At 57.3% G+C, this 115,343-nt stretch carries 108 protein-coding genes (1 of these 108 running past the window's edge); 57 read left to right on the top strand and 51 right to left on the bottom strand.

Going from position 1 to position 115,343, the window contains the following annotated elements:
• From GS636_RS00535 to GS636_RS00515, 5 genes are all read left to right on the top strand, one after another.
• Positions 1–1,275, top strand: the 3' portion of a protein-coding gene (locus tag GS636_RS00535; protein WP_171668089.1) for an FAD-dependent oxidoreductase. 1,143 nt of this gene lie to the left of the window's left edge; the window shows 1,275 of its 2,418 coding nt (coding positions 1,144–2,418); its start codon lies off the left edge, out of view; it ends in the stop codon at positions 1,273–1,275.
• Positions 1,276–1,306: 31 nt separating this feature from the next.
• Positions 1,307–1,909: an NTP transferase domain-containing protein gene (locus tag GS636_RS00530; protein WP_171646852.1), complete on the top strand. Its 603-nt coding sequence runs from the start codon at positions 1,307–1,309 to the stop codon at positions 1,907–1,909.
• 745 nt (positions 1,910–2,654) lie between these two features.
• Positions 2,655–4,091, top strand: a complete 1,437-nt coding sequence (locus GS636_RS00525; RefSeq protein WP_171668088.1) for a DegQ family serine endoprotease — start codon at positions 2,655–2,657, stop codon at positions 4,089–4,091.
• A gap of 180 nt (positions 4,092–4,271) precedes the next feature.
• Positions 4,272–4,952 carry a response regulator transcription factor gene (locus GS636_RS00520; protein WP_171089605.1) on the top strand — a complete coding sequence of 227 codons (681 nt, stop codon included), beginning with the start codon at positions 4,272–4,274 and terminating at the stop codon, positions 4,950–4,952.
• A complete protein-coding gene (locus tag GS636_RS00515) occupies positions 4,945–6,315 on the top strand; it encodes an ATP-binding protein (protein ID WP_171089603.1) in 1,371 nt (456 codons plus the stop codon). Before GS636_RS00520 ends, GS636_RS00515 begins: the two co-directional genes overlap by 8 nt.
• Here GS636_RS00515 and GS636_RS00510 read toward each other — a convergent pair.
• From GS636_RS00510 to GS636_RS00500, 3 genes are read right to left on the bottom strand one after another with little or no spacing between them, the layout of a single operon-like run.
• The gene (locus GS636_RS00510; RefSeq protein WP_171668087.1) at positions 6,312–6,779 is read right to left on the bottom strand and encodes a CYTH domain-containing protein; all 468 of its coding nucleotides are present in this window, start codon (positions 6,777–6,779) and stop codon (positions 6,312–6,314) included. The two genes, GS636_RS00515 and GS636_RS00510, sit on opposite strands and share 4 nt — an antisense overlap.
• On the bottom strand, positions 6,776–7,531 hold the full coding sequence (locus tag GS636_RS00505) for a ParA family protein (protein WP_171668086.1): 756 nt from the start codon (positions 7,529–7,531) through the stop codon (positions 6,776–6,778). Before GS636_RS00505 ends, GS636_RS00510 begins: the two co-directional genes overlap by 4 nt.
• Positions 7,532–7,534: 3 nt before the next feature.
• Positions 7,535–9,100, bottom strand: coding sequence for a CHAD domain-containing protein (locus GS636_RS00500; protein ID WP_171668085.1), 1,566 nt, complete (start codon positions 9,098–9,100; stop codon positions 7,535–7,537).
• A gap of 122 nt (positions 9,101–9,222) precedes the next feature.
• Here GS636_RS00500 and GS636_RS00495 point away from each other — a divergent pair, with 122 nt between their 5' ends.
• The gene (locus tag GS636_RS00495; RefSeq protein ID WP_171089595.1) at positions 9,223–9,570 is read left to right on the top strand and encodes a TfoX/Sxy family protein; all 348 of its coding nucleotides are present in this window, start codon (positions 9,223–9,225) and stop codon (positions 9,568–9,570) included.
• 54 nt (positions 9,571–9,624) lie between these two features.
• Here the strand turns inward: GS636_RS00495 and ndk are convergent, their stop codons facing one another.
• Positions 9,625–10,047, bottom strand: a complete 423-nt coding sequence (gene ndk, locus GS636_RS00490) for a nucleoside-diphosphate kinase (protein WP_155143779.1) — start codon at positions 10,045–10,047, stop codon at positions 9,625–9,627.
• A gap of 115 nt (positions 10,048–10,162) precedes the next feature.
• Positions 10,163–11,365 carry a multidrug effflux MFS transporter gene (locus tag GS636_RS00485; RefSeq protein WP_171668084.1) on the bottom strand — a complete coding sequence of 401 codons (1,203 nt, stop codon included), beginning with the start codon at positions 11,363–11,365 and terminating at the stop codon, positions 10,163–10,165.
• 107 nt (positions 11,366–11,472) lie between these two features.
• Between GS636_RS00485 and GS636_RS00480 the strand changes: the two genes are divergently transcribed.
• The 7 genes from GS636_RS00480 to GS636_RS00450 all read left to right on the top strand — a co-directional run bounded on the left by GS636_RS00480 (position 11,473) and on the right by GS636_RS00450 (position 17,595).
• Positions 11,473–13,326 (top strand): ABC-F family ATP-binding cassette domain-containing protein, encoded by a 1,854-nt coding sequence (locus GS636_RS00480; RefSeq protein ID WP_171668083.1) that lies wholly within the window; start codon positions 11,473–11,475, stop codon positions 13,324–13,326.
• Positions 13,323–13,715: an ACT domain-containing protein gene (locus GS636_RS00475; RefSeq protein WP_171668082.1), complete on the top strand. Its 393-nt coding sequence runs from the start codon at positions 13,323–13,325 to the stop codon at positions 13,713–13,715. The genes GS636_RS00480 and GS636_RS00475 overlap by 4 nt, the downstream gene beginning before the upstream one ends.
• Positions 13,712–14,332, top strand: coding sequence for a MarC family protein (locus GS636_RS00470; RefSeq protein WP_171089588.1), 621 nt, complete (start codon positions 13,712–13,714; stop codon positions 14,330–14,332). Before GS636_RS00475 ends, GS636_RS00470 begins: the two co-directional genes overlap by 4 nt.
• A 42-nt stretch (positions 14,333–14,374) precedes the next feature.
• A complete protein-coding gene (locus GS636_RS00465) occupies positions 14,375–14,956 on the top strand; it encodes a TIGR02281 family clan AA aspartic protease (RefSeq protein WP_171182865.1) in 582 nt (193 codons plus the stop codon).
• 59 nt (positions 14,957–15,015) lie between these two features.
• A complete protein-coding gene (locus GS636_RS00460) occupies positions 15,016–15,636 on the top strand; it encodes an ImuA family protein (RefSeq protein ID WP_171668081.1) in 621 nt (206 codons plus the stop codon).
• Positions 15,637–15,706: 70 nt separating this feature from the next.
• Positions 15,707–16,294, top strand: coding sequence for a YceI family protein (locus GS636_RS00455; protein ID WP_253762609.1), 588 nt, complete (start codon positions 15,707–15,709; stop codon positions 16,292–16,294).
• Between the two features lie 80 nt (positions 16,295–16,374).
• Positions 16,375–17,595, top strand: coding sequence for an MFS transporter (locus GS636_RS00450; protein WP_171089579.1), 1,221 nt, complete (start codon positions 16,375–16,377; stop codon positions 17,593–17,595).
• A 45-nt stretch (positions 17,596–17,640) separates the two neighbouring features.
• Here GS636_RS00450 and GS636_RS00445 read toward each other — a convergent pair whose 3' ends face one another.
• Together GS636_RS00445 and GS636_RS00440 are read right to left on the bottom strand one after the other, a co-directional pair.
• Positions 17,641–19,314 (bottom strand): flotillin family protein, encoded by a 1,674-nt coding sequence (locus GS636_RS00445; RefSeq protein ID WP_171668079.1) that lies wholly within the window; start codon positions 19,312–19,314, stop codon positions 17,641–17,643.
• A 34-nt stretch (positions 19,315–19,348) separates the two neighbouring features.
• Positions 19,349–20,065, bottom strand: coding sequence for an OB-fold-containig protein (locus tag GS636_RS00440; protein ID WP_171668078.1), 717 nt, complete (start codon positions 20,063–20,065; stop codon positions 19,349–19,351).
• A 255-nt stretch (positions 20,066–20,320) separates the two neighbouring features.
• On the opposite strand from GS636_RS00440, the gene metG reads away from it, so the two are divergent.
• The 3 genes from metG to GS636_RS00425 all read left to right on the top strand — a co-directional run bounded on the left by metG (position 20,321) and on the right by GS636_RS00425 (position 26,612).
• Entirely contained in the window at positions 20,321–22,066 is a 1,746-nt protein-coding gene (gene metG, locus GS636_RS00435; protein ID WP_171668077.1) for a methionine--tRNA ligase, read from the top strand.
• Positions 22,067–22,313: 247 nt separating this feature from the next.
• Entirely contained in the window at positions 22,314–23,471 is a 1,158-nt protein-coding gene (locus GS636_RS00430; protein ID WP_171668076.1) for an efflux RND transporter periplasmic adaptor subunit, read from the top strand.
• A 3-nt stretch (positions 23,472–23,474) separates the two neighbouring features.
• Entirely contained in the window at positions 23,475–26,612 is a 3,138-nt protein-coding gene (locus tag GS636_RS00425) for an efflux RND transporter permease subunit (RefSeq protein ID WP_171668075.1), read from the top strand.
• A 36-nt stretch (positions 26,613–26,648) separates the two neighbouring features.
• On the opposite strand, the gene GS636_RS00420 is transcribed toward GS636_RS00425, so the two are convergent.
• Together GS636_RS00420 and glpD are read right to left on the bottom strand one after the other, a co-directional pair.
• The gene (locus GS636_RS00420; RefSeq protein WP_171668074.1) at positions 26,649–27,194 is read right to left on the bottom strand and encodes a DUF2087 domain-containing protein; all 546 of its coding nucleotides are present in this window, start codon (positions 27,192–27,194) and stop codon (positions 26,649–26,651) included.
• Positions 27,195–27,391: 197 nt separating this feature from the next.
• Positions 27,392–28,969 carry a glycerol-3-phosphate dehydrogenase gene (gene glpD / locus GS636_RS00415; protein ID WP_171668073.1) on the bottom strand — a complete coding sequence of 526 codons (1,578 nt, stop codon included), beginning with the start codon at positions 28,967–28,969 and terminating at the stop codon, positions 27,392–27,394.
• Positions 28,970–29,148: 179 nt separating this feature from the next.
• Between glpD and GS636_RS00410 the strand changes: the two genes are divergently transcribed.
• From GS636_RS00410 to GS636_RS00395, 4 genes are all read left to right on the top strand, one after another.
• A complete protein-coding gene (locus GS636_RS00410) occupies positions 29,149–29,910 on the top strand; it encodes a DeoR/GlpR family DNA-binding transcription regulator (RefSeq protein WP_171089564.1) in 762 nt (253 codons plus the stop codon).
• A gap of 205 nt (positions 29,911–30,115) precedes the next feature.
• A complete protein-coding gene (locus GS636_RS00405) occupies positions 30,116–30,478 on the top strand; it encodes a DUF3302 domain-containing protein (protein WP_171182848.1) in 363 nt (120 codons plus the stop codon).
• Between the two features lie 21 nt (positions 30,479–30,499).
• Entirely contained in the window at positions 30,500–31,645 is a 1,146-nt protein-coding gene (locus GS636_RS00400; RefSeq protein WP_171668072.1) for an HlyD family secretion protein, read from the top strand.
• Between the two features lie 11 nt (positions 31,646–31,656).
• Positions 31,657–33,207 (top strand): efflux transporter outer membrane subunit, encoded by a 1,551-nt coding sequence (locus GS636_RS00395; protein ID WP_253746386.1) that lies wholly within the window; start codon positions 31,657–31,659, stop codon positions 33,205–33,207.
• Between the two features lie 2 nt (positions 33,208–33,209).
• On the opposite strand, the gene mprF is transcribed toward GS636_RS00395, so the two are convergent.
• Together mprF and GS636_RS00385 are read right to left on the bottom strand one after the other, a co-directional pair.
• On the bottom strand, positions 33,210–35,819 hold the full coding sequence (mprF, locus tag GS636_RS00390; RefSeq protein WP_171668071.1) for a bifunctional lysylphosphatidylglycerol flippase/synthetase MprF: 2,610 nt from the start codon (positions 35,817–35,819) through the stop codon (positions 33,210–33,212).
• Positions 35,820–35,919: 100 nt separating this feature from the next.
• A complete protein-coding gene (locus tag GS636_RS00385) occupies positions 35,920–36,348 on the bottom strand; it encodes an Lrp/AsnC family transcriptional regulator (RefSeq protein ID WP_171089554.1) in 429 nt (142 codons plus the stop codon).
• 86 nt (positions 36,349–36,434) lie between these two features.
• Between GS636_RS00385 and rocF the strand changes: the two genes are divergently transcribed.
• From rocF to GS636_RS00370, 3 genes are read left to right on the top strand one after another with little or no spacing between them, the layout of a single operon-like run.
• A complete protein-coding gene (gene rocF, locus GS636_RS00380) occupies positions 36,435–37,355 on the top strand; it encodes an arginase (protein WP_171668070.1) in 921 nt (306 codons plus the stop codon).
• The gene (gene ctlX / locus GS636_RS00375) at positions 37,355–38,275 is read left to right on the top strand and encodes a citrulline utilization hydrolase CtlX (protein WP_171182838.1); all 921 of its coding nucleotides are present in this window, start codon (positions 37,355–37,357) and stop codon (positions 38,273–38,275) included. Before rocF ends, ctlX begins: the two co-directional genes overlap by 1 nt.
• Positions 38,276–38,286: 11 nt before the next feature.
• A complete protein-coding gene (locus tag GS636_RS00370; RefSeq protein ID WP_171668069.1) occupies positions 38,287–39,327 on the top strand; it encodes an ornithine cyclodeaminase in 1,041 nt (346 codons plus the stop codon).
• A gap of 137 nt (positions 39,328–39,464) precedes the next feature.
• On the opposite strand, the gene GS636_RS00365 is transcribed toward GS636_RS00370, so the two are convergent.
• The 3 genes from GS636_RS00365 to dctP all read right to left on the bottom strand — a co-directional run bounded on the left by GS636_RS00365 (position 39,465) and on the right by dctP (position 42,581).
• Positions 39,465–40,868, bottom strand: coding sequence for a TRAP transporter large permease (locus GS636_RS00365; protein WP_171668068.1), 1,404 nt, complete (start codon positions 40,866–40,868; stop codon positions 39,465–39,467).
• A 3-nt stretch (positions 40,869–40,871) separates the two neighbouring features.
• Positions 40,872–41,501 carry a TRAP transporter small permease gene (locus GS636_RS00360; RefSeq protein WP_171089546.1) on the bottom strand — a complete coding sequence of 210 codons (630 nt, stop codon included), beginning with the start codon at positions 41,499–41,501 and terminating at the stop codon, positions 40,872–40,874.
• A gap of 63 nt (positions 41,502–41,564) precedes the next feature.
• Complete coding sequence (gene dctP / locus GS636_RS00355) at positions 41,565–42,581, bottom strand: TRAP transporter substrate-binding protein DctP (protein ID WP_171668067.1); 1,017 nt, start codon at positions 42,579–42,581, stop codon at positions 41,565–41,567.
• Positions 42,582–42,987: 406 nt separating this feature from the next.
• Between dctP and acs the strand changes: the two genes are divergently transcribed.
• The 8 genes from acs (at position 42,988) to GS636_RS00315 (ending at position 52,386) form a co-directional block, all read left to right on the top strand.
• Positions 42,988–44,952, top strand: coding sequence for an acetate--CoA ligase (gene acs, locus GS636_RS00350; RefSeq protein ID WP_171668066.1), 1,965 nt, complete (start codon positions 42,988–42,990; stop codon positions 44,950–44,952).
• Between the two features lie 7 nt (positions 44,953–44,959).
• Positions 44,960–45,643 carry an adenylate kinase gene (locus GS636_RS00345; protein ID WP_171091139.1) on the top strand — a complete coding sequence of 228 codons (684 nt, stop codon included), beginning with the start codon at positions 44,960–44,962 and terminating at the stop codon, positions 45,641–45,643.
• A 179-nt stretch (positions 45,644–45,822) separates the two neighbouring features.
• Positions 45,823–46,107 (top strand): DUF4212 domain-containing protein, encoded by a 285-nt coding sequence (locus tag GS636_RS00340; RefSeq protein WP_171668065.1) that lies wholly within the window; start codon positions 45,823–45,825, stop codon positions 46,105–46,107.
• 15 nt (positions 46,108–46,122) lie between these two features.
• Positions 46,123–47,907 carry a sodium:solute symporter family protein gene (locus GS636_RS00335; protein ID WP_171668064.1) on the top strand — a complete coding sequence of 595 codons (1,785 nt, stop codon included), beginning with the start codon at positions 46,123–46,125 and terminating at the stop codon, positions 47,905–47,907.
• 108 nt (positions 47,908–48,015) lie between these two features.
• Complete coding sequence (locus GS636_RS00330; RefSeq protein ID WP_171668063.1) at positions 48,016–49,839, top strand: putative nucleotidyltransferase substrate binding domain-containing protein; 1,824 nt, start codon at positions 48,016–48,018, stop codon at positions 49,837–49,839.
• A gap of 24 nt (positions 49,840–49,863) precedes the next feature.
• A complete protein-coding gene (locus GS636_RS00325) occupies positions 49,864–50,382 on the top strand; it encodes a hypothetical protein (protein WP_171089533.1) in 519 nt (172 codons plus the stop codon).
• 2 nt (positions 50,383–50,384) lie between these two features.
• Positions 50,385–51,797, top strand: coding sequence for an exonuclease domain-containing protein (locus tag GS636_RS00320; RefSeq protein ID WP_171668062.1), 1,413 nt, complete (start codon positions 50,385–50,387; stop codon positions 51,795–51,797).
• An 88-nt stretch (positions 51,798–51,885) separates the two neighbouring features.
• Positions 51,886–52,386, top strand: coding sequence for a flavin reductase family protein (locus GS636_RS00315; protein ID WP_171668061.1), 501 nt, complete (start codon positions 51,886–51,888; stop codon positions 52,384–52,386).
• Here GS636_RS00315 and GS636_RS00310 read toward each other — a convergent pair.
• Genes GS636_RS00310 through GS636_RS00295 form a run of 4 tightly spaced genes read right to left on the bottom strand, consistent with a single transcriptional unit; the run spans position 52,383 to position 54,749 of the window.
• Positions 52,383–52,862 carry a DUF6505 family protein gene (locus GS636_RS00310; protein WP_171668060.1) on the bottom strand — a complete coding sequence of 160 codons (480 nt, stop codon included), beginning with the start codon at positions 52,860–52,862 and terminating at the stop codon, positions 52,383–52,385. The genes GS636_RS00315 and GS636_RS00310 overlap by 4 nt on opposite strands.
• Positions 52,862–53,557, bottom strand: a complete 696-nt coding sequence (locus GS636_RS00305) for a biotin/lipoate--protein ligase family protein (RefSeq protein ID WP_171668059.1) — start codon at positions 53,555–53,557, stop codon at positions 52,862–52,864. Before GS636_RS00305 ends, GS636_RS00310 begins: the two co-directional genes overlap by 1 nt.
• Entirely contained in the window at positions 53,554–54,615 is a 1,062-nt protein-coding gene (locus tag GS636_RS00300) for an Mrp/NBP35 family ATP-binding protein (RefSeq protein ID WP_171668058.1), read from the bottom strand. Before GS636_RS00300 ends, GS636_RS00305 begins: the two co-directional genes overlap by 4 nt.
• Positions 54,612–54,749: a hypothetical protein gene (locus tag GS636_RS00295; RefSeq protein WP_171182819.1), complete on the bottom strand. Its 138-nt coding sequence runs from the start codon at positions 54,747–54,749 to the stop codon at positions 54,612–54,614. Before GS636_RS00295 ends, GS636_RS00300 begins: the two co-directional genes overlap by 4 nt.
• On the opposite strand from GS636_RS00295, the gene GS636_RS00290 reads away from it, so the two are divergent.
• Positions 54,748–55,476 (top strand): hypothetical protein, encoded by a 729-nt coding sequence (locus GS636_RS00290; protein ID WP_171089519.1) that lies wholly within the window; start codon positions 54,748–54,750, stop codon positions 55,474–55,476. The genes GS636_RS00295 and GS636_RS00290 overlap by 2 nt on opposite strands.
• On the opposite strand, the gene GS636_RS00285 is transcribed toward GS636_RS00290, so the two are convergent.
• Complete coding sequence (locus tag GS636_RS00285; protein WP_171668057.1) at positions 55,470–57,422, bottom strand: 4Fe-4S binding protein; 1,953 nt, start codon at positions 57,420–57,422, stop codon at positions 55,470–55,472. The genes GS636_RS00290 and GS636_RS00285 overlap by 7 nt on opposite strands.
• A 263-nt stretch (positions 57,423–57,685) precedes the next feature.
• On the opposite strand from GS636_RS00285, the gene GS636_RS00280 reads away from it, so the two are divergent.
• From GS636_RS00280 to GS636_RS00240, 10 genes are all read left to right on the top strand, one after another.
• Positions 57,686–58,240: a DUF3305 domain-containing protein gene (locus GS636_RS00280; protein WP_171668056.1), complete on the top strand. Its 555-nt coding sequence runs from the start codon at positions 57,686–57,688 to the stop codon at positions 58,238–58,240.
• A complete protein-coding gene (locus tag GS636_RS00275) occupies positions 58,237–58,833 on the top strand; it encodes a DUF3306 domain-containing protein (protein ID WP_171668055.1) in 597 nt (198 codons plus the stop codon). Before GS636_RS00280 ends, GS636_RS00275 begins: the two co-directional genes overlap by 4 nt.
• Before the next feature lie 3 nt (positions 58,834–58,836).
• Positions 58,837–59,448 carry a molecular chaperone gene (locus GS636_RS00270; RefSeq protein ID WP_171089511.1) on the top strand — a complete coding sequence of 204 codons (612 nt, stop codon included), beginning with the start codon at positions 58,837–58,839 and terminating at the stop codon, positions 59,446–59,448.
• 58 nt (positions 59,449–59,506) lie between these two features.
• Positions 59,507–59,695, top strand: coding sequence for a ubiquinol-cytochrome c reductase iron-sulfur subunit N-terminal domain-containing protein (locus tag GS636_RS00265; protein WP_170376587.1), 189 nt, complete (start codon positions 59,507–59,509; stop codon positions 59,693–59,695).
• 133 nt (positions 59,696–59,828) lie between these two features.
• A complete protein-coding gene (locus tag GS636_RS00260; RefSeq protein WP_171668054.1) occupies positions 59,829–62,723 on the top strand; it encodes a formate dehydrogenase subunit alpha in 2,895 nt (964 codons plus the stop codon).
• A gap of 16 nt (positions 62,724–62,739) precedes the next feature.
• A complete protein-coding gene (gene fdh3B, locus GS636_RS00255) occupies positions 62,740–63,336 on the top strand; it encodes a formate dehydrogenase FDH3 subunit beta (RefSeq protein WP_039530246.1) in 597 nt (198 codons plus the stop codon).
• Between the two features lie 75 nt (positions 63,337–63,411).
• Positions 63,412–64,620 (top strand): formate dehydrogenase subunit gamma, encoded by a 1,209-nt coding sequence (locus GS636_RS00250; RefSeq protein ID WP_171668053.1) that lies wholly within the window; start codon positions 63,412–63,414, stop codon positions 64,618–64,620.
• Positions 64,621–65,883, top strand: coding sequence for a c-type cytochrome (locus GS636_RS00245; protein ID WP_171668052.1), 1,263 nt, complete (start codon positions 64,621–64,623; stop codon positions 65,881–65,883).
• Positions 65,884–65,896: 13 nt separating this feature from the next.
• Positions 65,897–66,022 (top strand): hypothetical protein, encoded by a 126-nt coding sequence (locus GS636_RS22785; RefSeq protein ID WP_256367925.1) that lies wholly within the window; start codon positions 65,897–65,899, stop codon positions 66,020–66,022.
• Complete coding sequence (locus GS636_RS00240) at positions 66,023–66,895, top strand: helix-turn-helix transcriptional regulator (protein WP_171668051.1); 873 nt, start codon at positions 66,023–66,025, stop codon at positions 66,893–66,895.
• Positions 66,896–66,959: 64 nt separating this feature from the next.
• Here GS636_RS00240 and GS636_RS00235 read toward each other — a convergent pair whose 3' ends face one another.
• From GS636_RS00235 to GS636_RS00190, 10 genes are all read right to left on the bottom strand, one after another.
• Positions 66,960–67,775 carry a substrate-binding domain-containing protein gene (locus GS636_RS00235; RefSeq protein WP_171668050.1) on the bottom strand — a complete coding sequence of 272 codons (816 nt, stop codon included), beginning with the start codon at positions 67,773–67,775 and terminating at the stop codon, positions 66,960–66,962.
• Positions 67,776–67,795: 20 nt separating this feature from the next.
• Entirely contained in the window at positions 67,796–68,530 is a 735-nt protein-coding gene (locus GS636_RS00230) for an ATP-binding cassette domain-containing protein (RefSeq protein ID WP_171089498.1), read from the bottom strand.
• Entirely contained in the window at positions 68,523–69,236 is a 714-nt protein-coding gene (locus tag GS636_RS00225; protein WP_171182801.1) for an ABC transporter permease, read from the bottom strand. Before GS636_RS00225 ends, GS636_RS00230 begins: the two co-directional genes overlap by 8 nt.
• A 157-nt stretch (positions 69,237–69,393) precedes the next feature.
• Positions 69,394–70,383 (bottom strand): ABC transporter substrate-binding protein, encoded by a 990-nt coding sequence (locus GS636_RS00220; RefSeq protein WP_171182799.1) that lies wholly within the window; start codon positions 70,381–70,383, stop codon positions 69,394–69,396.
• Between the two features lie 54 nt (positions 70,384–70,437).
• A complete protein-coding gene (locus tag GS636_RS00215) occupies positions 70,438–71,283 on the bottom strand; it encodes an ABC transporter permease (RefSeq protein ID WP_171668049.1) in 846 nt (281 codons plus the stop codon).
• Complete coding sequence (locus GS636_RS00210) at positions 71,280–72,212, bottom strand: ABC transporter permease (protein ID WP_171182795.1); 933 nt, start codon at positions 72,210–72,212, stop codon at positions 71,280–71,282. Before GS636_RS00210 ends, GS636_RS00215 begins: the two co-directional genes overlap by 4 nt.
• Positions 72,209–72,652, bottom strand: coding sequence for a GNAT family N-acetyltransferase (locus tag GS636_RS00205; RefSeq protein ID WP_253762608.1), 444 nt, complete (start codon positions 72,650–72,652; stop codon positions 72,209–72,211). The genes GS636_RS00210 and GS636_RS00205 overlap by 4 nt, the downstream gene beginning before the upstream one ends.
• Entirely contained in the window at positions 72,642–73,439 is a 798-nt protein-coding gene (locus tag GS636_RS00200; protein WP_171182793.1) for an ABC transporter ATP-binding protein, read from the bottom strand. Before GS636_RS00200 ends, GS636_RS00205 begins: the two co-directional genes overlap by 11 nt.
• Before the next feature lie 55 nt (positions 73,440–73,494).
• A complete protein-coding gene (gene hydA, locus GS636_RS00195; RefSeq protein WP_171182791.1) occupies positions 73,495–74,949 on the bottom strand; it encodes a dihydropyrimidinase in 1,455 nt (484 codons plus the stop codon).
• A 92-nt stretch (positions 74,950–75,041) separates the two neighbouring features.
• Positions 75,042–76,292 carry a Zn-dependent hydrolase gene (locus GS636_RS00190; RefSeq protein ID WP_171668048.1) on the bottom strand — a complete coding sequence of 417 codons (1,251 nt, stop codon included), beginning with the start codon at positions 76,290–76,292 and terminating at the stop codon, positions 75,042–75,044.
• 171 nt (positions 76,293–76,463) lie between these two features.
• Here GS636_RS00190 and GS636_RS00185 point away from each other — a divergent pair, with 171 nt between their 5' ends.
• Positions 76,464–77,072 (top strand): TetR family transcriptional regulator C-terminal domain-containing protein, encoded by a 609-nt coding sequence (locus GS636_RS00185; protein ID WP_171089482.1) that lies wholly within the window; start codon positions 76,464–76,466, stop codon positions 77,070–77,072.
• A gap of 47 nt (positions 77,073–77,119) precedes the next feature.
• On the opposite strand, the gene preA is transcribed toward GS636_RS00185, so the two are convergent.
• From preA to GS636_RS00165, 4 genes are all read right to left on the bottom strand, one after another.
• Positions 77,120–78,424, bottom strand: coding sequence for an NAD-dependent dihydropyrimidine dehydrogenase subunit PreA (preA, locus tag GS636_RS00180; RefSeq protein WP_171668047.1), 1,305 nt, complete (start codon positions 78,422–78,424; stop codon positions 77,120–77,122).
• 18 nt (positions 78,425–78,442) lie between these two features.
• Positions 78,443–79,279 (bottom strand): methyltransferase domain-containing protein, encoded by an 837-nt coding sequence (locus GS636_RS00175; protein ID WP_171668046.1) that lies wholly within the window; start codon positions 79,277–79,279, stop codon positions 78,443–78,445.
• 46 nt (positions 79,280–79,325) lie between these two features.
• Positions 79,326–80,660 (bottom strand): NAD(P)-dependent oxidoreductase, encoded by a 1,335-nt coding sequence (locus GS636_RS00170; RefSeq protein WP_171668045.1) that lies wholly within the window; start codon positions 80,658–80,660, stop codon positions 79,326–79,328.
• A 156-nt stretch (positions 80,661–80,816) separates the two neighbouring features.
• Positions 80,817–81,449: a cupin domain-containing protein gene (locus GS636_RS00165; protein ID WP_171668044.1), complete on the bottom strand. Its 633-nt coding sequence runs from the start codon at positions 81,447–81,449 to the stop codon at positions 80,817–80,819.
• Positions 81,450–81,592: 143 nt separating this feature from the next.
• On the opposite strand from GS636_RS00165, the gene GS636_RS00160 reads away from it, so the two are divergent.
• The 3 genes from GS636_RS00160 to GS636_RS00150 all read left to right on the top strand — a co-directional run bounded on the left by GS636_RS00160 (position 81,593) and on the right by GS636_RS00150 (position 84,666).
• Positions 81,593–82,588 carry a hypothetical protein gene (locus GS636_RS00160; RefSeq protein ID WP_171668043.1) on the top strand — a complete coding sequence of 332 codons (996 nt, stop codon included), beginning with the start codon at positions 81,593–81,595 and terminating at the stop codon, positions 82,586–82,588.
• A 72-nt stretch (positions 82,589–82,660) separates the two neighbouring features.
• Entirely contained in the window at positions 82,661–83,953 is a 1,293-nt protein-coding gene (locus tag GS636_RS00155) for an O-acetylhomoserine aminocarboxypropyltransferase/cysteine synthase family protein (RefSeq protein WP_171668042.1), read from the top strand.
• 2 nt (positions 83,954–83,955) lie between these two features.
• Positions 83,956–84,666 (top strand): GNAT family N-acetyltransferase, encoded by a 711-nt coding sequence (locus GS636_RS00150; RefSeq protein WP_171668041.1) that lies wholly within the window; start codon positions 83,956–83,958, stop codon positions 84,664–84,666.
• A gap of 2 nt (positions 84,667–84,668) precedes the next feature.
• Here GS636_RS00150 and GS636_RS00145 read toward each other — a convergent pair whose 3' ends face one another.
• Positions 84,669–85,373: an SIMPL domain-containing protein gene (locus GS636_RS00145; protein WP_371808679.1), complete on the bottom strand. Its 705-nt coding sequence runs from the start codon at positions 85,371–85,373 to the stop codon at positions 84,669–84,671.
• Between the two features lie 155 nt (positions 85,374–85,528).
• On the opposite strand from GS636_RS00145, the gene GS636_RS00140 reads away from it, so the two are divergent.
• A complete protein-coding gene (locus tag GS636_RS00140) occupies positions 85,529–87,580 on the top strand; it encodes a hypothetical protein (RefSeq protein ID WP_171668039.1) in 2,052 nt (683 codons plus the stop codon).
• Positions 87,581–87,632: 52 nt separating this feature from the next.
• Here GS636_RS00140 and hppD read toward each other — a convergent pair whose 3' ends face one another.
• Positions 87,633–88,730 (bottom strand): 4-hydroxyphenylpyruvate dioxygenase, encoded by a 1,098-nt coding sequence (gene hppD, locus GS636_RS00135; protein ID WP_171668038.1) that lies wholly within the window; start codon positions 88,728–88,730, stop codon positions 87,633–87,635.
• A 147-nt stretch (positions 88,731–88,877) separates the two neighbouring features.
• Here hppD and GS636_RS00130 point away from each other — a divergent pair, with 147 nt between their 5' ends.
• Together GS636_RS00130 and GS636_RS00125 are read left to right on the top strand one after the other, a co-directional pair.
• The gene (locus GS636_RS00130) at positions 88,878–89,333 is read left to right on the top strand and encodes an Lrp/AsnC family transcriptional regulator (protein ID WP_171091132.1); all 456 of its coding nucleotides are present in this window, start codon (positions 88,878–88,880) and stop codon (positions 89,331–89,333) included.
• Positions 89,334–89,353: 20 nt separating this feature from the next.
• Positions 89,354–91,234, top strand: coding sequence for a monovalent cation:proton antiporter-2 (CPA2) family protein (locus tag GS636_RS00125; RefSeq protein WP_171089464.1), 1,881 nt, complete (start codon positions 89,354–89,356; stop codon positions 91,232–91,234).
• A 30-nt stretch (positions 91,235–91,264) separates the two neighbouring features.
• Here the strand turns inward: GS636_RS00125 and cobT are convergent, their stop codons facing one another.
• The gene (gene cobT / locus GS636_RS00120) at positions 91,265–92,275 is read right to left on the bottom strand and encodes a nicotinate-nucleotide--dimethylbenzimidazole phosphoribosyltransferase (RefSeq protein WP_171668037.1); all 1,011 of its coding nucleotides are present in this window, start codon (positions 92,273–92,275) and stop codon (positions 91,265–91,267) included.
• A gap of 78 nt (positions 92,276–92,353) precedes the next feature.
• Here cobT and cobS point away from each other — a divergent pair, with 78 nt between their 5' ends.
• Complete coding sequence (cobS, locus tag GS636_RS00115) at positions 92,354–93,118, top strand: adenosylcobinamide-GDP ribazoletransferase (RefSeq protein ID WP_371808678.1); 765 nt, start codon at positions 92,354–92,356, stop codon at positions 93,116–93,118.
• Here the strand turns inward: cobS and GS636_RS00110 are convergent.
• From GS636_RS00110 to GS636_RS00085, 6 genes are all read right to left on the bottom strand, one after another.
• The gene (locus GS636_RS00110; protein WP_171089459.1) at positions 93,115–93,876 is read right to left on the bottom strand and encodes an ion channel; all 762 of its coding nucleotides are present in this window, start codon (positions 93,874–93,876) and stop codon (positions 93,115–93,117) included. The two genes, cobS and GS636_RS00110, sit on opposite strands and share 4 nt — an antisense overlap.
• Before the next feature lie 114 nt (positions 93,877–93,990).
• A complete protein-coding gene (locus GS636_RS00105; protein ID WP_171089457.1) occupies positions 93,991–94,500 on the bottom strand; it encodes a CarD family transcriptional regulator in 510 nt (169 codons plus the stop codon).
• A gap of 283 nt (positions 94,501–94,783) precedes the next feature.
• Complete coding sequence (gene fdxA, locus GS636_RS00100) at positions 94,784–95,122, bottom strand: ferredoxin FdxA (RefSeq protein WP_074735041.1); 339 nt, start codon at positions 95,120–95,122, stop codon at positions 94,784–94,786.
• A 66-nt stretch (positions 95,123–95,188) separates the two neighbouring features.
• Entirely contained in the window at positions 95,189–95,554 is a 366-nt protein-coding gene (locus GS636_RS00095; protein WP_171668036.1) for an RNA-binding S4 domain-containing protein, read from the bottom strand.
• A gap of 6 nt (positions 95,555–95,560) precedes the next feature.
• Positions 95,561–98,377 (bottom strand): DEAD/DEAH box helicase, encoded by a 2,817-nt coding sequence (locus GS636_RS00090; protein WP_216602800.1) that lies wholly within the window; start codon positions 98,375–98,377, stop codon positions 95,561–95,563.
• A gap of 18 nt (positions 98,378–98,395) precedes the next feature.
• On the bottom strand, positions 98,396–99,004 hold the full coding sequence (locus GS636_RS00085; protein WP_171089451.1) for a tetratricopeptide repeat protein: 609 nt from the start codon (positions 99,002–99,004) through the stop codon (positions 98,396–98,398).
• A 30-nt stretch (positions 99,005–99,034) separates the two neighbouring features.
• Between GS636_RS00085 and GS636_RS00080 the strand changes: the two genes are divergently transcribed.
• The 4 genes from GS636_RS00080 to GS636_RS00065 all read left to right on the top strand — a co-directional run bounded on the left by GS636_RS00080 (position 99,035) and on the right by GS636_RS00065 (position 102,685).
• Positions 99,035–99,325: an SCP2 sterol-binding domain-containing protein gene (locus GS636_RS00080; protein WP_171668034.1), complete on the top strand. Its 291-nt coding sequence runs from the start codon at positions 99,035–99,037 to the stop codon at positions 99,323–99,325.
• Positions 99,325–100,275 carry an alpha/beta fold hydrolase gene (locus GS636_RS00075; protein WP_171668033.1) on the top strand — a complete coding sequence of 317 codons (951 nt, stop codon included), beginning with the start codon at positions 99,325–99,327 and terminating at the stop codon, positions 100,273–100,275. The genes GS636_RS00080 and GS636_RS00075 overlap by 1 nt, the downstream gene beginning before the upstream one ends.
• Positions 100,276–100,385: 110 nt before the next feature.
• Positions 100,386–102,206 carry a M3 family oligoendopeptidase gene (locus GS636_RS00070; RefSeq protein WP_171668032.1) on the top strand — a complete coding sequence of 607 codons (1,821 nt, stop codon included), beginning with the start codon at positions 100,386–100,388 and terminating at the stop codon, positions 102,204–102,206.
• Positions 102,203–102,685, top strand: coding sequence for a GNAT family N-acetyltransferase (locus tag GS636_RS00065; protein ID WP_171668031.1), 483 nt, complete (start codon positions 102,203–102,205; stop codon positions 102,683–102,685). Before GS636_RS00070 ends, GS636_RS00065 begins: the two co-directional genes overlap by 4 nt.
• Before the next feature lie 10 nt (positions 102,686–102,695).
• Here the strand turns inward: GS636_RS00065 and GS636_RS00060 are convergent, their stop codons facing one another.
• From GS636_RS00060 to GS636_RS00050, 3 genes are read right to left on the bottom strand one after another with little or no spacing between them, the layout of a single operon-like run.
• Entirely contained in the window at positions 102,696–103,574 is an 879-nt protein-coding gene (locus GS636_RS00060) for a DMT family transporter (RefSeq protein WP_171668030.1), read from the bottom strand.
• A gap of 13 nt (positions 103,575–103,587) precedes the next feature.
• The gene (locus GS636_RS00055) at positions 103,588–103,857 is read right to left on the bottom strand and encodes a DksA/TraR family C4-type zinc finger protein (protein WP_171089440.1); all 270 of its coding nucleotides are present in this window, start codon (positions 103,855–103,857) and stop codon (positions 103,588–103,590) included.
• A 58-nt stretch (positions 103,858–103,915) separates the two neighbouring features.
• Entirely contained in the window at positions 103,916–104,890 is a 975-nt protein-coding gene (locus GS636_RS00050; protein ID WP_171668029.1) for a Gfo/Idh/MocA family protein, read from the bottom strand.
• 254 nt (positions 104,891–105,144) lie between these two features.
• Between GS636_RS00050 and GS636_RS00045 the strand changes: the two genes are divergently transcribed.
• Positions 105,145–106,230, top strand: coding sequence for a fasciclin domain-containing protein (locus GS636_RS00045; protein WP_171668028.1), 1,086 nt, complete (start codon positions 105,145–105,147; stop codon positions 106,228–106,230).
• A gap of 44 nt (positions 106,231–106,274) precedes the next feature.
• Here GS636_RS00045 and rpoH read toward each other — a convergent pair whose 3' ends face one another.
• Both rpoH and GS636_RS00035 read right to left on the bottom strand, forming a co-directional pair.
• Entirely contained in the window at positions 106,275–107,171 is an 897-nt protein-coding gene (gene rpoH / locus GS636_RS00040; protein WP_171089435.1) for an RNA polymerase sigma factor RpoH, read from the bottom strand.
• 142 nt (positions 107,172–107,313) lie between these two features.
• Positions 107,314–108,351 carry an RluA family pseudouridine synthase gene (locus GS636_RS00035; protein ID WP_171668027.1) on the bottom strand — a complete coding sequence of 346 codons (1,038 nt, stop codon included), beginning with the start codon at positions 108,349–108,351 and terminating at the stop codon, positions 107,314–107,316.
• Here GS636_RS00035 and GS636_RS00030 point away from each other — a divergent pair.
• A complete protein-coding gene (locus GS636_RS00030) occupies positions 108,350–108,652 on the top strand; it encodes a DUF6476 family protein (RefSeq protein ID WP_171668026.1) in 303 nt (100 codons plus the stop codon). The two genes, GS636_RS00035 and GS636_RS00030, sit on opposite strands and share 2 nt — an antisense overlap.
• Before the next feature lie 44 nt (positions 108,653–108,696).
• Here GS636_RS00030 and GS636_RS00025 read toward each other — a convergent pair whose 3' ends face one another.
• The 4 genes from GS636_RS00025 to GS636_RS00010 all read right to left on the bottom strand — a co-directional run bounded on the left by GS636_RS00025 (position 108,697) and on the right by GS636_RS00010 (position 114,353).
• Positions 108,697–110,598, bottom strand: a complete 1,902-nt coding sequence (locus GS636_RS00025; RefSeq protein ID WP_171668025.1) for an ATP-grasp fold amidoligase family protein — start codon at positions 110,596–110,598, stop codon at positions 108,697–108,699.
• A 25-nt stretch (positions 110,599–110,623) separates the two neighbouring features.
• Entirely contained in the window at positions 110,624–111,676 is a 1,053-nt protein-coding gene (locus GS636_RS00020) for a glycosyltransferase family 2 protein (protein WP_253762607.1), read from the bottom strand.
• A 22-nt stretch (positions 111,677–111,698) separates the two neighbouring features.
• A complete protein-coding gene (locus GS636_RS00015) occupies positions 111,699–112,370 on the bottom strand; it encodes a class I SAM-dependent methyltransferase (RefSeq protein ID WP_171089425.1) in 672 nt (223 codons plus the stop codon).
• A 108-nt stretch (positions 112,371–112,478) separates the two neighbouring features.
• Complete coding sequence (locus tag GS636_RS00010) at positions 112,479–114,353, bottom strand: glycosyltransferase family 2 protein (protein ID WP_171668024.1); 1,875 nt, start codon at positions 114,351–114,353, stop codon at positions 112,479–112,481.
• Positions 114,354–114,741: 388 nt separating this feature from the next.
• Between GS636_RS00010 and GS636_RS00005 the strand changes: the two genes are divergently transcribed.
• Positions 114,742–115,023, top strand: a complete 282-nt coding sequence (locus GS636_RS00005) for an Arm DNA-binding domain-containing protein (RefSeq protein WP_171182755.1) — start codon at positions 114,742–114,744, stop codon at positions 115,021–115,023.
• Positions 115,024–115,343: the final 320 nt, after the last annotated feature.

The raw sequence follows: 115,343 nt of genomic DNA, 5'->3' as shown, positions 1-115,343 counted from the left end.
GTGGCCCGGTTCGGCGACTGGATCAGCCCCGGTTATACGCGCCCCAAAGTGATCGAGAATTACCAGAAACGCTTCAGCGTCGCCTACCCGAACGAGGAACTGCCAGCTGCGCGCCCGAACCGCACGACGCCGATGTACGACATCTTCAGCGATCTGGGCGCAGTCTGGGGCCAGCAATTTGGGCTCGAAGTCGCCAACTACTTTGCCCAAGGGGATGAGCCGGGCTACGAAACGCCTTCGTTCCGTCGTTCAGACGCCTTCGAGGCGACGGGACGCGAAGTGCGTGCCGTGCGCGAGAACGTTGGCATAAACGAGGTCCATAACTTCGGCAAATACCGGATCACCGGACCAGCGGCGCGGGATTGGTTGGACCGGATAATGGCAGGACGTATGCCAAAACCCGGACGCCTGTCCCTGACACCGATGCTGTCGCCTAAAGGCAAACTGATTGGCGATTTCACCGCGTCGTGCCTGAGCGAAACCGAGTTTCAGTTGACAGCCTCCTATGGCAGTCAAGCGTTCCACATGCGCTGGTTCCTGCAAAATGCGCAGGATGGCGTTTCCATCGAGAACATCAGCGACCGCTTGAACGGGTTTCAGATCGCTGGTCCCAAGGCAACGCAGGTTCTGGCCGCCTGCACCCGAGATGACCTCAGTGAATTCCAGTTTCTTGATGTTCGCCGCATGACCGTTGGCATGACCGAATGCATCGTTCAGCGGGTCAGCTATACCGGCGATTTGGGGTACGAGATCTACTGCGATCCTATGGCCCAGCGGCAACTCTGGTGGGCTTTGTGGGAAGTCGGCCAAGCGCATGGCATGGTTCCTTTTGGGATGCGCGCAATGATGAGCCTGAGGCTGGACAAGTTTTTCGGCTCGTGGATGCGAGAATTCTCGCCCGACTACACCGCTGCGGAAACCGGGCTGGACCGCTTTATCTCATTCCGTAAGAACAGCGACTTTATCGGCCGCGCCGTTGCCGAGGCAGAACGTGCTGACGGAACCAACCGCAACTTGGTCGCCTTCGAAGTCGATGCAGACGACGCAGATGTGAACGCCTATGAACCAATCTGGCTGGACGGTACTGTGGTCGGTTTCTGTACATCGGGCGGGTACTCTCACTTCGCGCAAAAATCCATTGCAATGGGTTTCTTACCTTCTGACCGCGTCTCCGATGGATTAGAGGTCGAAATCGAAATCCTTGGGCAGATGTGCAAGGCAAAAGTACTCTCAAAGCCTTTGTTTGACCCGGACGGTGCACGCATGAGGGGATGACACTGCGTTCTACCGGCGGCATTGTGACGGCATGACTGATATTCCCATCATCCTGCTGGCCGCCGGACAATCCAGCCGCATGGGCGGCGTGGACAAGTTGTTGCAAATGATTGACGGGGTCCCCTTGTTGACGCGATCGGCGCGCAGCGCGCAGGCTGTCGGCCCCGTGCTTGCTGCCCTGCCCCCTAAACCACACCCCAGATATGACGCGCTGAATGGTTTGGATGTTCAGGCAGTACCTGTTCCCGACGCCGAAGAAGGCATGAACGCAAGCCTGCGCGCTGCGATGCGACGGGTTTCGTCCGACGCTCCAGCAGTGATGGTCTTGTTGGCGGATCTGCCGGATCTTTCCAGTGCCAATCTGGCTGCGGTCTTGAACGCACGCAAAACCCACCCCGACAAGCTTGTCTGGCGCGGTGCCACTGCGCAGGGCAAACCCGGTCATCCGGTGATCTTTGACCGAAGCCTTTTTGGCCAACTCTCAGATTTGCAGGGCGATGACGGTGCTCAACAAGTGGTGCGGGCTCATCAAGGCAAAGTACATCTGCACCGCTTGCCAGACCGAAATGCTCTGCTTGACCTGGATACGCCCGATGACTGGAACGCTTGGCTCAAAAAGCGGCGCCTAAAATAAACACGGCCCGGTCTTGAAGACCGGGCCGGTGCCCAAAACAGGACTACCACTTTTCTCAATCCCAAAAGCCTGGTCAGCTTGCCTTCACGACAACCCGACTACATAGCAGCCAAACCTAAACAAGACCCCCTCGTTAACACGCCGCTAAAACTCTCGGTGACTGAGTGAACCAGCAGCGCCCCCTAGCGCTTTTGGCTCCCCCTCACTTGGGCATGTTCATCCTCACTGATCTGAACACGCGAAACAACGTAAAATTGGAAGGTATGGTTAACTTAGCTCAACTTTGAATGGTTTTTGAGCAACAACGCTCCACACGTCAATCAACCTATAGGGGATTGAACGATTGTACACACGATAACGATTCGAGGTTATGCACAAACTTATTCGTGCTTACGCCTCGCTCACGTCAAAGTTTTCACATCAAGTCCAGCTAAACGCCAACCTGAGCACAACCATTGAGGGAGCTGTATTTTTCCCCATCCTGTCGAAGGATCATTGTCAACAAAACAAAAATAATTCAATGCTTTTGAAAGTTTGACGTCGATTTCAGCAACAATCCTCCGATTCGCACGCCGACAACCCGGTAATTTTAGCGAATCCCGTACTGACGTCGGCCGCCACAGAACACTGGGTTTGTGGCAAAATTAAGATTTCTTCACATATCCCTAAGGAAAGACCAATCCTGCCGGTCCATCTCTTGTTTCAACGCGCAGTCGCACCTGCGCGACACATACAGGAGACAGAAATGAGCATCCGCAAATCATCGCTATTACTTCCCCGGACCTCCAACTGGATGGGCATCAGTGCCTTGGGCGCAGCCATGCTGGCAACAACTGCCATTCCATCCATGGCGGACGAGGCATTGGCAGATCTGGTCGAAACCGTTTCACCTTCGGTCGTGACCATCATCGCGGAACAAGAAATCGTACCCGGTGCGACACCCGGGCAAAACTTTGACTTCGACGGGCATCCGTTTGGCGAATTCTTCAAACGCTTCGGCGCGCCCGAAGGCTTCAACGCCCCCCAGCAAGGCCCAGCACAGGGTTTGGGCTCGGGCTTTGTTCTGGATGAAGCGGGATACATTGTCACCAATCACCATGTCGTGGAAAACGCTTCAACCGTGACCGTGCGGCTGAACGATGACCGCACCTTTGAGGCCGAAGTGATCGGAACAGACCCACTGACCGATATCGCCGTTTTGAAAATCGATGCGGACACCGCACTTCAGGCCGTTGAGATGGGCGACAGCGATGTAATCCGCGTCGGCGAAGATGTTGTGGCCATCGGTAACCCGTTTGGTCTGAGTTCAACCGTAACCACCGGTATCGTCTCAGCAAAGGGTCGCAACATTTCCGAAGGCCCCTACGCAGAGTTCATCCAGACGGACGCGGCCATCAACAAGGGCAATTCAGGTGGACCCCTGTTCAACATGGATGGTGAGGTTATTGGAGTGAATTCAGCCATTTATTCACCCAGCGGTGGGTCGGTGGGCCTAGGCTTCGCCGTGACGTCGAACATCGTAGAACACATCACCGCCGATTTGCGTGACGATGGCCAGGTTAGCCGCGGCTGGCTGGGTGTTTCGATCCAAAACGTCAGCCCGCAACTCGCTGCAGCCCTCGGGATCGATGCGTCATCCGGTGCACTAGTGTCTGATGTGGTTGCCGACAGCCCAGCGGATGGCGTTCTGAAACAGGGCGATGTGATCCTGTCCTTCAATGACGAAGCCGTCGATTCCAGCAGTGATTTGCCCATTCTGGTCGGCACAACCAAAGTTGGTACTGACAGTACCTTGAAAGTCTTGCGTGACGGTAAAGAGGAAACGCTGACTTTGACCGTGGGTCAACACCAGGCAGCGTCTGCGCAGGCCGACACGCCGGTCGAAGCTGAGGTTGCAGGCACCACGCTGGGCGTCACAGTCGCCCCGCTGACCGAGACGGTACGCGCCGAGACCGGTGTGTCCGAGACGGTCGAAGGCGTTGTGGTCACAGACCTGAAACCGGACAGCCCAGCCGCAAAGGCCGGTCTGCAGCGTGGTGACGTCATCGTCAAACTTGGCAACCAGGACACGTTCACACCTGACGCCTTGAAGGCTGCACTGGACAGCGAAAAAACCGATCCGGCGCTGGTGCTGATCAATCGCGGTGGCAGCCAGATCTTCGTCGCGGTCGAACTGGCCTAACCTTGAACACGCGCGCGCCGCTTGATGGGGATTTTCGGCGCGCGCCTCACCCGGCGGAACAGAGTTGTCCACTATCCGCCGGGCTTGCCGGGTGCATGCCCAGCACCCGGCAAGATCCCCCGAATTCAATGTGCATCACCTGAAAATTGTGTTTAAATCCCGATAGAAAGGAGCCCGACCATGAGCCGCCGTCTGTTGATCGTGGAAGATGACGCTGACACCAGGGACTTCATCGCCAAAGGCTTCGGCGAAGAAGGCTATGTGGTTGAAACCGCAGAAGATGGTCGCGAAGGGTTGTATCACGCCACAGATGGAGGGTTCGACGCCATTGTACTGGACCGGATGCTGCCAGGCTTGGATGGGCTGTCATTGATCAAATCTCTTCGCGCAGCCGGTTTGAAAACACCCGTCCTAATGCTGACAGCCATGAGCGCGGTGGACGAACGGGTCAAGGGTCTGCGCTCGGGCGCGGACGACTATCTGGTCAAGCCGTTTTCCTTTCAGGAGTTACATGCCCGAATCGAAGCTCTGCTGAGACGTCCGCAGGAATCCGAAGAAACGCCAACGCTCACCTGCAAAGACCTTGAGATGGATCTGTTGACCCGAAAAGTCACCCGCGATGGGCACGAGATTACGCTCACCCCGCGCGAGTTCCAGATCCTAGAGTTTTTTCTGCGTCGCAAGAACCGCGTGGTGTCGCGCACTATGCTGCTGGAAGGCGTTTGGGACTATCATTTCGACCCAAACACCAATGTTGTCGACGTCCATATTTCAAAGCTGCGTCGACAATTGGATGAAGGCGGCGATACCCCGTTGATTGAAACCGTTCGCGGTGCGGGTTACATGATGTCTGATGGATAACCTGCGGCTTTCCCTGAACAATTCCAGAACAAGGCTGGTCGCGACCAGCATGTTTCTCAGCACCTTTTTGACTGCTTCGGTGCTGGCTGTGGTGTACGTCACCGCAAACCGAAGCATTGAATCCGAGACACGCTCGGTCGTCTCTGCCGAGTTGACGGGATTGGCGGATGAATATGAACGGCGAGGTCTGCTTGGGCTGATCACCGCAATTGAGCGTCGCCTGCCAAGCGCCTCTGAACGTGACGCGCTTTACCTTTTGACGGACCGGATGGGCGTCAAGCTGGTCGGCAATCTGAAATCCTGGCCCGTAAATGTTGCGGCAGGCAGCGGTTGGGTCGATCTGGAGCTTCGCCGCGCCGACAATGACCAGCTTGTCCCGGTTTCTGCCGCCTCAATCCGCCTGCCGGGCGGGGAGCGTCTTCTGGTTGGGCGCGATGCCGCCACACGTCAGCAGTTTGATCGCGTCCTGTTCAGGTCGGTCGCATTGGCACTGGGGATCGCCTTTGTGCTGAGCGTGATCACCGGCTGGCTGTTCACGCGTCTGGTCTTTGCACGCCTTTCGGACATAGCCAGCACGGCCGAAAACATCGTGTCTGGCGATCTATCCAAAAGAATGCCTTTGCGCGGAACCGGCGACGAATTTGACCAGGTCTCGGGCACGTTGAACAACATGCTGGACCGGATCGAAGAATTGATCAGCAACCTGCGCACCACGTCGAATTCCATAGCGCATGACCTGCGCTCTCCGCTCTCGCGCCTGCGCCAGCGTGTCGAGGCCCTGTCAGAGCCGGGAAAAACCGATCTGGACCGTGAGGTAGATGTCGCCCGTGCAACGGCTGAAATAGACCACGTCCTGCGCGTGCTGGCACAACTGACCGAAATTTCACGCGCCGAAGCCGGGCTTGGGCGCGAACAGTTTGAAACCATCGACTTGCAGCAATTGGTCGGTGATGTGGTTGAACTATACGACCCTGTTGCCGCCGATCAGGGTATTTCACTAGACGTCATTGGCTCTGCCCCCCCGATCGAAGGGCACCGCCCGCTTCTGTCACAGGCCCTGTCCAACCTGCTTGAAAACGCGATGCGATATGCGCCTGCGGATTCGACCATCACGATTTCGCTGGATGCCGAAAACGGTTTTGCATGCCTGCACGTGCGCGACCAAGGCCCAGGCGTCCCACCCGAAGAACTGGATCGCCTGCAACTTCCATTCGTTACACTTGACCCTGCGCGGACAGAGCGCAACGCCGGGTTGGGACTGGCATTGGTCGCAGCGATTTCGCATATGCATGGCGGCAGGTTTGCAGCCCAAAACTGTGATCCTGGGCTACAGGCGACGATCTATCTGGCCCAGAACCCTTAAAAAGGGATACCTTCTGTCGCCATCGTCTTGTTTTTATAGCGTTTGTCTTCTGTCACATCCGCCCCGAACCAATCCGGTGGGACAAAAGCCGCGGCATCTTCTTCCGAGTCGAATTCCACTTCAACCAGACGCAAAGACGCCAGATCGCCCGAAAAGATATCCAGCTCAAACATGAGCCCATCCGGCAATCGTCCGGTGTACCGCTCTTTCTCGACGCGGCGACCTTCGGTTTCGGGCCAAAAGGTTTCAAACTGTTCTTCCGTAATCTGTGCCTCACGCTCAACACGGACCAAACCACCGCCACCTTTCAAAGTCAGAAAAAATGCTTCGTTCTTCTGCCTCAACCGCAATTCGGTCGAGTCATCAGGCGCCGTCAAGTATCCCTGTCGCACAACGGCTTTCTGCGCACTACTCAGGTCCGGCAAGGTAGCCACCAGAAACTTGCGTTCGATTTCCTTGCTCATTGGGTTGAAACCACTCCATTTTCCAATTCTTCGAACAACGCTCGGTAGGATGCACAGGCCACGCTGCGCCCGGCATAAGTGCTGACCGGGGCGCGGTGTTGACCCATCTTTTCGATGTCCGCCGCAAATGGCACCGTCGTTTGCAAAAACCGTTTAGGATACAGCTTGCGCATCGACAGCATCGTTTCCTGATGCAGAACCTTCCGCTGCTGGACCATCGAAAAGAACGCCCTCAGCTTTTTCTTTCGCAGATTGTGTTCATCAAAAAAGCTAACCAACTGGTCGAATGTGCGTTCAGACAGCGTTGTGGGAATAACCGGCACGACGATTTCATCCGCTGCCTTGAAGATGTTTTCCGACAGGGTCGAAAAGTTCGGCGGACAATCCAAAATGATCACGTCATAGTCACTGCCTGCCGAAACCAGTGCCTTTTTCAGGCGCGAGCGTTTGTTCCGCATCCGGGACAGGAAGACATCGAAATCACGGAAAGTCAGGTTTGCAGGCAGCACGTCCAAACCTTCGAAATCGCTGGCCCGGATTGCTTTGATGAACCGTTCAACGTCCTCAAAAAACCGCGCGTCCGTCAGCTTCTTTGAGGGTTTCACGCGAAAATAAAAACCCGACGCGCCCTGAGGGTCGAGATCACACAGCAAAACCTGCTTCCCCGCCTGCGCATAGGCATATGCCAGATTCACCGAGGTTGCGGTTTTGCCGACACCGCCCTTGTTGCTGTAGCAGGCAATGATCTTCATCCCTTACTCCTCATTCTGGTGAAACAAACTGCGGAAAAGATGCTGGGTTTCAGGGCTGTCAAAATGCTGGAAACTGGTGATGACGCGGCTGCGCTCGAATTTTTGGCGTTGATCCAGCACAGAAATCAACCCTCCCGCGGCTAAACCGATCTGTGCATCCACGCGACCCTGTGCGTTGCTTTGCTGCGAGACAAATGTCAGCAGCGCCTCTTGTTGCACGGAATAATCATTGAACAGGCCCAGGTTATCTTGCAGCTTTTTCAGAGGCTTGAGGATTTTTTTGAATGCCTTTGCGTCAAATAGCGGGGCAAAGAACTCCATCAAATAGCGCAGTTTCTTACAGTCGATACGCAGGTCGTGGACCGTCTCATCCGGAGTGTCATCAGAAATTTTGCGCGCGATTTTGCATACCTTGCGATAGCGTTTCCAGATCAGCGCACAGGCATAATCATAAGCGCCCCGGTCCGAATTTGGCCCGGGTTGCAAATGGGCGGTGCCGTCAAACTTTTCGATCAGCCGGTTCATCGAGGCGTCGTAGTCACGGCTGCGCAATCTGCGAGACAAGCGCGACAATTCCTGTTTGCGCTCTTTCTGAAACTGGTCAAACATCGCCCGCAAGCCCAAATGAAGATTGGCCGGTATGAGGCTGAAATACATGTCTTTTTCCAAAAGATATACATCCAGATCGCGCAGCCGCCCGGTTGGTGCCATAAGGTCCGAAAAAACGCGTTTCAGATCGGCGGTCTGATCTTCGGAAAACACCCCTTTGAACAGGCTGACCACAGACCGGATCTTGCGCAACGACACACGGTAATCGTGCAGAAACTCTGTATCGATATCGGCGACTAAGCCCTCTTCGTTTTGCCGGGCAACCTTCAGATAGGTGTGGATAATATCTGTCGCCACTTCGAGCGAAGGCTCCGTTTTCCCAAGCGCGATCTCGGGCTTGGCCCGGTAGATCACCAAGCCCGGAAACAGACCCGCATACAACGATTCAACGCCCTGTGCGCAGCCCGGCAGTTCAACGATTGAAGAACAGACCTTTTGATAGGCACGCTCGTAACCGCGCAATCCGTGCAATCGAACAACCGTAGCCCGCCCCGAGGTTGACGTCATAGACCAGATCACCCCTCTGACCTGGGTCTTTTGCAGCTCATCCAGCACTACAAAAGACTTCTCTTCCAGCTTACCAACCCCGATCTGCATCAGGGCCCTGAGCTTTGGAAAATCCTCCAACGCTGCCCGAACTTCACCGTCAGGCAGGTTCTGAACAAATCGCCCATTACCCATGCCGTTCTGGGACAACGGGCGTTGGCCTTTTTGTAGCAAGTGCAATGCCGCACCGCTTTCGATCAGCACTCGACCCGCTGCGCGCTGGGTCTGATCATGGCAATCCAACAGCGAAAAAGGCTTGCTTGTGCCTTTTGGCTCAATCACCAAAGTTAAACCCGTCAAAGAAGCTTCAAGAGCTTTCGTGTCCATCAGCGAGGACAGAAAGAACAGAGCTTCAGGCGGCACAGTCATTCCCCCTTCTGCCGATCCTTCCTTGGTCTTTTTGTGTTCAAACACTCGACCCTCCGCGAAAGCCTCGCCTCATGCAAACGCAAGCTTGAGAAAACATCAAGACATTCCGTTTTGACCAAACGTAATCCTCGGGTGACAGGGCTGAGGGATGAACGTAAAACGAACGAATGAGCGACCCTGTTTCATCGATCCGAAACCTTGGCCCGGCTTTCGAACAAGCCTGCGCCCGTGCAGGTATTCATTCGGCGGAAGAATTGCGAGAGCTGGGGCCAGACGAGGCTTATGCCCGCCTTTTACGCGCCGGAACCAAGGCCCATTTTATCGGCTACTACGTTCTGGTGATGGGGTTGCAGGGCCGTCCATGGAACGACTGCAAGGGCGAAGAAAAGAAAGCCCTACGGCAGCGCTTTGACGCGATAAAAGCAGGCAACAGTGCCGCGCCGGAAAATAAGATGATCGCCGATCTGGATGCCATTGGCGTGCGCGTTGCACCACAAGATCTAAAGCAAGTCTGAACAAAAAAGGCCGCCCCAAGCGGAGCGGCCCAATACGTTGGCAGAAGCGGTGGCTTAGCCGACCAGTTCGATGCCCGAGAAGAAGTACGCGATCTCTACCGCTGCGGTTTCAGGTGCGTCCGAACCGTGGACCGAGTTTTCGCCAACCGACTCGGCAAACTCGGCGCGGATGGTGCCAGCCGCCGCGTCTGCAGGGTTGGTTGCACCCATGACTTCGCGGTTCTTTGCAATGGCGCCTTCGCCTTCCAGAACCTGAACAACAACCGGAGCCGACGACATGAATTCGCACAGTTCGTCATAGAACGGACGCTCGGCGTGCACTTCGTAGAACTTGCCAGCTTGCTCTTTGGTCATGTGGATGCGCTTTTGCGCGACGATGCGCAGGCCGGCCTCTTCGAACTTGGCGTTGATTTTGCCAGTCAGGTTGCGGCGGGTTGCATCGGGTTTGATGATCGAGAATGTGCGTTCCAGTGCCATGTCGGCCTCTCCTTACAATGTGGCGCGGGGCCCGCGCCGAAATCCATCGCGCGCCGCGTATCACGGTCTTTGGCTTATGAAAAGTGTTATGATAGTCCATTCGCCGCTTTGGGGTTCAGAATGTGTCCGGCAACGGGTCGATCCGGTCGAGACGACGGACATACAGCACTGCAAGCAACCCGGCAAAACTGCATGCCCACATCATGCCCAGAACCAGAAACGGACCGTTTTCCGGGCTGACAAATGCACCTGTCATCGAGGTCAGGATTGCACCCAGCGCCACCACCATCGCACCAGACAACCCTGCTGCGCTGCCTGCCAGCCTGGGGCGCACGGACATGACGCCTGCCGAGGCATTGGCGTTGGTCAGCCCGTTGCCGAATCCCACACATATGGCCGAGCCGAAGAACACCCAGACCGACCCAAGGCCAGCAAGAAACAAAAGCAATCCACAGAACGGCCCGGTCGAAGCTACAATCCGTCCGATCAGGATCATCGTGGTCAGACGTGTCCGCGCCGCGATCCGGCCAGTGACGAAGTTACCCACCATGAACCCGCCGGTGATGATTCCAATGCCAAGGCCCAACATCGCAGGGCTCAGATCGAACCAAGCGGCGGCGACCAGTGGCGCGCCGGTTATGAAGCTGTAGAAACCGCCAATCGAAAACGACGCGCATAAGGCGTAACCCCAAAACCGTCGGGCGCGAAACAAATCCGGATATTCGCGCAGTTGGGCTGTAAAGGTGGACGAGCGGTTCATGTTGGTCTCGCCCATGTCAAACCACAGCAAAACCAACAGCCCTGCCCCCAGCACAGTGTAAAGCACAAAGCCAGAGCGCCAGCCAAAGAGCATATCCAGCCCGCCGCCCAGCATCGGTCCAAGCATCGGCGCCAAAGCCATGGCCATCGCCACATACCCCAGTTTGCTGGCCGCCTCGTTCGGTGGGTACCGGTCTCTGATCGATGCGCTGGACAGAACCGACCCGGCCACCACTGCGGCCTGCAAAAGACGGAAACCCAGGAACACCCAGATCGACTCGGCCAGTGTGCAACCGATTGAGGCGACGACGAAGATCGTCATGCACATCAACAGGATCGGCCTGCGCCCGAAGCGATCAGACAACGGCCCCATGATCAGTTGGAGCATGGCTGAAATCGCCAGATAACCGGCAACCGACAGGTTCATAAGGCCGTAATCCACGCCGAAATCTTCGCTCATATGGGCCAGCGACGGCAGGAACATGTTCAGCGACAGCACCGACAACGCAGTGGCAAAGATCAGTGTGATCAGATGAGGGGGCGTTTGGGCCGCGCGCATGGGAAAAACCGTTCAGAAAAGCAAACGACACAGCGCTAACACATTGCATGACGCTTGAACATGCCAAGCCGCTGGCGGCGGCATCACGCCTCTGCTAAGAGCGGCCCATGTTACGGATCGAAGACATCACCTATGCCGTTGAAGGCCGCCCTTTATTTGACGGCGCAACCGCAACCATCCCAGACGGGCACAAGGTTGGCCTTGTGGGCCGGAATGGCACCGGAAAGACCACCCTCTTCCGCCTGATCCGGGGGGAACTGGCGCTGGAGTCCGGCAATATCCTGGTCCCCAAACGCGCTCGGATTGGTGGTGTGGCGCAAGAGGTGCCCTCGTCTGAGGTCTCGTTGATCAACACGGTTCTTGCCGCTGATACAGAACGCAGCACCTTGATGGCCGAGGCTGAGACGGCGGATGACCCGGCCCGCATTGCCGAGATCCAGACCCGCCTTGCCGATATCGATGCCTGGTCGGCCGAGGCGCGCGCTGCCTCGATCCTCAAAGGCTTGGGTTTTGACGACGAAGACCAGTTGCGCCCGTGTTCCGATTTCTCGGGCGGCTGGCGGATGCGTGTCGCTTTGGCGGCGGTGTTGTTCTCGCAGCCTGATCTGCTGTTGCTGGACGAACCAACCAACTATCTGGACCTTGAAGGCGCGTTGTGGCTGGAAAGCTATTTGGCCAAATATCCGCACACGGTGATCATAATCAGCCACGACCGAGGGTTGTTGAACCGTGCTGTCGGCTCGATCCTGCATTTGGAAGACCGCAAGCTGACCTATTACGCGGTGCCTTATGACAAATTCGCCGAACGACGCGCCGAACGTCTGGCACAGGCGGAATCCGAAAACGCCAAGGCTAAAGCCCGCATCGCGCATTTGCAAAGCTTCGTCGATCGCTTCCGCTATAAGGCGTCCAAGGCCGTTCAGGCCCAATCCCGCCTGAAGATGATCGAGCGCATTCAACTGGTCTCAACCCCGCAAGAGGCCGCGCTGCGCGCGTTTTCCTTCCCCGAGCCAGAAGAACTGTCGCCGCCGATCATCCAGATCGAAGGTGGTGTGACCGGCTATGGCGAGACTGAGGTTCTGCGCCGCCTGAACCTGCGGATTGACCAGGATGACCGGATTGCCCTGTTGGGTAAGAACGGTCAGGGCAAATCAACCTTGTCCAAGCTTTTGTCCGACCGCCTGCCCCTGATGGCGGGCAAGATGAGCCGTTCCAACAAGCTGCGCATCGGCTATTTCGCACAGCATCAAGTGGATGAGCTTTATGTGGACGAAACGCCATTGGACCACCTGCGCCGTCTGCGTCCTGACGAAGCGCCGGGCAAGTGGCGCTCTCGGCTGGCTGGATTTGGACTGAACGCGGATCAGGTCGAAACCGAGGTTGGTCGTCTGTCCGGCGGTCAGAAAGCGCGCCTGTCGCTGCTGATCGCCACGATTGATGCGCCGCATATGCTGATCCTGGATGAACCGACCAACCACCTTGATATTGAAAGTCGTGAAGCACTGGTCGAGGCGTTGACCGCATACTCCGGTGCGGTCGTTTTGGTCAGCCACGACATGCACCTTCTGAGCCTTGTTGCGGACCGGCTTTGGTTGGTCTCGGACGGGACGGTCAAGCCCTTCGACGGCGACCTTGAAGCGTACCGATCTCTGTTATTGGCGCGGGACAAACCTGTCAAAGAAAAGCCGCAAGTCAGCAAGCCCAAACGCCCCTCGCGCGAGGCCATGCTGGCCTTGCGGGCCGATTTGCGCAAATGCGAGGATCGGATCGAGAAGCTGACGGATATGCATGACAAGCTTTCGGCCAAACTGTCGGACCCGGCTTTGTATGAAGACGACAAGATCAACGATCTGGAAACCTGGAACCGCAAATTCGCGGAAGTCACCGAGGCGATGCAAAAGGCCGAAGCACTATGGGTTGCTGCGGCAGAACGGCTGGAACAGGCAGAAAACGTTGCATGATGAAGCCCGTCGTTGAAACCAAGGCCATGATCGCAGGCATGCGCCCCGTGCTTCAGCCGGGCGAATTTGCGTTTGTTGTCTGGCCACAAGAAAAAGCCTGGCCCGAAGGCACACGGGCAAGCTGTATTGAAGCCGAAGGTCTGTCGCTGATCATCCCCGTTGGCGCCGCACCGGAAGACGCGGTGCCCATGCGCTGCATCACACTGCAGGTTCATTCGTCGCTTGAGGGGGTGGGCCTGACCGCTGCCGTTTCGACCGCCCTTGCGGAAAACAACATTCCGGCAAACATGGTTGCCGGGTATCACCATGACCACGTGTACGTTCCCAGCACCTTGGCTGAAAAGGCTTTGGCTGTTTTGAAAGACCTGCAACAGGAGGCTGCGGGATGATCGACCTTGCTTTCTTCATCACCGCGTTCACGACCTTGTTCGTGGTCATCGATCCGTTTGGCACAACTCCGATTTTTGTCGCGATGACGCAGGGTATGGATGCCCGGACCCGTCGCATGACGGCCTATCGCACCTGTGCTGTGGCCTCGGGCATCCTGATCGCCTTTGCAGCCTTTGGTGAGGCGGTTCTGGGCTTTGTCGGCATCTCGATGGAGGCGTTCAAAGTTGCAGGCGGTGCACTGCTGTTCCTGACCGCGCTGGACATGCTGTTCGAACGGCGCACCAAAAGGCGCGAGGATCGGGCCGAAGAAGAAGAACACCCGGATCCGTCCGTTTTTCCTTTGGCTATTCCTTTGGTGGCGGGGCCCGGGTCGATTGCGACGATCATCCTTCTGGCCGGTCAGCACCCGGGGTTTCTGGGCATCGCCGAGGCAATCTTGGTGATGCTGGCCGTAATGGCCGTCGTTTTGATCTTCTTCCTGTCAGGCGGTCTGATCGCACGTATTCTGGGCAAAACCGGGTTGAATGTGCTGACCCGGTTGCTGGGGATGCTGCTGGCGGCTTTGTCGGTGCAGTTCATTCTGGATGGCCTAAAGGCCTTTGGTTTTGCATCTTAAACCCCCATATAAACAGCACGTAACTTTGGTGGGGTGAACCACATGGATGGCGGCAGCTTTGGACAACTGGTGTATCTGGTCATACTTGGCACAGTGCTGGTGTTCTGGTTCATCTCGTACAATCGACAGTCCCTGAACAAGACGTTGCAACAGGTGATGGCCTGGGTGTTCATTTTTGTCGGCGTCATCGCGATTATTGGTCTTTGGGAAGATATCCGTTCTACGGTTAGCCCTGCTCCACAGATGACCGTTACTGGCGAAACGATTGAGGTACCTCGCGCCTATGATGGCCACTATTATCTGCCCGTTTTGGTCAATGGTGAACCGATCAACTTTCTTGTCGACACCGGTGCCAGCCAAATTGTCCTGAGCGCACAGGACGCGAAACGTGCAGGTATCGACCCTGATCAACTGAATTACTTTGGGCGCGCCTTGACCGCCAACGGTGAGGTGCGCACCGCCCCGGTCCGGCTTGAAACTCTGACCGTCGGCCCCATCACCGATCAAAACGTATCTGCCTGGGTTAATGAGGGCGAGCTGCACAAGTCCTTGCTGGGGATGGATTACCTTCATCGATTTTCCAACATCCAATTCGCAAACGGGCGCATGATCCTGTCGCGCTGACCTCTTCAGGGTTGCATTCGATCATTGAGAACAAAATGAGAACATGTTAGCCTGCCTATATGGCGGCTCATCTTCTTGATCAAAAACCCGCGCGCGCTGCTCCGGGGTTGAACCTACATAGTCAAATCACCCTGCAACTGGGCCGCGTGCACGAGGCATGTGGCCCTGCCCGGCGCAGCTTTGCCATGTGGCTGGCCAGTCAGGCGCAGGGGCCCGTGCTGTGGATCTCGCCCGCGTGGGAGCCTGGTCAGCTGAACCCGGACGGGATGATGCCCTTTGCCGATCCAGCCCGGTTCATCTTTGTCCGCCCCACCCGCGCCGAAGATCTGTTGTGGTGCATGGAAGAGGCGCTGCGCAGCGGGGCGATCCCGTTGATCATCGGCGACCTGCCGGGCGCGCCGGGTCTGACACCGGTGCGCCGGATGCATCTGGCCGCCGAACAGGGCGGCACGATGGGGCGGGCTCCGCTTGGCCTGCTGCTGACACCTGGTGACGGTGGCGCGCAAGGGGTCGAGACACGCTGGCACATGGCTGCCGCCCATCAGGGCGAGGCCCGGCGCTGGACCCTGACCCGCCGCCGCGCCCGTGCCCTGCCCCCGGTCACATGGCAGGCCAGCATGACCGCCGCCCGGTCCGGCTTGCACCTCAAGCGCATCGCGACCAACGAAGCCCCGGCCTGAAAAAGCCGCGATCACGCAATGTTTGATTGGCCGGTCACAGTGCACGCCCTAGCCTTCGGGCATGACAGTAATGAACCGACGCATTTTCCTTGCCGGGCTGGCGTCCCTGCCCATTGCCCGACCGTCGCACGCGACGCTCAGCCCTTACGTTCTGTCGACAACAGACACCAGGGTCGGCTTCAGCTTCAATCTGTCGGGCGTAATGCAGTCGGGATCCATGCCAATCCGATCCGCCGATGTTAACATCGACACGCGCCAACTGCAGAACAGTCAAGTCTCGGTTGTGCTGGACGTCAGCAAGGCCAGAACGCGGTTGCCTTTTGCCCGAATGCCCATGCTCAGCCCAAGTGTACTGGATGCCAAACAGCACCCAACGATCCGGTTTGTCTCAACGAAAATTGAGCTTGGCGCACAGGGGCGCATCTCGGACGGGGCCCGCATTACGGGGGACCTGACCGTACGAGGCGTAACGCGGCCGATCACGCTGAACGCCAATCTATATCGGCAGGCAGGCACAGCGGCAGACGATCTGAACACATTATCCATCGGCCTGACCGGAGCCCTCAACCGGCATGACTTTGGCGCGTCAGGCTATCCTGATCTGGTTCGCGACAACGTCGGTCTGGACATCCATGCCGAGATCAGCCGTGCGCGTTAACTAACAAAGCGCAAAAAACGACTCGATAAAGTCGAATAGATGCGCGCATTGTGCGGCAACGACGCCAATCTGAGATCACTATGCGCACGATCATTTCCTTTGCCGCCCTTTTTCTTTCGGCCATTCTGTTGCAGCTGTCGACGGGCGGGGTTGGTCCGCTCGATGCTATTTCCGGAATCACGCTGGAATTCACGACCGAGCAGATCGGTCTGCTGGGTTCAGCCCATTTTATTGGCTTTTTTGTAGGGTGCTGGTGGGCACCGCGCCTGATGGGCAGTGTCGGCCATTCTCGTGCTTTCGCAGTCTGCACCGCCTTGGGCGCGATGGGATTGATCGGTCACACCCTGACAGACAATCCCTACATCTGGGCGGTTCTCAGGATCGCGTCGGGCACCTGTATTGCAGGATGCTACACCGTGATCGAAGCATGGCTGAACGCCAAAGTCACCAATGAAACGCGCGGCCGGGCCATGGGGACCTATCGGCTTGTAGATCTGGGTGCCTCGCTGGGCGCACAGTTGATGATCGCGGTGCTGCCGCCTGCCTCTTACGTGTCCTACAACCTGTTGGCTATCCTGTGTTGTGCTTCGCTACTGCCCCTGACCCTGACACGTGCCAGCCAACCGCAAACACCGAACACGCAGCGGCTGCGGCCCAAGCTTGCATGGGCATGTTCCCCGCTGGCTGTGGCTGGCGTGATCGTCTCGGCGCTCAGCTCTGCGTCCTTCCGCATGGTTGGTCCAGTCTACGGGCAAGAAGTCGGTCTGGGCGTGGACCAGATCGCGTTCTTCCTTGCCTCGTTTGTTTTGGGCGGGGCGCTGGCACAGTATCCACTGGGCTGGCTGGCCGACAAATATGACCGACGCTGGGTTCTGATCTGGTTGTCTGCCGCTGCTGTACTGAGCTGCGGGTTCACGATGGCTGCAAGCGGGACCGGGACACTTGGGGTGATGCTGGCCGCCGGGTTCTTTGGCCTGACGACCTTTCCGATCTTTTCGCTGTCTTCGGCCCACGCAAATGACTTTGCCACCAGTGAAGAACGGGTCGAACTGTCTGCGGCCCTGATGTTCTGGTACGCCTTGGGCGCAATTGCATCGCCCTATATTTCCTCGACACTGATCGAGCAGTTCGGCCCCGGCGCTTTGTTTGCCTTTGTGGCCGTCGGACATCTGGGGTTGATCATCTTTGGTCTTGCACGGATGCGCACTCGCCCGACGCCGGAAGAGCGGACAAACTATGTCTACGCTCCGCGCACATCCTTTACCGTCGGGCGCCTGTTGAAACGCTCTCGGGAAGAATAAAAAAGGGCCGGGAAATTCCCGGCCCATTTGTTCTTTGTTCGTTTTTTACTGAGTCGGCGACGTCTCTTCCTCGACAATCTCGACCGCGTCTGCTAGTTCAGGCGTCGCCTCTAGCGCGCCGTTCACTACTCCGCCGACACCGTTTTCCATCGACAGACCCAGCTCCTCGCCCAGCTTCTTGAGCGCGGGCATCTGCACGGCCATGCCCATGATCGAGTCCAACGCCTGATTGACCACCGGCTTGTCGCTGTTGGCCGCTCCACCGCCTGAAGCACCGGCACCGATCCCACCGACCTGATGGATCTTGATCGAGTCGATCTTCTCGGCAGGTTTCACCATTTCCGAGATGATCGACGGCATCGTCTCGATCCGCGCCATATCGACCTTCATCCGGATCTGCGCCGCGGACAGAGCGTTGTCGGCTTCAACAATGGCGCGCTTACCTTCCGCTTCGGCCAGCATGTCGTTTTTCTTCGCCTCGGCACGGATGTTCAACGCATCCGCTTCGGCCTGTGCTTCTTCACGACGCGCTTCGGCACGGTCGGCGGCGGCCTCTTTCTCGGCCTGCGCGGCCAGACGGATCGCAGTCGCCTGACGTTCCGCTTCGCGCGTCGCTTCGATCAATACGATCTGCTTCTGGCGTTCAGCTTCGGCCACTTCGCGGGCGGTCACGACGGCCTCGGTCGCCTTTGTCGCCTCGGCCCGGGCGAGGTCAGCAGATGCACGCGCACGGCTTTCCTCTTCGGATTTCTGCGCGATGATGATCTGACGTTCCTGCTCGGCCACTTCGATCTCACGTTCTTTCGCAATCTCAGCATCGCGGATCTTGCGCTCGCGCTCGATTTCGGCCCCGCGGATGGCTTCTTCACGGGCGATCCGGGCACGTTCGGTTTCGCGCACCGAGTCTTCGGTCCGCGCCGCAATCTCGGCCTCCTGCGCCACGCGCAGGGTTTCGACCTTCTGGGTCTGCTCGATACGCGCCTGTGCCTCGTCCTGCTCGATCAGCAGTTTCTGACGCTCGGCCTCCATCGCAGCACGGCGTACTTCAACCTCGGCATCCGCATCAATCTGCGCACGCTCTTTTTTCGAGGCTGCAATCACCTCGGCCAGTTTGCGCATACCCACAGCGTTAAAGGCGTTATTCTCGTCCAGTGCTTCGAACGGTGTCTGGTCAAGCGCAGTCAGCGACACGGATTCCAGCGACAGGCCGTTCTTCAACAGGTCTTCGGACACCGCATTCTGCACCTCTTGCACGAAGTCAGCGCGGTTCTCGTGCAGCCCGTCCATAGTCATCTGCGCGGCCACGGCACGCAAACCGTCGATCAGTTTACCTTCGATCATCTCGCGCAGCTGTTCGACGTCAAAGGTGCGTGAGCCCAGCGTCTGTGCGGCGCGCGCGATGCCTTCTTCAGTCGCCATGACCGAGACGTAGAACTCGACGCCCACATCCACGCGCATGCGGTCCTGAGTGATCAGCGCGGCTTCACCGCTGCGCTGCACTTCAAGGCGCAGGGTTTTCATGTTCACAGGGCTGACCTCGTGCAGCAACGGCACAATGACCACACCGCCATCCATGATGACTTTTTTACCGCCCGCCCCGGTTTTCACCAGGCTCACTTCGCGGGTCGCGCGTTTATAAAGGCGGCCAAGGACAAGGCCGATGAATAACAGGACGGCCAGAATGGTGACGACCGTAATCGCCAGGAATGAAACTTCCATGCAAAATCCTCCGATTTAAGAGTTGGTAATTTGGTTAGTCCGACAAGCCGACCAGAACGAACCGGTCGCGCCGTCTGTCGCGCAGCACCAACACGTCGGTGCCTTGCTCAAGGATGTCTTTGTCTTGCAGCGGCTCGGCGCGCAGGTGATGGGTGTTTCCGAACCGGTCCATCACGCGCACCTCGGCAGGGCGGCCACGAGACGCCGTTCCTTGTGAGATCACTCCGCGACGGCGGGCCAGCATCCGTTCGGACATCGCCTCAGACTCGGTCTTGGGCAACAGGCGGGCGAACACGGTACCAAAGCCGCGCGCAAACCACAGACCAAACGCACCTGCCGGGATTGCGGCCATCCAGCTTGGCAGATCAAAGCCCAACAAATCACGCAGCGCCAATTGCAGGCCGATGCCCGACAGACCAAAACCCGCCAGCAACACAACAAGCCAGATCATGAAGGGCACTTTGCCAATCCCCAACCAAGCCATCGGCCCGGCAGCGGCGGCATCAGGCACGTCCGTCTCAATCTCGGCAAGTTCAAACTCGCCCAAATCAATGTCGGCATCTATGTCGAGATCGAAGTCTGCGACATCCAGATCCGGGACGTCCACAGCATCCAGATCGACCTCGCCCTCGCCTGCCAGCAGGCTTCCACCCAGCACCAGAGCGATCAGCTCTAGGGCCAGCAGGCCAAACAGCAGCGCAAGCGCCATGGTAAAGGGCACGAATGCACCCTCAAGCAGGAAGTCGAACATTAGCAATATGCCCTCGTTTTTGTATACTTTTGTATACACTCAATATGGGTAGTCGTAATAAAAATACAAGAGATCGTGATTCTGTTTTCAACCTATGGGTAGTGTGGACATCTGTTGACCTGCAATCGCTATTCAATTGATAAAGCGTTTTTTGACTGGATCGTGGCATTTCAGGGCATCCACGCAAAACCCGGCCTTTTGCTGGCGGTTTACATAAGGTAGACGAGCGCGCAGACAGTTACGTGGACACGCAAAATGGCTCGGATTCTCATCACCTCGGCGATCCCTTACATCAACGGGATCAAGCACCTCGGCAATCTGATCGGCTCGCAATTGCCAGCCGACCTGTACGCACGCTACCAGCGTGGCCGGGGGAATGAGGTCATGTTCCTGTGCGCCACAGATGAACACGGCACACCTGCGGAACTGGCGGCGGCCAAAGCCGGTAAGCCCGTCGCCGAATACTGCGCTGACATGTACGCAGTTCAGGCCGATATCGCCAACCGGTTCGGCCTCAGCTTCGATCACTTTGGTCGCTCGTCCAGTGAACAGAATAAGCGCCTGACCCAGCATTTTGCAGGCAAGCTGGACGACGCCGGCCTTATCCGTGAGGTCAGCGAGAAACAGGTCTATTCCAACGCAGATGGCCGTTTCCTGCCCGACCGCTACATCGAAGGCACCTGCCCCAACTGCGGATACGACCGTGCGCGTGGCGATCAGTGCGAAAACTGCACCAAGCAATTGGACCCGACCGATCTGATTGAGCCACGCTCGGCCATTTCCGGCTCGACCGATCTTGAGGTGCGCGAGACCAAGCATCTGTATCTGCGCCAGTCGGCGATGAAGGATCAACTGGACGCGTGGATCGACAGCAAGACCGATTGGCCGGTCCTGACCACATCAATCGCCAAGAAATGGCTACATGACGGCGACGGCCTGCAAGACCGGGGCATCACCCGCGATCTTGACTGGGGCGTTCCGGTTAAAAAAGGAGATCAGGACTGGCCCGGCATGGAAGGCAAGGTCTTTTATGTCTGGTTCGACGCGCCCATCGAATACATCGCCTGTGCCAAGGAATGGGCGGATGCCAGCGGCAGAACCGATGCCGATTGGGAGCGCTGGTGGCGCACCGACAAGGGCGCGGATGACGTGCGATATGTGCAATTCATGGGCAAAGACAACGTGCCCTTCCACACCTTGTCTTTCCCGGCCACCATCCTGGGCACAAATTCGCACAATGAAGACACCGGATCGTCCGAGCGCTGGAAGCTGGTCGATTATATCAAGTCTTTCAACTACCTGAACTATGATGGCGGCCAGTTCTCGACCAGCCAGGGGCGTGGCGTGTTCATGGATCAGGCGCTTGAGATCCTGCCCGCCGACTATTGGCGCTGGTGGCTGCTGAGCCATGCGCCTGAAAGCAGCGACAGTGAGTTCACCTGGGAAAATTTCCAGCAATCGGTGAACAAGGACCTCGCCGACGTACTCGGTAACTTTGTCAGTCGCATCACCAAGTTCTGCCGCTCGAAGTTTGGCGAAGCTGTGCCGGAAGGCGGCAGCTATGGTGAACGCGAACACGCCCTGATCGACGAGTTGACCCGCCGCGTCCGCGCCTATGAAGGCCATATGGAAGCGATGGAAGTTCGCAAATCCGCACAGGAATTGCGGGCGATTTGGGTTGCGGGAAATGAATACCTTCAAGCTGCGGCTCCATGGTCAACCTTCAAGGAAAACCCTGAACAGGCCGCCGTTCAGGTGCGACTGGGCCTGAACCTGATCCGTCTTTACGCTGTGCTCAGTGCGCCGTTCGTACCGGACACCTCAGCCCGTATGCTCAGCGCGATGAACACACTGGACACAGGCTGGCCCGAAGATGTGGCCGCGGCATTGGACGCCCTGCCCGCCGGTCACGCATTTACTGTGCCAGATGTTCTATTCGCGAAAATCACTGACGAGCAGCGCGAAGACTGGCAGGAAAGATTTGCAGGTACACGTAACTGATCCTCTTTCATTGCAAGCATTCCTCGGGGGCCATACGGCCCCCGTTTTGTTTGCGAACGAAAGCAAAGTGAACTTCTAAACCAGCCAAAGCGCTGAAATAATTTGTGCTGCCTCCAGCCGTTTCCCGTGTCATCGCGCTTGAGAAACCAAGTTAAAAAAGTCATCCTGATACCAAGTTCTTCCGACTCGGGCCTCCAACACGGTGTGCCCGGCATTATTTCTTACCGTCACGCACGAGGCTTTCGCCATGTCCCCAGCACTTTTTTCTTCCACCCGGACCAGCAGGCCATTGGCCGCAGCGATTGTGCTGTTGTCTGTGGGATTGGCGTCTCCACTCGCCGCCCAGGAAGAAAGCGCGCCTCCGAAAGTGTCAATTTCGGCAGCGTACACTGAAGAGATTACCGACGAAGCCACCTTTATCGGGCGCGCCGAAGCGATCAACAAAGTCGACATCGTAGCCCGCGTGAACGGGTTTCTTAACAGCCGCGAGGTCGAAGATGGCGCGACGGTCAAGGAAGGGGATCTGCTCTTCACCATCGAGCCTGACCTCTACGAGGCCACGCTTGAAGCTCGCAAAGCCGATCTGAACCGGGCCGAGGCAAATCTTGAATTGGCCAAGGTCGATCTGGCCCGGAAGGAAGAGCTGTATAAGCGCGACGCCACACCGGAATCGGAACGCGACATTGCCCGCGCCAACGAACTGGTAGCTGAGGCCGAAGTCAAAGCCGCAAACGCAGCGATCCAGCAGGCTGAACTGGACCTGAGCTATACGCAAATCCATGCACCGTTCGATGGGCGTATCGGCAGCATCACCACCAGCGTGGGTGACGTTGTGGGGCCGACAAACCCTCCGCTGGTCAATATCGTGAGTGAAACGCCGATCTACGTGAACTTTTCACTGAACGAAAAGCTGTTTACGTCGGTTTTGCAAACCTACGGCGAAAGTTCCGCCTCATTGGCGGAAAGCTCGCAGAGCCCCAATGTGCATGTCATTCTGCCCAATGGTACCGAGTTGGATGAGGTTGGCCGGATTGTGTTCGTCGACAACCGCATCGATCCGTTAACTGGCGCTATCACCGTCCGGGCGCAATTCGACAATACCGCCCGTCTGATCCTGGATGGTGCCTTTGTGAACGTTCAGATCGAAGCGCTGGAACCCACCTTGCAGGTACTGGTGCCTCAGGCCGCGTTGCAGCGCGATCAGCGGGGTGAGTTTGTTCTGGTGGTCAATGACCAACAGATGGTCGAGCAACGCTATATCACCACCGGTGACACGGTTGGCACTGCGATCATCGTGACCGACGGGCTGCGTGAAGGCGAAAGTGTGATTGTCGAGGGCCTGCAGCGGGTCCGCCCCGGCGTGGCCGTAGACGCGGTCGTAGCCTCTGAGCAGCCGGGAGAATAACTGATGTTCTCAGCCCTGTTCATCAGCCGGCCAAAGCTGGCGCTTGTCATTTCGTTGGTGCTGACCATCATGGGCGGCATCGGCTATATGGTTCTGCCCGTCGCGCAGTTCCCAGACATCACGCCACCGGTGGTCAGCGTTACAACCACCTATACCGGCGCCAACGCCGAAACTGTTGAAAACACCGTCGCCGCACCAATCGAAGCGCAGGTCAACGGTGTGGACGACATGATCTACATGACGTCCACGTCTTCGGACAACGGATCTTACTCGCTAAACGTCACATTCGAGGTCGGCACCGACCCTGATATCGCGTCGGTAAACGTTCAGAACCGCGTTGCGCAGGCGATGTCGTCGTTGCCGACCGAGGTGACGTCTTCGGGTGTGGTCACACAGAAATCGTCGACCAACATGCTGATGCTGGTCACGCTAACCTCGCCCAACGGCACCTATGACAGCGTGTTTTTGTCAAACTATGCCTCAATCAACCTGCGTGACGCGCTGGCGCGTGTGCAGGGCGTGGGTAAGGCGGACGTCCTGACCAACCTTGAATACGCCATGCGGATCTGGATGGACCCGGACAAGATGGCAGCCCTGTCCATCACACCCGGCGACGTCATCAACGCGATCCGCGAGCAAAACATCGAAGTGTCTGCGGGATCCATCGGTTCTCCTCCGGTGCCTGAAGGGCAAACGTTTCAATATACAATCAAATCCAAGGGTCGCCTGACGTCAGCGGATGAGTTCGCGGACATTGTCATCCGCACCGGGGCTGACGGCGCCATCGTACGCGTCAAGGACATTGCCCGGACGGAACTTGGGGCGCAATTCTATTCGGCCTCAGGCTATTTCCAGGCAGTTCCGGCCACGGTGATCGGCATCTACCAAGCGCCTGGTGCAAACGCGCTGGCGGTGTCCGAGCGTGTGCAGGCAGAGTTGGAACGCCTGTCCCGTGCGTTCCCGACAGACGTGGAATATGAAGTGCCGTTCAACACCACCGACTTTGTCGAGGCATCACTGAACGACGTCGTATCGACCCTGATCCTGACCTTCATCCTTGTGATCTCGGTTGTGTTTGTGTTTCTGGGCAGTTGGCGCGCAACGGTCATCCCCGCGGTCGCCATCCCGGTGTCACTGATCGGGACATTTGCGTTCCTACTGGCCTTTGGCATGTCACTGAACACGATTTCGCTGTTCGCGCTGGTGCTGGCCATCGGCATTGTGGTGGATGACGCCATCGTTGTGGTCGAAAACGTTGAACGTATCATCGCAGACGAAGGGCTGCCTCCTGCCGAAGCAACCCGCAAGGCGATGGGCCAAATCACCGGCCCGGTCATTGCAACCACACTGGTTCTGCTGGCTGTGTTTGTGCCGGTGACCTTTATGCCCGGCATCTCTGGACGACTGTATTCGCAGTTCGCCGTCACCATTTCGACCGCAGTTGTGATTTCGTCCATCAACGCGCTGACGCTTTCGCCTGCCCTGTGTGGTCTGGTTCTGCGGGAACGTTCAGGCCCGCCCAAGGGGCTGCTGGCTGTGTTCGAAGGCTTTATCGGCACGGTTCGAAACGGCTATGTGGCGATTGTACGTAAACTGCTGGTGTTTCCTGCCATCGCACTGGCCATCGTCGTCGGTCTTGGTCTGGGCACCGGAACGATCATGTCGAACACTTCGGCCGGGTTTATCCCGCTTGAAGATAACGGCTATCTCTTTGTTGACGTTCAACTGCCCGACGCCGCCACTCTGGAACGGACGGAAACCGTGACGGCGCGTCTGGACGATCAGATACGAGAAATCCCCGGAGTGGCCAGCACTGTTCTGGTCAACGGGTTCTCGCTTTTGAACGGCACAATCACCAACGGTGCCGCGATCTTTGTGAACCTCGACAACTGGGCGGACCGGCAGGAAGAAGACCTGAGCGCGGATGCAATCCTGGCCAAGGTCCTTGCCATCGCCAACGCCGAATCTGCCGCCTCAATCGTGGCCTTCAACCCGCCGCCCATTCAAGGTCTGGGCATGTCGGCGGGTGTCGAGATGGAGGTACAGCAGACCGGTGGTGGCTCACCGCAGGATCTGGCCTCGGCCGTAGGGTCGTTCGTATACGCTGCGAACCAGAGGCCCGAGATTGGGCAGGCCTACACCACGTTCCGCGCCAACGTTCCGCAGCTTTTTGTCGATCTTGATCGAGAAAAAGCCAAGACGCTGGACGTTTCAGTGGCCGAGGTTTTCCAGACGATGCAGGCGCAGTTGGGGTCCTACTATGTCAACGACTTCAACCTGTTTGGTCGCGTTTACCGTGTGATGATTCAGGCGGACGGTACATATCGGGACAATGTCGAAGACATTGCGAACTTGTATGTCCGGTCGCAAAAAGGCGACATGGTTCCGCTGGGTACACTGATTGATGTGGAAAACGTGCTTGGCCCGGTTCTTCTGAAACGCCACAATCTGTTCCGCTCGGCGACGGTAACGGCAGTGCCTGCGCCCGGTCTGTCCAGTGGCGACGCCATCACGGTGATGACGGAAGAATCTGCAACCGCCCTGCCCCCCGGTTATGCGTTCGAATGGACCGGCACGGCGCAGCAACAGCTGGCCTCGGGCAGTTTGGTGATCATCATCCTCGGGCTTGCGATCCTGTTTGGATACCTGTTCCTGGTCGGGCAATACGAAAGCTGGACGATGCCTGTTTCGATCCTTCTTTCCGTTGTTGTGGCCCTGTTCGGGGCCGTGGCAGCCGTGGCGATTGTCGGCAGTGACATCAACCTCTACACGCAGATCGGGATGATCATGCTTGTAGGGCTTGCGTCGAAAAACGGTATTCTGATCGTTGAATTTGCGATGGAGCAACGCGCCAATGGCTTGTCGATCAAAGATGCTGCGGCAGAGGCCGCTTTCCAACGGTTCCGGGCTGTGATGATGACAGCCTTGTCATTCCTGCTGGGTGTTGTTCCCCTTTTGGCTGCAAACGGCGCGGGTGCCGCCAGCCAAAAGGCGATTGGTGTTGCCGTATTTGGCGGCATGCTGGCTGCAACCGTGGTCGGTGTCATCGTGGTGCCAGTTCTCTACGCGTTGATGCAAAGCATGCGAGAGTGGTTGAAAGGCAGTAAAAACGATCCCGGCCCGTCAGAGACCGCCGCATGATCCAAAAAGCCCCGCAGCAACCGCGGGGCTTTTTTATTACTGGGATCTTTCGCGCCGTCGTCTGGCGATGTCGTGGATCACCTGTTTTGCGTCGACGGGTGGTTCTTGTTCGACCCTGCGATACTCTGATCCGTCTTTGCGCCGCGTCAGCAACCCGCAGGAAATCATCGTGCGGCGCAAAGTTGCCGGATCGTCAAAACAATGCTCGGCATTGAGGCACGCGTTAACCTCGGCCTCATGCAAGGTTTTGCCTGAAGGTACAGCAGCCCAGAGCGCCCAAAGCGAAAGGGTTTGCACCGAACGCTTCGAAGGCCACTGCCTCAACCTGCCTTCTATGTCGAACAGATGAAGCGTGCGTTCAACCAACCGGGCATTCGGCGCTGGTGGATCGGACCGGTTCTGCAGCCTGCGGTTGGCGGCACTGTCGGCCCGCATATGTTGCACATTCTGAAACCCGGCTGCACGCGCGACCATGTTCATCAGCGTCAGGTGCGATGGGCTGGCGGCTCCTAGCTGGTTGGACAAGGTTCGAACGAACGGGGTCAGATCATCAATATGTAAAGGGACTGGCGTTTTGCTCATCACACATCCACATCGGGCGTTCTGCGCATTCGTTGGCCGCTGACCTGACGAAGCAACGCCCTGAGTGTTGCGATGTCAATTATGTCTCACAGGCAGGTTTAGCACTCTGAACCAGAGCAGCGGCGCCTCGGTGTCTGCCAACCGTCTCCAAGGGCTAACACAACAGGAGTCCACCGCCAAGGGTCTTACGACCCCTGTCACGCGGCGCGACGCTCAGCCATCCAAGCATCGATCCGCGCGATCTGATCCTTGTTCAGACGAAGACCCAGCTTGTTGCGCCGCCATACAATGTCATCGGCGGTGCGGGCATATTCCTTGTCCATCAGCCAAGCGACCTCTTGCGCAGTCAAGGTTGCGCCAAAGTCTTCGCCCAGATCGGTGGCCTGTTTTGCACCAACTAGAACATCACGCGCCTCAGTGCCGTATGCGCGGATCAAGCGTGCGGCCCAAGCGGCGGTGAGGAAAGGATACTTTGCAAGAAGGTCGCTTTTTAGAGTGTCTACGGCATCAACTGGAAAGTCGCCTCCGGGCAAAGCGAAACCTGCTGTCCACGGACCAGACAGATCAGGAAAGAACTCGGCCACCTTCTCCAGCGCGCTTTCCGCAAGCCTGCGGTAGGTGGTGATTTTACCGCCAAACACGTTCAAAACGGGTGCCCCACCCTGCGCATCGACCTTCAACGTATAATCACGCGTCGCTGCAGTGGCGCTGCTGGCCCCATCGTCATACAGAGGACGCACACCGGAATAGGTCCAAACAACATCATCGCGGGTCACGGCGCGTTTGAAATACTTCGACGCGAAGGCGCAGAGATACTCCTGCTCGGCCTCGGTACAAACCGGCTTGGTGGAAGGGTCCGGATGATCCTGATCGGTTGTTCCAATCAGGGTAAAATCCTGCTCATATGGAATGGCAAAGATGATGCGGCCATCTTCACCCTGAAAGAAATAGCACTTGTCGTGATCGTACAATTTGGGCGTCACGATATGGCTGCCGCGTACCAACCGAACACCCTCGCGCGAGTTCACACGGATCTTGGTCTGGATGATGTCGCCAACCCACGGACCGCCCGCGTTGATCAGCATTTTCGCCTTGATCACACGGGTCTGGTCGCTGTCGCGGTCCCGCACGGTCACTTCCCACAAATCTCCCACACGCTCGGCCGAGATCACCTCGGTCCGCACCATGATCTGTGCGCCGCGCGCCTCAGCATCCCGCGCATTCAGGACCACCAGACGGGAATCTTCGATCCAACAATCGGAATACTCATAGGCCGTCTCGAACTTGTCCTGCAGCGGGGCCCCTTCCGGCGTCGAGTGCAAGTTCAGAGAGTTGGTTCCGGGCAAAATTTTGCGCCCACCCAGATTATCGTACAAGAACAACCCCAACCGGATCAGCCATGCCGGACGCCGCCCCCGCATCCATGGCATCACCGTGCTGAGCAAACGCGATGTTGGCGTCTCGGAATCGAACCGCATATCTTTGTGATAGGGCAACACAAAGCGCATCGGCCAGCTGATGTGCGGCATGGCCCGCAGCAGGGTTTCACGCTCGATCAGCGCTTCGCGCACCAGTCGGATTTCAAAATACTCCAGATACCGCAACCCGCCGTGAAACAGCTTGGTCGAGGCCGAAGACGTAGCCGATGCCAGATCGTTCATTTCCGCCAGCGCCACTGAAAGTCCCCGACCAGCGGCGTCTCGGGCGATACCGCAGCCATTGATTCCGCCGCCGATGATGAAAAGGTCTGTGATCTGGTCTTTTGTCGACTGCATGTCCAATGATTCCCCGCCAGGCATGATCAGGCGCATTAGCCAGAATGTTCTTCGTATGGTCAATGTTTATGTTCGTTTATTTTCTTTTTGCAACGCTGATATGAAAAATACGCAGCGCTTCTTGCCAATTTCACCCAAAAGAACAAAAACGAAAGAACGCATTACCTTGGACCCGCCCTATGTCTCTTTCCTTTCGCCAATCCGACATTCTGGAAATTGCCAGCTCTGAGGGGCGCGTCACTGTTGAGGGGCTAGCCGAACGATTTGGCGTTACTGTTCAAACGATCCGACGCGATCTGACGGAGCTGGCGGATGCGGGCAAGCTTGACCGGGTCCACGGCGGTGCAGTTTTGCGGTCTGGCGTCTCAAATATCGGTTATGAAGACCGCCGTGCCCTGAATGCGGATGCCAAAACCAGCATCGCGAAAGCCTGCGCCCTGGATATTCCGGATGGGGCGTCGATCTTCATGAATATCGGCACATCGACCGAGGCCGTGGCACGGCAACTGCTGAACCACAAGAACCTGATGGTCGTGACGAACAATATGAATGTCGCCAACATTCTGATTGAAAACCCAGACTGCGAAATCGTGATGGCAGGTGGCGTGCTTCGACGGGCTGACGGCGGGTTGATCGGAAATTTGACCGTCTCGACGATCCGGCAATTCAAGTTCGATCTGGCCGTTATCGGATGCTCGGCCCTAGATAGCGACGGTGATCTTCTGGATTTCGATTTTCAGGAGGTTCAGGTCAGCCAAACCATTATCGCACAGGCGCGTCGTACCTGTTTGGTCGCTGATCAATCAAAATTCCAACGCTCTGCTCCGGCTCGGATCGCCTCGCTCAGCGAGATCGACAGTTTCTATACCGATAAGCACCTGCCCCACGAACTTGGTCAAAAATGCGTAGACTGGAATACGGCGCTGCACATTGCCGATTGACGTAATTTATCCGTGTCTTTTCCCGACCTGTTCTTGCCAGACGGGTATTGGCCTGACAGTATCGCCACAAAGTGATCATTGCAGGGATGGGGAGCCTGGGCGGTGATGCACCCGAGTCAGGTTTTTCTGCCAAGCCCGGTACCAAAACACGCCGACCGATCCCCAGAAAACAACCAGCGGGACCCGCACCCCGGCAGGAGGCAATATGGGACTATTGGGCCAGCCTTTGGGCTATTACGACTACCTGACATTTGTAGCATTGATCCTGCTGCTTGCAGCAGTGATGGCAGTTTTCTTGTTCCTGATGGGGCTTCCGGGACGGATCGCAATCAAACGCAATCACCCGCACGCAGAAGCTGTCAAGATCATGGGATGGATGGGATTTCTGGCTGTTGTGCCTTGGGTTCACGCCTTTATGTGGGCGTTTCACGATGGTGTCACCGTCGACATGCGCCGTGGTCCGGACGAAGAGAAAGACGCCATTCGCGATGAAATCAAACGTCTGGGCGGCAAGGTAAAGCCGGAATACCAAGATCGTCTGGACACAGACGATACCCAGCAAGGCTAAGACCGAAGGAAAGCAAGACCTATGTTCGTCGCCCTTGGCATCACTCTTTTCTACATCATTTTTGTCTGGCTCATTTTCTTCAAGCTGGAATTGCTGAAATTCAACATTGCCTGGGGCATCGTCTCGTTCTGGGTGGGTGCACACCTGCTGTTGATCTTTCTTGTGGCTTTGCGCTTCTTTCAGCCTTTTTCGGCAGACAGCCATGTGGTGCGTTCAACGATACAGATCGTACCTAAACTGACGCAGCCCACAATTTTGACCGAGGTGCTGGTTGAGCCGAACACTCAAGTGACCAAGGGTGACCCGCTGTATCGTTTCGATGATACGGTGTTTTCGCTGGCGGTGGACAATGCCAAGGCGCAACTGGTCGCGGCCGAGCAGAACGCGAAAATTCTGGAACAGGATGTCATCGCCAAAACCGAAGCTGTTGAGCGGGCGAATGCGCAACTGGCCTATGCCATAACGGAACAGGCCCGGTACGAAAATCTGGTCCCTGCCGGCGGCGCACGACAGGACGAGCTGGACCGTTGGAACGAGCAAGTCGCCGAAGATCAAGCCGGAGTGAAACAGGCCGAGGCCAATCTGAACAAGGCACAGCTGGCGCTGGAATCGCAGATCGACGGTGTGAATACCGGCATTCTTCAGGCGCAGGCGCAGCTCTCCGAAGCTGAGTATTTCCTCGAAAACACAACGATTTATGCCCCTGAAAACGGAATGATCGTCTCGCAGCAGGCGCGCCCGGGGCTTGTCGTTGGTGATATTCGTTTGGGCGCGATTGCCAGTTTCGTAACCGAGGACAACCCCTATCTCCTTGCCACATTCCGCCAGCAGAACCTGAAGTTTGTTGAGCCGGGGCAAGAGGTTGAAGTGGCGCTTGACCTTTATCCCGGTGAAATCCTGACCGGCAAAGTCGAGGCGATCTGGTGGGCGACAAGGCAAGGACAGTACATCCCGTCTGGGCGCCTGCCCGGTTTTGAATTGCCCAAACTGCCCGGTCGGATCGCTGTACAGATCACGGTCGATTTGCCCGAAGGGCATACGTTTCCCGCAGGTGGCCACGCGGCCGTGGCAATTTACACGGGCATGGGAAAAAGCTTTGAATTCCTGAGGCGCATCAACATCCGCCTCTATTCCTTCGCCAACTTCATCCGACCGCTGGATATCTGAGGATGCGCGCCATGACACTCCGCCGGTTTCTGGGAACTGCCCTTTGCGCTGCTACTCTGGTGGCTTGTGCACCAGTGGGACCGGATTTCGTGCGCCCGAACTCTCCGGTCGTGAAGCAATGGATCGAAGTGAACAACCCCAGCACCGGCCAAAGCGGCCTGACATCGCGCAGCGCACCCGTGGTGAAATGGTGGGAGACGTTCAATGACCCCACCCTCAACAGGCTGATTGCCGAAGCTTACGCGCAAAACCTGACCCTTCAGGTCGCGGGGGCACGCGTGTTGCAGGCCCGTGCGCAGTTAGGCATCGCATTTGGTGAGCTTTACCCGCAATCCCAAGCCATTGGCGGGTCGTTGCAGCGACGGCAGATCAGCGACAATCTTGGACCCATTGCCGATATCAACCGCATCATTCCGCTGGATACCGAATTCTCGACCTCGCAAGTCGGCTTCGATGCCCAGTGGGAGTTGGACGTCTGGGGCGCACAGCGGCGCGGGGTGCAGGCCGCGCGGTCTAATCTGGCACTTCAGGTGGCCAATTACGACGACGCGCTGGTGACACTGACCGGGGATGTGGCTGCTTTGTACGTCAATATCCGCGCGTTACAGGAATCCTTGGCAGTCGCCCGCGAAAACATCAAGTTGCAGCAAGACTCTGCGGACCTGACCCAATTGCGTTTCAACAATGGAGTCACGACTGAGCTGGATGTTCAGGAATCCACCGCACTTCTCAACAACACCAAAGCTTTGGTGCCCGAGCTGGAAAGTGACCTGCAACAGACCAAAAACGCCCTGGCCGTGCTGCTGGGTGTCACGCCGTCCCGGATGACCAGCTTGTTGGGGAACTCGGGCCGCATCCCGTCCGCGCGGACAAATGTGGCTGTGGGTGTACCCGCCGAACTTCTGCGCCGCCGCCCGGATGTGCGGGCCGCGGAACTGGCTGCTGCGACGCAATCGGCGCAGGTGGGCATCGCGATGGCGGATCTGTATCCGCAATTCGTGCTGTCCGGCTCGATTGGCCTACAGGCTTCGGGCGGACGCGACCTGTTCAGCGGCAACAGCACCACCGGTCTGGCCAGCGCTGGCGTGGTCTGGAACGTGCTGAACTATGGCCGCATCAAGAACAATGTCCGCGCACAGGATGCCGCCTATCAAGCGCTGATCGCCAATTACCAGAACACCGTTTTAACCGCGTATTCCGAGGTTGAAAGCGCCATGGTCGCCTATACGCAGGCACGTAAACAGGTTGGATTCTATCAGCAAAGCGTCGACGCTTCGCGCAAGGCAGCTGAGATTGCGGTCAGTCAGTACACGGACGGCATCGCCAGCTATTCGCGTATTCTGAACACGCAAACCGCGTTGTTACGCTCACAAGCCAATCTGATCGAAGCGCGTCAGCAAGTATCCAGCAATCTGGTCGCGGTGTACAAGGGGTTGGGCGGCGGTTGGCAAATCCGTCAAAATCAGGAGTTTCTGCCCGAGACCGTGTTGGCCGAAATGGCCTATCGCACCGATTGGGGGGATCTGCTGCAGAAAACCCCAACCGGTGCCAGCCTGAACTGATCCTACTTTGTCAGACCGCGCAGCCCGCCTGAGATCAGGATATTGACCTCATAAAGGATACGCGGCGCGGCCAACCCGCCGGGGCTGGCCAGATAATTCGGGCTCCATTCCGGGTCAAACTTCTGCTTGAAGCTGCGCAAGCCTTCGAAATGATAAAACTGTTCGCCGTGCTCATAAACGAACCCTCCGATCCGGTTCCAGAGCGAGGCATGTTGCCGGTTTTCTATGCCTGAAAACGGCGCAGCCCCCAGCGAGAACCAGTGAAAGCCCTGTTCCGAGCCCCACACCATCATCTCGGCAAACATAGCGTCCATGACAAAGCTGGGGCTGTCAGGCTCATAGCGCATCAGGTCCAGCGACAGTTCGGATTTGTTGCCGCCTTGGAACAGGTTGGCGAACGCCTTGATCTTACCTGTGTTTCCGTCGCGCAATACCGCATGGTCGAAATAAGACAGGTACTGATCGTCAAAGCCCCCAAGCGCAAATCCTTTTTCGGCACCGGCCTTTTGCTCGAGCCAATGATCTGAAATCTCGCGCAATTCTGGCAATACCGGTGCCAGTTTTTCCTTTGGGATAATCTCAAACACATAGCCTTCCCGCTCGGCCCTGTTCTTGGCCTGCCGGAACCGCTTGCGCGACTTTCCGTCCAGCGAGAAATCTTGCAACGGCACGCGCGCGACCTCACCTATTTTCAGGATCGACAGACCCAGGTCCAGAAAGGTTGGCAGATATTTGGTCGATACACTGTAGAACGCACACAGCTTTCCTTCACGATCCGCCATTTCCCGAAGCTGCCAGATCAATTGGCGGCCTGCGACCTCGTCCCCTACTGGCTCCCCTTTTGAGATCACCGCGTTGCCCGTATCGGCATAAGCAATGAAGGCCGTTTTATCCGGTGAAATCAGAAACTGCTTGTCGCCGGTCAGCGAGATCTGGGACTCGGTATCCTCGCTCTCCATCACCAGCCGTTCTACAACCTCGGGGATTTCGGTGCGTTGTGGTGTTGGAATTTCGCGTCCGAACAGAGAGTTCACGGCCACAACGCCGACGATCACAGCCACAACAAGGCTCGAGCGTAAGAACCGCGAGGCGTTGCCATTCCAGGCAAACTCCCACCACAGGGCGTTTTGGTATTCGACATGGGAATAAGCAAATAGCCCGATCCAGAAAATGACCGCCAGCAACACAACAACACTGATCAGCCATGGGATATTCAGGCGAAAGATCGAAGCGCCGCTGACTCTGTAAAACGCACCACGGAACAGGGCCAAAACACCTATCGTCCCCAACATCGACACCGCTTCGTGCGTGTCCAAACCCTTGGCAAGGGACGCGAAGAAGCCCGCCGCCATCAACAACATCGCCACCACCCACGCGCGGTAGAGCTTGCGGAACAAGCCGCGCGAAACCAGCAAAAGCAGAACTCCGATGGCGCTGCCTACCAGATGCGAGGCTTCAACAAAGGACAGCGGCAAAACATCCTTCAAAACGCCAAGGTTCTGTGACCCAGCAGGCAGCGCCCCTGACACCAGCAGGATCACCCCGGCCACCGCTGCCACACCGGCCGCAACAATCGGCACCATTGGTCGGATCGCGCGGTACACCCAGGTTGCAGCCCCGCTGATCCGGCGGCGTTGTGTCAGTGCCGACGCCACAGCAATTGACAGGCTGGCAATGGTGAATGGCAGAAAAGTATAAACCACACGATACAACAACAGCGCGGCAATAACGTCGGATCGTCCCGATGCCCCAAGCCCGGCAATCAGTGTCGCCTCGAAAACGCCAATCCCCCCCGGTGCGTGGCTGAGGATACCTACAGCGATAGCGGCGATAAAGATCGTGAAAAAATACGGGTAGCCAACGCCCAGATCGTCCGGCATCAGGACATACAGCACCATGGATGCGCCGAACAGATCGCCAATCGCGGCCAGCGTCAGAAGGCTTGCGAGTTTTCCGCCCGGCAGGTTGAACCCCACACCGGCCAATGAAAACCGCCGTCCACCGGTGGACAACCAGATGAAGAGGACAAGCAGCCCACCCAGCAGACACAGCCCGATGGCGGTTTCCACTGTTGCGCTGACCGGTACCACCTTCGAGATGCCGTCGGGATGAAAGGTCAATAACAGACCCACTATCAGAACCAGACCCATCCAGAACGCCACCCAAGAGGTCGCAATCACCCCGGCTACGCGCCCCAGATCCAGACCAAGCGATGCATAGATCCGATACCGGATCGCGGTTCCGGTTATGTAAGAAAAACCGAGGCAATTTGATACAGCATAACCGCTGGCTCCTGCCATTCCGGCCACCGGCAAGGGCACTTTGCCATCAGCCACGCTCTGTACAGCGAACACGTCGTAAAGTGACAAGGAAAAGAAACTGAACGCCGTCCAGCACAGTGCAATGAACATCAGTTTCCAAGACGTCGCCGAAATGTCGTTCTGCACATCCGACCATTTCACATGAGCCGACAACTCGTGCAAAACCGTCAGGGCAATGCCTGTTACGACAATGGGTATCGCAATGCGCAGCCAAGGCTTCTCCAGAATCGCCGTAATACGTTCTGCCCATTGCAAGGCGAGCGGTTCGTCAGATTTCTGCGAAGTGGTCATGCTGCACGTCCCTGCCCGTCTGCAAATCCAATCGATCCAGCGATTGCTTTGTCATATTTTGCCCAGAAACACTGGCACAAATTGTTTTCATCTCAAAGCACTAGAGCCGCCCCTTTCGCGTGGATAACAACAGATTCGTCTCGGATCGTGTGATACCGTCAAAGCGGCGGATCTGAAACAGAACCTCATCCAGCTCGGCCAGGGTTTCGGCAGAGATCTCGGCTATCAGATCCCAACTGCCATTGGTCGAATGCACTGCTGTCACCTGCCGCAAGGCCGCTATACGCGCCATGACACGTTCTGTCCCGCGCCCTTCAATCTCCAGCATCATCAAACCGCGCACCGGACTTTGCGCCAGATCCCGTCGGGTGAGAACAGTGAAGCCGACAATTTCTCCGGACTGTTTCAGCCGCTGCAACCTGCTGCGCACCGTGGTGCGCGTCACGCCGAGCGTTTCTGACAGCTCAGACAGGCTGGCGCGCGCATCACGTTGCAACGCATTGAGCAATCGATTGTCCAAATCGTCCATATCTTTTTCTCATTAAGGACTTTCTTGACCCATTTTGAGCATTTTGCTGCCTTCACGCAAGACACTCTGCCAGCCTAAATGAGCATATGGACATGAAAACTATCATATTGGTGGGCGTCCCCATGGACGCCGGAAAACGCCGTCAGGGATGCCGGATGGGCCCGGACGCTTATCGTGTGGCCGGGCTGCAAGAGGCTTTGACCGATCTTGGCCATTCCGTTCAGGACCAGGGTGACGTGACCCCGGAAGAGACCGGCCTGACCGACCACCCTCACCTCTTTTCTTTGCCCGAATGTGTGGGCTGGACCCGCGCTCTCAGCACGACCGCGCAGGCGGCCGCGCGTCAGGGCGTACCTATTTTCATGGGCGGCGATCATGCATTGTCCATGGGCACCGTCGCCGGGATGGCCGCATATGCGGCACAGGTCGAAAGGCCGCTGTTTGTGCTGTGGTTGGACGCCCATAGCGACTTTCACACACCAGACAGCACAGGCAGCGGCAACTTGCACGGAACACCGGTGGCCTATTTTACGGGCAGACCCGGTTTTGATGCCTTCCCCCTTCTGTCAGCCACGGTCCCAACGGACCGCGTTGGAATGATCGGCCTGCGCTCTGTCGATCCGGCTGAACGTTCAGCACTCGAGCAAGACCACGCCATGCTGGCCGACATGCGCAGTATTGATGAGCATGGGATAAAGGCACCTCTGCTGGCCTTTCTGGACCGCGTGCGCGCCGAAAATGCCCTGCTGCATGTCTCGCTGGATGTTGACTTCCTCGATCCCGCCATAGCGCCCGCCGTTGGCACAACGGTTCCTGGCGGGGCAACCGAGCGCGAAGCCCATTTGGTGATGGAATTGCTGCATGAAAGCGGACTGGTCAGTTCCTTGGATCTTGTTGAATTGAACCCGTTTCTGGATGAACGGGGTCGCACCGCCAAACTTATGGTCGATCTGGCCGCCTCACTTATGGGCCGCCGCATCTTTGACCGCCCCACCCGGAGTTTCTGATGCTGTCGCTGCAAGCACCCTCTGCTGCTGTCATGATCCGGCCTCATGCTTTTGCGTCCAACCCGGAAACACGCGATGACAATGCGTTTCAAACACTTAGCGGCACCTCTGCCAACGCTACCTCTGCAGCGGCCAGGGATGAGCATGATCAGGCCGTACGGCAGTTACGGGACGCAGGCATTACCGTACATGTATTTGACGATTTCGGCGACCTGAACACGCCCGACAGCGTATTTCCAAATAACTGGTTTTCAACGCATCCCGGCGGTCATATCGCGATATACCCAATGTTTGTTCCTTCTCGCCGCCGCGAACGCCGAACCGATGTCATTGAACTGCTCAAACAAAAGTACCGCGTTCAGGACGTCATAGATTATTCCGGACTGGAGCAAGACAACCTTGCGCTGGAAGGGACAGGTGCGATGGTGTTGGATCACGTTGGGCGTATCGCCTACACGGTTACGTCCAACCGCGCTGACCCAGTCTTGTTGGAACGGTTTTGCACACATTTTAACTATGAGCCGATTGCATTCGAAGCCCGCGACGCCACAGGCCGAGACGTTTATCACACCAATGTATTGATGGGCATCGGGACCCAGTATGCTTTGATCTGCCTCGACATGATTCCTGACCCTGATCGGCGCGCAACTGTTCGTGACCGGTTAGAGGAATCTGGGCGAACCGTGATTGACCTGACACACAAACAAATTGCTGAGTTTGCAGGCAACGCGATTGAGTTGACAGGGCGCGACGGATTGGTGCTCGCGTTGTCGAGCAGAGCGCTTGCTGCCCTTACCCCGGATCAAGTCGTTACAATTCGGGAAAGCGCAACACCCTTGCCACTTTCCGTTCCAACAATCGAAACAGCCGGTGGTTCGGTTCGCTGCATGATCGCAGGCGTCCACCTTTCCCGCCGATAGGAGAAAGCACTATGCAACCATCCGACAAGGCCCTGGTGCCGTTTGTATCCGTCGACAACATGATGCGATTGGTTCATCACATCGGCGTCGAGCAAATGATCACGCAAATCGCCGCACAGATCGAAGCTGATTTCAAACGGTGGGAGAGTTTTGACAAAACCCCCCGTATTCCGGCGCATTCACCGCACGGTGTGATCGAATTGATGCCGACCTCCGATGGTGAGGCTTATGGCTTCAAATACGTGAATGGCCATCCCAAGAATACCTCAGAAGGTTTGCAAACGGTCACGGCCTTTGGTCTGTTGGCAGATGTTTATACTGGCTATCCAACCCTGCTAACCGAGATGACGCTGTTGACCGCCCTGCGCACAGCGGCAACCTCGGCATTGGTTGGGCGCTATCTCGCCCCAACAAACGCCACCACGATGGCGATGATCGGCAATGGCGCGCAGTCTGAATTCCAGTGTATGGCCTTTAAGGCAATGTGCGGGATCAGTACCGTCCGGCTCTACGATACTGACCCGAACGCAACCGTAAAATGTTCGAAAAACCTGCGGGGCAAGGGTTTGACTGTTGTTCCCTGCACCACGCCCGAAGACGCCATCGAAGGCGCCCAGATCATCACCACCTGCACCGCAGACAAGAAATACGCCACGATCCTGACCGATAACATGGTCGGCCCCGGTGTTCACATCAATGCCATCGGTGGCGACTGTCCGGGCAAAACAGAACTGCATCGCGACATCCTGCTCCGCTCAGACATTTTCGTTGAATACCCGGAACAGACCCGTATCGAAGGAGAAATTCAGGCCCTGGACGCGGATCATCCGGTGACCGAGATGTGGCAGGTCATCACTGGCGCGGCCAAAGGGCGTGTCGATGATCGTCAGATTACGTTGTTTGACAGCGTAGGTTTCGCAATCGAAGACTTCTCGGCCCTGCGCTATGTAAAGCAAGCGATCGAAGGCACAGGTTTTTTTGAGCCTTTGGACATGCTGGCCGATCCCGATGATCCGCGCGATCTGTTCGGAATGCTGATGCGGGCCGGGTAAGGCGTTGTCATGGGGGCTCTGCCCCCGCCGCGCTACGCGCGCCTCCCCCGAGGTATTTTCAGCCAGATGAAGATCAGATCCCTTGCTTCATCTGGCCATAAATACCTCGGAGCGCGAGGCAGAGCCTCGCTTCCCTGCTAACCCGCAAGCGACGGCAGGTAGAGCACAATCCCTGGGAATGCCACAAGCAATGCAATCGTCATCGCATCGGCGATGAAAAACGGTGTCACGCCTTTGAACACGTCCTGAACGCTCAGGTCCGGGCGCACCCCGGCCACGACAAAGCAGTTCAGCCCAATGGGCGGCGTGATCAGGCAGAACTCGGCCATCTTGACCACCAAAATACCAAACCAGATGGCGCACATCGGGCCAGACATGCCAAAGGCGCTCTCGGCTGCGCTGACGGTCTCACCTCCGTTCAGGGCCATGACCGCTGGATAGACGACGGGCAAGGTCAGCAGCAGCATCCCAATTGCGTCCATGAACATGCCCAGTACTGCATAGGCCAGAAGGATGCAGATCAGGATCATCATCGGGGACATCTCAAGCCCGGTAATCCAGTCGGAAAATGCGCCGGGGAGGTCTGCGAAGCCCAGAAACCGCACGTAGATCAAAACACCCCAGATGATCGAAAAGATCATCGCCGTCAGTTTGGCAGTTTCCAAAAGCGCGGATTTGAATTCCTTCCAGCGCATTCCGTGAAACAGGGCGAAACAGAACACAATGAAGGCCCCGATTGCGCCGCCTTCCGTAGGGGTGCCCCAGGCTTTGTCTCCGAACGGGTTGTAGACAAAGCAAATGATGATCAGGATCACAGCCACAATTGGTATAGCACCAGGCAAAGCGGAGAAACGCTCTTTCCAGGTGAAGCCTGTAACTGGTGGACCTACGGTTTTGAAGATCACTGCAATCCCGACAATCAGCAGGCCATAAATGATTGCGGAAAACGCGCCCGGGATGAATCCGGCCAACAGCAGCTTGCCCACGTCCTGCTCGACTATGATGGCGTAGATCACCAGAATGGCCGAGGGCGGGATGAGCGAGGCCAGCGTGCCACCAGCAGCGACAACACCCGCTGCAAAGCGTTTGTTATAGCCCACTTTCAGCATCTCTGGAATCGCGATGCGGGCAAAGACGGCAGAAGTGGCAACCGACGCCCCGGATACGGCGGCAAAACCAGCCGTTGCGAAAATCGTAGACACGGCAAGCCCGCCCGGAACCCAGGCCACCCAACGTTTGGCGGCTTCGAACAAGGCGCGCGTCAGGCCCGCGTAGTAGGCCAGGTATCCAATCAGGATGAAGGTTGGGATCAGGCTGAGCGTATGCGCTGCAACCTTGGAATGCGGAACCTGCCCCGCGGTCTTGACCGCAACCGTCAAGGCTTTGCCAAACCGGTCCGGGTCATAGCCAAACTTGGCCCAGAATATCCAAACAAGCCCAACCAAACCCGCAAGCCCTGCTGCGAAAGCCACCCGCATACCGGCAACAACCAGAACCAGCAGACCGCCTGTGACCCAGAGGCCAATATCAATCGTGTCCATGTTCTAGTCCTGCCCTTCGAACTGCTCGGCCTCAGCCGCCGCTTGAGCCGCAGCATCCTGAAGGAGCGGCACCGCAACAGGGGTCTCGAGCCCCAGCACAAATGCACGCCCATAGCCCCACACCTGAAGCACCAGCCGTGCGCACAGCACTGAAAAGGCGACGGGTGCCAACAGCTTGGCAGGCCACAGAGGAATACCGATGTCGATGGAACTGTCCCTGCTCCAAAGCGGCGCACCAAAATCGAAAGATCGGTCGAAGTGGGACCAGCTGCCCCAAACCAGTGCAAGCATCAACACCAGGATCAGAAGGACCGAGATCAGCTCGAACAGCCACAAAGCCCGACCGTGAAGCCGCGAGATGACGATGTCCATGCGGATATGCCCACCATCACGCTGCACGAATGAGATGCCCAGAAAGGCAATCAAAGGCATCGCCTGTTCGATCCAGTCGACATAACCGGGCAACGGCGCATTCAAAGCGTTGCGCCCGCTGACGGAGACCACGGCCAATACCATCAGACCAAAAACCGCCAGGCCGCTGATTAATGCAAGAAAACGTTCAAGCTTTAACAAATGCCGGTCCAGCTGGCTCAGACGGCTTCCGTCTTCCAGCACCGTGGCCTGTCCTGCCATTCCGGTCGTTCCTTGTTATTTGAGAGAGAACCGGGCACCCAACGGGGCACCCGGCTTAAAGGATCAGTTACCGCCGCGCTGTTGCTGCAGCGTGGATTGAACCAGATCATACAGATCTTGAGCCGGCAGCCCCTGATCCGACATATCCGCAATCCACTTTTCCCGGATCGGATCTGCGGCCTTGGTGCGGAATTCCTCGATCACGGCGTCGTCAATCATGACCTTCTGCACGCCTTTTTCTTCAAGGACGCTGTCCCACTGTTCCAGTAGGCCGCCGTAGTTTGCCAGATAGTGATCAATCGCCTCGTCAATTGAGCTATCCAGCGCTTCGCGATGCTCGGCAGGCAGCGCTTCGTAGGCGTCGATATTCACAACCACAGGACAGTTCACCGTGCCGGGGTTTAGGTTGGCCGTCCACCAATCGGCCTCATTGATCGTGCCAAAAGACAGATGCGCGTGCTGGGCGAAGGCCACTGTGTCCACAACACCCGATTCCATCGCGTTGAAGGCTTCGGTCGCGGGGACCGAAGTCGGCACACCGCCCACTGCCTCAAAGGCCTGGCCCAACCCACCAGTTGCACGAACCCGCATTCCATCGAATTCCGCCAACTGATCACGGGGTTCGCCCGTGCCCACGATATTATACTGGGGCATAGGTGAGGTCATGATGATGCGGGCATTCCACTGCGCCATCTCATCCTTGACTGCTGGATGGTCGTACACCGCGTGGCTGACAGCGACCTCTTCTTCAAGGTTGTTCACACCAAGGAACGGCAGTTCCAGCACAGTGATCGCCCGGTTTTTGTCGCGGTGATAGCCAGCGCAGAACTGAGCCATCTCGAAAGCACCGATTTCGATTCCGTCCAGGTTTTCGCGTGGCTTGGACAAGCCTCCGTAGCTGACGTTGATCGTGAAGTCCCCGCCGGTCTTCTCACTGACCAGTTCCGCGAGCTTTTCGACATGTTCGGTGAACGCGCGGCGCTTGCCCCATACAGAAGCGTTCCACTCGGTCGCGGCAGCTTCGCTAACGAACGCAAAGCTCAGGGCGGCAACGGCGGCACCGCTCAACATCTTATTCATGATTTTCTCTCCCTTTGACGCGCCTCTTCCCGAAGCGCTTGCAAAAGAAGCTAGCGCCAACATTGGGATGTGCCAACCCTGACGGTCGCGCTGATGCACTGTGCAGACATCGAGAATAGGTTGAAGCCAGGTCGGACGTCCCTGTTTCAGCATAAAACAACCGAAAGTAGCTGTTACAATTAACACCCTGTTTCACATACTTTTTTACAAACATTGGCCGCATAATTTACAAATATGAAATACGGATTAAAATTTCTTTACAAACAAATTCAAAGATTACGGCAATTTATTTATTTATTTTCCAAAGCCGGTAATACTTCGATTGGGGAGGAACGGGATCGACTTTGCTGAACTATCAGGCAAAAACGACCCAACGTAATCCAGTCCAGAGGGAGGAGCCTCAACGATGACTACCGCTGCCCAGGCAGATGCCAAGACATATCCGCCATCCGCAGAAACCGTCGCCCGTGCGCATGTCGATGCTGCAAAATATGCCAACATGTACGCAGCCTCGATCAGTGACCCAGACACGTTCTGGGGCGAGCAAGGCAAGCGCGTCGACTGGATCAAGCCGTTCTCAACGGTAAAGGATGTCAATTACGACTTCGGTTCGGTCAAGATCAACTGGTATGCCGATGGCACACTAAACGTCTCGGCCAACTGCCTTGACCGTCACCTGAAGACCCGTGGCGATCAAACCGCGATCATCTGGGAGCCGGACGATCCAAATGATCCGGCGCAGCATATTTCATATGCCGAACTGCACCGTCGCACCTGCCGGATGGCCAATATCTTGGAATCGCTGGGGGTTCGGAAGGGTGACCGCGTTGTCATCTATCTGCCGATGATCCCCGAGGCCGCCTATGCCATGCTGGCCTGCGCCCGGATCGGTGCCATCCATTCAATCGTTTTCGCAGGCTTCTCGCCCGACGCTCTGGCGGCGCGGGTCAATGGCTGTGACGCCAAGGTTGTCATCACTGCTGATGAAGCGCCCCGCGGAGGTCGCAAGACACCGCTGAAGTCCAACGCGGATGCGGCCCTGCTGCACTGCAAAGACAGTGTGAAATGTCTGGTGGTCAAGCGCACCGGTGGTCAGACCACCTGGATCGACGGGCGCGACTTTGACTACAACGAAATGGCCCTTGAGGCAGATGACTACTGCGCACCCGCCGAGATGAGCGCCGAAGATCCGCTGTTCATTCTTTATACATCCGGTTCGACCGGACAGCCCAAGGGCGTTGTGCACACCACCGGCGGCTATCTGGTTTATGCCTCGATGACGCATGAGATCACCTTCGATTACCACGAAGGCGACGTGTACTGGTGCACCGCAGACGTCGGCTGGGTCACCGGACACAGCTATATCGTCTATGGCCCGCTGGCCAACGGTGCGACCACGCTGATGTTCGAAGGCGTTCCGACCTTCCCAGATGCTTCGCGCTTTTGGCAGGTCTGTGAAAAGCACAAGGTCAACCAATTCTACACCGCACCAACTGCGATCCGTGCTCTGATGGGTCAAGGCAATGAGTTCGTTGAGAAATGCGACCTCAGCGATCTGCGCACACTGGGCACCGTGGGTGAGCCGATCAACCCCGAAGCCTGGAACTGGTACAATGACGTCGTCGGCAAGGGCAAATGCCCGATCGTTGACACATGGTGGCAAACGGAAACCGGCGGTCACTTGATGACCCCCCTGCCCGGTGCCCATGCAATGAAGCCCGGCTCAGCCATGAAGCCGTTCTTTGGCATTGAGCCCGTAGTTCTGGACCCGCAGTCGGGCGTTGAGATCGAAGGCAATGGCGTCGAAGGCGTTCTTTGCATCAAAGACAGCTGGCCCGGTCAGATGCGCACCGTCTGGGGCGATCATGAACGGTTTGAGAAGACCTATTTCTCGGACTACAAAGGCTACTACTTCACAGGTGACGGCTGCCGTCGCGATGAAGACGGCGATTACTGGATCACAGGGCGCGTAGATGACGTGATCAACGTGTCCGGTCACCGCATGGGCACGGCCGAGGTCGAAAGCGCGCTGGTGGCTCATGCTGCTGTCGCTGAAGCTGCTGTTGTGGGCTATCCTCATGAAATCAAAGGACAAGGCATCTATTGCTATGTCACTTTGATGAATGACCGCGAGCCTTCGGACGAGCTGTTGAAAGAGCTGCGCACCTGGGTCCGCACGGAAATCGGCCCAATTGCCTCGCCGGACGTGATCCAGTGGGCCCCTGGCCTGCCCAAAACACGTTCGGGCAAGATCATGCGCCGTATCCTGCGCAAGATTGCCGAGAACGACTTTGGCAGCCTGGGTGACACGTCGACGCTCGCCGATCCGTCGGTGGTCGAAGACCTGATCGAAAACCGTGCGAACAAGTGAGGATGTGATGGACGCTGCCACGCTCACCACTCCCGCCGTTCTGATCCTTCTCGGCCCTCCCGGCGCCGGGAAGGGCACACAGGCGCGAATGCTAGAAGAAAAGTTCGGGCTGGTTCAACTTAGCACCGGCGACCTGCTGCGCGAGGCCGTTGCGGCCGGTACAGAAGCTGGCCTTGCCGCCAAAGCCGTCATGGAAGCGGGCGATCTGGTCAGTGACGACATCGTCATCGCCATCCTGCGTGACCGCATGGCGCAACCAGATTGCGCCAAGGGTGTCATTCTGGACGGCTTTCCGCGCACAACGGTTCAGGCCGAAGCGCTGGACGAACTGCTCGCGTCGAACAATCAGAAGATCAACGCCGCAATCAGTCTTGAGGTCGAAGACGCCGAAATGGTGATCCGTATCTCGGGCCGCTACACCTGCGCCGGTTGTGGCGAAGGTTACCACGACACATTCAAGAAGCCTGCCGAAGACGGCAAATGCGACAAGTGTGGTCACACTGAATTCAAGCGCCGCGCCGATGACAATGCCGAAACCGTGGCGTCACGGTTGGCAGCCTATCACGCGCAGACCGCGCCGCTGATCACCTACTACGAAAGCCATGGCGTGCTGCAACGCACCAATGCCATGGGCAAGATTGAAGACATCGCCCGCGACCTGGAGGAGATCGTCAGCGGCGCGATGAAGTAAGGGGAGGAGATCGGCCGCAAGGCCTTGATCTTTAAAGGAATACTTCAATGAACCGCCTTGGCGGAACAGAGAAGTTTTGCCGGGCGTCACGGGGCGTTTGGTAACATCGAGAAGCGGTCCGCGTCACTGGAGGAATTGGGCACGGGCCGCCCAACGAGGAAGCGAAGGAGGAACCCGCGATGGCGGATCATTCAACAAACTCCGCGCAGGTGTCCGAAGCCGATAAGGGCTATTGGCAAGCAAACCTGCGCCTCATTTACATCAGCCTCATCATCTGGGCGCTGGTGTCGTTTGGATTCGGCATTCTGCTGCGTCCGTTGCTGTCGGGGATCGCCGTCGGCGGAACCGATCTGGGCTTTTGGTTCGCACAACAGGGATCGATCCTGGTCTTTCTGGTGCTGATCTTCAACTACGCCTGGCGCATGAACAAGCTGGACGCCGAATTCGGCGTAGACGAAGAATAAGGGAGAGCGGGGACAATGGATCAGTTTACCATCAACCTGCTGTTTGTTGGCGCGTCCTTTGCGCTATACATCGGCATCGCGATCTGGGCCCGCGCGGGTTCCACATCAGAATTCTACGCCGCCGGTCGCGGCGTTCACCCGGTCACCAACGGTATGGCGACAGCGGCGGACTGGATGTCTGCGGCCTCGTTCATTTCGATGGCGGGCCTGATTGCCTTTACCGGCTATGACAACTCGACCTTCCTGATGGGTTGGACCGGTGGCTACGTGCTGCTGGCTCTGCTGCTTGCGCCTTACCTTCGTAAGTTCGGCAAATACACCGTCTCGGAATTCATCGGCGACCGTTTCTACAGCCAGACCGCGCGCGTTGTTGCTGTGATCTGTCTGATCGTTGCGTCGGTGACTTACGTGATCGGTCAGATGACCGGTGTGGGCGTGGCTTTTGGCCGCTTCCTTGAGGTATCCAACACCTCCGGTCTGCTGATCGGCGCTTGTGTGGTCTTTGCATACGCGGTGTTTGGCGGGATGAAAGGTGTGACCTACACTCAGGTTGCTCAGTACTGCGTGCTGATCACAGCCTACACCATCCCGGCGATCTTCATCTCGCTGCAGTTGACCGGCACGCCGATCCCTGCTCTGGGTCTGTTTGGTGACACCGCCAGCGGTGAGCCCCTGCTGACCAAGCTGGACGCGATCGTGACCGAGCTGGGCTTCAACGAGTACACAGCACACCATTCGAACACGCTGAACATGGTTCTGTTCACGCTGTCGCTGATGATCGGTACCGCCGGTCTGCCGCACGTGATCATGCGCTTCTTCACCGTGCCGAAAGTGTCTGACGCACGTTGGTCGGCTGGCTGGACTCTGGTCTTCATCGCCCTGCTGTACCTGACCGCCCCTGCGGTTGGCGCAATGGCACGTCTGAACATCACCGACATGATGTGGCCCAATGGTGGCATCGACGGTGGCGCTGTTTCGGTCGAGGAAATCGACACCGATCCGCGCTATGACTGGATGAAAACCTGGCAGAAAACCGGTCTTCTGGATTGGGAAGACAAGAACGGTGACGGCAAGATCCAGTACTACAACGACAAGTCCGAAGCCATGACCGCAATCGCGGAAGAAAAAGGCTGGGTTGGAAACGAACTGACGAAGTTCAACCGTGACATCCTGGTTCTGGCCAACCCCGAAATCGCCAACCTTCCGGGTTGGGTGATCGGTCTGGTCGCGGCAGGTGGTCTTGCGGCTGCTCTGTCAACCGCTGCGGGCCTGTTGCTGGCGATCTCGTCGGCTGTGTCCCACGACCTTGTCAAAGGTGCGATCAATCCGAACATCTCTGAAAAGGGTGAACTGCTGGCTGCACGTATCGCAATGGCCGTCGCCATCGTTGTTGCAACCTACTTGGGTCTGAACCCACCCGGATTTGCGGCGCAAACCGTGGCCCTGGCGTTCGGTCTGGCGGCAGCCTCGATCTTCCCGGCGTTGATGATGGGGATCTTCTCGACCCGCATCAACAACACCGGCGCGGTTGCAGGTATGCTGGCTGGTCTGGTTGTGACCCTGGTCTACATCTTCCTGCACAAGGGCTGGTTGTTCATTCCGGGCACCAACTCGTTCACCGATGCTGACCCGCTGCTGGGTCCGATCAAGTCGACCTCGTTCGGTGCAATCGGTGCGATGATCAACTTTGCGACTGCCTACGTTGTTGCAGGCATGACCAAAGAGACTCCGCAGGAGATCAAGGATCTGGTCGAAAGCGTACGCATTCCCCGTGGTGCGGGCGCAGCTCAGAACAAATGAGCTTGATGCGGTCGTTGGTTCTTGCCTTCGACCGCGTCTTTCGATCCACTGTTCCCGCCCAGCACATCACTGGGCGGGATTTTTTAACCAGAACACCGGAGACGACACATGCCCCTGTCCCATGACGAAATAGCCCGGTTTCTGAAATCCGTTCACCCCTATGACGCGTTGCCTGCCGACGCCCTGGATCAGATCGTCAAACAGATCGAGGTCTGGGAAATTGAGGAAGACGCCTCAGTCTACGAGCTAGGCCACAAGTTACCCGGGGTGTTCGTGATCTATGAAGGACAGGTCGAAATTACTGATGAGAACGGTGCCATCGTCTCTCATCTTGGATTGCGCAATTCCTTTGGCGAAAGGGGCTTGCTGAAAGACGGCAAAGCCGCCACCAAAGCCCGCGCGCATACGCCCTCGGTCCTAATGGTTCTGCCACCGGATCTGGTGCGGAGTTTGATCGATAACCACGATGTAGTGGCAAAGTTCTTTGACCGCACACGTGGCGACCGCAGTGGTCCGCAAAGCCTGGCCACAAGCTCGATTGATGTGCTGATGGCGCATAATCCGGCCACCTGCCCCGCTGACACGTCGGTTCAGGACGCCGCGCGGATTATGCGTGACAAACATATCTCGTCGCTTTGCATCACGGACGGTGAAAGCTTGCAGGGCATTGCGACCCTGCGGGACATCTCGGGCAAATACGTTGCAGACGGCCTGCCCGCCTCTACGCCCATTTCTGAAATCATGACCGCAAACCCGGTTACATTGTCGCCCAGCGATATCGGATCGGATGTGCTGCACATCATGATGGAGCGTGGCATCGGCCATATCCCGATTTCCGAGGGCGGTCGTTTGGTTGGGATCGTGACCCAGACCGATCTGACCCATTATCAGGCGGTCAACTCGGCCGAGTTGGTGCGCCGTATCGCGCAGGCTGATACCGCCGAAGAAATGGCACGCGTGACCGAAGAAATCCCGCAGCTTCTTGTGCAACTGGTTGCTGGCGGAAACCGGCACGAAATTGTCACGCGTCTGATAACTGATATCGCGGATACGGTCACGCGCCGCCTGCTGGCACTCGGCGAAGCGGAACTGGGCCCAGCTCCGGTGCCCTATCTGTGGCTTGCATGTGGGTCTCAGGGACGGCAGGAACAAACGGGCGTATCGGATCAGGACAATTGTCTGATGCTGGATGACAGCGTGACCGACGCAGACATGGCCTATTTCACGCAACTCGCCAAATTCGTCTCGGACGGGTTGGACGTTTGCGGGTATTTCTACTGTCCCGGCGACATGATGGCGACCAATCCGCGCTGGTGCCAGCCGGTGCGCGTCTGGCGCGACTATTTCAAGGGCTGGATCGCCAAGCCAAGCCCCGAAGCGCAAATGCTGGCGTCGGTCATGTTCGACCTGCGCCCCATCGGCGGCACGTTTGAGTTGTTTGCCGACCTGCAGGCCGACACTCTGGCAGCGGCCAGAGCAAACTCGATCTTTGTCGCGCACATGATTTCGAACTCGTTGAAACATACGCCGCCTCTGGGTCTGCTGCGCGGATTTGCAACGATCCGCTCGGGCGAACATCGCAACACGCTGGATCTTAAACACAACGGGGTCGTCCCAATCGTTGATCTGGCACGGATCTACGCACTGCAAGGTGAGTTACCCGAGGCCAACACGCGGGCCCGCCTGAAAGCGGCCGAGGTCAGCGGTGTCCTTAGTCCGTCTGGCGCGCGGGATCTGCTGGACGCATATGACCTGATCGCTGAAACCCGGCTGGAGCATCAGGTTCGGCTGGTCAAATCAGGTGAAAAACCCGACAATTATCTGCCCCCATCCGATCTTTCGGACTTTGAGCGAAGTCATCTACGCGATGCGTTTGTTGTGGTAAAAACGATGCAATCGGCGGTTGGCCACGGCAAAGGTATGCTGGGCTAAGACCCCCAAGTACGGAGAGACCCCATGTTTCTGGAATTGATCGGCACTATCTTTGCGGGCTTCGCGTTTGCGGGCGTCGTGCTTGTGCTGAACAAGCTGACCGGTGGTCGCTTGCCGAAATGGACCACTCCGGTTGCGGCAGGTCTGGGCATGATCGGCATGACCATTGCCAGCGAGTATTCATGGTATGACCGCACCCGCGATCAACTGCCTGACGAAATGGCCATTGTGCACGAGATCGAAAGCCGCGCCTTCTATCGTCCCTGGACCTACGCAGTGCCTTTTGTAGACCGTTTCTCGGCCATCGACACACAATCGGTCCGAACCAATGATCAGGTTCCCGATCAACGGCTGGTCGACCTGTATCTGTTCGGGCGTTGGGCCCCTGTCACGCATTTGCCTGTGGCCGTCAATTGTGCCGAAAACAGTCGCGCGAACCTTGTAGACGGGGCTGAATTTGCCGACGACGGTCGCCTGATCAACGCAAGCTGGTACCGGGCTGAGGGCACCGATCCGATTATCGAGACCACCTGCGGGGTCTGATCATGCTCACCAAATTGAGCCTGAGGCTCAGGATTTTTCTGTTCTTCTGTTTGCTGGCGTTGGGGGGAATTGCGATCAGCGCAATCGCCCTTTGGATCACCTATGCCCGCGCCGAGAACCCCGAACTTCTGGACGCTTTCATTTTTGCCGAAATCCTGATCGGGTTTGGCTTGCTGGCTCTGATTGCCGGCGTATGGCTGTTGTTTGACGACAATGTTGCCAAGCCGATCGAACGCCTTTCGGCCCAATTGCGCGCACGCGCACATGCCGGGGTCAGCACGGATCTGGACATGCAGGCAGCGCGTTATCTCGGCGATCTGGCCCCGGCAGCAGCCGGACTGGCGGAACAAGTGGCCTCAAATGCGATGCGAACTGCCGAAGCTGTAGCCTCGGAAACCGCCCATCTGGCGGCTGAGAAACAACGCCTTACCGCCCTGCTAACCGAGATTCCGGTCGCGATGTTGCTGGCCAGCCCAAAACACCAGATTGTGCTTTATGACGGTCAGGCCGCCGAGGTTTTGGCCCAGATCGCACATCCCCGCCTGAATGCGTCACTTTTTGAATACCTCGAAACCACGGGCCTCACGGATGCCTATGCCAAACTGTGCAAAACCGGCAAGGACGTTTATTGCACCCTATCCAGTGTGGATGGCCGACAGACCTATTCCGCCCGGATGAAACCGCTTGGGGACGCGCCCGGTTATATGTTGGTCTTCGAAGACAGCGCCGCCCAGATTTCCCCGGACGAAGCACGCCCGCTGGTTTACGATTTCGAACTTCTCGACACACCGGGCGACGACGCGTTCGAGAATCGCACCTTGTCCGACCTGTGTTTCGTGGTCTTCGATACGGAAACAACCGGGCTGTTGCCGCACAAAGATGAAATCGTACAGATCGGCGCGGTGCGCGTACTGAACGGCAGGATCGTTCAGGGCGAGCATCTGGACATGCTGGTGGATCCGGGCATTCCGATACCACCTGCGTCGACTAAAGTGCACAAGGTCAGTGACCGTATGGTTCAGGGAGCGCCCGACATCACTGAGGCCGGACGCGTATTTCACCAATTTGCACGCGATGCCGTGATCGTGGCGCATAACGCGCCCTTCGACATGGCGTTCCTGCGTCGTCACGCTCAGCGCATGGAAGTCGAGTGGGATCACCCGATCCTCGACACCGTTTTGCTGTCTGCCGTTCTGTTCGGAGCCAGCGACACGCATACGCTGGACGCGCTGTGCGAACGGCTGGAAATCACGATCCCCGAGGCGCTGCGCCATACGGCGCTCGGCGATGCAGTTGCCACGGCAGAAGCGCTGATCAAGATGCTGCCGATCCTACAGGCGCGTGGTTTTACCACCTTTGGCGAAGTCATAATGGAAACCCGAAAACACGGGCGTTTGCTGGAAGACCTGAACTGACAGTTTAAATTGCAAGCAACAGTCAGCTTTTCATAGACAAACCGAGCCACGCGTGGCACCTGATGCGCGGCCAAGGAAGACGCGCGCAATGACGGAAAAGACCTTCACACCAACCCCGGATCAAAGCCCTGCCTTTCGCGAGGCATTGGGATGCTTTGGCACCGGCGTCACCGTGATCACTACGCAAACCGAAGGTGGACCGCGCGCGATCACCGTGAATTCTTTTGCCTCGGTCTCATTGGACCCGCCGCTGGTGTTGTGGTGTCTGGCCAAGGAATCGTTCCGTTTCGACGCTTTCAGCAACTGCGAACACTATTCGATTCATGTGATGGCACAGGATCAACAAGAGCAGGCGCTGCGATTTGCGCGTGACGGTACGGATTTCTCTCATGCAGACTGGACCGAGGATAAAACCGGTCGCCCGCAACTGACCCAGTGTCTGGCGCGGTTTGACTGCCGTCTGCACGCACGGCACGACGCTGGCGATCACCTGATAATTGTCGGTCAAGTGGAACAGGTGATGTACCGCACCGGCAAAGGCTTGATCTTCAAACGCGGCCAGTTCGGCGGATTTGTCGATCTGATCTAGTCATCCAGAGATCCATGCACGGCCAGCGCCTCAAGCTGAGCATCTTGGGGCGTAATGACGCGATAGCTTTCGTGCACGCCCGCCTCACTCAACTCACGGGCCACGGTCAGCAGCGTATTGGCGGCATGGTCTTCGCACAGGTCAGACATGTGCTCGACTTCGGATTGTGCGACGCCCATTGCCGCCTCGACCGAAGGCGCGCCATAGAATTGCACAAAATGTTCGGCCAGATTGCGCGTGATCTGATCTTTCTCTGCCGGTTCGATCTGCGTCACCGCTACAAACGTCACACGACCAAAGGTTTCCAGACCCAACCAGCCATTTGCGAAAGCTTGCCGTGCCTTGCCCTCAAGATCGGCGCCGCTCCAGTTCGAAAACTCGAACCCGCCAGACACACACCACTCTCCGGTTCGCGCCGAAGAATGAAACACGTTCATATCACTTTCGTCGAAATGGATTGCGCGGGCCAGTTTCATCATCCGTTCTCCAAAACGTCGGTCAGGGGACGCAGGCGTGTATCAGAGCCGTCCCGGATCAGCATTCCAAACCGCTCGTCAGTGCCTAGAAAAACTCCGCCATCGTCAAGTGGATCACCGACGCCGCGCAGCAAGCCCATCCATTCGGCATGCAGTGGTGCGTTGCCGTCTTCCTGCCAGCGGTTCAGCCAAGTCAACGTATGACGCGACCAGCTTTCTACCAACTGGGTTGCGGAAACATCCGCACACCCCTCTTCATAAAGCGCGGTGACATCCGGTGTTGCGCCCGGTGCTTCGCTGGTTTGCAACAGCGCCAATTCCCATCCAACAATTAGCCAGTCAGGTTCCTGATCGGGCGATGTACTTGACGCAGCAACCCGGAACATCCCGCATTTCGCACCGTTCACACAAATCAATCCATCCCAGCCCAGATGCACAGCAACCTCTGGCGGGGCCAGAGCGCCCAGCGCATTCTGAAATCCCACGGCACACAGCGGCAACATCGCCATTGCGTCCTGAAGCGGCACTTCAGGCGCAAAGACGATGGCAACACGCAGGCGGTCGGCCTGAATGTTGTAAACGACGGTTCCTGCGTCGCATCCCAGCGCGGCCATTGCCTGCGCCCTGTCAAACGGGTCTTCCCCACCCTGAACCGGGTGACCCGTCAACAAAGGGGGAAAGACCGGCTGGCTCATGCGAAACCGTTCGAGATCAGGTCGCGTGCGATCTTGCGAAACGACTCGGCCTGCGGACTATCGGGCTTGCTGACCACGATGGGCGCGCCTCCGTCAGCGGCCACGCGGATGTCCAGATGCAGTGGGATTTCACCCAGCAGCGGTACACCCAGCGATTCCGCCTCGGACGCAACACCGCCATGACCAAACACATGTTCTTCGTGCCCGCATTTGGAGCAGATATGGGTCGACATGTTTTCGATCATGCCCACGATCGGGGTTTTGAGCTGATTGAACATATCAATCCCCTTGCGGGCGTCGATCAAGGCCACGTCCTGCGGGGTCGAAACCACGATGGCACCGTCCACCTGGAACTTCTGGCTCAGCGTCAACTGCACATCCCCGGTGCCGGGCGGAAGGTCGACGATCAGAACGTCCAACGCGCCCCACTGCACCTGCCCCATCATCTGTTGCAGCGCACCCATCAACATCGGACCCCGCCAAACCACGGCCTGACCTTCGTTGGTCATCAGCCCCATGGACATCATGGTCACGCCGTGATTGCGCAGCGGTAGGATGGTCTTGCCATCAGGGCTGGCCGGGCGACCGGATACACCCAGCATCCGGGGCTGAGAGGGACCGTAGACATCCGCGTCCAGCAGACCTACGCGCCGTCCTTCAGCCGCCAACGCACAGGCGAGGTTAGCCGAGACAGTAGACTTGCCGACGCCGCCTTTGCCTGAAGCAACGGCAATGATCCTGTCTACACCGGGAACGGCCTGCGGCCCAGTCTGAGACGGTTTGGGTTTCGGTTTCAGATCCGGCGGCGCTTTATCGGAATGCGCGGTCATCATCGCCGACACATTGGCCACACCGTCAACCATCTGCGCGGCTTTCTCGGCCGTCGCGCGCACGGGCTCCATCTTTTCCGCGTGCTTTGGGTCGATCTCCAGCACAAAACGTACGGTATCACCTTCAACGTTCAGCGCACGCACGATGCCCGCGCTCACAATATCCTGCCCGGATACCGGGTCGGTGATCTTTTTCAGGTTCGCCAGAACCGCGTCACGAACACTCATGCCTTGTTTCCTTCGATGTGCCCTGCTGACAGGGGCGTGCGCATCACCATTGTCTGGTCGCCGCTCATTGCATGTGTCTCCGTCTCTTTCAGTTTATTTGACGCACCGCGCCCTGCCCCGTTAGGCTGAGCCATGCGCTTTGTCCTCTTGTGCCTGAGCCTGACGTTCTCTGCCACCCCCTCCTTGTCTCAGGAGGCGATTGGCCTTGCGGCCCCGGCCGAGGTGAAAGACTCGGGTCTGTTGCAACATATTCTTCCTCGCTTCTCTCTCAAGACCGGGATACGCGTTATTGCGGACGATGCGGGTGTTATGGTGCTTAATTCCGCGCCGCCCGGTGATCCTGTCTTTGCCCGTGAGGGGGTGGTGTATCACCTGAGCATTGAAGACGAAAAGCGTCAGGCCCGATTTCGCGACTGGCTGCTCTCGGATATCGGCAAACGCACCGTCGAGAGTTTTACACCTTCTCAGGGAGGAGCCTTCACCGTCAGCTTCGATCTGAATGTCGTTCAGGCAGACGAGGCTGTCGACGGCGACACCGTGCTGGGCGAAGAACTGTCGATGACCCATTGCGGACGGTGTCATGTGATCGGGCCCAAGAACCGAATGAACGGGCTGGGTTCGACCCCTTCCTTTGCCGTCTTGCGCGCCATGCCGGATTGGTCCGAACGGTTCGAGGCGTTTTTTGCGCTCAACCCCCACCCCGCATTTACACAGATCGACGGGCTGACGCCGCCTTTTGACCCCGAGCGCCCCTCTCCGATTCATCCTGTTGAAATGACCTTGGGCGATCTGGACGCAATACTCGCCTTTGTGTCGCGGATGAAAGCCGCAGATTTGGGGGCTCCGCTGCAGCTTCAATGATCCTTTCTGTCCGAATAATAGTCGTCGGTCGTGACAACCCGCGGCTTGGGCTTTGACTGGAACGGGTTATCCTGCTGTTCGAACTGCACTTTCACCCGGCAATTGTCACACATCTGGATCATCCGCGCCTGATCCGAGCTGGCAAACATCGGATGCGTGCCGGAAAGCTTCTCCATGATCCGCTCGACCGTAGATTTCACCCCAAACAATGCGCCGCATTCGACACAGGCAAAGGGTTCTTCTTCGTTGAGCACCTGTTGAGACAGCGCAGCATCGCTCAGATCCAGTTGCGGTACCAGAGTAATCGCGTCTTCTGGGCAGATCGTCTTGCACATTCCGCATTGCAGGCAGGCATCCTGCTGGAAGTTGAGTTGCGGTTTGTCCGGGTTGTCGATCAAAGCCCCCGACGGGCACAGTGACACACAGCTGAGGCACAGGGTGCAACTGTCGGTGTTCACCGCCACCGCCCCGTAAGGCGCGTTTTCGGGCAGAGCCAGTGGAGCCTCGGCCTGCGGATTTAGCGCCTGCGCGGCCAATCGTGTGATCTGCCGCCGGTTGCCCAGCGGAAGAACAGGATCGGCCAGCGGCAGCGGCTCGTCTTGACCATAGAGCAGATCAGCCATGACATCCGGATCAGCCTCATCAATTAGCCCAATAACATTTGATCCGGCAATCGCTTGTGCCAACGCTACCTCACGATCCAGCGCGTCACGTTCCGTCGTGGGTGCAAGCAACACGTCGACCCGGGCAAATCCATGCGCCAAAGCAGCCAACATCTCGGCGTGACCGAAACCTGATATTACATTTAGTTCCAGCGGGATAACGCCCGAAGGTAAACCGCGACCAAAACGCGCTGCCAGCCGGATCATCTCGGCCCCATGCGCATCGTGAACAAGCAACCGGGGCGCGGCCCCTCCTGCTCGTCGATAGGTGCGCGCCAGGATGTGCATCCGGGACAACAGCGCCGAAACGGTCGGATCCTCGTAAGTGATCGCCGTCGACGGACACAGTGCGGCACACGCACCGCATCCGGCACATACCATCGGGTCGATGCTCACATGTTCACCCGCTGGGGTGATTGCACCGGTTGGGCAAACATCCAGACAGTTTGAACAGCCCACTTGTTCCGCCCGCGAATGGGCGCAGAGGGTTTCTTCCAACCGCACGTACAAGGGTTTTTCGAATGTCCCAACAAGCTGTGCGGCCTCAAAAGCCAAACGTTCGACAGCCACCGCGTCTTTTGGATCAGCGCGCAGATACCCTTCACGCTTGGCCGGGGCCTGCACAAACGGCGTGCCACCTGCAAGGTCCAGGATAATGTCACATGTGGATTGCGCCCCGTCTTTCGAGTCAGTCCATGCGAAGGCACCGCGCCCACCCGGTAGAACCTGTTGCAACGCGTCCAGACGAAGTGAAAAACCGCCCAGCGCTCCGGATACTGATTTCACCTGCCCACGTATCACGTCATACGCGCGCGAGATTGGCTCTGCCTGATCGGTCGCCAGAACGGTCACCGCCAAGGTTCCGGCCAGCCTCTCAGCCACATCAAAACTCACAGCGCCAGGACCAATGATGAAACAGGTTCCTTCGCTTATGACATCCACGCTGGGCGTCACGGGTTGCGGTAACTGCGCCTCAGCCGCCAACGCCGCCATTTTAGGCGTTGCATCTGCACCCTGATCGGACCAGCCCGCACGGTCGCGCAAATCAAAGAAGCCGGGCATTTCAATATTCAGATCTTCTGCCAGAGACTGGAACACCTCTTGTTCCTGCAGGCAGGCAATTGTGGTTGCTCCCTCCTGCATCAGCGCGACAGCGGATTGCAGTTGGGTTGTGCACAGCGCCGTGTGCACATTGGAACAGCTGACGCCACAGGCGCTTTCGATCCTGTCGGGATCCAAAACCTGAGTTCCAGCGCAATCGCATAGCAGTATTTTGGTGCCCATTTTTCCTCCCGCAGGACGCTCTCGTGATCCCATGAAGCTTAGGCTGTACGCAGGGCCCGGCAACTTCAACCCCCTGTCGCGAACCGTTTGCCAGCCTGCATTCGGACCTAAAATCGATGGAAACAAAAGTGTTTTTGGCCTCAATCACGCAGTTGCGACCCAAACCTACGACCAAAGTACTAAAGCGCAGGCTTGGCACAAACACAAATTGTGTACCATAGTGTTCATGCAAAGGCAGGGGAGAGCCTTTCGGGGAGGAGCCAGTGGCCAAGGCCGCAAGCCAGATTGAAATGCCAGTTGGCGTCATCGTACGCAAAACGCCCGGGGTCACGCGTTGGGCCCGTTGGAACTGGCGTGCAGTCGCTGTATTGCCCGGCGCTGGCCCTGCTGATTGGCAAGAATTGCGTCGTGAAGGCGATGCGGTTGAATACCACGCAGCCACCCTGCCCCTGACACTTTGGGCGGATGAGACCGAAGCCTACATGGTCAATCTGTCAGACGGCCTGCCTTCTCTCTATCTGGTGTTGCGCGACGAATTGCAGGGCGACGTTCCGTTGAACGCGGTTCTCATCACTGCCTCACCATTCGAAGGGCAGGACTATGCGGACACCGGCGAGGAAATTGTCGAGAAAATCCCCATGACCGAAGGCTTGATTGCCTGGGTGCGGGATTTCACCCTTCAGCATCATAAAGACGAGGTGTTCATCAAGCGTCGGCGGGACAAAAAGCGTACCGATCTGATAGAGGACGGCAAAGGCGATCCACGGATCAGGCAAACCTCGGATGTCTACCGCGCACCGCGGAGGGTTGTGCAATGACCCAGGTCCGCGACTTCTGGTCCCGACGCAAGGCAGCCGTGCAGGCTGAAGCCGAGGCTGAAGTTGTCGCGGCTGAAGAACAGGCCATCGCTGCACAGCACGCTGAACTTGAGGAAAAAAGCGATGCTGAGCTATTGGCCGAGTTTGATCTGCCGGACCCGGACACATTGCAGCCCGGAGATGATGTATCGGGTTTCATGGCCAAAGCTGTACCCGACCGGCTGCGCCGCCGTGCCTTGCGGCGCTTGTGGCGACTGAACCCAGTTTTGGCCAACGTCGACGGGCTGGTCGACTATGGTGAGGACTACACAGACGCGGCCTGTGTGATCGAGAACCTCCAAACAGCGTATCAGGTTGGCAAGGGTATGCTGGCCCATGTCGAAGCCCTGGCGGCGGCTGAAGACCCTCCTGAGGATGAGTTCGCCCTTGAAGATGAGCCTACACCTGATCCGGTGACAAATGCAGAGCCCCCGAGTGATACTCCCCCTGTTCAAGAGGCGGTCCTGGCAGAGACAGAAGCAGAAACCGAGGTTGAGGACGAAATCGAAATGCCCCCGGCCCCGCGCCGCATGAGATTTGAATTCGAAGGATAACGAATGACCGCAAGCAACGCGCAAAATATGGATATCTCAGCCGAGGATCGGCTGCGCGCGGATTTCTACAACTTTCTGGGCCTGCTTCTGGCTGGCCCGCCAGATCAGTTGCTTTTGGACCAGATGGCCGGCCTAAGCGGAGATGACACCGATCTGGGCGAGGCCATTCAGGCTATGGCACGCGTCGCCAAGGTCACCAAACCTGCTGCTGCCGAGCGCGAGTTCAACGCGCTGTTCATTGGCTTGGGACGTGGTGAGTTGCTGCCTTACGCCAGTTTTTATCTGACCGGGTTCCTGAACGAAAAACCTTTGGCGCAATTGCGCAATGATATGGCTGTACGCGGGATCACCCGTGCGCAGAACGTTTTTGAACCCGAAGACAACGTTGCCTCACTGATGGAGATGATGGCGGGCATGATCGTTGGCCGTTTCGGATCGCCGGCGACGTTAGAAGACCAGAAAACGTTCTGGAACAAACATATCGGCCCCTGGGCCGCACATTTCTATTCGGATTTGGAAGCCGCCGAAGCGTCGGTTCTCTATGCCTCGGTCGGCACCGCCGGTCGGGTGTTCATGGAAATCGAACGCGAGGCCTTCCGAATGACGGCGGCATAACCCGCCACTCGCCAGCGCCTGAAGTGGCGCTAGATCGCAAATGGGAGAGGAGAAGCCCATGAGCAAGACCAAGGAAGAAGGCGCAACCCGCCGCGACTTCCTGAAACTGGCCGGAACCGCAGCGCCTGCTGCCGTTGCCGCCGCCAGCCTGAGCGGTCAAGCCGAAGCAGCCGAGCTGCCGACGGACGAGACCCGCATGCAAGATACAGCGCATACCCGCGCCTATCTGGAAAGCGCGCGCTTCTAAGCCGCCACGACTGCGCCCGGCGCACCAGCCGGACGATGTCACTTACCCGACTGACGGTTGCGATTGGCCCTGACGTCGGTTTCGCAGTTACCAAGCCAGCCGTGATCCTCATGGCCAGCAAGGGAGGAAAGAAATGCTTAGGAAAAAGACCAACGGGGTTGCGAGACGCCCCCAGCGGACAAGTATCCTGTCCCAGGTCGGCGAGAAAACCGTCGATCGCCGCGCATTCCTGCGTGGCTCGGGCCTGACGATCGGCGGCCTTGCCGCGATCAGCGCTACGGGTGGAACCGTGACGCCTGCCAGCGCCCAAACAGCGGCCAACACCGCCGTTGAAAATATCAAATCCGTATGCACCCACTGTTCGGTCGGCTGTACTGTCGTGGCCGAAGTTCAGAACGGTGTCTGGGTCGGGCAAGAACCCGGCTGGGACAGCCCGTTCAACCTGGGTGCGCACTGCGCCAAGGGGGCCTCGGTCCGCGAGCATGCCCATGGCGAGCGTCGCCTCAAGTATCCGATGAAAAAGGAAGGCGGCGAGTGGAAGCGCATCAGCTGGGAACAGGCGATCGACGAGATCGGCGACGGCATGATGAACATCCGTCAGGAATCCGGGCCGGACAGCGTGTACTGGCTGGGCTCCGCCAAGCACAATAACGAACAGGCCTATCTGTTCCGCAAGTTCGCCGCCTACTGGGGCACGAACAATGTGGACCATCAGGCCCGTATCTGCCACTCCACCACTGTTGCAGGTGTTGCGAATACATGGGGCTACGGCGCCATGACCAATTCGTATAACGACATCCATAACTCACGGGCCATCTTCATCATCGGCGGCAACCCGGCCGAGGCGCACCCTGTCTCGCTGCTGCATGTTCTGCGCGCGAAAGAGCAGAATAACGCACCGCTGATCGTCTGCGACCCGCGCTTTACGCGCACCGCGGCGCATGCGGATGAATATGTGCGGTTCCGTCCCGGCACAGACGTTGCGCTGATCTGGGGTATCCTGTGGCACATCTTCGACAACGGTTGGGAGGACAAAGAATTCATCCGCACCCGTGTCTGGGGGATGGACCAGATCCGCACCGAAGTTGCCAACTGGAACCCGGAAGAGACCGAGCGTGTAACCGGCGTGCCCGGCTCGCAGCTCAAGCGCGTTGCCCGTACGATGGTCAACAACCGCCCCGGCACCGTGATCTGGTGTATGGGTGGTACGCAGCACACCAACGGCAACAACAACACCCGCGCTTACTGCGTGCTCCAGCTTGCTTTGGGCAACATGGGCACTTCGGGTGGTGGCACCAACATCTTCCGCGGCCATGACAACGTGCAGGGCGCGACGGACCTTGGTGTTTTGTCCCACACCCTGCCTGGCTATTACGGCTTGTCGAAGGGTGCATGGGGTCACTGGGCCCGTGTCTGGGGTGAAGATCCCGAATGGCTGGCAGGCCAGTTCGCCACGATCAAGGACAAGGAAGGCAAGGATAAACCGCTTCAGAACGAGCGCGGCATCCCGGTCTCTCGCTGGATTGATGGTGTTCTGGAAGACCCGGCCAACATGGATCAGGACAACAATGTCCGCGCCATGGTTCTGTGGGGCCACGCGCCCAACTCGCAGACCCGGATGACGGAAATGAAGACGGCGATGGAGAAGCTGGACATGCTGGTCGTGATCGACCCGTATCCCACCGTCTCGGCCGTGCTGCATGACCGCACCGATGGCGTCTACCTGCTTCCCGCCTGTACACAGTTCGAAACCCGTGGCTCGGTCACGGCCTCGAATCGGTCGCTACAATGGCGCGACAAGGTGGTAGAACCGTTGTTCGAAAGCCTGCCGGACGAGGTCATCATGGCCAAGTTCGCCAACAAGTTTGGCTGGGCGGATCGATTGTTCCGCAATATCGAGATGGACGATCCGGAAACCCCCAATGTTGAAAGCATCACACGTGAATTCAACGCGGGTCTCTGGACCATCGGATATACCGGTCAGTCGCCAGAGCGTTTGAAAAGCCATATGGCCAACCAGCACACGTTCGACAGAACCACGCTGCAAGCCATTGGTGGACCCAACGATGGCGAATATTACGGTCTGCCCTGGCCCTGCTGGGGAACACCGGAGATGGGTCATACGGGAACACCAAACCTTTATGACATGTCCAAACCGGTGGCCGAAGGTGGCCTGACCTTCCGCGCGCGCTTTGGCGTGGAACGCGATGGCGACAACCTGCTGGCCGAAGGGGTCTATAGCGTTGGATCGGAAATTCAGGATGGATACCCTGAATTCACGATGCAAATGCTGATGGATCTTGGCTGGGACGGTGATCTGACGGCTGAGGAACGCGCGGCCATCGACGCCGTTGCGGGGCCAGAGACCAACTGGAAGACCGACCTGTCCGGCGGTATCCAGCGGGTCGCGATCGAGCATGGCTGTGCGCCCTTCGGGAACGCCAAAGCCCGCGCGGTTGTCTGGACCTTCCCGGATCCGATCCCACTGCATCGCGAGCCGCTCTATACCAACCGGCGCGATCTGGTGGAGGACTATCCGACCTACGAAGACCGGCAAGCCTATCGCCTACCCACCCTTTATGCTTCGATCCAAAAGAACGACTTTTCAAAGGATTACCCGATAATCCTCACTTCAGGTCGTCTGGTCGAATATGAAGGCGGCGGCGATGAGACACGGTCGAACCCGTGGCTGGCCGAGCTTCAACAGGACATGTTCGTCGAGATCAATCCGCGCGATGCCAACAACCTTGGTATTCGTGACGGATCACAGGTCTGGGTCGAAGGTCCTGAAGGTGGCAAGGTCAAGGTGATGGCGATGCTGACCAACAGGGTCGGTGCCGGCGTGGCCTTCATGCCGTTCCACTTTGGTGGCCATTTCCAGGGTGAAGACCTGAGGGAGAAATACCCGAAAGGCGCCGACCCCTATGTGCTGGGTGAAAGTACCAACACCGCCCAGACCTATGGCTATGATTCCGTGACCCAGATGCAAGAGACCAAAGCGACTCTCTGCAAAATCTGGTCAGCGTAAGGGAGGAGAAGAGAACATGGCAGCAAGAGCAAAGTTTCTCTGCGACGCCGAACGCTGCATCGAGTGCAATGCCTGCGTCACCGCGTGTAAGAACGAACACGAGGTGCCGTGGGGCGTGAACCGCCGCAGGGTGGTGACGATCAATGACGGTGACCCGGGCGAACGCTCGATTTCGGTGGCCTGTATGCATTGCTCGGATGCGCCCTGCATGGCGGTGTGCCCGGTCGACTGCTTCTATCAGAACGAAGAAGGGGTTGTCCTGCACTCCAAGGACCTGTGCATTGGCTGTGGTTATTGCTTCTACGCGTGCCCCTTCGGCGCGCCGCAATACCCGCAGGCGGGCAACTTCGGATCGCGCGGCAAGATGGACAAATGTACCTTCTGCGCCGGCGGCCCCGAGGAAACGCACTCGACCGCAGAGTTCGCAAAATATGGTCGCAACCGGATCGCCGAGGGCAAACTGCCCATCTGCGCCGAGATGTGTTCCACCAAAGCCCTGCTCGCCGGTGACGGCGACGTGGTCTCGGCCATCTACCGCGAGCGCGTCGTTGCGCGCGGGTTCGGCTCGGGCGCGTGGGGTTGGGGCACCGCCTACGACCAGAAAGACGGCTAAGACCGCTTTTTCATGAACCAAACAGGCGACCTGCATCCGTGGGTCGCCTGATCAGGGATTTTGACCGAGGTTCAGATGTTCCGCTTACTCATCGCACTGCTGTTCACCATTGGGCTGGCACAGGCCACCGTCGCGCAAACCAACGAGGCTGAGGCACCCGCCACCACGAATGAGCGCGCCTCGACCGGTGGTGCGACCACACTTGAGGATATTCTCGCGCGTCAGCGTGGAGAGAAGGTAGATAACAGTTTTCGCTCGGAAAACACCGGCCAGGGCAATGTCGAAGGTCTGCTGGGCCAGTTTGGACCCAGCGGAGTATCGTCGGACAGTGACGTGTACCGCGCGCTGCGCTTTGGCTCGGCCGACGTGACCGTATCCTCGCGCGGACCTGCTGACAGTGTACTGATCCAAGATGGCGGCATGTGGTGGTGGGAATTCCGCACAGGGCCGTTACGCGAATATGGCGGTTACATCATCGCAGGAATGCTGGCCATCATCGTTCTGTTTTTTCTGATCCGAGGCAAGATTCGCATCGACGGAGAAAAGACCGGCCGTACCGTCCTGCGCTTCACCAGTTTTGAACGCTTCGGTCATTGGCTGTTTGCAGGATCATTCGTCGTGCTTGCGATCACCGGCCTGCTAACGCTCTATGGCCGCGACTTCTTGATCCCGATCTTCGGCAAGGAAGGTTTCGCAACCATCGCGCAAGGCTGCAAATGGCTGCACAACAATCTGGCATGGGCCTTCATGTTGGGGCTGATCATCATCTCGGTGAACTGGATTGCCCATAACATCCCCAACCGCACCGACCTGAAATGGCTGGCAGCCGGAGGAGGCTTGTTCAGCAAAAACAGCCACCCGCCCGCCAAGAAGTTCAACGCAGGGCAAAAGATCATCTTTTGGGCCTGCATATTGCTGGGCGTCTCGATCAGCCTGTCCGGCCTTTCGCTGTTGTTTCCGTTTGAATTGCCGATGTTCGCCAAGACCTTCTCGGTTGCCAATGCCACCGGCATTCCACAAGCGCTTGGTCTGAACCTGCCCGTGCAAATGTCGCCTCAGGAAGAGATGCAATATGCCCAAGTCTGGCACGTGATGGTCGCTTATGTCTTCATCGCCATCATTATCGCGCATATCTACCTCGGCTCAGTCGGGATGGAGGGCGCGTTTGACGCCATGGGTTCGGGCGAAGTCGAAGAACAATGGGCGCGCGAACACCACTCGTTGTGGCTGGAAGAGGTGCAGGAAAAAGAGGCTGGCAAGGCAGCGGCCTCACCCGCCGAATAGATGCGCTGGCTGATCCTTGCCTGTGCGTTGACCCCCCTGCCCGCATGGGCGGAGTTCTTCACGCTCAAAGGCCATGGCGGGCCGATCATGGGAATTGCCACCGCGCCAGACGGTCGGATCGCAACAGCCAGTTTCGACAATTCTGTCGGGCTATGGTCGGACCAGACACCCCAATGGCTAGAAGGACACGAAGCCGCCGTGAACGCGGTCGTTTTCAACGGTACAGCCATCTATTCCGCCGGAGATGACTTCACCCTGCGCCGTTGGCCGGGCGGAGAGATCGTCGGTCAGCACAAAGGCAAGATCGTTTCCGTGGCCGCGTCCAAAACGCATGTCGCGACGGCCAGTTGGGACGGCACAATCGGTATTTGGCCCATTGACGGCACCACCCCCGACCTGTTCGGCCCCACGGGCAGCGGCGTGAATGCGGTCACTTTTTCACCGGATGGATCAAAGCTTTTTTCCGCTGGCGTCGATGGGTCCTTACGCGTGTGGGATGTCGCAACCGGCGAAGAAACGGACCGGCTGGTTGAGCACGGCTTTGGCATCAACGAATTGATCTTTAATGCGCAGGACAACTGGATCGCCTATGGCGCGGTGGACGGGGTGACGCGAATCCTCGATCTGACAACCGGTGAAGAACGCGACTTTACTCTGGATCGCCGCCCAATCCTGGCCCTTGCACTCAGCCCGGACCGAAGCCTTTTGGCCGTCGGCGACGGTGAAGGCTATATCATGATGATCGACACAACCGAATGGCGCATCACGCAGGATTTTCGCGCAACGCTGCGCGGACCGGTCTGGGCGCTGTCATTCTCTGATGATGGTCAGAACATCCATGCCGGTGGCATAGACGCGGCCATGTACAGCTGGCCTGTGGGTGACCTGTCGGATCAACAGCAAATGGCCTCGTCTGAGCCCAGTTTTCTGAAAGATCCCGACGAAATGGAAAACGGAGAGCGTCAATTCGCCCGCAAATGCTCGATCTGCCACAGCCTGACACCCGACAGCGAACGCCGAGCTGGGCCGACGCTGCACGGTATCTTTGGCCGACCCGCCGGATCGCTGCCCGAATATTTATACTCGGATACGCTGCAAGACTCTGATATTGTTTGGAATGAACAAACAATAAATGCCCTTTTCGATGAGGGGCCGGATCATTACATTCCGGGGTCGAAGATGCCGATGCAACGAATTGCAGAACAGCAGGACCGGGACGACCTGATCGCCTTCCTGCGCCGCGCGACGGACGACCAGAACTGAACCGGAGGAGACTATGAAAGCCTTTTTTGCCGCAGTTGCCGCGATGGTCGTGATTACAGTCGCAGCCCCATCCACACTGGATCGGTTCGGGTTCAGTGCTGCTGATACCACGTCAGGTCCAGCGGTGCGCCTCGACTGAATGTCTCAATACCTGACCACCCGAGAACTGGCCGATCTGCTGCGCATTGGCGAGCGGAAAGCCTATGATCTCGCCTCATCCGGCGAGGTGCCCTGCGTGCGCGCCATGGGCAAACTGCTGTTCCCAAGGACCGAAATCATCGCCTGGCTCAACGCCTCGCGGTCCGGTCCGCAGGTGGCTGAACCGCCCCTGCCCCCGATTGTTGCTGGCAGTCACGACCCGCTGCTGGACTGGGCGCTGCGCGAAAGCGGATCAGGGCTTGCCACCTACTATGATGGCTCTTTCGATGGATTGACGCGGCTGAGCGACCGCACTGCGCAGGCCGCGGTATTGCACATCCACGAAGACGGTGGGTTCAACACCAAATCCCTGCGCGACGCCTTGGGAGAAGCCCCGGTCGTTCTCTGTGAAATCGCCCGACGGGAACGGGGATTACTGCTTGCTCCGGGCATATCGGACATCAAATCGTTCCAAGACCTCAGATCCAGACGCGTCATCCTGCGTCAGGACAGTGCAGCCAGCCAGCGCCTGTTTGAGGCGCAACTTGAGGCACATGGGCTAAATCGCGAAGACTTGGACGTTTTCCCCGGTTGCGCCCGCACCGAAGAAGAACTGGCCATAGCGCTGCACGATCAAAAGGCCGAGGCTGGCTTTGGACTGGGTGCCTTGGCCGGGCTGTACAACCTTGGCTTTGTCCCCACCCATTCCGAGCGGCTGGATCTGGCGATCTGGCGCAGATCTTTTTTCGATCCGCCAATGCAAAAGCTGATGACACTGCTACGCTCGGATCATTTCACACAACGAGCCCGAGAATTCGGCGGTTATGACCTGTCGGGCCTCGGTACGATCCACCACAATGGTGCCAGCGGCTGATCCCCCGCCCACCGCTTCATCTTTTCAAAAATACTCGCCCCGCAAGGGTTGGCCGCAGGCCAATTTACTGGGCATTGGGAAAAAACACCTGCTGTCCTTCTAGCCTGAAGGACGCGATCGCCTCCTGCCCGTCCGGACCCGTCAACCAGTCGATAAAGCGTTGACCGGATGCCTCCCGCACATGTTGGTGCTTTTCAGGGTTAACAAGAATGACACCGTACTGATTGAACAGGCGCGGATCGCCCTCGACCAATACTTCAAGATTGCCTCGGTTCCCAAAGGACAACCACGTGGCCCGGTCTGTCAGCGTATAGGCGTCCATTCCGCTGGCCACGCTTAAGGTTGCGCCCATGCCCGAGCCGGTTTCGCGATACCACGTTCCCGAGGCGCCCGTAGGATCAACGCCAGCATCCGACCAATGGCCCATCTCAGCCTTGTGCGTCCCACTGTCGTCTCCACGCGATACGAAGGGCGCTTCAACCTCTGCGATCTCAGTCAGAGCAGCCAGAATATCCGTACCACCACGAATTCCGGCCGGATCAGAATTCGGGCCAACCAGAACAAAATCGTTATACATCAAGTCTTTGCGTTCAACGCCCCAGCCATCGGCAACAAACTTCTCTTCCGCCGGCTTGGAATGGACCAGCAGCACGTCACCGTCCCCGTTGATCGCATTGCGAATAGCCTGACCTGTTCCCACCGCGACGACACGCACGTCTATGCCGGATTCGGCTTCGAACCACGGTAAAATATGCTCCAGCAGTCCAGAGTTTTGTGTCGAGGTCGTCGATTGCACCACTATGAACGGTGTTTCCGCCGAAACCGCCCCCGCCGTTATGCCAAATGCCACTGCTGCTGCCCGAATAACTGCCCGGAACATCATTTTCTCCGATTTTCTTTTTAAGTAACCAACCCGCCTGCCAGATAGCGACGCGATGCGTCGCTTTCCGGTGCGTCCAACACCTGTTTTGCAGCGCCATGCTCTACCACATGCCCGCCTTGCATCATGACCACATCCGATGCCAACCGTCGCGCCTGCCCGATGTCATGCGTCACCATCACGATCCGCACCCCACGCGCCGAGGCGCGCAGCACCATCCGCTCGATCATCTGCGTTGCAGCCGGATCAAGCGCGCTGGTGGGCTCGTCCAGAAACAACGTGTCGGGCTCCAACGCCAGCGCACGCAGGACCGCAAGCCTTTGTGCCTCGCCACCCGACAACGACCGCGCAGGCTGACGCGCCTTGCCGTCAAGCCCACCTTCGACCAGCAATTCAGCGATACGGGTCTTTCGGACCGCCCGCCCCAGCCCCTGGCGTTTTAGAACAAAGTCCAGATTGCCGGACACAGAGCGGCGCAGCAAAACCGGGTGTTGGAATACCATAGCCTGACGCGCCTTTTGCGCAGCGCTCAGCGGCTGTCCATCCTGCACCACACGGCCGTGGTCAGGTGCGATCAAACCATGCAGGCAGCGCAGCAAAAGGCTTTTGCCCGCACCGTTTGGGCCAAGAATAAGGGTTGGGCCCGGACCATCCAGAACCAATGAAGGCACATCCAGCAACGCACGGCCCTTGTTGCGGATTTGAAGGTCTTCAACCTCAATGCGGTTCACCATATCGCAGATGACATCACGCATGGCGTAACCCCTCCTGCTCGGCCCTCAGGCTTACGGCGCTGACCATTGCATTCACGGCCACGGCAATCCCGATCAGAATTGCGCCCAACGCCAACGCAAGCGCCAGATTTCCTTTCGAGGTTTCCAGCGCGATGGTTGTTGTCATCACGCGTGTCACATGATTGATGTTGCCACCGACGATGATCACCGCCCCCACTTCGGCAATGGCGCGTCCAAACCCAGCCAGCAAAGCTGTGACCAAAGCCAACCGCGCATCCCACAGTAAAACCGGAACGGATGCCAGCCGTGACACACCAAGGGATCGAAGCTGCTCGGAATACTCTTCGGCCAGCATCTCGATCACCTGCCGCGTCAATGCCGCAACGATCGGGGTAACCAGAACCACCTGAGCGATGATCATCGCAGTTGGTGTATACAAAAGTTCCAGAACGCCCAGAGGCCCTGAACGCGACAGCATAAGGTAAACCAGCAACCCCACAACGACCGGCGGAAACCCCATCAGGGCATTCATCAAAACGATCAGAACCCGCCGTCCGGGAAACCGGGCCACGGCCAGGGCAGCCCCAACCGGCATACCAATCAGCGCTGAAATCAGCACCGCAAACATGGAAACTTTCAGGGACAGAAGCACAATTGCCCAAAGCTCTGAGTCTCCTTGAAAGATCAGAGCGATGGCTGAACTGAATTCTGATGCAAATCCCTGCATTTTATTCCTGAAAGCGTGCATTTTGTATGAAATGCGTTCATTTACAGGTAAATACTACTCTGTTTTTCCATCGAGTACAGACACAAATCCGGCATCTGAAATGAGAAACGCGGCCCCAATTGGGGCCGCGCTGAAAGCCTTGAACTGACGACTTGCGTTAGTTCAGCGCTGCGTCGGTAATCTGATGCGTCCAGGCACCGTCAGGCTGTTTGGTAATGACCGGATCCGATCCGCCCGCCAGCAGTGTGTTTACGGTGCGTTCGAAATCCGCCGGGTCCAGCGCGCCATTCGATCCGGCCGTCAGTTTCGCGATTTCACCCATCATACGCTGCTGATGTTCTTCGGTCTGCGCGCCGGTGGCATCGTTTTCCAAAACAATATCGGCCGCTTCATCCGGGTTTTCCTCGGCGTATTTCCAACCCTTCATCGAAGCGCGAACAAACCGTTCCATCTTGTCCACAAAAGCTGCATCGCCCAGGTTTTCTTCCAGAACATACAGGCCGTCTTCCAGTGTCGCGACGCCCTGATCTTCGTATTTGAACGTCACCAACTCATCCGGGCTGACGCCTGCGTCAATCACCTGCCAATATTCATTATAGGTCATGGTGCTGATGCAATCGGCCTGACGCTGTAGCAGCGGGTCGACGTTGAAGCCCTGTTTCAGGACCTCGACACCGTTTTCACTTTTGCCGCCGGTATCGATGCCCAAGCTGCTCATCCAGCTCATGAACGGGAATTCATTGCCAAAGAACCAAACACCCAGAGTACGGTTCTTCAGGTCCTCGGGCGAGGCAATCCCGGCATCTTTCCAACAGGTCAGCATCATCCCCGAGCTTTTGAAAGGTTGGGCAATATTGACCAGTGGCAGGCCCTTTTCGCGCGCTGCCAGCGCGGCAGGCATCCACTCGACTGTGACATCGGCCCCACCGCCGGCGATCACCTGAGTAGGCGCGATGTCAGGACCACCCGGAAGGATTGTGACATCCAGACCCTCTTCCTCATAAAACCCCTTGTCCTTCGCCACATAGTAGCCTGCGAACTGCGCCTGCGTGACCCATTTGAGTTGCAAGGTCACCTCATCGGCGGCCAGTGCTGCGCTGGCGGTCAGGCTAAAGGCGGCAACCGCCCCGCTGAGTAGCTTTTTCATCTTCAAGTCTCCTAGTTGCGTGTTTGCCCCGTTTTCGGGGTCTGTTGAATTTTGTTATCCGCGTTGGGAAGGGTGCCAGAAGGTTACCACCTTTTCGAGCCCTGCCACGAGGGAATAGAACACGGTTCCGGCCAATGCCGCCACCGCGATTTCTGCCCAGACGAGGTCAATCGACAAGCTGCCCACGCCGGTCGAGATTCGGAACCCCATACCGCGTGTAGGCGATCCGAAATACTCGGCCACGATAGCCCCGATGAGCGCCAGCGTCGTGGCGATCTTGAGGCCGTTGAATACAAAAGGCATCGCTGCTGGTAGGCGCAGTTTGATAAGTGTCTGAGTGTAGCTGGCCGCATAGGTGCGCATCAGGTCGCGCTGCATGGCATCTGCTTCGCGCAGGCCCTGCACGGTGTTCACAAGGATCGGGAAGAACACCATCACAACGACAACTGCCGCTTTGGATTGCCAATCGAACCCGAACCAGCTGACCAAAATGGGGGCGATGCCCACAATGGGCAGTGCGGCCACGAAATTGCCGATGGGCAACAACCCCCGGGTCAAGAAGACGGATCGGTCAATCAAGACGGCAGTCAGGAACGCGGCAACACTGCCGATGGCAAAACCGGTGAAGGCACCTTTGAACACGGTCTGCTTGAAGTCCTGCCACAGAATATCCGTCGAATTCGCAAAGGTTTGCGAGACCATCGAAGGCGGCGGAAGGATGACAGGCGAGACATTCAGGCCACGTACTGCCCCTTCCCACAAGATCAGCAGCGTTACACCAAACAATACGGGCACAAAGACGCGCACACCTTTGGAGTCGCGATAGATCGAACGCGCCAACCAAGCATTCAACGCCCATGCGCCGGCCCAGAAAATAAGTGCAAAAACAAGCCAGCTCATGCGCTCATCCCCATGCGTTTAAGGGTGACCCTTTGAAGAACATCCAGCAAAGTCACCAAGATGCCCGCCAGAATGGCCGCCGCAAACAACGCCGCCCAAATGGCCAGTGGTGTGCCAAACTGATCCCCAATCAGTATCCGGGCTCCCAGCCCCGAGATCGCACCTGTTGGCAGCTCACCCACAATTGTTCCAACCAGTGCTGCTGCTATGCCGACCTTCAGCGAGGTAAAGAGATACGGCACCGAAGATGGCAGGCGCAGCTTCAGAAACGCCTGCAACCCGGTCGCGTTGTAGGTCTTGAGCAGATCGAGCTGCGATACAGCCGGAGACCTCAGGCCTTTGACCATCCCAACCAGCACTGGGAAGTAGCACAGATAAGCCGAGATAATCGCCTTCGGCACCCCACGCCCTTCGATCCCCAACTGCGAGCTTAGTACAATGATCATGGGGGCCAGCGCCACGATTGGCACGGTCTGGCTGATGATCGCCCAGGGCATCAAGCTCATATCCACTACGCGAGAGTAAACGATAGCCACGGCCCCCAGAATGCCAACAGCTGTTCCCAGAACAAAACCCCAAAGCGTGGATTGAAGTGTAATCCAGCCGTGGTAGATCAAGGACCGTTTCGACATCGCCCGGCCTTTCATCACCATCTCGCCGGTTGTCTTCCACAACTCCTGCCCCACCTGCACCGGCGTTGGCAAGCGTGGGCGATCCAGATCATAGCCGCGTTGGATTTGCGACGGGTTTTGCGCCATCAGAACCCAGACCGAGACCTGCTGACGATCCCGAGAGGCTTCGGGAGTTACCGTTTCTCCGGCACGTTCTGCCTGATCCAGAGAGACACGGATGTTCATTGGTGCCACCGCCAGGTACCAAAGCACGGCGATGGCAAGCAACACAGTCATGACAGATAAGAACTGCTTCATGCGTGCCACTCCATCCGAAAGACAGGCACGGTGTCAGGAGGTACAGGAGGTTCTTCCGCGGTCACCTCAAACCCTTCGCGGCGATAAAAGCGTTGCGCTGCGGTGTTGGGTCTGTGCGTTGTCAGCCAGAGAAAATTTCTGCCCTCTTTTGCCTTGTCGACAAAGCGCTTGCCAATGCCTTGTCCCGTCCGACCACAATACAACGCTCCGATTTTATTGAGCGCGGGATCTACTGACATATAACAATCAACCGGATCACCAGCGACCCAGATTTCACGGCGGTTGAACGCATCACCGATCATGGTCGAGAGTTCTTCAACCGGCAGTTCCTCGGGCATCCAATCCGTTTGCCTGGCCCAGTTGTGGACGACCGTGGCGCAGGCTGTCACGTCATCTGGCACAGCACGCCGGATCTTTTCTGCGTTCAGTTCAATCGTCATAAGAATGCCCTGCCCTCAAGCCATCGCGCACGCGGTGGGCCACTTCGATGAACTCCGGCGTGTCCCGAATGTCCAATGGCCGTTCCTTGGGCAGCGGGCTGTCAATCACATCGGTGATCCGGCCGGGCCTTGGGCTCATCACCACGATTTTGGTGCTCAGGTATACGGCTTCAGGGATCGAGTGCGTCACGAACCCAATCGTCTTCTCGGTCCGCGCCCAAAGCGCCAGAAGCTGTTCGTTCAGGTGATCGCGTACGATTTCATCCAAAGCGCCAAAGGGTTCATCCATCAGCAGGATATCGGCATCAAAGGCAAGAGCCCGTGCAATGCTGGCCCGCTGTTGCATACCACCTGAAAGTTGCCAAGGGAACTTGCCACCAAACCCTTCAAGATCAACAAGTTTCAGAACGTTCTTAACCTGCTCTTCCTGCTCAGCAGCCGAATAGCCCATGATCTCAAGCGGCAGCTTGATGTTCTTTGCAATGGTCCGCCAGGGGTACAGACCCGCCGCCTGAAACACATACCCATAGGCCCGGTTCCGTCGCGCCTCATCTGGGGTCATTCCATTCACCGTCAGCGTTCCACCTGTCGGGGTTTCCAACGCAGCGATACAGCGCAGAAATGTAGTTTTGCCGCAACCAGAAGGTCCGATGAAGCTGACAAAATCTCCCTTGTCAATTGTCAGGTTCACGTCCTTCAGTGCGTGAACGGGCCCATCGTTGGTCTGGAACGTCAGGTCCAGCTGTCTTGCCTCGATGACGGGCTGGGTCGTGCTTTCAGTATTCATTCTAGTGCCTTGAAAAGAGTGGTGTCAGGGCTGCCCGCACAGCAGCCCACACTGATCAAACCCCGGTTGCCGGGATACCCGTCCGTTCGACCGGTCTTGGCGCAGTGAGTTCTTTCCAGGTGCTCAGCGCCTTGTGTACATGCGTGTTCGCCTCACGCGCCACAAACTTCCCGTGACCCTCCTGAGTTTTGACCTCACCATCATGCACCGCGACCACGCCACGGGTCAGCGTGAACCGCGGCAACCCGCGCACTTCTTTGCCCTCAAAGACGTTGTAGTCGATCGATGACTGCTGCGTCTCAGCCGAAATCACCTTGGCCTTGTTTGGATCCCAAACCACCAGATCGGCATCAGCGCCGACCAGGACGGCTCCTTTTTTAGGATAGCAGTTCAATATCTTGGCGATGTTTGTTGATGTAACAGCGACAAATTCGTTCGGCGTCAGTCGCCCCGTATTCACACCATAGGTCCACAGCATGGGCATTCGGTCTTCCAACCCTCCGGTCCCGTTCGGAATCTTGGTGAAATCCCCAACGCCATAGCGCTTTTGCTCAGTCGTAAACGCACAATGGTCCGTCGCCACAACGCTCAGCGTTCCAGATTGCAAACCGTTCCACAGGCTGTCCTGATGTTGCTTGTTGCGGAACGGAGGGCTCATGACCCGCCGCGCAGCGTGTTCCCAGTCGTGATGGAAATACTCGCTCTCATCCAGAGTCAGATGCTGGATCAGGGGCTCGCCCCATACCCGCTTGCCCTGCATCTTGGCGCGACGAATGGCTTCATGCGCCTCTTCGCAAGACGTATGCACCACATAAAGAGGCACGCCTGCCATATCCGCAATCATGATGGCCCGGTTCGTCGCCTCGCCTTCTACCTGCGGCGGACGGGAATAGGCGTGCGCCTCTGGCCCGGTATTGCCTTCTGCCAAAAGCTTGGCGCTCAACTCGGCCACGACATCGCCGTTTTCGGCATGGACCATCGCGGTTCCACCCAACTCAGCTAGCCGTTTGAACGACGCAAACAGCTCATCATCATTCACCATCAGCGCGCCTTTATAGGCCATGAAGTGCTTAAAGGTGTTGATGCCCCGCGTCTCAATCACGGTCTTGATGTCGTTGAACACCTGCTCGCCCCACCACGTAACCGCCATATGGAACGAATAATCACAATTCGCCCGCGTCGATTTGTTGTCCCAGCGTTTCAACGCATCAAGCAAGCTTTCCCCCGGGTTGGGCAGCGCAAAGTCCACAACCATTGTCGTGCCACCAGCCAAAGCCGCGCGCGTGCCGCTTTCGAAATCGTCGCTGGAGTACGTGCCCATAAAGGGCATCTCCAAGTGTGTATGAGGATCGATCCCGCCCGGCATCACATAACAACCGGTGGCGTCCAACTCTTTGTCACCCTTCAGATCCATCCCAATCTCGGTGATCACGCCACCTTCGATCAGAACGTCCGCTTTGTACGACAAATCCGCAGTTACGACGGTTCCGTTCTTGATAACTGTGCTCATTTCAAACTCCCTGATGCGGTCTGCGCCGCTTGCTTCATCTGGCTAAAAATACCTCGGGGGAGTCGCCCATCGGGCGACGGGGGCAGAGCCCCCTATTCCACGATCTCAGCCGTCTCGACGACCGCGTGCAACAGAACATCCGCCCCGGCTGCCGCCCAGTCCTTACTGATCTCTTCAGCCTCATTGTGGCTCAAACCATCCACGCATGGGCACATGATCATCGCGGTTGGCGCCACGCGGTTGATCCAACAGGCGTCATGCCCGGCACCCGAGATGATATCCGTATGCGAATATCCCAACCGCTCGGCCGCGTTGCGTACGGCGGACACACAGTCATCATCGAATTTCACCGGATCGAACCCACCGACTTTTTCGAATTCGATCTGCAGGCCCATGTCTTCAACGATATCCTCAGCCGCCACCTTCAGACGGTTCTCCATGTCCGTGATCACATCCAATTCGGGCGAGCGGAAATCGACCGTGAACACCACCTTGCCCGGGATCACGTTGCGTGAGTTCGGATAGACATCGATATGACCAGCCGCACCCACCGCATGAGGTGCATGAGACCAGGCAATCTCGTCCACTTTCTCCAGAATGCGCGCCATTGCCAGCCCGGCATTCTTTCGCATCGGCATCGGGGTTGACCCGGTGTGGGCATCCTTGCCGGTCACCGTGATCTGGGTCCAGCTCAGCCCCTGCCCGTGAGTGACAACGCCAATATCCTTGCCCTCGGCCTCCAATATCGGGCCTTGTTCGATATGCAGCTCAAAGAACGCGTGCATTTTCCGTGCGCCAACTTCTTCATCGCCACGCCAGCCGATGCGGTTCAGCTCATCTCCGAACTTCTTGCCCTCGGCATCCTCGCGTTCATACGCCCAATCCTGAGTGTGCATTCCCGCGAACACCCCCGAAGACAGCATGGCGGGCGCATATCGCGTGCCCTCTTCATTGGTCCAATTGGTCGCCACGATCGGGTGCTTTGTTTTGATCCCAAGATCGTTGAGGGTCCGGATGATTTCCAGTCCCCCCAAAACGCCCAAGACACCATCGTACTTCCCGCCCGTCGGCTGCGTATCCAGATGCGATCCGACATAAACCGGCAACGCGTCAGGGTCCGTCCCTTCGCGGTGGGCGAACATGTTGCCCATCTGGTCCAATCCCATAGAACAGCCCGCTTCTTCGCACCATTTCTGGAACAGGGCGCGGCCTTCTGCGTCCTCATCCGTCAGGGTTTGGCGGTTGTTGCCACCGGCAACACCGGGGCCGATCTTGGCCATCTCCATCAGGCTGTCCCACAACCTGTCGCCATTGATCCTGAGATTCTGCGCCGGAGCTGCCATGTTCATCTTCCCTGTTTGCTTGCGATTTGGCTCGCTTTTGGTGTCTTGATTTGACCATCTGGTCAAACTCACGCTATCACGGGTTCGAGATCAGTCAAGAAATTGCGCGGCACAGCTTGAATTTTCACTGAATTCCGCGCCTATAGTCGAAAAAAGAGACACGCTGAAAACATGCCGAAAGACCGCGCACCGACTCGCATTCAGAAAAAGAACCGTGCTGCGATCCTCGAGGCCGCCCTGAACGTGTTTTCAGCACACGGGTTTCGTGGATCGACCGTGGATCAGATTGCCGCCGAGGCCGGACTGAGCAAACCAAACCTGCTGTACTATTTCCCGTCGAAAGAGGCGATCCACACGGAACTACTGTCCGGCCTTCTGGAAACCTGGCTGGCCCCCTTGCACGATCTGGACCAGGATGGCGATCCGATGGAGGAAATCCTGGCCTATATTCGGCGCAAGCTGCAAATGAGTCAGGAGTTACCACGCGAAAGCCGCCTTTTTGCCAATGAACTGGTGCAGGGCGCGCCGCGTATCCACGAGGCTTTGTCCAAGGACCTCAAGGAACTGGTTGACGAAAAAACCGTGATCCTGACGCGCTGGATGGATCAGGGCAAAATCGCGCGGGTGCACCCCTATCACCTGATGTTTTCGATTTGGGCGCTGACCCAGCACTACGCAGATTTCGAAGTTCAGGTGCGTGCGATCTTGGGGGAAGAGGATCCGTTTGAAGGGGCCGACCCTTTTGTGGACACCCTGTATCGAAAGCTTCTGACCCCTTGAAAAAAGGGGCCGCAAGAACGGCCCCTTGATGATCTTTCCAAATCGGTTCATTCGGCCGCCTTGGCCATCGGATTGTTCGGATGCGTGGTCCAGTTGGCATAGGTTGGCTGCACCTCTTTACCCGTCCGTGGATCCACCTCACCCGGTGCCATCGGCACCATCGAGATACAGTCTTCAACGGGGCAAACATCAACGCAGAGGTTGCACGCCACGCATTCCTCGTCGATCACTTCGAACACGCGGTCGTCAGACATCGAAATCGCCTGGTGGCTGGTGTCTTCGCATGCCGCATAGCAGCGGCCACATTTGATACACTGGTCCTGATCGATCTTTGCCTTGGCGATGTAGTTCAGGTTCAGATACTGCCAATCGGTGACGTTGGGCACGGCACGACCGATTACTTCGTCGATGCTGCTGTATCCTTTCTCATCCATCCATTCGGAAAGACCTGCGGTCAATTCGTCGATGATCTTGAAGCCATAGGTCATTGCAGCGGTGCAAACCTGCACCGTGCCACAACCCAATGAGATGAACTCGGCCGCGTCGCGCCATGTGGTGACGCCGCCAATACCGGAAATCGGCAGACCATGCGTTGCCTCGGCCCGTGCGATCTCGGACACCATCGACAGGGCAATCGGCTTGACCGCAGGGCCACAATAGCCACCATGGCTGCCCTTGCCGTCGATTGAGGGTTCGGGGCTGAACGTATCCAGGTTGACGCTGGTGATCGAGTTGATCGTGTTGATCAGCGACACGGCGTCCGCGCCACCGTTCTTTGCCGCAGCTGCAGGTTTGCGGATATCGGTGATGTTGGGCGTCAACTTCACGATGACCGGGCGGTCGTAGTACTGCTTACACCAGCGTGTGACCATTTCAATGTATTCCGGCACCTGCCCCACAGCAGACCCCATACCGCGCTCGCTCATACCGTGCGGGCAGCCAAAGTTCAGTTCGATCCCATCCGCGCCGGTTTCAGCAACGCGTGGCAGGATAGCCTTCCAAGCCGCTTCCTCGCACGGCACCATGATCGAAGCGATCAGCGCGCGATCCGGGTAATCGGCCTTGACCCGCGCCATTTCCTCGAGGTTCACCTCCAATGGCCGGTCTGTGATCAATTCGATGTTGTTCAAGCCAAGCAACCGCCGATCCGCGCCGTAAATCGCTCCATAGCGCGGGCCGTTCACGTTCACGACCGGAGGGCCCTCGGACCCTAACGTTTTCCAAACCACACCGCCCCATCCGGCCTCGAAGGCGCGGCGAACGTTGTATTCCTTGTCGGTCGGCGGCGCAGAGGCCAGCCAGTAGGGATTAGGGCTGGAAATGCCCAGAAAGTTTGTCGTCAGATCGGCCATGGCTTCTCCCTTCCCGGCTCAGCCGGATTTCTTGAATATCATTTCAGTCGGGCGAATGCGCCCGGCTTTGAGGTTTGTGACGTAGTTTTGGAATTTCTCGGGCGCCGTCTCGCCCATCATCAGATGAATCCCCAGCGGCGCGGGGCCGCTTTCAGCGATCTTGGCAAAGACATTCTCAAAGAACTGTATCGCGAAATCGGTGCGGTCGGTTTCAGTCTCAAGTTCCAGCCCCGCCGCTTCTGCTGCGTCTTTGTAAACATCCGGTGCGTGAACGAAGGACGTCTCTGGCAACGTGGACCAAGGAAGCGGGAAAGCCAGGGGTTCATCGACGTCTCCGCCCATGACATCGAACAGGGCAAAGGTTCCACCCGTGGCCAGCGCCCGCGACACTTCCGCAAACAGTCCGGCCTTGTCTTCGATGTTCATGCCCACATGCATCATGACAGCCAGGTCAAACCCGGCATCTGGCACAGGCATGTCCAAGGCACTACCCACATGAAAAGTAGCCTTTTCCGAATGCCCGACCAGATTGCTCAACGCGGTGGCCGTTTCAACAAATTCGGGTGTCAGATCGACTCCGGTAACCATCGAGTCATAACGGTCCACGATATAACGCGAAGTGCCCCCGATCCCGCATCCCACATCCAGAACACGGGTTGCATGGGTCGGCGACAGTTGCGCAAACAGGTTGTCGGTCGCCAGAACACCGCCCGTATGGAACTCGTCCCCTGCCTTCAGATCAGCAACGGTGGCCGCATCCGGGTCAATACCGCTGGCTTCTAGCGCCGCACGGACGCGTTCGGTCAGGGCACCGGTGGTGTAGTGTTGAGCAACAGCTTGTTCGATCTGGGACATGAGAATACCTCAGCAGCGAAAGGAATGGGGTGAATACCCCACCCTATCACGAAACGAGCGTCGCGTGGATGTCCATCGCCGCATCCCGGCCTTCGGCAACTGCGGTTACGGTCAGGTCTTCGCCCCCTGCCGCACAGTCCCCACCAGCCCAGACACTCGACATTGAGGTGCGTCCAGCCCCGCTGACAGCAATTTTATTGCCGTCAAGCATAAGCCCTTCGGGTGCGCCATCCAGCGTCTGACCGATGGCTTTGAGCACCTGATCGGCTGGCAGGCGGATTGTCTCACCGGTTCCGCTAAGCTGACCGTTCTGGCTGGAGGTATATTCCAGTTCGATCTCGGCAGCAGTTCCGTTTCCATGCACGGCCACCGGCTGCACATTGGTCAGAATCCGAACGCCGTGCGAGGCCGCAAGGTCCTGCTCATAGCGGCTTGCCCCCATGGCGTCGCGGCCGCGGCGGTAGGCAATTGTAACGTGTTCGGCGCCCAGCAACTTGGATTTCACAGCAGCATCCACAGCCGTCATGCCGCCACCAATGACGACGACGTTGCGACCAACGGGCAGGTTTGCAAGATCATCGGCCTGCCGCACGTCCGAGATGAAATCAACAGCAGCACGCACGCCATCCTTGTCGACACCCCCAGCGCGCAGGGCATTCACCCCAGACAGGCCGATGGACAGGAATACCGCATCGTAATTCTCAAGCAGACCATCTAGCGAGATACTGTCACCCAGCACCGAACCGGTCTCGATCGCGATCCCGCCGATTTTCAGCAGCCAGTCCACCTCGGCCTGTGCAAAATCGTTGGTCGATTTGTAAGCGGCGATCCCATATTCGTTCAGGCCGCCCGGCTTGGGCTTGCTTTCATGGATCACGACGTCATGGCCTAACATGGCCAGACGGTGCGCGCAGGCCAAACCGGCAGGTCCTGCCCCAACAACAGCAACAGTCTTGCCCGTAGGCGCCGCCCTTTCGAACGGATGCGCGCCAGAGGCCATGATGTCATCGGTCGCAAAACGTTGCAGGCGTCCGATCTCAACCGGCTTGCCTTCGGCCGCTTCGCGCACACAGGCTTCTTCGCAAAGGGTTTCGGTTGGACAGACCCGAGCGCACATGCCGCCCAGAATGTTCTGTTCCAGAATGGTCCGCCCTGCCGATTGTGGTTGTCCCGCCTGAATCTGGCGAATGAACAACGGAATATCGATATCCGTCGGACACGCGGTCACGCATGGTGCGTCATAGCAGAAATAGCATCGATCAGCGGCAACGGCGGCCTCATGCGGGGCCAGTGGCGGATGCAGATCGGTGAAATTCGAGGTCAGCTCATCGCTGGAAAGCCGCCCAGCAACGATGCCGGGTGCCATCTGGCCCTGTGCCATCACTCTACTCCCTGTAGATATGTTTGTTATGACCTCAGCTTGCCACAAAAAAATATTTTATCAATTGGTAAAATTTATCAAATGGTCAAAAAATTAAAAAACCGGGCCAAAAGACCCGGTTTCGTGTGGTTTTGCATAATTTTGAGGCGAAAACCCTTAGATCATTCCGCCGAGATGACCGGATTTGGTCCAAACCCGTGCGCCATCCGGCCCTGCAATCGCCTGCGTGCGCGCACCCGGCGGCAGGCGCAACCAGTCCCATTTGGCAAAGTTTTCGCCGCCCTCGGAAAAGCCACCGGCGATGACAAAAACCTCCATCCCCTGGCCTGCATCCAGTTCGATCTTGTCCCCGGCAGCCCAGCTTTGCACGTGAACATCTTCATTATCGTCTTTGAACAAATGCAGATCAGCCTCACCGTTCACAGACTTGTGTACCTCGGTTCGATCTTGTGGATCGAACTGGTGGAGCTTGACCAGAATGGTCGCCCCTTGAGCGGCAGATGGGGTATGAGACGACGTTGGCGGGTTGCGCACATAACTTCCAACAGGAAAGTCCCCGGTTTCATCCTGAAAGACACCGTCAAGAACCAGATACTCCTCTCCACCATCATGCGTGTGTGCAGAAAACGCGCTGCCGGGTGCAAAGCGGACAATAGTCGTAGCGCGGGCGACCTCTTCGCCGATGCGATCTAGCATTTTCCGCTCGACCCCTGCGGCCGGGGACGCAATCCATTCGGTTTGGTCAAAATGAACCGCAACCCGTTTCGTGAAATCCGCGTTGATCCGCATGTTCGCCCCTTTCATCTAACGACCGTGATAGAAATGGGATCTTATACTGGAATTGCAAATTTTCGGCTTTTGACGGCTCGGGTCAGGTGTTGTACTCCGGAACGAAGGGTGCAGGGTCGCGCACCTATCGGGAACGGGCGCAGATGCAGGCAAATCCACAGAAATTTAACATCGCCGTTGTCGGGCAAAACAACCGCCTGCAGTACGAGGCCCTGTTGTTTGCCGCATCGTTGCGTCACAGCTCACCGCAATTTGAAGGCAGGCTGTTTGTCGCCACGCCCAACCCGGGGCCGCGTTGGAATCAAAACCCCAGCATTCAGGACGAAGACGTTCTAAAGGCGCTGAAACAGTTGGACGCCGAAGCCCTGCCATTCGACTCGCATGTCTTTGGTGAAAGCTATCCTTACGGCAACAAGATCGAGGCTCTGTTGGCCTTGCCAGAGGGCGAGCCGTTTGTGTTCTTTGACACCGACACATTGATCACCGGAGACATCGCACGCGTACCTTTTGATTTCGACCGCCCCGGCGCGTCGCTGAAGGTTGAAGGAACATGGCCAAAGCCAACGCTTTACGGCCCCGGCTTCGATGGCATCTGGCGCGCGTTGTACCAGCGGTTCGGGCTGGATTTCGAAAGCTCATTGGATGTCAGCCAACCCCATGATTACTGGCGGCGGTATCTGTATTTCAACGCGGGCCATTTTTTTTACAAGTGCCCTAGGGTTTTTGGCGAACGATATCTGGACTATGCCAGAACGATCCGAGACGCGCATATTCCCGAACTGACGGGCCAAAACCTGGATCCATGGCTGGATCAGGCCGCCCTGCCCCTTGTGATACATTCGTTGGGAGGAGGTCGGGATGCGCTGCCCGACGGTTTGCTCGACGGCTCTGTCAGTTGTCACTACCGCCTGTTCCCCCTGCTCTACGCCCGTGAAAGCGATCATGTGATCGACGTTCTAGAAACCGTTGTGGCACCGAACAAGGTCAAGAAAGTGCTCAAGCAATATGATCCGCTGAAAAAGCTGGTCCTGCAGGGAAAAGGCGCGAAAATCCGCGCCCTGTTTGATCAGAACAACCTGCCGCGGCGCGAACAGGCCATTCGCAATACGATCAAAAGCAAAGGGCTTTGGCTGCGCTGACAGGATCGTTGTGCGCAAGCGCGCATTCACCTAAAGATTCAGCAACACAAATTCCAACAGGAGATTTTCAAGATGTCTGACGGCCCCACCTACGGTTTCGACACGCTGCAGATTCACGCGGGCGCCCGCCCCGACCCGGCGACCGGAGCGCGCCAGACACCTATCTATCAGACCACAGCTTACGTGTTTCGCGATGCCGATCACGCGGCGGCCTTGTTCAACCTGCAAGAAGTGGGCTTCATCTATTCCCGCCTGACCAACCCAACCGTCGCCGTTCTACAGGAACGTGTAGCGACGCTTGAAGGCGGCGTTGGGGCCGTGTGTTGCTCGTCCGGTCACGCAGCACAGATCATGGCGCTGTTCCCCTTGATGGGACCGGGCTGCAACATTGTCGCCTCGGCCCGACTGTACGGTGGAACGGTCACGCAATTCAGCCAGACGATCAAACGCTTTGGCTGGTCGGCCAAGTTTGTCGACACTGACGATCTGGACGCGGTGAAGGACGCCATCGACGAAAACACCCGTGCTGTGTTCTGTGAATCCATCGCCAATCCCGGCGGTTATGTCACTGATATCCGCGCCTTAGCGGACGTTGCTGACGCTGCGGGCATTCCGCTGATCGTCGACAACACCGCGGCCACTCCCTATCTGTGCCGACCCATTGAACACGGTGCGACGCTGGTTGTGCACTCGACCACCAAATATCTGACCGGCAACGGCACCGTGACCGGCGGCTGCATCGTGGATTCGGGCAAGTTTGACTGGTCCGCAAATGACAAGTTCCCCTCGCTCAGCGAACCCGAGCCTGCCTATCACGGTTTGAAATTCCACGAAACATTTGGCCCGCTGGCGTTCACCTTCCACGGCATCGCCATCGGTCTGCGCGATCTGGGTATGACCATGAACCCGCAAGCCGCGCATTATACGCTGATGGGGATCGAAACCCTGTCACTGCGGATGGAGCGTCACGTTGAGAACGCCCAGAAGATCGCGGCTTGGCTGGAAGCGGATGACCGCGTGGAATATGTCACCTATGCGGGTCTGCCCTCGTCGCCCTATCACGACCGGGTCAAGTCGCAATACAAACGCGGTGCCGGTGCGCTGTTCACCTTTGCTGTCAAAGGTGGCTATGACGCCTGCATCAAGCTGGTCAACGCGCTGGAAATCTTCAGCCATGTGGCCAACTTGGGCGATGCGCGCTCGTTGATTATCCACTCGGCCTCGACCACCCACCGTCAGCTGACGCCGGAACAACAAGAAGCTGCAGGTGCAGGTCCGGGTGTTGTGCGCGTGTCCATCGGGATCGAGGATGTGAACGACCTGATCGCCGATCTGGATCAAGCTCTGGCCAAGGCCAGCGCCTGACGATGGCCGGGCACGACACTAACGACCTTGGCCAGCCCATCGGCCTGCCGGTTTCGGGCGAATTTCCACGCCCGACCCCGCCGTATACTCCGATGGAAGGACGGTACTGTTCTGTCGTGCCTTTGGACGTGAACAGGCATGCGCCCGGACTTTTCCGGGCGTTTGCCAATGACAGGGATGGTCGCAACTGGACCTACCTGCCCTACGGCCCTTTCGACAACGAGCCTGCGTTCGAAGATTGGGCCCGCGCCAGCTGCATGGACGCGGATCCGATGTTTCATACCGTACTGGACGGCAATGACGTACCGATAGGTATGGCCTCGTACCTGAGGATCGAGCCCGCTGCAGGCGCAATCGAGGTGGGGCATATCCACTTCTCGCCCCTGTTGCAACGCAAACCGCAATCCACCGAAGTCATGTATCTGATGATGAAGCGGGTGTTCGATGAGTTGGGCTATCGCCGCTATGAATGGAAATGTGATGCTCTGAATGCACCATCGTGCAGCGCGGCAGAGCGGCTGGGCTTCACCTTTGAGGGGATTTTCAGGCAAGCGACCCATTACAAAGGGCGCAACCGGGATACTGCATGGTATTCAATCATCGACAGCGAATGGCCGCGCATTCGGGATGCGTTCGAAGCCTGGCTTTCACCGGACAATTTCGACGCTGCGGGCCAACAACGCAAACCGCTGATGGCCCGTGCAAAAGCTTGATCTTAGTCCGAAATCTCGAATTCCATCGAGACACTGACCGAGACTGAGACCTCTCCGCCTGCAACAGGAACCCCGCCTGCATCGGCCATGCTCATGGCGCGCATCTCGGCCATTGGGCGGACACCGGCGACACGTTCCGAAATTGTCTGGACCGGGCCAAGCGTGACACCGGCCGCCTGCGCCAACTGCTCGGCCTTGGCAGTGGCTTCTCCAACGGCTTGCGCACGGGCCTGCGCCTCAAGCGGTTTGGGATCCTGCACACCAAAGCTCAGCCCGCCAAAGTCATTGGCACCATCCTGAATAACCGCATCCATGATCGTTCCCAACTGAGTCAGATCGCGAACCCGCACAAACACTCGGTTCGACGCGGTAAACCCTGTGATCTCGGGCTTTTCCCCATTCTGCCCATGCCGCCCCGACCAAACCGGTGACAATGACAAATCACGGGTCTGAACATCGCGGTCTTCGATGCCCATATCGGCCAACCGCGCCAGGACTTTGGCAACCGCATCCGACGTTGCCTGCATGGCCGCTCCGGCCTCAGCGTTTTCGCTGGTCACACCCAGCGTGATCGTCGCCATGTCGGGCGCAGTTTGCACCGTTCCGGTGGCATCCACGGTGATGCGACGTTCTTCCGCATGGGCTGCGCCTGCGGCCGTTGCTGCCATCATCGCAGCCAGAAAAGCGAATGTCTTCAAGGTTATCACTCCAATTTACTCTGTCTCAAAATGGGTTGTCGCCCCATGGCCATGCAAGAGCAGACCCAGCCTTTTTCTTTCCCTCGGCAGGTTCCTGCTTTATTGTCGGTCTGCGAACACAAAGTCGTTTGCATTGACGCTGATAATTATGGTTCCTCCGGATTATGAAACCTGCCTTTGCGCTGTCTTTTTCAACAACCGGAATCTTTCTGCACCACCAATCGGAGGGGGATTGGTACGCCATTGGCTCGATTCCATTGGACGCGCAGGATTTGCCCGAGCAAATGCAGGCGTTGCGGGAAAAAGCATTTGCGCTGGAAAATGACCTGAGCTGCAAGATCGTCTTGCCACCTGATCAGGTGCGCTTTCTGGACGTCGAAACAGATGATTTGCCGGACGCGGACCGGACGGCCCGGATTGAGGCGGCGCTGTCCGATGCGACCCCTTACGCTCTGTCCGACCTCAGTTATGACAGCCAGACCACCGGCGGCACAACCCATGTCGCCGCCGTAGCCAAAGAGACATTAGCCGAAGCGCGGACCTTCGCCGTGGGTCATGGTTTTGTGCCGACAGTGTTCACCTCGGAAGAAGGTGCAAGCGCTTTCCCGCGAGAACCTGTGTTTACAGAGCAACCCGTTCAACCTGAGCCGTCCCTAACGACGCAGCCCATGGAAGCTATTGAAACGGACCCACCCCAAGAAGATGACGCTTCCGACCTGCCCGCTCATCCCATTGCGGGCAAAGCGGCACCGGATACGTTCCGCGGGCCGGACGTATCCCCGGCCGCACGTGCCACAGCTCTACCTGCCTCAAGGCGCTTTGCCATTCCCGCCTTTGCCGCCGTGGTTTTGCTTGGCGGCGTATTTGGCGCGTGGCTGGCCTCGGGCCCCTCTGAGCCGCCAGAGCAAGCCGCGCTGAACCCGATTGCTCCGGACGTATCAGAGCCGCAGCCCGAAGCCCCCGCTGATCCGTTGCCCGAGGTTGCGACAGTCGAACCCGAGCAGAGCCCCCTCGCTGAACCGGCTTTAGAACAGGCCGAGGAACAGACCGAACAGGCTCAGCCAAACCCAGTTGAGTCGGCTGTATCGGAGCCGGAGCCCGTCGTTGATTCGACGCCCGAGGTAGCAGCCGTCGCCCCCCAACAAAGCACGTTCCCGGCGCCACAAGTTGACGAGGCCCAAGAGCAGCCCGAGCTATCTCCTACGGATGCGGCGATCCTTGAGGCGCTCAAGGTCGCGCCGACACCGGTTGAGCCGATTGCTCAGGACCCGGAAGCTCCAAAGGAGATTCTTGCGGAGACAGGAGTTGACGTAACGCCTCCCGCACCCCTGCAAGAGCCTGAAGCCGTTGAGCCGGAAGACCTGTATCTGACGTCAATCGACAAATCCGATCTGTCCAATGATGCTGTCGCATTGCCGCCTGCATCAAGCTTCGACACGGACGCGCCGTTCAGCCAAGAGGGATTGCCCAGTGCTGCAGGCACGCGGTTCGATCTGGATGATCGGGGGCTTGTTGTCGCCACACCTGACGGTGCTTTGAACCCGGAAGGCATCACTGTCTATTTGGGTCGTCCATCCAAGGTGCCACCGCAAGCTCCGCTTCGGTTCGAGGAAGAACCTGTTGTTGAAGAGGTCAACGAAAGGCTGGCGGGGCTACGCCCTAGACCGCGCCCAGATAATCTTGAAGAGACGTTTGAACGTCAGCAGCTTGGCGGTCAGTCGCTGGAGGAACTTGCTGGAAAACGACCCAAAGCGCGCCCTGCAGGCCTGGAAGCACCAGAAGAGGTCGAAGTACCTGTCGCCGAGCTGGACATTATGCGCGTCCCCCGTCCCAAGGCGCGACCGGCAGGACTGGTTGCTGCCAGACCGACCGTTGCGAAACCGTCCACGCTGGCATCGACAGCGGCCCTGGCTGAGAACTCTGACGACGCGGGATCATTTCAGCCCAAAGCCGTTGCGCCCAAGATCCCGTCAACCGCGTCAGTGGCCCGACAGGCGACAATCGACAACGCCATCAATCTGCGCAAGCTGAACCTGATCGGGGTCTATGGCACGCCCGCCAATCGTCGCGCCTTGGTGCGCTTGCCCAGCGGTCGTTACAAGAAACTGAAAGTTGGGGATCGCATTGACGGCGGCAAGGTCATCGCCATCAGTGACAGCGAACTGCGCTATCAGAAAAAGGGCCGCAACGTGACGCTTTCGATGCCCCGCAGCTGATCGCTAGTAGGGAGAAAAACGCCGGAGATTACCCCGGCGTTTAGCGAAAATGTCAGGCGGCAGAGATTTCGCCGCTTTCGATCTGCTCACGTTCGATGGATTCGAACAGGGCCTGGAAATTGCCCTCGCCAAAACCGTCATCCCCTTTGCGCTGGATAAACTCAAAGAAGATCGGGCCGATCACGGTCTTTGAGAAGATCTGAAGCAGAATGCGGGTTTCGCCGCCATCCACGACACCCTCACCGTCGATCAGAATGCCGTGCTTCATCATGTGATCCAACGGCTCGTCATGATCCGTTACGCGATCTTTCGACATCTCGTAATAGGCGCGGTTCGGGCCGGGCATGAACTTCAAACCATTCTCGGCAATCGCGTCGGTTGAGGCATAGATGTCTTCGCTGCCCACAGCGATGTGTTGAATCCCTTCACCCTTGTACTTCTTGAGGTACGACACAATCTGCCCGGTCTCGCCCCGGTCTTCGTTGATCGGAATGCGGATACGGCCACAGGGTGACGTCAAGGCGCGGCTGAACAGCCCTGTGAACTTGCCCTGAATGTCGAAAAAACGAATTTCGCGGAAGTTGAACAAGTCACCGTAGAACTTGAACCATTTGTCCATGTTGCCCTTGTAGACATTGTGGGTCAGGTGATCGAGGTAATAGAACCCCTCACCACGCGGCTTGGATTCCTTGATCCACTCGAATTCCTGATTGTAGGGCGATGTATCGTAATACTGATCGATGAAATAGATCAGCGACCCGCCGATACCCTTGATCGCTGGAACATCCAGCGTTTTGTCTGCTGCATCATAAGGTTCGGCGCCCTTCGATACAGCGTGATCATACGCATTCTGTGCGTCGACAACGCGCCAGCCCATCGACGGGGCACATGGACCGTGCTCGGCCACAAATTTATCCGCGAAGCTGTCCGGATCGGCATTCAGGATATAGGTGACATCCCCTTGCTGCCAAAGTTCGACCAGCGGCTTGTCCTTGTGACGGGCCACCAGATCGAAGCCCATCTTGGCGAACAGATCGCGCAGTTCCTGCGGTTCGGGATGAGCAAACTCAACAAACTCAAACCCGTCGGTCCCGGCGGGGTTTTCTTCACTGATCACAGATTTCGGGGCGTTGTGCGGGAAAGGACCCATGGCGCGTCTCCTTTGAAGACAGGAAATTTATTGCTGATTCAAAAATATGACTTTCCAGACGCTGTTTCTGCGCATTGTTTTCGTGTAAACTCATAGTATACGCGCAAAACGCGCATGAATTTCAAAGAAACCGGGATTCTTCCGCACGTGTTGGATGCTACTGACAAACGTCTTCTATCTGCCCTGCAAAAGGACGCGCATCTGACCGCGCATCAACTGGGTGAGATGCTGAACCTCTCCCCCAGCCAGGCAGGTCGACGCCGACAACGGCTTGAGGCCGAAGGCTACATCACGGGCTATGCCGCCCGGCTCGATCCGCTGAAGCTTGGTTTGCAGGTGCAAGGATTTGTTCAGGTTCATTTGGGTACACATGGCCCCGAACAATCCCAAAGCTTTGCCCGCATGGTCGATACCCGCCCCGAAATTACCAGCGCCTGGACGATGACAGGAGAGGCAGATTACCTGTTACATGTCTATTGCGACGATCTTTCCGCGCTCAACAGCTTGCTCCATCAGGTCATCCTGCCGCATCCTGCTGTTGCCCGAGTCCAAAGCCAGATAGTCATGGACCAACTGAAACGCGACGCCCCCCTGCCCACCTGAACGGGCTCACGAGGAGACAAATGGACGATTTTCTATATCAGGCTTCGATCTATCTGGCTGCGGCTGTGATCGCGGTGCCTCTGTCCGCAAGGCTGGGGCTGGGGTCGGTACTGGGCTATTTGGCCGCCGGGATCATCATCGGGCCAGTGCTGGGGCTGGTTGGGGCCGAAACGGAAAACCTTCAACATGTCGCCGAATTCGGTGTTGTGATGATGCTGTTCCTGATCGGGCTGGAGCTTGAACCTCGTGCCCTTTGGGACATGCGCGATCGGTTATTGGGTCTAGGCGGCCTTCAGGTTGTGCTGTCTACTGCCGCGATTGCTGCAGTGGCCATGTACGCAAACCACCCATGGTCTGTCGCGTTGGCGGTCGGATTGACCCTGTCGCTGTCATCGACTGCAATCGTCCTGCAGACCCTGTCAGAAAAGGGTCTTATGCAGACAAATGGTGGGCGAGCCACGTTTTCGGTACTTCTGACACAAGACATTGCAGTTATTCCGATCCTGGCGCTATTGCCGCTGCTGGCTTTACCCGCGATGCCTCATATCGAAGCAGATGGATCGATTGATCGGGGGGCTGGTGATCTGCACGCAGCGGGCCATCACAGCCTTTCGCTGGTCGAAGGTTTGCCGGGTTGGGCCGTCACTCTGGTCACGCTTGGCGCAATTGCTTTTGTTATTCTGGCGGGCGTCTATCTTACCCGCCCTCTCTTTCGGTTTATCCACGCGACGCGCCTGCGCGAGATGTATACCGCTTTGGCGCTTATGATTGTGGTCGGTATTTCTTTCCTGATGACGCTTGTTGGACTGTCGCCCGCATTGGGCGCGTTTCTGGCGGGCGTCGTGCTGGCCAGTTCAGAATTTCGCCATGAAATGGAAAGCGACCTTGAACCGTTCAAAGGGCTGTTTCTTGGGCTGTTCTTTATCACGGTTGGGGCCGGGATCGACGTTGCCTATTTCTTCGATGACCCGCTGGACCTGATCGGCTTGGCACTGCTTGTGATCCTTGCAAAAGGGATCATCCTGTTTCTGGTCGGCAAAGCCTTTAAACTACGCGGGCGCGACCATTGGCTATTCACGCTTGGGTTGGCGCAGGCCGGTGAATTTGGATTTGTGCTGCTGGCCTTTTCCACGCAGCAGAACGTTATCCCACCTGATCTGTCACAGAAACTGCTGATGATCATTGCCCTGACCATGCTGATCACCCCCCTTCTGTTCATCATCTATGATCTTCTGTCTCGGAAAATAGGCGACACCGCCAAAGATCCCGAACCCGACGAGATTGACGAAAAAGGCCCTGTGATCATTGCTGGCATCGGACGGTTTGGTCAGATCGTGAACCGGCTGGTACGCGCCAGCGGCTTCAAAACAGTGGTTCTGGACCACGACATTGAAACCGTTCAATTGATGCGTAGGTTTGGGGTTAAAGGCTTTTTGGGCGACCCAACGCGCCCCGAATTGCTACGCGCTGCAGGGTTGGAAAAAGCGTCGGTTCTTGTGGCGGCAATGGACGACCACAAGCAGGTGACGCGGCTGGTTGGGTATGCCAGACGGCAGCGCCCCGACCTGCACATTATCGCCCGAGCCCGCGACCGGACCCACGTGTACGAGCTGTATCAGGCGGGGGCCAACGACATTGTCCGCGAACTGTTCGACAGCTCGCTTCGCGCAGGGCGTTATGTTCTGGAGAACATTGGACTGAGTGAATACGAGGCCGCGCAGGCCGAACAGACCTTTTATCACCACGACCGGACGTCAGTCCGTGATCTGGCCGAGCTCTGGGTTCCCGGAATGCCAACAGCCGAGAACAAGAAATACATCGAGCGCGCTCAGAAGCTGGAAAAGGATCTGGAAACCGCATTGCTTGAATTGGCGGAAGAACACGCAAAGAAATCTGCCTGACCCAGATCAAACCCTGGGTCAGGCAAAACCTTAGCCGTCAGATACGCCCGCTTCGGCGAATGTTGCCATACCAGAATGGCACGCCACTGCGCTTTTGAGAATGTTGATCGCCAGCGCCCCGCCAGAGCCTTCGCCCAGACGCAGACCAAGGCTCAGCAACGGGTCCTTGCCAAGCTTTGACAATACGGCCCCATGCGCCGCTTCCGCGCTTTGGTGCCCTGCAATCGCATGATCCAGCGCGCTGTCTGACAGTTTCCAAAGGCAAGCTGCGGCGGCAGAACAAATGAAACCGTCCAGAATAACCGGAATGCGCAGCACGCGCGCGGCGGCAATCGCCCCGGCCATCGCGGCGATCTCGCGCCCTCCCAGGCAGCGCAGAACCTCAAGGCCGTCCTCTGAGGAATGTTTCGCCACACCCTCAGCCACAACGCGGGTTTTGTTGGCAAGACCCGCGTCATCCACGCCGGTCCCGCGACCGGTCCAATCCTCTGCATCCCCGCCAAACAGCGCGCAGGCGATGGCCGCAGCCGGGGTTGTGTTGCCGATACCCATCTCACCCACAACCAGCAGATCGGCCTGCGGATCAACGGCCTGCCAGCCGGTGCGCAAGGCGCTCAGCAATTCATCTTCACTCATGGCCGGAGCCTGCGTGAAATCCGCTGTCGGCTTGTCCAGATCCAACCCGTGCACATTCATTGTTGCGCCCGCCGCCTTGGCCAACTGATTGATCGCCGCACCGCCATGTTCAAAGTTCATAACCATCTGCACGGTGACTTCCGGCGGGAAGGCCGATACGCCCTGCGCGGTGACACCGTGGTTTCCGGCAAAGACGATGACCTGAGGGGCTGAGATCTGCGGACGCGCATCCCCGCGCCATCCCGCATACCAGATCGCCAAGTCCTCAAGCCGGCCAAGTGCACCGGGGGGTTTGGTCAGTTGTCCGTTACGCTCGCTCGCGCCTTGCACCGCAGCGGCATCCGGGCCCGGAGCCGCCGACAGTGCAGCGCGGAACGCATTCAAATCATTCAGTTCAGGCAGCATGAAAGCCTCATTGCATCAGAGTGGTCCTGTGTGTTTAACCGAAGCACTGAATCCAACAAGACCCCGAAAGGCACGGGCGTGCATAAAAACGACACGAAACTCTTTTCTCTGATGGATATTCCGCTGGCGCTGGTGCTTCTCACCCGCCTGCCCGTGCCGCGTTTGCCTGATCCGGTTTTCTCACGGCAAGCTCAGTCGGTCTGGGCTTTTCCCTTTGTGGGTCTGATCGTCGGAGGGCTTGCCTGCCTTGTGGGGTGGAGCGCGCTTGCATTGGGGCTGCCTGTCATGGCGTCTGCCGGTCTGCTCATGGCCGCACTGATCGCCACAACCGGCGCTATGCACGAGGACGGCCTTGCCGACATGTTCGATGGCCTCTGGGGTGGATTTACCCGCGAACGGCGCTTGGAGATCATGAAGGACAGCCATATCGGGACTTACGGCGTACTTGCCCTGATCCTGTCTCAACTGGTTCGGATCTCGGCCATCTCTGCTTTGCTGACCGCCGGAGCGGTGGGGGCGATCCTATCCGCCTGCATCGTATCTCGGGCGTTGATGCCTGTGGTGATGACCGGATTACCACTAGCGCGCAAGTCTGGCCTGAGCCGTTCGGTCGGCACGCCCCAGGTGCCATCCGTCATAGCAGCACTGGGGTTGGCCGCAGCGCTCGCCCTTCTCTTTCTGGGCGCAGGCGCTGTTATTGCCGTGGTTTTTGCGGCTGGCAGCACAGCAGTCATCGCCCTTATCGCCAAGGCAAAAATTGGTGGTCAGACCGGTGACATTCTGGGGGCCACTCAATTGGTCTCCGAAATTACCTTTCTGCTGACCTGTGTCGCTTTGATTTAAGACGCGCCTCCGGTTTCGATCCGCAACGTGGCACCGCAGTGTTTGCAATGCACGGCATCAGGATCATGCCGGAACAAACCGCAGCTTGGGCATTTGTGACGGACTTTCTGAGGCATGAAGATAGCCTGCGCCAGTCGCACAAAGAGAGCCACGCCAACCACCATGATGAAGACCGAAAACAGCTTACCACCTGGCGTGGGCAGGGTGATATCGCCAAACCCGGTGGTCGTCAGGGTCGCCATGGTGAAGTAGAGCGCGTCAATATAGGGCGTTTGCGAATCTGCGGGAATAAAGAACACCAGAACGGCGGTCGAAGTTGCAAAGACAAAAACCATCAGGTTTATGGCGGCGATCACCGCGTCTTCATGGGTGCGGAAGAAATTGCTGTCGCGTCGTAAGTCCCGCAGCAAGTGGTAGGAATGGATCAACCGCAAGGCGCGCAAGATCCGTAAAAACGCAAGATTGCCAGTCAGGAACGGATCAAGCACCAGGGATACGATAACAACGATATCCGCCAGAGTGTAAATCTGGCGCAACAACTTCCAACGGTCCTTGGCGATCCAAAGCCGCGCTGAGAAATCCAGCAAAATCAGAAAGCCAATCAGCAGGCTTGCGACAGTGACGCCCGGCCCGTGAGGAAAATGAGCAGTGGCGACGAAGAAGATGATCGACACAATGTCGAACAGGATCAGGCCGTAGCGAAACCAGACCGAAATCGGGTCATGCCCGATATACAGGTATTTCACCGTTTGCTTCATATCCGCCCTGTATCGTACTGCATCTAAAGTGAAATTAACGGCAGTTGCACAAATCACCAAGCCACGAAAAAGGCCGCCCCGTTTGGAGCGGCCTCAGGCAGTAACTTGATGCGATCAAGCTGCGCGCGAGGTCAGGACTTCGTCCACCTGCTTCGCGGCCGAAACTTCGCCAGCACCGGACACGGCTGCGACCTCTCGGGTCAGACGCTCTAGCGCGGCTTCGTAAAGCTGACGCTCGGAATAGCTCTGCTCGCGCTGATCGTCGGTGCGATGCAAATCGCGGACAACTTCAGCAATCGAGATCAGATCGCCCGAGTTGATTTTCTGTTCATATTCCTGGGCACGGCGGGACCACATGGCGCGTTTGACCTTAGCCTTGCCCTTCAGTGTCTTCATCGCCTGACTGATAACATCGGGCGAGCTTAGCGACCGCAAGCCGGATTCGGTTGCTTTGTTGGTCGGCACGCGCAATGTCATTTTGTCTTTCTCAAATGAGATGACAAACAGTTCGAGCGAAAAGCCCGCAACTTCCTGCTCCTCGATCGAGATGATCTGACCCACGCCATGGGCGGGGTAGACAACATAGTCGTTGGGGCGGAACTCAAGCTTTTTCGACTTTGTCATTCAGTTTTTTCCTTGCTTGCGGACCGGGACACAGACAACAAAAGCACCACATGCGGGGACTGTCTCAGCCCCGTCAGGCGGCGTTTCTGTCACAAATTCAGAACTCCAAAGTGAGCATACTTTCGGAGTGCATCCCAATCTCGGTCATCATACAGGTCAGGAGTATACCACAAAAATGTGACACCCGAAAGTTTACCCTACGGGAATTTTTCGAATTACACGCACCTTCAACAGGTTACTTCGTGAACTTCGTGCTAGACGTCAGGCTGCAGCCGCGAATCGCTTAGCCGCCTTCGCCGGGCGCTTCAGAGAAATACTTCTCCATTTTGCCCTCTTCACCGTCGCGCTCTTCAGCGTCGGGAAGCGGATCTTTCTTAGTCACAATCACCGGCCACTGTTCCGAGAACTTGCGATTGAACTCGACCCATTGCTCCATTCCCGGCTCAGTATCCGGGCGGATTGCGTCTGCCGGGCATTCAGGTTCACAAACGCCACAATCGATGCATTCATCCGGGTGAATAACCAATGTATTCTCACCTTCATAGAAACAGTCCACCGGGCACACTTCGACACAGTCGGTGTATTTGCAGGCGATACAGTTTTCGGTGACAACATAGGTCATGAGCGGATTCCCGTTTGCGGTTTGTTCGACTAGCTAATTCAGTCTGGCCCGCTCTTCAAGATGGGATCAGCGATCTTCTGTGCGAGAAAGATCAAGAGCGCGCCGATCCTTCTTGGTTGGACGACCTTTTCCCTCAAAACCCGGATTCTTAGGCGGTACGTCCTGCTTTTCGGTCATATCGAAATACAGCGTTTGCGCCTCGGGGGCCGGACCACGGCGGTCCCCGAGTTTTTCGATACGCACAACACGCACTATTCGCCCTTGCGGAAAGGTCAGAACGTCACCCGGACCTACAGCCTGTGCCGGTTTCAACACCCGGATTCCGTTCAATCTGACATGGCCGCTGCAGACCTGTTTGGCGGCCAGGCTGCGGGTCTTGAAGAACCGCGCCTGCCACAACCATTTGTCGATCCGCAGTTTGGCCTGATCCATGACGGATCAGTTGCCGTCCTTCAAACCCATCAGCGCCGCAGCGAACGGGTTATCGGGATCAATGGCTTTTTCCTTCTTCGGAGGCCGTGCCGAGAACGATTTCGCGCCCTGTGGTTTGCCGCCCTTCTTACCATGCGGCTTGCCACGACCGTCCTGCGGTTTACCACGCGGTTTGCCTTTGCCCTGCCCCTGCTCGCGGCGCGGGCCACGGTTTTGCTGGCGTTGACGGCCCCAGGTGAAGGTATAAAAAACCTCGGCCTCAGGCTCATCCGGTGCGGCGTCAGGTGCTGGTGCCTCGGCTGCCGCCTCGGTGCTTGTCGTGGCCTCGGCTGACGCCTCGGCGGGTGCGGCGGCCTCTTCCGACGTAGCCTCAGGTGCCGCAGAATCTTCGGCGGCAGGCTGTTCCGCCGCTTCCGCCGCAGGTTGCTCAGCGGCGACCGCTTTCACCTTTTCACGCTCGCCACGCTCGGCCTTGTAGCCCAGGCCCTGCATCAGGTCTGCGAATTGTTCCAACGTCATGCCGGTGATCGACAGCATGTCCGGCTTGGCTTCGAACCCGCCCCGGCTGTCTTCGGCGCGCAGCATATCGGCCAGACGTTCCAGCATATCGATCCGGATCGAACGCTCGCCCGCATCACGGTAACCGCACATGGTGTCATAGCCCTGCGGCGCATCCTTGGCGACGGGCAGAGTGACCAGACCCGGAGGTGGCGCTTCGGGGAATTCCTGCAAACCGCTGGACAACGCCCACAGCACCAGACGCAAGCGCGTGGGTGCGGGTTTCAGCAGCAGAGGCATGAAGATCGTGAACTGGCCAAAGCGGATGCCATGCTTGCGCAGCGCGCCTCGGGCATCCTGATCCAGATCCTTGACCTCTTGCGCGACCTGCGCACGCGGCAGAACGCCCAGTGCTTCGACCATGCGGAACGCGAACCCTTTTGCCAGACCGGTCAGTTCTTCATCGCGCGACAGGTTCAAGAGCGGTTCAAACAGAGCCGCCACCTTACGGTCGATGAAATGCTGCAACCGGCGCTGCACTTTCTGTTCGACATCCGGCCCTGCGGCCTCGTCCACAAAAACTTCGACCATTGGCTTGAGAGGTTCCGCCCCGGCAACCAGTTTGCCGACGGCATATTCGCCCCACATCAGGCCACCCTGATCCGTGAAATCAATTTCGGTATCGGGCGCATTGTAGAAGCGATCGGCGCGCAGATGGAATTGCGGCGCGAGTGCTTGCAAAGAAGCCGATTTCAAAGCTTTCGCCTCGGTCCCTTGCGCGCTTTTGTCCGGTGTAAACCGGAACCCTTCCAGACGACCGACGAATTCGCCTTCGACGGTCACTTCACCCTTGTCATTTACTTCGGCCAAAAGGGCCTCCTTCTGTTTGAGCCGGCGCAGCAAAACAGATGTACGCCGGTCCACAAATCTCTGAGTCAAACGCTCATGTAAGGCGTCTGACAGTCTGTCTTCTACAGTGCGCGTTTCGTCACGCCAATGCGATTCGTCACGCACCCAGCCGTTTCGTTGCGCAACATATGTCCAAGTGCGAATATATGCCAACCTTTTGGACAGAGCATCTATGTCACCCTGGGTCTGGTCGATACGACGAATCTGCCGCGCCATAAAATCATCCGGGATCGATCCGCGCTCGTGCAGGTGACCATAGATCACCTCGAGCAAGCTGGCGTGTTCTGCATGGCTGATGCCACGAAAATCGGGGATTCGGCACACGTCCCACAATAAACGGATCGATTGCGGGTCGCTGGCGCGGGCAACGACCTCGGTCACTTGTGATAGGGATTTCAGCGCATTCAGGTCGTCCGCAGGGCGTGCTTTGATCAGATGCTCGTCATTTGGGTTGGCCTCAAGCGAAGTGATCAGCGCGTCGATGGAGCCAAACCGCAAGGCGGCATTCCGCCAGTTCAGCTTTTTCATCGGCGTAAAGCGGCTGTCCATGATGGCCTGCGCCACCCCTTCATCCAGTGGCGGAGCCTCGCCCGTCACGCCAAAGGTGCCATCAGACATCCCACGACCAGCCCGGCCCGCAATCTGCGCCAGTTCGTTCGGGGCCAACGGGCGCATCCGGCGGCCGTCAAATTTGGTGAGGGATGAAAACGCGACGTGGTTCACATCCAGGTTCAGCCCCATCCCGATGGCGTCGGTGGCAACCAGGTAGTCGACCTCGCCATTCTGATAGAGGTCAACCTGAGCGTTGCGCGTTCGCGGGCTGAGCGCGCCCATGACAACCGCCGCCCCCCCTTTTTGACGGCGCAACAATTCCGCGATGGCATAAACATTGTCGACCGAAAATCCGACGATGGCGCTGCGCGCGGGCATCCGGCTGATCTTCTTGGACCCAGTATAGACAAGCTGCGACATCCGTTCACGTCGGACGAACTGCACTTCGGGAACCAGCGCCGCGATGGGGCCGCGCATGGTATCCGAACCCAGAAAAAGCGTCTCGTTCGTGCCACGGGACCGCAGCAGACGGTCGGTAAAAACATGACCACGTTCGGGATCGGCACAAAGCTGGATTTCGTCGATTGCTACAAAATCTGCTCCCATGCCTTCAGGCATGGCTTCGACTGTGCAGACCCAATATTGCGTGCGCGGCGGCACGATGCGCTCTTCACCTGTGACCAGCGCCACAACAGACGGGCCGCGAATGGCAACGATCTTGTCATAGACCTCGCGTGCCAACAGCCGCAGCGGCAGACCAATCACGCCGGTGCGGTACCCCAGCATCCGTTCGATTGCGTAATGGGTTTTGCCTGTGTTTGTCGGGCCCAATACGGCCACTACTCGGGATGACCCGCTCACCATTGCCCCCTGCCCCGGACCTTACAGCGCTGCGCCTTCAACCTGAGGCTTCAGTCGATTCACCGCATTGGTTACTTCTTCGTGGTGGGGATGTATAGCCAAGGCCCGCGAATAAGCATCATACGCTTTCTCAGGCTCTCCTACGATTTCAAAGATCAAACCCAGCCCGTAAATCGCTTCGTAGTGGTTGGGGTTGAGGGTCAGTACATGTTCAAGATCGGCGGCTGCCATGCCAAACCGTTCGATCCCAAAAAACGCCGAAGCGCGTACATGCCAGCCTTCGGCGAACTCGGGCGCGTGATCTGTCAATGCTGTCAAGTGGTCCAGAGCGGCATCTATGTCCCCGTCTTCAAGCGCTTCTCGACCGCGCTCCAGCAGTAGATCCGCAGAGGCCGAGCCGGATTGCGCCCACAAGGCTTGCAGCTGCCTGTCCAGGGCCATTGCTTGTTCGGGTGTCGATTGGGCAAGTTGCTGCAACAGCGCGTCTTCATCGCGCAAATCCGCCTGCTGCGCGAAGCAACTGGTGGAAAACGTGACTAGAACGGCAAGTGCCGCAACGGTACCTTTGAGATTGTGGATTGCAATGCTCATAACAATAGTCAGTGTAGCGTTGCGACCGGGGATGTCCATTCACGGCGCACTAACAAAATGAGGAAAAGCATGAGCGAGATTCTTGAAAAGGCAGCAGCCGCGCTGAATGAAAAACTGGAAGGCGGCGCGTTTGATGCTTCGGCCAAGTTTGCAATCGCCGATCTGGGCGCAATCGTTCTGGATTCTGACGGTGCCCGTGTCAGCGACGATGAGGCTGATGTCACCATGAGCGCCGACGCCGACACGTTCGAACAAATCCTCAGCGGTGAACTGAACCCTACCGGTGCGTTCATGTCCGGCAAACTGACCATTGACGGCGACATGGGCGTTGCGATGAAGCTTGCGTCGGTGTTGGCCTGATGGAATTGACGCCGGCCCCTTTCTTTGAAGACGTGGCCGGCGGTCCCGCCGGTGGGAATGCCCATTGGGTGATGACCTCGGACCAGATTCGAATCCGCGTTGGCCATTGGCTGCCTGAAGGCGAAGCGCAGGGCACGGTGCTGATGTTTCCCGGTCGAACCGAATACATCGAAAAATACGGAAGCACCGCTGCCGAGTTCATCCAACGCGGTTTTGCCATGCTTGCCGTTGATTGGCGTGGTCAGGGACTGGCAGATCGCTTGCTGGACGACCCTCGTGTCGGACATGTCGATCAGTTTACAGACTATCAGCGCGACGTTCAGGCCACGCTTGACCTTGCCCGAACGCTTGACCTGCCAAAGCCCTGGTACGTGATCGGACATTCGATGGGGGGTGCCATTGGGTTGCGCGCCGTGATTGAGCAGAAGTGCTTTGCCGCCTGCGCCTTCACCGGTCCGATGTGGGGCATTTTCTTTACCCCGGTTATGAAACCCCTCAGCCGCGTAACGGCCTATTGGGGCACAGCGCTTGGTCTTGGCGAAAAAACGCCACCAACCACAACGCTGGAAAGCTATGTTCTGTCGCAACCCTTCGAGGGCAATATGCTGACCCGCGATCCGGCAATGTTTCGGATGATGCAGGATCAACTGAAAGCCCATCCTGAACTGGCGCTTGGGGCACCCTCGAACCTTTGGTTGCGCGAGTCGCTGGACGAATGTGCCTGGCTGATGGAGCAGCCCGCACCTGACACACCTGGGCTGACCTTCCTTGGCAGCCACGAACAGATCGTCGACCGCAAGGCCATACGCGCGCGCATGAAAAACTGGCCAAACGGTACACTCGTAGAAATCCCGGACGGCGAACACGAAGTGCTGATGGAGGCCCCTGATGTACGTGGGCCGGTTCTGGATCAGTTGGCCGAGCATTTTCTGTCCAATCGAACCAGTTAAACTGCGATCCGAAAACCCTGCTTCCGTCTGGCCTCTTGTTGGACTGGCCGCTTGTGATCCGCGCGCACCAGCCCTAGATGTTTGCAAAAGCTATCTACAAAAGGTGATCCATGCGCGACCTTCCCTTTCCTGTCCGAGACGCAAACGCAATGGGCGGTGCCGACAACCTTGGTAACCTTCCGGAATGGGATCTGAGCGATCTCTACACCTCGGAAGACGCACCCGAGCTTGAGCGCGACCTGGGCTGGCTGGAAGGTGAATGCGCCGCCTTTGCCGCAGACTACGAAGGCAAACTGGCCGATCTGGACGCAGACGGCTTGCTGGCCTGTGTGTTGCGCAACGAAAAGATCAACTCCATTGCCGGCCGCATCATGTCCTTTGCCGGTCTGCGCTATTATCAACTGACCACGGATGCCGAGCGCGCCAAGTTCCTGTCGGACATGCAGGAAAAAATCACGATCTTCACCACGCCGCTTGTGTTTTTCACGCTGGAACTCAACCGTATCGACGATGACGTGCTCAAGGCGCATTTCGACGCCAATGCCGATCTGGCCCGTTATGAACCCGTTTTCCGCCGCATCCGTGCGATGAAGCCCTATCAGCTATCCGATGAGCTGGAAAAGTTCCTGCACGACTTGGGCGTTGTCGGCGATGCGTGGGAACGTCTGTTTGATGAAACCATAGCCGGGCTGACCTTTGACGTTAATGGCGAAGAGCTGAATATCGAAGGCACCCTGAACCTGTTGACCGAGCAGGACCGCGCCAAGCGTGAAGCAGCTGCGCGGGAACTGGCATCGGTGTTTCAGGACAATATCAAGACCTTTGCCCGTGTCCACAACACCCAAGCCAAGGAAAAGGAAATCGTCGACCGTTGGCGCAACATGCCCAGCGCTCAGACCGGGCGTCACCTGTCGAACGATGTAGAACCCGAAGTGGTCGAAGCGCTGCGCGAGGCGGTTGTGGCCGCTTACCCCAAGCTGAGCCACCGGTATTATGAGCTGAAGCGTAAATGGCTGGGTCTTGACGTGATGCAGGTCTGGGACCGCAACGCGCCACTGCCTATGGAAGACTCGCGTGTTGTCAATTGGGACGAGGCGGAAAAGACCGTCATGGACGCTTACAATGCCTTCGATCCACGCATGGGAGAGATCGCATCGCCCTTCTTCTCGAAGGGCTGGATTGATGCAGCGGTGAAACCCGGCAAAGCGCCGGGTGCTTTTGCCCACCCGACAGTCACTGACGTCCACCCCTATGTGATGCTCAATTATCTGGGCAAACCACGTGACGTAATGACCCTGGCGCATGAGCTGGGCCATGGCGTGCATCAGGTGCTGGCCGCCGATCAGGGTGAGATGCTGTCATCAACCCCGCTGACACTTGCTGAAACAGCGTCTGTCTTTGGCGAAATGCTGACCTTCCGCAAGATGTTGGAACAGGCCGAAACCCAAGAGCAACGCAAGGTCCTGCTGGCCGGTAAGGTCGAGGACATGATCAACACAGTGGTCCGCCAGATCGCCTTCTACGACTTCGAATGCAAGCTGCATGCTGCGCGTCGCGAGGGCGAATTGACCCCGGACGACATAAGCGCCCTGTGGATGAGCGTTCAGGCCGAAAGCCTTGGGCCCGCATTTGAATTCATGGACGGGTACGAGACCTTCTGGGCCTATATCCCCCACTTTGTGCATTCGCCCTTCTACGTTTACGCCTATGCCTTCGGCGATGGCCTCGTGAACGCGCTGTATTCTGTTTACGAAAGCGGCGCGGACGGGTTCGAAGATAAGTATTTCGAAATGTTGCGCGCCGGAGGCTCCAAACATCACAAAGAGCTTCTGGCCCCGTTCGGCCTTGACGCAAGCGATCCGAAATTCTGGGACAAAGGTCTGTCGATGATCTCGGGCTTTATTGATGAGCTGGAAGCGATGGAGGGGTGATTGCACTCCAACCTTTGAACCGCAATGAGGCAGACCGGGTCGCAGATATCAAGCTGCGGCCCGATCAGCTAAAATTCGCGGGTACTGTAGAAGAAGCTTTGGCCGAGCCTGCCGAACGGTTCGATCTCCATCAAATAATGCTGAGCCAACGCCCTGTGGGCCTGTTCAAAATCGATCGCTTTTACTGGCAAGACTATCCATTTGCCTCTCAAACCGATCTTGGCTTAAGGGCTGTTATCCTCGACCATAGCCTTCAGGGCCAAGGGCATGGAACCGCCGCCATGAGCCTGTTGAGGACATACCTGCCTGCGTTGTACCCAAAGGCGAATGCTCTGTTTTTGACCGTAAACCTCGAAAATCCCGTTGCCGTCGCTGTGTATCGCCGCGCTGGTTTCGAAGAGACCGGAGATATCTGGCCTCATGGCGAGGCCGGGCCCCAATACATAATGTCCCTGCCCTTATCAGCAACGGCAGTGTAGCGACGAACACCTATTCCGCTTCCTTCATTGATGTCAGAAAGATAGCCCCTACGATCAGCGTCGCCCCCACGATGGCAAGCGGCGTGATTGTTGCGCCCAAAAACAAGGCCGAATTGACAAAAGTAAACACGACCGAAGCTGCAAATAGCAAAGTCGCAGTCAAAGTCGAAACCCGCGCGGCGGCCTCGTACCAAAGATAGTAGGCCAACGCGGTTGGCAGGACGCCCAACAAGATCAAAAACAAAACGTCGTTGGCCGTTGGTATTTGCAATGAAAAGGCGGCCATTGGTATCAGCAATACGCCTGAACAAAGGAAAATGCCGAACAGGAAATTCAGTCTCTCTCCTGTTGATTTCGAACTGCGCATTGCACGGCTGCTGGAAATTAGAAACACAGCCCAGCTGAGGCCCGCACCGATTTCCAGAAGATCACCGAACAACGGTTCGCCTCCCCCCTGAAAATCCCGGTAAACTGTTAAAAAAACGCCAAAAATTGCAAGTGCCGTCGCCAAAACGTCTATGCGCGTCACCTTCGTATCTGCAAAGAAATAAAGGAATACCAGAACAAAGAACGGCGCGGTATTTTCGAGCACCATCGCATTTGCCGCGCCTGTGTGCTCGAGGCCGATATGGAACAGGATGTAGTTGACCACAGTCGCCAGTACCGCCAGACGGAAATTCCAATCGCCCAGTTGAATCGACACAGAAACCCGCATCACCCGCAACATGCAATAAATCGCCAGAGCGGCGATAAACAGGCGTGTGACAGCAATCTGTAATCCGCCCAGATCACTTGTGAGATAGCGCACGATGACACTGTGCGTGCCCCAAAGGAACGCCGCCAGAAACCCCAGGACCAGACCGTTTTGCATCAGTTTGGTTCCGAGCATCACTGAGCCGCACTTACTTCAGCTGGCTGTCTTTAGAGCCCCGGCGGTTCATTCCGCCCCGAACTTTAGTCACGCCATCGCGGTCTTGCTGGCAATCCAGACACAGCTTAACGCCCGGCAGCGCAGCGCGTCGCTTTTCCGGAATCGGCTCTTCACACTCCGCACAATGGGTCAGGCTTTCGCCGACGGGGCGCTTCTGAGCTTGCATCCGCGCCAGTTCGTCCGAAATCGAAGCTTCGATTTGTTCGCTTACCGCTCCATCGCGTGCCCAGCCACCTGCCATGGGTTTCCTCCTGAAACATGGAACAACAGGATAGCCGAGCCCCTAGGCGCTGAGCAAGTTACAGCGACACCGCGTCTTCAAATACACGATCAATCACCTCTTGCGTGCCGCGCGAAAACTCTAGTGGGCAGGGATAATCCGCACCGTCCCGGATCGACCGGCAGAACGCTTCTACCTGCAATTTGTAATGGTTTGCCGCTGGGAACCTGTTGACTTGAACTTCAAGACCTGGGCGGTGCAGCTCTACCCGTGCCTCGCCAAACACACGCGCGTTGAAAGGCGTTGTCAGACGAATCAGACCACCCTCGCCATGAAACACCATTTCCTGATGAGGGTGCATTCGGATGGACACGTAGGCCGAATAGGTAAAGCCAGGGAATTGGGCGCGGATTTCGGTAAAGGTGTCTATGTCGTTCTGCCAGCGGATTGCAGATTGAACCGCCACAGGCTCTGCCCCAGTGGCAAAGCGCGCGCCGCCGATGACGTAGACACCAATGTCCCGCAATCCGCCGCCGCCCGTTTCGGCCCGGTTGCGGATGTTCCCCGTGTCCGCCCGATTGTCAAAACTGAACGCGCCGGTCACATGCACCAAATTCCCGATGGCACCATCGGCGATCAGATCACGTGCCAGCTGCCACTGGGGGTGATGCACAATCATATAGGCTTCGGCCGCAAGCACCCCTGTCTGGTCGCGCTTGGCGATCAGTTGGTCAAACTCAGCGGCCTTCATGGTCATTGGTTTTTCGCACAGTAAATGTTTACCGGCGTCCATTGCCCTTAGACTCCACTCGACATGCATGTGGTTCGGCAAGGGGATATAGACCGCGTCGATGCCGGGATCTGACAGCAAAGCCTCGTAGCTGTTCAATACGCTGAGGTCCGGGCAAAAGGACAGAAATGGATTTGCCTTTGCTGTGTCAGATGTTGCCAATGCAGCCAAACGAGCACCATTTGCTGCATGTATTGCCGGAGCCATATGCTCGCGCGCGAATTTCGCGGCCCCTAAAACGCCAAACTGAACAGGCTGTTGCATCGCTTCTTTCCTCAGGAGTTAGAACCACACCGACTGCCTACTTCACGCACCGGTGACTTGAACCTAGAACTATTTTTCGAAATTAAATCAGCCTTTCCCGTAACATACAAACTGGTCCGCCGCCACTCATTCAATTTTCTTGATCCGTTTCAGTGTCTCCCCCGTAGCTAAACCATCGACAGGTGCATGGCGCAATCGGGTCTGCTGCTTGTTCTGATTAGACGCAACAAATTGGGTGGGAGTGACCAAAAACGATGGATATGGAGACGACAACCAAGGATCAGCAAACCATAACCGGGATTGTCCTGAACAGCGGCGCACCGGGGACCTTTGACGACAACCCGGATGACTTTGACATCTTGCGTGAGGCGGCGATTGCAGCAGGGCTGGTCGGAACACTGGATAGTCCTGAAGTGGATTTGACGGTCTTCGCGCCAAAAGACTCTGCATTTATAAATTTGGCCCAAACCCTTGGCTTCACAGGCGATGACGAGGCGGAAGCGCTGAATTACATCGTCAAAGCGCTGACGCTTCTTGGTGGCGGAGACCCTTTGCCACTACTGAAAAGCATCCTTGAATACCATGTGGTTGACGGTGAATTCACCAAGGACGCCGTGGTTGCGCTGGGTAACGGTGCTGAGATTAACACCCTTCTGGGATCATCTCTCGAACTGAATCTGGAAACGTCACCACCAAGCTTGGTGGATGCAGACGTAGCCATCACCGATCCAAACCTGGTTGCATTTGACGTGGATGCGTCCAATGGGATCATTCACGTGCTGGACGGTGTGCTGCTCCCGGTATCGGTATCAAGCATACTGGGCCAGAAAAATACCGATTTCATTCTGGGTGATGACACTGACGAGTTCTTTTTTACCGGCAAGGGACAGGATTTCATCCATGGCGGTGGTGGTCGCGATGTTATCAAAGCGGGTAAAGGCAATGACGTGGCCCTTGGCGGTGATGGGAATGACATCATTTTTGGCGGACGTGGCAAGGATATTCTGCGCGGCGACGATGGCCACGATAAAATCTACGGAGGTCGTGGCGCCGACCTGATCGATGGCGGTACTGGCGATGACATCCTGATCGGCGGGCGCGGCAAGGATACGTTTGTCATGGAAAACGGGGATGGGGACGACTTATTCCTCGATTTTCGCGCTGGCCAAGACAAGATTGATCTGTCCGGCTATGACGGGATTACCAGCTATGAAGATATTGAAGACGACATCTCTGGCGGGTTCTTCCGCACAGAAATTGAATTGGACGACGGCGATAGCATCGTTTTGGCCGGTGTTCGTCCAGGGCAGCTATCTGAAGACGATTTTGTTTTCGTGTGAAGCCAAACAAACCAGCCCGCAGAGATTGCGGGCTGGTGTTAGTGTCAGCTGGTTGCCAGCATGCCTTTTTCGCGGGCAAGGTCCCGCATCTTCTTTTGCAGTTTCTCAAACGCGCGCACTTCGATCTGGCGAATACGTTCGCGGCTGACGTTATACTGCGTGCTCAGCTCTTCCAGAGTCACCGGCTGATCCATCAACCGGCGCTGCGTCAGGATGTCCTTTTCCCGATCGTTCAGCACATCCAGAGCAGCAGTTAGCAACTCGCGGCGTGCTTCCAGTTCGTCGCGCGCTTCATAGTCGCCCGCCTGATCGGCATCTTCATCTTCCAGCCAATCCTGCCATTGCATCGTGCCCTCGCCTTCGGACCCCACGGTCGCGTTCAGCGAGGCATCCCCACCGGACATACGGCGGTTCATGCTGATGACTTCTTCTTCGGTCACGCCCAGATCATTGGCGATCTGTTTGACGTTTTCAGGACGCAGGTCGCCTTCCTCCAACGCGCCGATACGGGCCTTGGCCTTGCGCAGGTTGAAGAACAGTTTTTTCTGAGCCGAGGTTGTACCCAGCTTCACCAATGACCACGACCGCAGGATATATTCCTGGATCGAGGCGCGGATCCACCACATGGCGTAGGTTGCCAGACGGAAGCCTTTTTCAGGGTCAAACCGTTTCACCGCCTGCATCAGGCCGACATTCGCCTCGGAGATCACTTCGGCCTGCGGCAGTCCGTAGCCGCGATAACCCATAGCGATTTTGGCCGCCAGACGCAGGTGAGATGTCACCATCTTATGTGCGGCTTCAGTATCCTGCTCTTCGACCCAGCGCTTGGCCAGCATGTATTCTTCTTCCGGCTCCAGCAGAGGAAACTTGCGGATTTCCTGCATATAGCGATTCAGGCCGCCCTCGGGCGTCGGTGCGGGGAGATTTGCGTAGTTTGCCATTATGATGTCCCTCCGACAAATGTTTAAGTCTTTAACATAGGATATGGGTAAGGAACCCTGCCTATTCAAGAGGTGCTGCTATCAGTCTGAAATTAAACTTCTGTTAAGGGAAGATAAGAAACTCTTTCTCACGGGACTTTGCTTATTGTGACACTGGTGTGCGCAGGCCTGCAATCAGGGATTTCATATCTTGCGGCAGGTCAGCCTCGAACCGCAGGTTTTCGCCGGTCACCGGGTGTTCGAACCCCAAAACCGCTGCATGAAGGGCCTGACGCGGGAAATCGCGGACAGATTCAGCAGCCGAAACCGAAAAGGCCTTGGCAGACAGCTTGCGCTTGCCGCCGTAAACCGGGTCTCCGACCAGCCCATGCCCTGCATGGGCCATATGGACCCGGATTTGATGGGTGCGTCCGGTTTCCAGCCAGCATTCGATCAGAGCCAGCCCTGCGGGTGTACCAAAACTCTCAACGACCCGTGCACGCGTTACTGCGTGGCGACCCCCATGGAAGAGAACAGCCTGTCTTTGTCGGTCGGTCTTGTGCCGCGCAAGCTGCGTGGTCACGCGCATGATGTTGCCGGGTTCGAAACTGACCCCTTTGACACCGCGCAAACGTGGATCGTTTGCGTCCGGCACCCCGTAGCACACGGCGCGGTAATACCGTTCGACACTATGGGCTGCGAATTGCTCGGCCAGGCCGTGGTGTGCAGCGTCCGATTTTGCCACCACCAAAAGGCCACTGGTTTCCTTGTCGATGCGATGCACGATGCCCGGGCGCTTGACCCCACCAACACCTGACAGATCATCCCCGCAATGGTGCAGCAACGCGTTTACCAGTGTACCGCTGGGCGAACCCGGCGCGGGATGCACGACCATGCCTGCGGGTTTGTTCACAACAATCACATCCGCATCTTCAAAGACGACCTCAAGCGGGATGTCTTCGGGGCCGATATGGCTGTCTTCGGCCTCGGCCACGACAATGGTAACATGTGCTCCTTCCGCAACTTTTGCCTTAGGGTCACGTACCTCGCGCCCATTGACCTGAACCGCACCCTCTTCGATCAGACGCGCGAGCCGGGTGCGCGACAGGTTTTCACCATCTGGCACATCTCTTGAAAGCGCCTTATCAAGGCGTGACGGCGGATCAGCCGCGATCTGAAACTCAATCTGGCGGGTGCCCATGACTGTCCCTTCCGAACCCCAAGAACCGCAGGAAACACCGCAGCTGCGATTGCTGAGGCGGATGGTCATGTTGTTGACCGCGGTGATGATTGGCGGGGTTCTAGTGACATTCGCCCTGATTGTCATCCGCCTATCGGACCGCACCCCCGCCCTTCCGGATCAGATCGAGTTGCCGGACGGTGCGAAGGCCCAGGCGCTGACCATCGGCTCTAACTGGTACGCGGTTGTCACGGATGACAACCGTGTTCTGATCTTTGACAAAACGACCGGAAAGCTGCGTCAGGAAATAGTGGTCGAGTAAGCAAGGGCGAACGCCTTGCCCCCATACCAGATTTGGCATGCAGCTTAATTTTCGTTCGGGAACAACGACGTACCAACCCACGCCGCGCCCAATCGCTGATCCAGCGCGTCTGACCGTATTTTCAGTTTTCCGACAAGCGGAGACAGAGTAACCTCGCGCAGGCAGATCCTTTCCCCCACCAAGCTCAAATCTACTCTGGCAAATTCGACGTCTTGCGCCAGAGCTTCTGCGATCCCGACCATCTCGTCGAATTGCGCGGGCCGCGGCTCTGTGTCCGAACTGGTTGGGAAAAACAACTCATCTGGTCGGAATGTATAGTCTCGGTCGTGCAGCATCTGAATGCGTCCGCGCCCCCGGTCACGGTCGACCTGCACCAAATGAACACAGCCAGCGATCACCCAGAACTTCCAATCGGTGACTGTGTGTTCACCGGCTGTCAGATCTTCCTCAAGACAATAGTTGGGCTGCCGGGTAACGCGCCACCAGTCCCCGGTCCAGAACCCTTCCGGCGTTTTGGTTTTGTGCCACGCGGCCATCTGATTGTTTGCCGCGTCGCGCTCAGCGTCATCCAGCGGAAGCGACACGCCAATCCTGTGCGCAACGCTGGCCGAGCCTTTCAGGCTGTATTCACCGGGCTCGTCAGAAAGCGCTTCAGGCAGGGTCGGTATGTGTGAATGCCATACACGCCTCGGCACAGTCAGACCGTCCGGCACCTGCTCCACTGTTTTGTCTTGTTCTGCAACAAACGCGTCGGGAACTGCACCAAACAGCTTCATCACCAACAGCTTTTCGGAAAAGGTTTTCGGCGCGCAGAGATCAGGTAGACGGCGGTGGCTTTCGGCATAGTTGAACAGCGACATGGCAAGCGCATTCAGACGCGCAGCCTCGCTGCCGTAATGATCCCAACCACGCAAACGGCCCGGACGTGGCGGATCGTTCACACCATAGAGATTGTCAGACTGGATCCTGTCCAGCTCTGCCTGCGCGACTTTCAAATAGTCTTCTCTGTCTGACAGCAGGGCCGTAGACATTGCACCGCCTGTGGCTTTTCGGATGTCTTCTGTTGTTGGCCGTAACACGGGCAGGTCGGCCGGAAACTCGATCGGTTTGGGCCCCTTTCTGCCATGGCGCGGCAGAGGCGCATCGCTTGCTCGGATGCCCAGGTTTCGCAAGCGTCTGTCCAGGAAAGAATGCCTTTTGATGCCATTTGCGATCCACCACCGCATCCGGCGCCCCCACAGGTGCACTGCAAGAGTGTCGTCCTTGATGTATGTCTTTCTGAACTCTCGGACGTGAATATCGTTGGCTTGCCCGGCCTGACGGAACGGCAACGGATAAAACACCGGGATTGGACTGGCATGTTTCAATTCGTCATGTTGGCGCAGATACCATGTCATGACACCCGGTCCGTAAACGCTGTGCTCCTGATCCGAAGCATGCGGCAACTCGCCGGCGCGCTTCATCCGCTCAAGCTCTGCCCGTTCATCACCTTCGACCCAGGGACGGATCGGGTAAGGATCATTGCTGTACTCAATATACGAGCCCAGTGCCGGACTGTCCGAGGGCAGCCGCATCACGGCATTACAGATCGTGTCCCTGTTGAAGTAGCCAAAGATGTGATCGGCCTTAGGGATCGGAGACAGCGCCACCACATCCGTATCGCACCACAGGAAATCTGTTTTTTTCATCAACTGCAATCTGAAGATGTCAGATTGCGGAACCGGCGTTTTGAACTGGTTGTTCATGATGAACTGTTTCGGCTCATGCACTTCGTTGGCCGATACCAATTCAACGCCAGACGGTACGTTTTCGACCTGCCCATAGTGAAACAAAACCAGCCTGTGGCCCTGTTCGACAAAGGACAGCATGCACATCTGTTCCAGAAAACTCAGACGGCCTTCCATCCAGAGCATCCCAATCGTCGGAAGAGAGCGATCCGCAGCCATAGTTTTTTCTCCGAGGGGTGATCTGTTAGGTTTCTGGCGTCTGTTCACCGGATGCAGGGGTGGGCTCTGCCGAAAGCCGCTCCCGCACAATGCGGTCTTTTTTGACAAACTCCACCGCCGGTTTTGCCAGCAGTTTCTGGTACAGTTCGTTGTAATCTGGCTGTTTCAGAAGATCGTTGATCAGCGCCTTGTGCCAGCGGAAAGACTTTCTGTGCAACCGTTTAAGCCGGTCATCCGCTCGAAACTCCTCTAACACCGCGTCAACCTCATCCTTGTATCGCAGGATAGTTTCATCCGTTGCGCCGCCGCGGTTCCAGCGATCCCAATAGTCCGTACCAAGCGTCTGAGATGAGTGGTTCGCCCTGCCCCGGCTTCGTTTAGCCAGGTAAGCTTGAGTAGACCGAACCGCATAGTGATTTATTTGCGCGATTTCAAAGCCAAAGGGTGGCGAGACGTGATTGCCAAAAGGCGCGGGTTCTTTGGCATGCCCTCCGGGCACGGAACGGAATACCGCCGCCTGATACTCGGCCCGGGGATGAGGGTTGTGAAGCCCATAGCGTAAATAAACTTCACCTTGCCGGAACATGGATTTCACAAAACGGCGCCCTGCCCCACCCTGTTCATAGTCCAACTCACCGTCAAAGAATTGCTGCGTCACAGGCGTATCACGCATCACGTGCCGACCGTTGTTCGAAAAAATCTTCCACGGGATCGAGATGACATCGACCCCCGGTGTCGCTTCGATCAGGTCGTCCAGCTTGTTATTGCCGACGTGAATGTTCAGGAACTCGTCCGCGTCGCCCACGTAAATCCACTTGGCCTCTTTCACGACCGGCAGACGGCGCGCCTGTCTGAGAGCGGACCGGTGAATCCCACCTGTTCCAACGCGGTTTTTGTGAAACTCGACATGGCCCAAGTCCTGCAAACGGCGAAGTATTTGGTTTGTGCCGTCCGTACAATCGTTGGTGTAGACAATGATCCGGTCGAACCCCAAAACCTTGTGATGGGCGACCCATTCCAGAATATAGGGCCCCTCGTTCTTCATCGCGGTGATGAGGATTTTTTCAGGCTTAACCATCGCTGCCACTCAATCCCGTCGCTTAACTGGCCTGCCCTTTGCTGTCATCCTGCGGAACAATCTTTTCTATGGCGATCTGAGCACCGGCAATTGCCCGGATGCGCAACGCGCGTGGATACTTACCAAGAAACTCGTTCACCGCCCGGATGACGCCATCACCCCACCAGCCCCGACGGTGGTAGTCATCAAAGGCCATGATCCCGCCAGGTTTGATCTTGGGAAACAGTGCCGCCAGATCGGCAGTCACGCCTTCATAAGAGTGGTCGCCATCGACATAGGCAAATGAGATGCTTTCGTCATCAAACAGTTCAAGCGCAGGCACCGAGAAATCCCGGATGATACCGACCTTGCCCTCTTCAATCTCTTTTTCGAACGACTTGACCACTTTCTGGAAGATGGCCTCCATCTTTTCGTCTTCGGTCCGGCCAACAAATGCGGTTGTGTGCGACTCTTCCCCGATGTGTTTCCAAGGATCGATAAGAAACAGCTGACTGGGCTCAATCAGTTTGAGAATGGTCGGCGAGAACTCTCCTTGCCAGACACCGATTTCAACTGCGACACCTCCTTTTGGAAGGCGCGACAGAAACGTGCGGCGGATTGCATCCTTGGTGTTCTTGCGCTTGGTTGCCTTGTCGGCCTGCGGCTTTTCCTTACGCCCAGGCGCAGCACCAATGATCTGGGGTTCGTTTGCCATCTCAACCTCGTTCTGTGTTCGAAGCAGGCATCAAAACGATGCGACCACCCCACTTTGTTCTTTTCTAGATCGCTACCACGACAACAGCGCAAGAGCCAGAAGCTTGGGTTATTCTTTATCGAGCGGGGGCAATTTGTCGATCCCAAGCCACGGTGGCTCTAAGCTGGTTATTCTATAGGACCCGGCATTGCCCGCCAGGAACCGGTTGATCGCAGCAGACATCCCCGAATACGACCCCTTGCCGCGCCTGTAAGACGTGAAGGCGATGCTGCCACCCGGCGCGAGCACCCTGTCGATCCGTCTCAGCAATTGCAGCATCACGCGTTCAGCGCGAACGCCACGAATGACGACGACGCCAATGCTTTGATCTTTGAACAGTTTCAACATCAAGGCAGGCATCGCCCTATACACGCGCAACTTTCCCGACAGAATGGGCTCGCGGAAATACTCGAGAAACGCATAGAACGCCCGGTCAAGCGCCTGCGCGCCCTCATCTTGGGTCGTGTCCGGGCAGGCAAACCCGTTCCAGGACAAGCCCCAAGGCGCAATTACGGTCAATTGCGCAACAGTCCCCAAATCCAGTATTTCCTGGACGATTTCTGGTTCAACCTGCCCGATCAGGACCCAGGATTTCTTTCCGCTGATCGACTTCAGGAATTTCTTGCGTTGCTTTGCCGTTCTTTCAACTTCCTTAGGTGTTTGCGGCAAAAAACTGGGATCTCTGGGATCAAACGGCAGATCGACCTGTTTCGGGTCAGTGATCTTGGCGTGTTCCGCCTTAGCCTGCTCACAATCCATAGGCGTGTCCAGGGCATCAAGCCGAACAAACCACGGGTAATTCAGCGTCTTATTGTTCGAGATTATCGCCATTTGCCCGATCCGGTTCCATTTCGCGACCTGCGCAAAACTGACCTCGGGGTCTTTGTACACTTCCACATCGAACGAAGTGTTGGCTTCTTCCAGGACCCCCAAATCCAAGGCTTTCAGGTTCTGGCCGCTGCGGAAATTCTGATACCTCCGAATAAAGCTCTTTGCGGCGTCGGTTTGGCGAACCGTGGCAATCCGGGACTTATGAAACTCAACAGCCTGTTCGTGGAGGTTTCGCAAGATTTCGTCCTGACACAGGCGTTCATGTGCGTGACGCATACGGTCCAGCTTGGACAGGACTGACCGTTCCTCGACATCATTGAAGCAATGCATGTGCCAATAGGCCTGCCCGGTCGCCTCCATCTTTGGATGAAACGCCGTTGTGTTCACATCCCCGCGAAGCCGCTTCATCAGATAGCTTTCGATGGACCTGACGGCATAGTGGTTCATACGAAACAACGAAGTTCCAAAGGCCGCACCAGTCGTCGTAAACGCCCAGCCACGCCGACGCATTGCAGGTGGCAGCGGATCGCCGTCACCATCGACCCAAGCGAAGTTTTCAACTTTACCCTTGATCGGACCACGCGGTCGATGCGTGTTGACCAAACGATAAGATCCATTGTTGCGGATCAGAGATTTGAACGCGCGCAAATTCTGCGGCATGACCATGCCCATCTCGCCGGCGCGCGTGAACTGCTCAATAACGAACTTGTCTTCGAACTCGACAATCCCGTTGTGCCCAAACATCTGCCATAGCGCCGCAAAACCATCCGCGTGCGGCAACGTTCGGAAAAGGTCGTCCAGCGTGCCTTCGCCGACACGGATATCAAAGAACTCATCGACATCGCACACCAGAATCCACTCGGCTTCGGAAGACCAGGGATGTTTCATTGCGTTGGCATACGCCGAAGCTTGCGGCCCGTGTTTCCACGGCCCCGGATTGTCGATATGCGCTAGGAAACCAAGCTCTTCACACCGTTTGAGGATCGCATCCGTACCATCCGAGCAGTCGTTCGAGTTGACGATGAAATGTGTGAAACCGATCGATTGGTAGTAGGCAATCCACTCGAGAATGAAAGGGCCTTCATCTTTCATCGTGGAAATGACTAATCTCATCAACGCATCCCGCAATCATGGCCCCGGCATTCAGAGATGCAGGATAAGCGCATCCCAGCAAGGGCATAGCTCGCATCCCTGAACAGGGCTGTGTTACGGGCCGTGGATTGGCAATGCAAGTGGGCAGCAGCTTGTTGCCCTTTCAGACGTCACAACCGTGTCCGAAGCGCACGTGCCTGGCAGCTTGCGAAAATGAGCGTGCCACAGGATTAAGGTATGATTTGGTGCGGTCGAGATGCATTGAAGACTTGAACACGCATAATTCTGACCGCTTCAGGTTGCCTCAAGAATTCTACTAAACCACTGCAAAACATAAAATTGTGCTTTCCATTCGCGTCAGAGCGGTTCACTGCGTCTCACACTATAAGGTGGACCAGAGGGTGGACCAATGCCAGCACTCAACAAGCTATCATCATTGCAGGTAAAGAATGCCCCACCCGGCAAATACTCGGACGGCGGGGGCCTCTGGTTACACAAAAAAGATGGTGATGACGGCAAGTGGTTCCTTCGGGTCCATGTCCACGGGCGTCGCAGAGAGATGGGTTTGGGCGCTCTGTCAGCCGTATCTTTGAAGGAAGCGCGCGAGGAAGCCGAGAAATGGCGACCCATAGCCCGCAAAGGCAAAGACCCCATCAAAGAACAAGAACGGATACGCCGGGAAGCTGCTTAGACCGATCACGCCTTGACCGTGATCGCGAAAGAAACCTTCAGGAAACTTCAGAGAGGCGAATACGCCGGATCTCGCATCAGATCAAATTTCGAGAAGAAGCTTACGGCTCTTTCTCCGAGTTGTTGCCGCCGGGTAGGCACTGAGAACGGACAAAGTAGGCCAAAAGCAAAAAAGGATGAACGTCTGATGAACGAGCTCGCGGATCTATTTTAACCAGCAAAATGAAAAACTCAGGGCGTTCTAATCTATTTTTTACATCAGCAGCCTAGGGTCAGGACTCATAGCCAATAGATAACGAGTGCTGCGAGGGCGATTGCTGA

The sequence above is a fragment of the Ruegeria sp. HKCCD4884 genome (genome assembly GCF_013110855.1).
Lineage (GTDB): Bacteria > Pseudomonadota > Alphaproteobacteria > Rhodobacterales > Rhodobacteraceae > Ruegeria.
This window is presented reverse-complemented; position numbering and strand designations above follow the sequence as displayed.

Excerpts from the sequence above, each read along its gene's own strand:
- GS636_RS00530 (WP_171646852.1), top strand. The coding sequence starts at position 1,307 with ATGACTGATATTCCCATCATCCTGCTGGCCGCCGGACAATCCAGCCGC.
- GS636_RS00525 (WP_171668088.1), top strand. The coding sequence starts at position 2,655 with ATGAGCATCCGCAAATCATCGCTATTACTTCCCCGGACCTCCAACTGG.
- GS636_RS00520 (WP_171089605.1), top strand. The coding sequence starts at position 4,272 with ATGAGCCGCCGTCTGTTGATCGTGGAAGATGACGCTGACACCAGGGAC.
- GS636_RS00515 (WP_171089603.1), top strand. The coding sequence starts at position 4,945 with ATGGATAACCTGCGGCTTTCCCTGAACAATTCCAGAACAAGGCTGGTC.
- GS636_RS00510 (WP_171668087.1), bottom strand. The coding sequence starts at position 6,779 with ATGAGCAAGGAAATCGAACGCAAGTTTCTGGTGGCTACCTTGCCGGAC.
- GS636_RS00505 (WP_171668086.1), bottom strand. The coding sequence starts at position 7,531 with ATGAAGATCATTGCCTGCTACAGCAACAAGGGCGGTGTCGGCAAAACC.
- GS636_RS00495 (WP_171089595.1), top strand. The coding sequence starts at position 9,223 with ATGAGCGACCCTGTTTCATCGATCCGAAACCTTGGCCCGGCTTTCGAA.
- ndk (WP_155143779.1), bottom strand. The coding sequence starts at position 10,047 with ATGGCACTGGAACGCACATTCTCGATCATCAAACCCGATGCAACCCGC.
- GS636_RS00485 (WP_171668084.1), bottom strand. The coding sequence starts at position 11,365 with ATGCGCGCGGCCCAAACGCCCCCTCATCTGATCACACTGATCTTTGCC.
- GS636_RS00480 (WP_171668083.1), top strand. The coding sequence starts at position 11,473 with ATGTTACGGATCGAAGACATCACCTATGCCGTTGAAGGCCGCCCTTTA.
- GS636_RS00475 (WP_171668082.1), top strand. The coding sequence starts at position 13,323 with ATGATGAAGCCCGTCGTTGAAACCAAGGCCATGATCGCAGGCATGCGC.
- GS636_RS00470 (WP_171089588.1), top strand. The coding sequence starts at position 13,712 with ATGATCGACCTTGCTTTCTTCATCACCGCGTTCACGACCTTGTTCGTG.
- GS636_RS00465 (WP_171182865.1), top strand. The coding sequence starts at position 14,375 with ATGGATGGCGGCAGCTTTGGACAACTGGTGTATCTGGTCATACTTGGC.
- GS636_RS00460 (WP_171668081.1), top strand. The coding sequence starts at position 15,016 with ATGGCGGCTCATCTTCTTGATCAAAAACCCGCGCGCGCTGCTCCGGGG.
- GS636_RS00455 (WP_253762609.1), top strand. The coding sequence starts at position 15,707 with ATGAACCGACGCATTTTCCTTGCCGGGCTGGCGTCCCTGCCCATTGCC.
- GS636_RS00450 (WP_171089579.1), top strand. The coding sequence starts at position 16,375 with ATGCGCACGATCATTTCCTTTGCCGCCCTTTTTCTTTCGGCCATTCTG.
- GS636_RS00445 (WP_171668079.1), bottom strand. The coding sequence starts at position 19,314 with ATGGAAGTTTCATTCCTGGCGATTACGGTCGTCACCATTCTGGCCGTC.
- GS636_RS00440 (WP_171668078.1), bottom strand. The coding sequence starts at position 20,065 with ATGTTCGACTTCCTGCTTGAGGGTGCATTCGTGCCCTTTACCATGGCG.
- metG (WP_171668077.1), top strand. The coding sequence starts at position 20,321 with ATGGCTCGGATTCTCATCACCTCGGCGATCCCTTACATCAACGGGATC.
- GS636_RS00430 (WP_171668076.1), top strand. The coding sequence starts at position 22,314 with ATGTCCCCAGCACTTTTTTCTTCCACCCGGACCAGCAGGCCATTGGCC.
- GS636_RS00425 (WP_171668075.1), top strand. The coding sequence starts at position 23,475 with ATGTTCTCAGCCCTGTTCATCAGCCGGCCAAAGCTGGCGCTTGTCATT.
- GS636_RS00420 (WP_171668074.1), bottom strand. The coding sequence starts at position 27,194 with ATGAGCAAAACGCCAGTCCCTTTACATATTGATGATCTGACCCCGTTC.
- glpD (WP_171668073.1), bottom strand. The coding sequence starts at position 28,969 with ATGCAGTCGACAAAAGACCAGATCACAGACCTTTTCATCATCGGCGGC.
- GS636_RS00410 (WP_171089564.1), top strand. The coding sequence starts at position 29,149 with ATGTCTCTTTCCTTTCGCCAATCCGACATTCTGGAAATTGCCAGCTCT.
- GS636_RS00405 (WP_171182848.1), top strand. The coding sequence starts at position 30,116 with ATGGGACTATTGGGCCAGCCTTTGGGCTATTACGACTACCTGACATTT.
- GS636_RS00400 (WP_171668072.1), top strand. The coding sequence starts at position 30,500 with ATGTTCGTCGCCCTTGGCATCACTCTTTTCTACATCATTTTTGTCTGG.
- GS636_RS00395 (WP_253746386.1), top strand. The coding sequence starts at position 31,657 with ATGACACTCCGCCGGTTTCTGGGAACTGCCCTTTGCGCTGCTACTCTG.
- mprF (WP_171668071.1), bottom strand. The coding sequence starts at position 35,819 with ATGACCACTTCGCAGAAATCTGACGAACCGCTCGCCTTGCAATGGGCA.
- GS636_RS00385 (WP_171089554.1), bottom strand. The coding sequence starts at position 36,348 with ATGGACGATTTGGACAATCGATTGCTCAATGCGTTGCAACGTGATGCG.
- rocF (WP_171668070.1), top strand. The coding sequence starts at position 36,435 with ATGGACATGAAAACTATCATATTGGTGGGCGTCCCCATGGACGCCGGA.
- ctlX (WP_171182838.1), top strand. The coding sequence starts at position 37,355 with ATGCTGTCGCTGCAAGCACCCTCTGCTGCTGTCATGATCCGGCCTCAT.
- GS636_RS00370 (WP_171668069.1), top strand. The coding sequence starts at position 38,287 with ATGCAACCATCCGACAAGGCCCTGGTGCCGTTTGTATCCGTCGACAAC.
- GS636_RS00365 (WP_171668068.1), bottom strand. The coding sequence starts at position 40,868 with ATGGACACGATTGATATTGGCCTCTGGGTCACAGGCGGTCTGCTGGTT.
- GS636_RS00360 (WP_171089546.1), bottom strand. The coding sequence starts at position 41,501 with ATGGCAGGACAGGCCACGGTGCTGGAAGACGGAAGCCGTCTGAGCCAG.
- dctP (WP_171668067.1), bottom strand. The coding sequence starts at position 42,581 with ATGAATAAGATGTTGAGCGGTGCCGCCGTTGCCGCCCTGAGCTTTGCG.
- acs (WP_171668066.1), top strand. The coding sequence starts at position 42,988 with ATGACTACCGCTGCCCAGGCAGATGCCAAGACATATCCGCCATCCGCA.
- GS636_RS00345 (WP_171091139.1), top strand. The coding sequence starts at position 44,960 with ATGGACGCTGCCACGCTCACCACTCCCGCCGTTCTGATCCTTCTCGGC.
- GS636_RS00340 (WP_171668065.1), top strand. The coding sequence starts at position 45,823 with ATGGCGGATCATTCAACAAACTCCGCGCAGGTGTCCGAAGCCGATAAG.
- GS636_RS00335 (WP_171668064.1), top strand. The coding sequence starts at position 46,123 with ATGGATCAGTTTACCATCAACCTGCTGTTTGTTGGCGCGTCCTTTGCG.
- GS636_RS00330 (WP_171668063.1), top strand. The coding sequence starts at position 48,016 with ATGCCCCTGTCCCATGACGAAATAGCCCGGTTTCTGAAATCCGTTCAC.
- GS636_RS00325 (WP_171089533.1), top strand. The coding sequence starts at position 49,864 with ATGTTTCTGGAATTGATCGGCACTATCTTTGCGGGCTTCGCGTTTGCG.
- GS636_RS00320 (WP_171668062.1), top strand. The coding sequence starts at position 50,385 with ATGCTCACCAAATTGAGCCTGAGGCTCAGGATTTTTCTGTTCTTCTGT.
- GS636_RS00315 (WP_171668061.1), top strand. The coding sequence starts at position 51,886 with ATGACGGAAAAGACCTTCACACCAACCCCGGATCAAAGCCCTGCCTTT.
- GS636_RS00310 (WP_171668060.1), bottom strand. The coding sequence starts at position 52,862 with ATGAAACTGGCCCGCGCAATCCATTTCGACGAAAGTGATATGAACGTG.
- GS636_RS00305 (WP_171668059.1), bottom strand. The coding sequence starts at position 53,557 with ATGAGCCAGCCGGTCTTTCCCCCTTTGTTGACGGGTCACCCGGTTCAG.
- GS636_RS00300 (WP_171668058.1), bottom strand. The coding sequence starts at position 54,615 with ATGAGTGTTCGTGACGCGGTTCTGGCGAACCTGAAAAAGATCACCGAC.
- GS636_RS00290 (WP_171089519.1), top strand. The coding sequence starts at position 54,748 with ATGCGCTTTGTCCTCTTGTGCCTGAGCCTGACGTTCTCTGCCACCCCC.
- GS636_RS00295 (WP_171182819.1), bottom strand. The coding sequence starts at position 54,749 with ATGGCTCAGCCTAACGGGGCAGGGCGCGGTGCGTCAAATAAACTGAAA.
- GS636_RS00285 (WP_171668057.1), bottom strand. The coding sequence starts at position 57,422 with ATGGGCACCAAAATACTGCTATGCGATTGCGCTGGAACTCAGGTTTTG.
- GS636_RS00275 (WP_171668055.1), top strand. The coding sequence starts at position 58,237 with ATGACCCAGGTCCGCGACTTCTGGTCCCGACGCAAGGCAGCCGTGCAG.
- GS636_RS00270 (WP_171089511.1), top strand. The coding sequence starts at position 58,837 with ATGACCGCAAGCAACGCGCAAAATATGGATATCTCAGCCGAGGATCGG.
- GS636_RS00265 (WP_170376587.1), top strand. The coding sequence starts at position 59,507 with ATGAGCAAGACCAAGGAAGAAGGCGCAACCCGCCGCGACTTCCTGAAA.
- GS636_RS00260 (WP_171668054.1), top strand. The coding sequence starts at position 59,829 with ATGCTTAGGAAAAAGACCAACGGGGTTGCGAGACGCCCCCAGCGGACA.
- fdh3B (WP_039530246.1), top strand. The coding sequence starts at position 62,740 with ATGGCAGCAAGAGCAAAGTTTCTCTGCGACGCCGAACGCTGCATCGAG.
- GS636_RS00250 (WP_171668053.1), top strand. The coding sequence starts at position 63,412 with ATGTTCCGCTTACTCATCGCACTGCTGTTCACCATTGGGCTGGCACAG.
- GS636_RS00245 (WP_171668052.1), top strand. The coding sequence starts at position 64,621 with ATGCGCTGGCTGATCCTTGCCTGTGCGTTGACCCCCCTGCCCGCATGG.
- GS636_RS22785 (WP_256367925.1), top strand. The coding sequence starts at position 65,897 with ATGAAAGCCTTTTTTGCCGCAGTTGCCGCGATGGTCGTGATTACAGTC.
- GS636_RS00240 (WP_171668051.1), top strand. The coding sequence starts at position 66,023 with ATGTCTCAATACCTGACCACCCGAGAACTGGCCGATCTGCTGCGCATT.
- GS636_RS00235 (WP_171668050.1), bottom strand. The coding sequence starts at position 67,775 with ATGTTCCGGGCAGTTATTCGGGCAGCAGCAGTGGCATTTGGCATAACG.
- GS636_RS00230 (WP_171089498.1), bottom strand. The coding sequence starts at position 68,530 with ATGCGTGATGTCATCTGCGATATGGTGAACCGCATTGAGGTTGAAGAC.
- GS636_RS00225 (WP_171182801.1), bottom strand. The coding sequence starts at position 69,236 with ATGCAGGGATTTGCATCAGAATTCAGTTCAGCCATCGCTCTGATCTTT.
- GS636_RS00220 (WP_171182799.1), bottom strand. The coding sequence starts at position 70,383 with ATGAAAAAGCTACTCAGCGGGGCGGTTGCCGCCTTTAGCCTGACCGCC.
- GS636_RS00215 (WP_171668049.1), bottom strand. The coding sequence starts at position 71,283 with ATGAGCTGGCTTGTTTTTGCACTTATTTTCTGGGCCGGCGCATGGGCG.
- GS636_RS00210 (WP_171182795.1), bottom strand. The coding sequence starts at position 72,212 with ATGAAGCAGTTCTTATCTGTCATGACTGTGTTGCTTGCCATCGCCGTG.
- GS636_RS00205 (WP_253762608.1), bottom strand. The coding sequence starts at position 72,652 with ATGACGATTGAACTGAACGCAGAAAAGATCCGGCGTGCTGTGCCAGAT.
- GS636_RS00200 (WP_171182793.1), bottom strand. The coding sequence starts at position 73,439 with ATGAATACTGAAAGCACGACCCAGCCCGTCATCGAGGCAAGACAGCTG.
- hydA (WP_171182791.1), bottom strand. The coding sequence starts at position 74,949 with ATGAGCACAGTTATCAAGAACGGAACCGTCGTAACTGCGGATTTGTCG.
- GS636_RS00190 (WP_171668048.1), bottom strand. The coding sequence starts at position 76,292 with ATGGCAGCTCCGGCGCAGAATCTCAGGATCAATGGCGACAGGTTGTGG.
- GS636_RS00185 (WP_171089482.1), top strand. The coding sequence starts at position 76,464 with ATGCCGAAAGACCGCGCACCGACTCGCATTCAGAAAAAGAACCGTGCT.
- preA (WP_171668047.1), bottom strand. The coding sequence starts at position 78,424 with ATGGCCGATCTGACGACAAACTTTCTGGGCATTTCCAGCCCTAATCCC.
- GS636_RS00175 (WP_171668046.1), bottom strand. The coding sequence starts at position 79,279 with ATGTCCCAGATCGAACAAGCTGTTGCTCAACACTACACCACCGGTGCC.
- GS636_RS00170 (WP_171668045.1), bottom strand. The coding sequence starts at position 80,660 with ATGGCACAGGGCCAGATGGCACCCGGCATCGTTGCTGGGCGGCTTTCC.
- GS636_RS00165 (WP_171668044.1), bottom strand. The coding sequence starts at position 81,449 with ATGCGGATCAACGCGGATTTCACGAAACGGGTTGCGGTTCATTTTGAC.
- GS636_RS00160 (WP_171668043.1), top strand. The coding sequence starts at position 81,593 with ATGCAGGCAAATCCACAGAAATTTAACATCGCCGTTGTCGGGCAAAAC.
- GS636_RS00155 (WP_171668042.1), top strand. The coding sequence starts at position 82,661 with ATGTCTGACGGCCCCACCTACGGTTTCGACACGCTGCAGATTCACGCG.
- GS636_RS00150 (WP_171668041.1), top strand. The coding sequence starts at position 83,956 with ATGGCCGGGCACGACACTAACGACCTTGGCCAGCCCATCGGCCTGCCG.
- GS636_RS00140 (WP_171668039.1), top strand. The coding sequence starts at position 85,529 with ATGAAACCTGCCTTTGCGCTGTCTTTTTCAACAACCGGAATCTTTCTG.
- hppD (WP_171668038.1), bottom strand. The coding sequence starts at position 88,730 with ATGGGTCCTTTCCCGCACAACGCCCCGAAATCTGTGATCAGTGAAGAA.
- GS636_RS00125 (WP_171089464.1), top strand. The coding sequence starts at position 89,354 with ATGGACGATTTTCTATATCAGGCTTCGATCTATCTGGCTGCGGCTGTG.
- cobT (WP_171668037.1), bottom strand. The coding sequence starts at position 92,275 with ATGCTGCCTGAACTGAATGATTTGAATGCGTTCCGCGCTGCACTGTCG.
- GS636_RS00110 (WP_171089459.1), bottom strand. The coding sequence starts at position 93,876 with ATGAAGCAAACGGTGAAATACCTGTATATCGGGCATGACCCGATTTCG.
- GS636_RS00105 (WP_171089457.1), bottom strand. The coding sequence starts at position 94,500 with ATGACAAAGTCGAAAAAGCTTGAGTTCCGCCCCAACGACTATGTTGTC.
- fdxA (WP_074735041.1), bottom strand. The coding sequence starts at position 95,122 with ATGACCTATGTTGTCACCGAAAACTGTATCGCCTGCAAATACACCGAC.
- GS636_RS00095 (WP_171668036.1), bottom strand. The coding sequence starts at position 95,554 with ATGGATCAGGCCAAACTGCGGATCGACAAATGGTTGTGGCAGGCGCGG.
- GS636_RS00090 (WP_216602800.1), bottom strand. The coding sequence starts at position 98,377 with ATGGTGAGCGGGTCATCCCGAGTAGTGGCCGTATTGGGCCCGACAAAC.
- GS636_RS00085 (WP_171089451.1), bottom strand. The coding sequence starts at position 99,004 with ATGGACATCCCCGGTCGCAACGCTACACTGACTATTGTTATGAGCATT.
- GS636_RS00080 (WP_171668034.1), top strand. The coding sequence starts at position 99,035 with ATGAGCGAGATTCTTGAAAAGGCAGCAGCCGCGCTGAATGAAAAACTG.
- GS636_RS00075 (WP_171668033.1), top strand. The coding sequence starts at position 99,325 with ATGGAATTGACGCCGGCCCCTTTCTTTGAAGACGTGGCCGGCGGTCCC.
- GS636_RS00070 (WP_171668032.1), top strand. The coding sequence starts at position 100,386 with ATGCGCGACCTTCCCTTTCCTGTCCGAGACGCAAACGCAATGGGCGGT.
- GS636_RS00060 (WP_171668030.1), bottom strand. The coding sequence starts at position 103,574 with ATGCTCGGAACCAAACTGATGCAAAACGGTCTGGTCCTGGGGTTTCTG.
- GS636_RS00055 (WP_171089440.1), bottom strand. The coding sequence starts at position 103,857 with ATGGCAGGTGGCTGGGCACGCGATGGAGCGGTAAGCGAACAAATCGAA.
- GS636_RS00050 (WP_171668029.1), bottom strand. The coding sequence starts at position 104,890 with ATGCAACAGCCTGTTCAGTTTGGCGTTTTAGGGGCCGCGAAATTCGCG.
- GS636_RS00045 (WP_171668028.1), top strand. The coding sequence starts at position 105,145 with ATGGATATGGAGACGACAACCAAGGATCAGCAAACCATAACCGGGATT.
- rpoH (WP_171089435.1), bottom strand. The coding sequence starts at position 107,171 with ATGGCAAACTACGCAAATCTCCCCGCACCGACGCCCGAGGGCGGCCTG.
- GS636_RS00030 (WP_171668026.1), top strand. The coding sequence starts at position 108,350 with ATGACTGTCCCTTCCGAACCCCAAGAACCGCAGGAAACACCGCAGCTG.
- GS636_RS00035 (WP_171668027.1), bottom strand. The coding sequence starts at position 108,351 with ATGGGCACCCGCCAGATTGAGTTTCAGATCGCGGCTGATCCGCCGTCA.
- GS636_RS00025 (WP_171668025.1), bottom strand. The coding sequence starts at position 110,598 with ATGGCTGCGGATCGCTCTCTTCCGACGATTGGGATGCTCTGGATGGAA.
- GS636_RS00020 (WP_253762607.1), bottom strand. The coding sequence starts at position 111,676 with ATGGTTAAGCCTGAAAAAATCCTCATCACCGCGATGAAGAACGAGGGG.
- GS636_RS00015 (WP_171089425.1), bottom strand. The coding sequence starts at position 112,370 with ATGGCAAACGAACCCCAGATCATTGGTGCTGCGCCTGGGCGTAAGGAA.
- GS636_RS00010 (WP_171668024.1), bottom strand. The coding sequence starts at position 114,353 with ATGAGATTAGTCATTTCCACGATGAAAGATGAAGGCCCTTTCATTCTC.
- GS636_RS00005 (WP_171182755.1), top strand. The coding sequence starts at position 114,742 with ATGCCAGCACTCAACAAGCTATCATCATTGCAGGTAAAGAATGCCCCA.